Source organism: Janthinobacterium sp. 1_2014MBL_MicDiv (genome assembly GCF_001865675.1).
Classification (GTDB): Bacteria; Pseudomonadota; Gammaproteobacteria; order Burkholderiales; family Burkholderiaceae_D; genus Janthinobacterium.
Genome location: NZ_CP011319.1, coordinates 3,244,729 through 3,360,071 on the forward strand (window position 1 = coordinate 3,244,729; position 115,343 = coordinate 3,360,071).

The 115,343-nt window shown below is 55.6% G+C and carries 85 protein-coding genes, 1 tRNA gene and 3 pseudogenes (2 of these 89 only partly in view); 37 read left to right on the forward strand and 52 right to left on the reverse strand.

All coding sequences use genetic code 11. The features are described 5' to 3' along the window. Together tssC and tssB are read right to left on the reverse strand one after the other, a co-directional pair. Positions 1-391, reverse strand: the beginning of a protein-coding gene (gene tssC / locus YQ44_RS14065) for a type VI secretion system contractile sheath large subunit (protein ID WP_071323913.1). Its footprint begins 1,097 nt before the window's first position; only the first 391 of its 1,488 coding nucleotides appear in the window; it begins with the start codon at positions 389-391; its stop codon lies beyond the left edge, outside the window. Positions 392-438: 47 nt separating this feature from the next. After that, positions 439-996, reverse strand: coding sequence for a type VI secretion system contractile sheath small subunit (gene tssB, locus YQ44_RS14070; RefSeq protein ID WP_071323914.1), 558 nt, complete (start codon positions 994-996; stop codon positions 439-441). Between the two features lie 381 nt (positions 997-1,377). Between tssB and YQ44_RS14075 the strand changes: the two genes are divergently transcribed. Both YQ44_RS14075 and YQ44_RS14080 read left to right on the forward strand, forming a co-directional pair. Continuing rightward, positions 1,378-4,647, forward strand: a complete 3,270-nt coding sequence (locus tag YQ44_RS14075; protein WP_071323915.1) for an nSTAND1 domain-containing NTPase — start codon at positions 1,378-1,380, stop codon at positions 4,645-4,647. Positions 4,648-4,658: 11 nt separating this feature from the next. After that, positions 4,659-5,060 (forward strand): hypothetical protein, encoded by a 402-nt coding sequence (locus tag YQ44_RS14080; protein ID WP_071323916.1) that lies wholly within the window; start codon positions 4,659-4,661, stop codon positions 5,058-5,060. Here YQ44_RS14080 and YQ44_RS14085 read toward each other — a convergent pair. Next, on the reverse strand, positions 5,021-5,761 hold the full coding sequence (locus YQ44_RS14085; RefSeq protein WP_071326501.1) for a hypothetical protein: 741 nt from the start codon (positions 5,759-5,761) through the stop codon (positions 5,021-5,023). The genes YQ44_RS14080 and YQ44_RS14085 overlap by 40 nt on opposite strands. Before the next feature lie 357 nt (positions 5,762-6,118). Here YQ44_RS14085 and YQ44_RS14090 point away from each other — a divergent pair, with 357 nt between their 5' ends. Together YQ44_RS14090 and YQ44_RS14095 are read left to right on the forward strand one after the other, a co-directional pair. Beyond that, positions 6,119-7,996, forward strand: a complete 1,878-nt coding sequence (locus YQ44_RS14090; RefSeq protein ID WP_071323917.1) for a LodA/GoxA family CTQ-dependent oxidase — start codon at positions 6,119-6,121, stop codon at positions 7,994-7,996. Then, on the forward strand, positions 7,993-9,093 hold the full coding sequence (locus YQ44_RS14095) for a tryptophan 7-halogenase (protein ID WP_071323918.1): 1,101 nt from the start codon (positions 7,993-7,995) through the stop codon (positions 9,091-9,093). The genes YQ44_RS14090 and YQ44_RS14095 overlap by 4 nt, the downstream gene beginning before the upstream one ends. 18 nt (positions 9,094-9,111) lie before the next feature. Here the strand turns inward: YQ44_RS14095 and YQ44_RS14100 are convergent, their stop codons facing one another. Continuing rightward, the gene (locus tag YQ44_RS14100; RefSeq protein ID WP_156894835.1) at positions 9,112-9,708 is read right to left on the reverse strand and encodes a TetR/AcrR family transcriptional regulator; all 597 of its coding nucleotides are present in this window, start codon (positions 9,706-9,708) and stop codon (positions 9,112-9,114) included. A gap of 93 nt (positions 9,709-9,801) precedes the next feature. Between YQ44_RS14100 and YQ44_RS14105 the strand changes: the two genes are divergently transcribed. Then, positions 9,802-10,650: a siderophore-interacting protein gene (locus tag YQ44_RS14105; protein ID WP_083411840.1), complete on the forward strand. Its 849-nt coding sequence runs from the start codon at positions 9,802-9,804 to the stop codon at positions 10,648-10,650. A 22-nt stretch (positions 10,651-10,672) separates the two neighbouring features. Here the strand turns inward: YQ44_RS14105 and YQ44_RS14110 are convergent, their stop codons facing one another. Then, positions 10,673-11,302 (reverse strand): hypothetical protein, encoded by a 630-nt coding sequence (locus YQ44_RS14110; RefSeq protein WP_071323920.1) that lies wholly within the window; start codon positions 11,300-11,302, stop codon positions 10,673-10,675. 457 nt (positions 11,303-11,759) lie between these two features. On the opposite strand from YQ44_RS14110, the gene YQ44_RS14115 reads away from it, so the two are divergent. Beyond that, positions 11,760-12,959, forward strand: a complete 1,200-nt coding sequence (locus YQ44_RS14115; RefSeq protein WP_071323921.1) for a YbfB/YjiJ family MFS transporter — start codon at positions 11,760-11,762, stop codon at positions 12,957-12,959. 890 nt (positions 12,960-13,849) lie between these two features. On the opposite strand, the gene YQ44_RS28905 is transcribed toward YQ44_RS14115, so the two are convergent. Together YQ44_RS28905 and YQ44_RS14125 are read right to left on the reverse strand one after the other, a co-directional pair. Further along, entirely contained in the window at positions 13,850-14,248 is a 399-nt protein-coding gene (locus YQ44_RS28905; protein WP_156894836.1) for a hypothetical protein, read from the reverse strand. Between the two features lie 819 nt (positions 14,249-15,067). Continuing rightward, a complete protein-coding gene (locus YQ44_RS14125; RefSeq protein WP_071323923.1) occupies positions 15,068-15,388 on the reverse strand; it encodes an H-NS histone family protein in 321 nt (106 codons plus the stop codon). Positions 15,389-15,609: 221 nt separating this feature from the next. Between YQ44_RS14125 and YQ44_RS14130 the strand changes: the two genes are divergently transcribed. The 4 genes from YQ44_RS14130 (at position 15,610) to YQ44_RS14145 (ending at position 21,834) form a co-directional block, all read left to right on the forward strand. Continuing rightward, complete coding sequence (locus YQ44_RS14130; protein ID WP_156894837.1) at positions 15,610-16,524, forward strand: hypothetical protein; 915 nt, start codon at positions 15,610-15,612, stop codon at positions 16,522-16,524. Positions 16,525-16,666: 142 nt separating this feature from the next. Beyond that, positions 16,667-18,070 (forward strand): recombination directionality factor, encoded by a 1,404-nt coding sequence (locus YQ44_RS14135; RefSeq protein WP_071323925.1) that lies wholly within the window; start codon positions 16,667-16,669, stop codon positions 18,068-18,070. A 2-nt stretch (positions 18,071-18,072) separates the two neighbouring features. Next, positions 18,073-19,311 carry a metallophosphoesterase family protein gene (locus tag YQ44_RS14140; protein ID WP_071323926.1) on the forward strand — a complete coding sequence of 413 codons (1,239 nt, stop codon included), beginning with the start codon at positions 18,073-18,075 and terminating at the stop codon, positions 19,309-19,311. A 105-nt stretch (positions 19,312-19,416) separates the two neighbouring features. Continuing rightward, on the forward strand, positions 19,417-21,834 hold the full coding sequence (locus YQ44_RS14145; protein ID WP_071323927.1) for an AAA family ATPase: 2,418 nt from the start codon (positions 19,417-19,419) through the stop codon (positions 21,832-21,834). A 150-nt stretch (positions 21,835-21,984) separates the two neighbouring features. On the opposite strand, the gene YQ44_RS14150 is transcribed toward YQ44_RS14145, so the two are convergent. The 3 genes from YQ44_RS14150 to YQ44_RS28910 all read right to left on the reverse strand — a co-directional run bounded on the left by YQ44_RS14150 (position 21,985) and on the right by YQ44_RS28910 (position 24,095). Further along, on the reverse strand, positions 21,985-22,389 hold the full coding sequence (locus YQ44_RS14150) for a hypothetical protein (RefSeq protein WP_071323928.1): 405 nt from the start codon (positions 22,387-22,389) through the stop codon (positions 21,985-21,987). Next, positions 22,364-22,696, reverse strand: coding sequence for a hypothetical protein (locus YQ44_RS14155; RefSeq protein ID WP_156894838.1), 333 nt, complete (start codon positions 22,694-22,696; stop codon positions 22,364-22,366). The genes YQ44_RS14150 and YQ44_RS14155 overlap by 26 nt, the downstream gene beginning before the upstream one ends. Positions 22,697-23,516: 820 nt before the next feature. Continuing rightward, positions 23,517-24,095, reverse strand: a complete 579-nt coding sequence (locus YQ44_RS28910) for a hypothetical protein (RefSeq protein ID WP_156894839.1) — start codon at positions 24,093-24,095, stop codon at positions 23,517-23,519. Between the two features lie 2,821 nt (positions 24,096-26,916). Between YQ44_RS28910 and YQ44_RS14175 the strand changes: the two genes are divergently transcribed. From YQ44_RS14175 to YQ44_RS28915, 3 genes are all read left to right on the forward strand, one after another. Continuing rightward, positions 26,917-33,753 carry an RHS repeat-associated core domain-containing protein gene (locus YQ44_RS14175; RefSeq protein ID WP_198043672.1) on the forward strand — a complete coding sequence of 2,279 codons (6,837 nt, stop codon included), beginning with the start codon at positions 26,917-26,919 and terminating at the stop codon, positions 33,751-33,753. Continuing rightward, positions 33,750-34,172 carry a hypothetical protein gene (locus YQ44_RS14180; protein ID WP_156894840.1) on the forward strand — a complete coding sequence of 141 codons (423 nt, stop codon included), beginning with the start codon at positions 33,750-33,752 and terminating at the stop codon, positions 34,170-34,172. The genes YQ44_RS14175 and YQ44_RS14180 overlap by 4 nt, the downstream gene beginning before the upstream one ends. A gap of 301 nt (positions 34,173-34,473) precedes the next feature. After that, a complete protein-coding gene (locus YQ44_RS28915) occupies positions 34,474-34,749 on the forward strand; it encodes a DUF6959 family protein (RefSeq protein ID WP_071323935.1) in 276 nt (91 codons plus the stop codon). 523 nt (positions 34,750-35,272) lie between these two features. Here the strand turns inward: YQ44_RS28915 and YQ44_RS14190 are convergent. The 14 genes from YQ44_RS14190 to YQ44_RS14250 all read right to left on the reverse strand — a co-directional run bounded on the left by YQ44_RS14190 (position 35,273) and on the right by YQ44_RS14250 (position 47,731). Further along, positions 35,273-35,800, reverse strand: a complete 528-nt coding sequence (locus YQ44_RS14190) for a hypothetical protein (RefSeq protein ID WP_071323936.1) — start codon at positions 35,798-35,800, stop codon at positions 35,273-35,275. Then, positions 35,797-36,615 (reverse strand): hypothetical protein, encoded by an 819-nt coding sequence (locus tag YQ44_RS14195; RefSeq protein WP_071323937.1) that lies wholly within the window; start codon positions 36,613-36,615, stop codon positions 35,797-35,799. The genes YQ44_RS14190 and YQ44_RS14195 overlap by 4 nt, the downstream gene beginning before the upstream one ends. After that, the gene (locus YQ44_RS14200) at positions 36,608-38,302 is read right to left on the reverse strand and encodes a GspE/PulE family protein (RefSeq protein ID WP_071323938.1); all 1,695 of its coding nucleotides are present in this window, start codon (positions 38,300-38,302) and stop codon (positions 36,608-36,610) included. The genes YQ44_RS14195 and YQ44_RS14200 overlap by 8 nt, the downstream gene beginning before the upstream one ends. Before the next feature lie 3 nt (positions 38,303-38,305). Beyond that, positions 38,306-39,502 (reverse strand): type II secretion system F family protein, encoded by a 1,197-nt coding sequence (locus YQ44_RS14205; protein WP_071323939.1) that lies wholly within the window; start codon positions 39,500-39,502, stop codon positions 38,306-38,308. A gap of 51 nt (positions 39,503-39,553) precedes the next feature. Then, positions 39,554-40,030, reverse strand: coding sequence for a type II secretion system protein (locus YQ44_RS14210; protein ID WP_071323940.1), 477 nt, complete (start codon positions 40,028-40,030; stop codon positions 39,554-39,556). Then, the gene (locus YQ44_RS14215; RefSeq protein ID WP_071323941.1) at positions 40,017-40,400 is read right to left on the reverse strand and encodes a type II secretion system protein; all 384 of its coding nucleotides are present in this window, start codon (positions 40,398-40,400) and stop codon (positions 40,017-40,019) included. Before YQ44_RS14215 ends, YQ44_RS14210 begins: the two co-directional genes overlap by 14 nt. Then, positions 40,394-40,885: a type II secretion system protein gene (locus tag YQ44_RS14220; RefSeq protein WP_071323942.1), complete on the reverse strand. Its 492-nt coding sequence runs from the start codon at positions 40,883-40,885 to the stop codon at positions 40,394-40,396. Before YQ44_RS14220 ends, YQ44_RS14215 begins: the two co-directional genes overlap by 7 nt. Positions 40,886-40,894: 9 nt before the next feature. Next, complete coding sequence (locus YQ44_RS14225) at positions 40,895-43,213, reverse strand: cohesin domain-containing protein (RefSeq protein WP_198043674.1); 2,319 nt, start codon at positions 43,211-43,213, stop codon at positions 40,895-40,897. A 47-nt stretch (positions 43,214-43,260) separates the two neighbouring features. After that, a complete protein-coding gene (locus tag YQ44_RS28920; RefSeq protein ID WP_156894841.1) occupies positions 43,261-43,806 on the reverse strand; it encodes a hypothetical protein in 546 nt (181 codons plus the stop codon). Beyond that, positions 43,803-44,321: a hypothetical protein gene (locus tag YQ44_RS14235; RefSeq protein ID WP_071323945.1), complete on the reverse strand. Its 519-nt coding sequence runs from the start codon at positions 44,319-44,321 to the stop codon at positions 43,803-43,805. Before YQ44_RS14235 ends, YQ44_RS28920 begins: the two co-directional genes overlap by 4 nt. Positions 44,322-45,122: 801 nt before the next feature. Then, entirely contained in the window at positions 45,123-45,425 is a 303-nt protein-coding gene (locus YQ44_RS28925) for a hypothetical protein (RefSeq protein ID WP_156894842.1), read from the reverse strand. A 172-nt stretch (positions 45,426-45,597) separates the two neighbouring features. After that, positions 45,598-45,957 carry a hypothetical protein gene (locus tag YQ44_RS28930; RefSeq protein ID WP_156894843.1) on the reverse strand — a complete coding sequence of 120 codons (360 nt, stop codon included), beginning with the start codon at positions 45,955-45,957 and terminating at the stop codon, positions 45,598-45,600. After that, a complete protein-coding gene (locus YQ44_RS14245; protein WP_232251310.1) occupies positions 45,948-46,469 on the reverse strand; it encodes a restriction endonuclease in 522 nt (173 codons plus the stop codon). The genes YQ44_RS28930 and YQ44_RS14245 overlap by 10 nt, the downstream gene beginning before the upstream one ends. Before the next feature lie 182 nt (positions 46,470-46,651). After that, positions 46,652-47,731: an integrase domain-containing protein gene (locus YQ44_RS14250; RefSeq protein WP_071323948.1), complete on the reverse strand. Its 1,080-nt coding sequence runs from the start codon at positions 47,729-47,731 to the stop codon at positions 46,652-46,654. A gap of 1,204 nt (positions 47,732-48,935) precedes the next feature. Here YQ44_RS14250 and YQ44_RS14255 point away from each other — a divergent pair. The 6 genes from YQ44_RS14255 to YQ44_RS14285 all read left to right on the forward strand — a co-directional run bounded on the left by YQ44_RS14255 (position 48,936) and on the right by YQ44_RS14285 (position 59,786). Further along, positions 48,936-49,988, forward strand: coding sequence for a PRTRC system protein D (locus YQ44_RS14255; RefSeq protein ID WP_071323949.1), 1,053 nt, complete (start codon positions 48,936-48,938; stop codon positions 49,986-49,988). Between the two features lie 743 nt (positions 49,989-50,731). Further along, a complete protein-coding gene (locus tag YQ44_RS14260) occupies positions 50,732-51,289 on the forward strand; it encodes a hypothetical protein (RefSeq protein ID WP_156894844.1) in 558 nt (185 codons plus the stop codon). A gap of 649 nt (positions 51,290-51,938) precedes the next feature. Beyond that, positions 51,939-54,089 (forward strand): TonB-dependent receptor, encoded by a 2,151-nt coding sequence (locus YQ44_RS14270; RefSeq protein ID WP_083411846.1) that lies wholly within the window; start codon positions 51,939-51,941, stop codon positions 54,087-54,089. Positions 54,090-54,488: 399 nt separating this feature from the next. Then, a complete protein-coding gene (gene imuA / locus YQ44_RS14275) occupies positions 54,489-55,232 on the forward strand; it encodes a translesion DNA synthesis-associated protein ImuA (protein ID WP_071323953.1) in 744 nt (247 codons plus the stop codon). A gap of 16 nt (positions 55,233-55,248) precedes the next feature. After that, a complete protein-coding gene (locus YQ44_RS14280) occupies positions 55,249-56,634 on the forward strand; it encodes a Y-family DNA polymerase (protein ID WP_335589220.1) in 1,386 nt (461 codons plus the stop codon). A gap of 2 nt (positions 56,635-56,636) precedes the next feature. After that, on the forward strand, positions 56,637-59,786 hold the full coding sequence (locus YQ44_RS14285) for an error-prone DNA polymerase (RefSeq protein ID WP_071323955.1): 3,150 nt from the start codon (positions 56,637-56,639) through the stop codon (positions 59,784-59,786). Positions 59,787-59,825: 39 nt separating this feature from the next. Here the strand turns inward: YQ44_RS14285 and YQ44_RS14290 are convergent, their stop codons facing one another. Further along, on the reverse strand, positions 59,826-60,155 hold the full coding sequence (locus YQ44_RS14290; RefSeq protein WP_071323956.1) for a YegP family protein: 330 nt from the start codon (positions 60,153-60,155) through the stop codon (positions 59,826-59,828). A 142-nt stretch (positions 60,156-60,297) separates the two neighbouring features. Next, positions 60,298-60,507, reverse strand: coding sequence for a DUF3892 domain-containing protein (locus YQ44_RS28265; RefSeq protein WP_083411847.1), 210 nt, complete (start codon positions 60,505-60,507; stop codon positions 60,298-60,300). Between the two features lie 714 nt (positions 60,508-61,221). Between YQ44_RS28265 and YQ44_RS28935 the strand changes: the two genes are divergently transcribed. The 11 genes from YQ44_RS28935 (at position 61,222) to YQ44_RS28960 (ending at position 70,156) form a co-directional block, all read left to right on the forward strand. Next, positions 61,222-61,623 carry a hypothetical protein gene (locus tag YQ44_RS28935; RefSeq protein ID WP_156894845.1) on the forward strand — a complete coding sequence of 134 codons (402 nt, stop codon included), beginning with the start codon at positions 61,222-61,224 and terminating at the stop codon, positions 61,621-61,623. 154 nt (positions 61,624-61,777) lie between these two features. Then, positions 61,778-62,014, forward strand: coding sequence for a hypothetical protein (locus YQ44_RS28940; protein WP_156894846.1), 237 nt, complete (start codon positions 61,778-61,780; stop codon positions 62,012-62,014). A 155-nt stretch (positions 62,015-62,169) separates the two neighbouring features. Continuing rightward, positions 62,170-62,580: a WapI family immunity protein gene (locus tag YQ44_RS14295; protein ID WP_071323957.1), complete on the forward strand. Its 411-nt coding sequence runs from the start codon at positions 62,170-62,172 to the stop codon at positions 62,578-62,580. Between the two features lie 484 nt (positions 62,581-63,064). Continuing rightward, complete coding sequence (locus YQ44_RS14300) at positions 63,065-63,682, forward strand: hypothetical protein (protein WP_071323958.1); 618 nt, start codon at positions 63,065-63,067, stop codon at positions 63,680-63,682. 209 nt (positions 63,683-63,891) lie between these two features. Further along, complete coding sequence (locus YQ44_RS28945) at positions 63,892-64,323, forward strand: hypothetical protein (protein WP_156894847.1); 432 nt, start codon at positions 63,892-63,894, stop codon at positions 64,321-64,323. Between the two features lie 54 nt (positions 64,324-64,377). Next, a complete protein-coding gene (locus YQ44_RS28950) occupies positions 64,378-64,821 on the forward strand; it encodes a hypothetical protein (protein WP_156894848.1) in 444 nt (147 codons plus the stop codon). Between the two features lie 198 nt (positions 64,822-65,019). Beyond that, on the forward strand, positions 65,020-65,484 hold the full coding sequence (locus YQ44_RS14320) for a hypothetical protein (protein ID WP_071323962.1): 465 nt from the start codon (positions 65,020-65,022) through the stop codon (positions 65,482-65,484). Positions 65,485-66,119: 635 nt separating this feature from the next. After that, entirely contained in the window at positions 66,120-68,138 is a 2,019-nt protein-coding gene (locus YQ44_RS14325; protein WP_071323963.1) for an ankyrin repeat domain-containing protein, read from the forward strand. Between the two features lie 453 nt (positions 68,139-68,591). After that, the gene (locus YQ44_RS14335) at positions 68,592-68,882 is read left to right on the forward strand and encodes a hypothetical protein (protein WP_071323965.1); all 291 of its coding nucleotides are present in this window, start codon (positions 68,592-68,594) and stop codon (positions 68,880-68,882) included. A gap of 553 nt (positions 68,883-69,435) precedes the next feature. Continuing rightward, complete coding sequence (locus tag YQ44_RS28955) at positions 69,436-69,705, forward strand: DUF6959 family protein (RefSeq protein ID WP_156894849.1); 270 nt, start codon at positions 69,436-69,438, stop codon at positions 69,703-69,705. Positions 69,706-69,811: 106 nt separating this feature from the next. Beyond that, positions 69,812-70,156, forward strand: a complete 345-nt coding sequence (locus YQ44_RS28960; RefSeq protein WP_156894850.1) for a hypothetical protein — start codon at positions 69,812-69,814, stop codon at positions 70,154-70,156. 523 nt (positions 70,157-70,679) lie between these two features. On the opposite strand, the gene YQ44_RS14345 is transcribed toward YQ44_RS28960, so the two are convergent. Both YQ44_RS14345 and YQ44_RS28965 read right to left on the reverse strand, forming a co-directional pair. Continuing rightward, positions 70,680-71,842, reverse strand: a protein-coding gene (locus tag YQ44_RS14345) for an IS3 family transposase (RefSeq protein WP_156895045.1) whose coding sequence is annotated in 2 segments (ribosomal slippage) — positions 70,680-71,587 and positions 71,587-71,842 — 1,164 coding nt in all. Because the reading frame shifts where the segments join, the coding sequence is not laid out codon by codon here. Positions 71,843-71,992: 150 nt separating this feature from the next. Beyond that, a tRNA-Leu gene (locus YQ44_RS28965) sits at positions 71,993-72,087 on the reverse strand. A gap of 1,584 nt (positions 72,088-73,671) precedes the next feature. On the opposite strand from YQ44_RS28965, the gene YQ44_RS14360 reads away from it, so the two are divergent. From YQ44_RS14360 to YQ44_RS29765, 6 genes and pseudogenes are all read left to right on the forward strand, one after another. Then, positions 73,672-77,598 carry an NACHT domain-containing protein gene (locus YQ44_RS14360; RefSeq protein ID WP_232251311.1) on the forward strand — a complete coding sequence of 1,309 codons (3,927 nt, stop codon included), beginning with the start codon at positions 73,672-73,674 and terminating at the stop codon, positions 77,596-77,598. Between the two features lie 493 nt (positions 77,599-78,091). Next, positions 78,092-78,513: pseudogene (locus YQ44_RS29760) on the forward strand (IS481 family transposase); the annotation flags it as partial. Between the two features lie 150 nt (positions 78,514-78,663). After that, on the forward strand, positions 78,664-80,391 hold the full coding sequence (locus YQ44_RS28275) for an ATP-dependent nuclease (protein WP_083411848.1): 1,728 nt from the start codon (positions 78,664-78,666) through the stop codon (positions 80,389-80,391). Then, on the forward strand, positions 80,391-82,286 hold the full coding sequence (locus YQ44_RS28280) for an ATP-dependent helicase (RefSeq protein WP_083411849.1): 1,896 nt from the start codon (positions 80,391-80,393) through the stop codon (positions 82,284-82,286). Before YQ44_RS28275 ends, YQ44_RS28280 begins: the two co-directional genes overlap by 1 nt. Before the next feature lie 306 nt (positions 82,287-82,592). Further along, complete coding sequence (locus tag YQ44_RS14375; protein WP_071323973.1) at positions 82,593-87,131, forward strand: NACHT domain-containing protein; 4,539 nt, start codon at positions 82,593-82,595, stop codon at positions 87,129-87,131. Between the two features lie 98 nt (positions 87,132-87,229). Then, a pseudogene (locus YQ44_RS29765) lies at positions 87,230-87,445 on the forward strand (IS6 family transposase); the annotation flags it as partial. A 655-nt stretch (positions 87,446-88,100) separates the two neighbouring features. Here YQ44_RS29765 and YQ44_RS28970 read toward each other — a convergent pair. From YQ44_RS28970 to YQ44_RS14405, 10 genes are all read right to left on the reverse strand, one after another. Beyond that, the gene (locus YQ44_RS28970; protein ID WP_156894852.1) at positions 88,101-90,776 is read right to left on the reverse strand and encodes a GAP1-N1 domain-containing protein; all 2,676 of its coding nucleotides are present in this window, start codon (positions 90,774-90,776) and stop codon (positions 88,101-88,103) included. Next, on the reverse strand, positions 90,773-91,651 hold the full coding sequence (locus YQ44_RS28975; protein ID WP_156894853.1) for a hypothetical protein: 879 nt from the start codon (positions 91,649-91,651) through the stop codon (positions 90,773-90,775). The genes YQ44_RS28970 and YQ44_RS28975 overlap by 4 nt, the downstream gene beginning before the upstream one ends. Next, positions 91,648-92,670 (reverse strand): TRAFAC clade GTPase domain-containing protein, encoded by a 1,023-nt coding sequence (locus YQ44_RS28980; RefSeq protein WP_156894854.1) that lies wholly within the window; start codon positions 92,668-92,670, stop codon positions 91,648-91,650. The genes YQ44_RS28975 and YQ44_RS28980 overlap by 4 nt, the downstream gene beginning before the upstream one ends. Continuing rightward, entirely contained in the window at positions 92,667-93,731 is a 1,065-nt protein-coding gene (locus YQ44_RS28985; protein ID WP_156894855.1) for a GTPase-associated system all-helical protein GASH, read from the reverse strand. The genes YQ44_RS28980 and YQ44_RS28985 overlap by 4 nt, the downstream gene beginning before the upstream one ends. Before the next feature lie 7 nt (positions 93,732-93,738). Then, on the reverse strand, positions 93,739-95,103 hold the full coding sequence (locus tag YQ44_RS28290; protein ID WP_083411850.1) for a metallophosphoesterase: 1,365 nt from the start codon (positions 95,101-95,103) through the stop codon (positions 93,739-93,741). A 357-nt stretch (positions 95,104-95,460) separates the two neighbouring features. Then, positions 95,461-96,063, reverse strand: a complete 603-nt coding sequence (locus tag YQ44_RS29340; RefSeq protein WP_198043978.1) for an RES family NAD+ phosphorylase — start codon at positions 96,061-96,063, stop codon at positions 95,461-95,463. 42 nt (positions 96,064-96,105) lie between these two features. Then, entirely contained in the window at positions 96,106-96,543 is a 438-nt protein-coding gene (locus YQ44_RS29345; RefSeq protein WP_198043680.1) for a hypothetical protein, read from the reverse strand. Between the two features lie 431 nt (positions 96,544-96,974). Then, complete coding sequence (locus YQ44_RS28990) at positions 96,975-97,139, reverse strand: hypothetical protein (RefSeq protein WP_156894856.1); 165 nt, start codon at positions 97,137-97,139, stop codon at positions 96,975-96,977. Positions 97,140-97,711: 572 nt separating this feature from the next. Further along, a complete protein-coding gene (locus YQ44_RS14400) occupies positions 97,712-97,951 on the reverse strand; it encodes a hypothetical protein (RefSeq protein ID WP_071323977.1) in 240 nt (79 codons plus the stop codon). Between the two features lie 321 nt (positions 97,952-98,272). Next, a complete protein-coding gene (locus YQ44_RS14405; protein WP_156894857.1) occupies positions 98,273-99,067 on the reverse strand; it encodes a hypothetical protein in 795 nt (264 codons plus the stop codon). Between the two features lie 390 nt (positions 99,068-99,457). On the opposite strand from YQ44_RS14405, the gene YQ44_RS14410 reads away from it, so the two are divergent. Then, positions 99,458-101,641 (forward strand): KAP family P-loop NTPase fold protein, encoded by a 2,184-nt coding sequence (locus YQ44_RS14410; RefSeq protein WP_083411851.1) that lies wholly within the window; start codon positions 99,458-99,460, stop codon positions 101,639-101,641. Positions 101,642-101,926: 285 nt separating this feature from the next. On the opposite strand, the gene YQ44_RS29770 is transcribed toward YQ44_RS14410, so the two are convergent. The 14 genes and pseudogenes from YQ44_RS29770 to traF (YQ44_RS14465) all read right to left on the reverse strand — a co-directional run. Further along, a complete protein-coding gene (locus tag YQ44_RS29770) occupies positions 101,927-101,995 on the reverse strand; it encodes a hypothetical protein (RefSeq protein WP_442905937.1) in 69 nt (22 codons plus the stop codon). A gap of 171 nt (positions 101,996-102,166) precedes the next feature. Further along, positions 102,167-102,226 (reverse strand): annotated as a pseudogene (locus YQ44_RS29775) (hypothetical protein); the annotation flags it as partial. 168 nt (positions 102,227-102,394) lie between these two features. Then, on the reverse strand, positions 102,395-103,636 hold the full coding sequence (locus tag YQ44_RS14415; protein ID WP_071323980.1) for an RNA-guided endonuclease InsQ/TnpB family protein: 1,242 nt from the start codon (positions 103,634-103,636) through the stop codon (positions 102,395-102,397). 122 nt (positions 103,637-103,758) lie between these two features. Beyond that, a complete protein-coding gene (locus YQ44_RS14420; protein ID WP_071323981.1) occupies positions 103,759-104,757 on the reverse strand; it encodes a S49 family peptidase in 999 nt (332 codons plus the stop codon). A gap of 30 nt (positions 104,758-104,787) precedes the next feature. After that, positions 104,788-105,357 (reverse strand): hypothetical protein, encoded by a 570-nt coding sequence (locus tag YQ44_RS28995; protein ID WP_156894858.1) that lies wholly within the window; start codon positions 105,355-105,357, stop codon positions 104,788-104,790. Positions 105,358-105,800: 443 nt separating this feature from the next. Further along, positions 105,801-108,689, reverse strand: coding sequence for a conjugal transfer protein TraG N-terminal domain-containing protein (locus YQ44_RS14425; RefSeq protein ID WP_071323982.1), 2,889 nt, complete (start codon positions 108,687-108,689; stop codon positions 105,801-105,803). A 25-nt stretch (positions 108,690-108,714) separates the two neighbouring features. Continuing rightward, a complete protein-coding gene (locus YQ44_RS14430; RefSeq protein WP_071323983.1) occupies positions 108,715-110,136 on the reverse strand; it encodes a conjugal transfer protein TraH in 1,422 nt (473 codons plus the stop codon). Between the two features lie 10 nt (positions 110,137-110,146). Next, positions 110,147-111,001 carry a conjugal transfer protein TraF gene (gene traF, locus YQ44_RS14435; protein ID WP_083411852.1) on the reverse strand — a complete coding sequence of 285 codons (855 nt, stop codon included), beginning with the start codon at positions 110,999-111,001 and terminating at the stop codon, positions 110,147-110,149. Further along, entirely contained in the window at positions 110,998-111,411 is a 414-nt protein-coding gene (locus YQ44_RS14440; protein ID WP_071323985.1) for a hypothetical protein, read from the reverse strand. The genes traF (YQ44_RS14435) and YQ44_RS14440 overlap by 4 nt, the downstream gene beginning before the upstream one ends. Further along, positions 111,405-112,718 (reverse strand): conjugal transfer protein TraN, encoded by a 1,314-nt coding sequence (gene traN / locus YQ44_RS14445; RefSeq protein WP_071323986.1) that lies wholly within the window; start codon positions 112,716-112,718, stop codon positions 111,405-111,407. The genes YQ44_RS14440 and traN overlap by 7 nt, the downstream gene beginning before the upstream one ends. Before the next feature lie 2 nt (positions 112,719-112,720). After that, positions 112,721-113,434 carry a type-F conjugative transfer system pilin assembly protein TrbC gene (gene trbC / locus YQ44_RS14450; RefSeq protein ID WP_071323987.1) on the reverse strand — a complete coding sequence of 238 codons (714 nt, stop codon included), beginning with the start codon at positions 113,432-113,434 and terminating at the stop codon, positions 112,721-112,723. A gap of 49 nt (positions 113,435-113,483) precedes the next feature. Then, positions 113,484-114,491: a TraU family protein gene (locus YQ44_RS14455; RefSeq protein ID WP_071323988.1), complete on the reverse strand. Its 1,008-nt coding sequence runs from the start codon at positions 114,489-114,491 to the stop codon at positions 113,484-113,486. After that, positions 114,488-115,180, reverse strand: coding sequence for a type-F conjugative transfer system protein TraW (traW, locus tag YQ44_RS14460; protein WP_232250897.1), 693 nt, complete (start codon positions 115,178-115,180; stop codon positions 114,488-114,490). The genes YQ44_RS14455 and traW overlap by 4 nt, the downstream gene beginning before the upstream one ends. 12 nt (positions 115,181-115,192) lie before the next feature. Then, positions 115,193-115,343: the 3' portion of a conjugative transfer signal peptidase TraF gene (gene traF, locus YQ44_RS14465; RefSeq protein WP_071323989.1), read on the reverse strand. 374 nt of this gene lie beyond the right edge of the window; 151 of the gene's 525 nt are visible here — the last part of the coding sequence; the start codon falls outside the window, past its right edge — the gene reads right to left on this strand; its stop codon occupies positions 115,193-115,195.

The following is a 115,343-nucleotide window of genomic DNA, read 5'->3' on the forward strand; positions in this document are numbered from 1 at the left end:
GGTCTTTCAGCAGTTCCTTTTTCGACACGTTGAGCAGGCGCAGTTTCAGCTTGCTGCCCGTTTCCGTGCCCATCACCATGTCGCGCAGGCCGCGCCAGGAGCCTTCCAGCGCCTGGAAGCGCTCGTCGTGCAGGATGGCGTTGAGCTGCTCGCTGAGGATGGTGTCGATCTGCGCCACGCGCTCGTTGATCATGGTGACGATGCCCTTGTCGGGCGCTTTTTTCATGCCTTCGTCGAGCACCTGGGTGGCGAATTGCCCCAGGAGCGTGCGCGCGTAGGCGTTTTGCGATGGCTCGACTGCCATTTTTCCTTCCTGGACGATGCGATCCAACAGGCTGAGTTCCTCGTTGGTAGTGCTTGCACCGGCCTGTACCGCTTGCTTGCTGGCCATGATGGTTTCTTTCTCTGAATGTGGGAGAAAACAGCGCGTGGGCGCTATCAGGATGCGGCGGGCTCGGTGCTCTCGGCAGCCGCTTCAGGTGCTGCGGCCGTGGCCGCCGGGGTGGCCGTGCCGCCTTCCGCCTGCAAGGTTTTGAGCTCTTCCGTGTTCTGCACGATATTTTCCAGCAAGGAATCGAGCTCGTCGTTGCCATCGAGCTTGCCCAGCAGGTCGCGCAGTTGCTGGCGCACTTCCAGCAGCTTGGCCAGCCGCGGGATTTGCCTGGTGATGGCTTCGGGATGGAAATCGTCGAATTGCTTGAAGTTCAGTTCGATCTTCAGGTTGCCGTCCTTCTTGTAGGTATCGGGCACGGACAGGTCGAGGCGCGGCGCGATCTTCGCCATCACCTCGTTGAAATTGTCGCGGTCGATTTCCACCAGGCGGCGCGCCTTGAGTTTCGGTGGCGCCACCAGAGGCTGCCCGGACAGGTCGGCCAGCAGGCCCACCACCAGCGGCAATTCCTTTTTCTCGATGGCGCCCCCCACTTCCACGTCGTAGGTAATCTGGACGCGCGGCGGACGGTTCCGTCCCACCCATTTTTGCAAGCTGTCTGACATCACACCCTCACTAGAAATTTTATGCAGCGGAGAGACGGCCAGGTGGGTGGGTGAAGCGCCGCACAGCTTGCGCAAGCCCGGGCCAACCGTTGAAAACACCGTCCACACATGTTGTAAATCGGGTAGTTCGGAAATGATGGTAGGACTGCGCCGCGGCGTAACACAAGTATCAACGTGGTATCAGGCTCGGACCCATGTGTCGCCTGGGCGCCGTGTTACGCGCCGCTGTTACGCGAAACAGACAGCCGTCAAAAGACGTCCATTTCGCTGTTGCGGCCAAGAAAAATCGTGCTAAGATAGTAAAATTGCATTACAGAAACACATCATCATGTCTGCTTTGCGTGCCTCCGCCCTGCTTCCTTCACCGCACCCGGCCGCCGCATGAAAAACCGGTTTCGCTTTGGTGCCTGGTTCGTCCATCCCTCCACCAACAGCATCGAGAACGCGGACGAGCGGCGCCAGATGGAACCGCGCACGATGGATGTGCTGCTGGCGCTGTGCATGGCGAAGGGCGATATCGTCAGCGCGGACGAACTGCTGGAGCGGTGCTGGGGCAGCACCCTGTACGGCGACAGTCCCGTCCACAAGAATATCGCGCAACTGCGCCGCCTTCTCGGCGATCACGCCACGTCTCCCGTCTACATCGAGACGATACGCAAGCGCGGCTACCGTGCCCTGGCGCCGCTGGACTTCGACTTGCCGGGCAATACCGCGCGCAAGAGCTGGGGCGCCGGCTCGCCGTTTCGCGGCTTGCTGGCCTTCGATGAAAGCCACGCCGACGTGTTTTTCGGGCGCGACGAAAGCATCCGCCAGCTCAGCGACGCCGTGCAGGCACAGGTCAGCAGCGGCTTTGCCCTGATGCTGGTGCTGGGCCCCAGCGGCTCGGGCAAGACCTCGCTGATCCAGGCCGGCCTGCTGCCCGCCCTGTCGGGCGAACGCGCGGGCGCCGAGCTGCGCCTGCTGGCCAGCACTACCTTCGACTTGATCGACCAGGGCGAACAGACCCTGTTTACAGCGCTGGCGGGCGCGCTGCTGGATCTGCAATGGGAAGACCGCTGGGCGTTTCCTGGCGACAATGCCGTTTCCCTCGGCACGCGCCTGGAGCACGGCTGTGCCAGCGTCATCGCCGAGCTGGACGCCGCGCTGGCCGAACGGAAGCTGCCCGGCACGCGCTTTGCCATCTTCATCGACCGTTTCGAGGCCCTGTTCAATGTCACGCGCATCGGCGAGCCGGAGCGGCGCGCCTTCCTGCACACGCTGGAACAGCTGGCCCGCAGCAGCGCCGCCGTGCTGGTGCTGGCCTGCCGCAATGATTTCTATCCCAGCCTCGCCAGATACACCCTGCTGACGGAAGGCAAGCGCCACGGCGGCCATTTCGACCTGGGCCCGCCCGGCGTCAGCGATTTTGCGGAAATCATCCGCAAGCCGGCCGCGGCGGCCAAGCTGACGTTCGGCATCGACCCCGTCTCGCTGGCGCGGCTCGACGATGTGCTGTGCAAATGCGCGGCCGACAGTCCCGACGCCCTGCCCCTGCTGCAATACTGTCTGCAGGAACTGTATCGCATGCGCACGCAGGATGGCGAACTGAGCTTCGAAGCCTTCCATCAACTGGGCGACCTCGAAGGCGCCATCGGACTGCGCGCGGAACAGGTCGTGCTGGCCATGAGCGAGGCCCAGCAAGCGTTCCTGCCGCATATCATGTCCCTCGTCAGCGTGCTGTCGATCGATGAAGAGAACGTCACCAGCCAGCGCGCGCCGTGGTCGGCCCTGCGCGGCGAGGCGGCGCGCCAGGCGATGGACGCGCTGGTCGAGTCGCGCCTGTTCGTCAGCGACCTGGTCGGTGGCGTGCCCGTGTTCGGCATCGCCCACGATGCCATCCTGCGGCGCTGGCCGCGCATGACGGACTGGATCACGGCCCACCGCGGCGCGCTGCGGGCGCGCGGACGCCTGGCGCAGCAGGCGGGCCGCTGGCGCGACGAAGGCCGGCCCGTGGATTTTTTGTTGCCACAAGGGAAATTGCTCGACGAAGCGAAGGAATTGCGGCAAGCCGGCGTGCTGACGCTGACGGAACCGGAAAGCGAATTCATCCGCAGTTCCGAGCGGCGCGCGCGCCAGCGCGACCGCGTGCGCGTGCTGGCCCTGGCGCTGATCGTCGTGCTGGCCTTGCTGGCGTCCATCCTCGGCCTGAGCGCGCTGGCGGCCAAGCGCACGGCGGAATTGCGCCGCAGCGAGGCCGAAAGCCTGATGGATTTCATGCTGGGCGACTTCGCCGACAAGCTCCGGCCACTGGGCCGGCTGGAATTCCTCGAGTCGGTCAGCCTGAAGGCATTGCGCTACCTGAGCGGTTCGCAGGACGACGACCTGAGCCCGAACGCGCTGACCTTGCGCGCCAGAGGCTTGCAAGTGATTGGTGAAGTGAGCCGTTCACGCGGCGACTCGAAACACGCCATCGATGCTTTGCAACAAGCCAACACCATCCTGATGCGCCAGCACCGCATGGCGCCGCAAGATACGCAGGTGCTGAAGAACCTGGGCGCGAACGCCTACTGGGTGGGACAGATGCACAAGGACCAGAACAATTGGCAGGCGGCCGAAGACGCCTGGCGCGAATACCAGAAGTTCGCCGACCTGCTGCACCGGCTGGAGCCCGACAATGTCGAATGGTGGGTGGAACAGTCATATGCCCACAACAACCTGGGCGCGCTGGCGCAGACGCGCGGCATGCCGCAGCAGGCCGTGCCGCAGTTCCTGCAATCGATCGCCCTGAAGCGGCGCGCGCTGGAACACGCGCCCGATTCGCATAGCGTCGCCGCCGAGCTGGCCGACAGCTATTCCTGGCTGGCGTCGGCCAAGGAATCGCTGGGCGAGCTGGACGAGGCGCAACAGCTGTACGCGCACGAAATGCAGCTGGCGCTGGACTTGCGCGAGCGTTTCCCTGGCGAATCGATGTGGATCTACCGCCTGGTGCGCGCCTTGCAGCATCGGGCCATGCTGGGCGTGGCGCGCGGCATGGATGCCGATGCCCTGCGCGACTACGATGAAGCGAAACAGTTGTTTACGCAGATCGTGGGACAGGACCGCAACAACCGGGCCTGGCAGGGAGAGCTGACGAACCTGGAGCAGGAGCAACTGCGCGTGATCGCCCGCGGCACGCCGGCGGCCAAGGTATTGCCCAGGCTGACGGCCGTGCATGGACGGCTGCAAACGATGCTGGCCCTGGACCCGAAGAACGCCTCCTGGGCGCGCCGCGAGGCGCTGGCGCGCGCGCGCATGGGTGCGGCGCTGCGGGCGACGGGCAAGGCGGAAGCGGCGCGGCAGGAAATCGACAGGGCCAGCGCGGCGCTGCAGCAGCTATACGCCGGCAACCCATCCAGCCTGAGCGGCAGGCTGGCCCTGATCGAAACCTTGCTGCTGCTGGCGACGCTTCAGCAGGAACAAAAAGATTTCATATCATTAATGATGACATGTAAACAAGCGTATGGCATGATCGAAGAGGAAGGCGCCTTAACGATGAACCATCAAATCCTCGATCCCTGGGTACGCGTCAATGCCTGCCTGCAGAACGAGGAGGCAGTCCAGCTGGCGGCCGACCGTTTGAAGCAGATCGGTTATCGCGAACACTCGTATGTCCAATTCATCTCCACTCGTTAAGAAGGAATCGTATGGCATTTACTACACCGCAGCGTACCATCACCATCTCCATCATAGGCAACGATCAGAATGCGCAAGTGCGGTACAGCTACTGGTCGCCCATCACCGGCCTGACCTATCAGCAATCCCCGATTTGCGACCTGACCAGCAAGCAGGCGACCTATTGCCTGTTCCTCCTGGACTACGAGTCCACGCGCAATGGCTGGACCATTGTCAACACTTCGCCAAACGGCACGTCGCCCGTGCTGGCGCAGGTGGCGGGCGCGTACAACCTGTCGGTGATGACCATCAACCCCTACACCACGCTCGACACATACAACTTCTATATTAACTACCGCAACGCCTTGACCGGCATCGAAGTATCGTTCGATCCTCAGGAAGGCAACATCCCGCCTGGCCGTCCGGAAATGTAATGCTGCAGCTGGCCGCAAATTGCCGTGGCCAGCTCTTCCTGCATGGCCATGCCCAGCTCGCCCCGGCTGTCGAACTGCGATAGCCAGGCAATATGGCCGGCCGCCGCGTCGACCAAGCGCATGCACGCGCGCACGCGGCCCTGCTCGACGCGGATGCTGCCTTCGAGCCGCTGCGCGGGACGCAAGGCACCGGCCCCGGGCCAGGCCGGCGCCATGTCCGGCAACAGCACGCCACTGCCGAAAGCCTGGAACAAGCGGCAACCCAACTCTTCCTCCAGACCGCTGACAAAGACACTGCTGCTGCCATCGCAGGTAAGATTACGTAACGACAACATTTGCAGCGGAGGTGGCTGGTCCAGGGACTGGAACGACGCCCTCCTTTGCGTGACTTGCGGGACATACTTTCCCAGCGGGATACTAATCTGCACCTCGGGCACGGCCGCCAGACTCTTGTAATAGGCCGCCAGCCGGCCGCGCAAGCGCCCTACCTGCACCCTGACGACGGGATCCAGGCTGGTGTCGTACAGATGCGCGTCGCGGCGAAACACTTCCAGGCCAATCGCATACTCGCTGATCTGATGCTCGAGCCCGCCGAGTTTTTTCTCCACCAGGAACGACAGCAAGCGGCACATGCGCGGCGCCTTGGCGAACGTGGGACTGGCCAGCAATTGCCGTACCGACTGCCATACAGCATCTTGCATAAAAGAAACATCGCTGGCGTCTGCCGCCAGTTGGAGTCGAGCATTCATGAGAGATTCCGATGAGAAGTATTTTCCGCGATGCACTTGTTGCGTGCTGGAAATTACTCTAATGGAAGCCTGGAATTCTTACCTTACGATCACCTTACGGTGGGATTTCCCCGGGCCAGGCGCTTCGCAGATGCGGCAAAAAAACATTTTCCGCCGATCCAGTCCCTGCCCGGACAAGTTCAGGGGCTTGCGCCACGGGCGTGAAAATGTCCCGCGCGAAATGCCCGATGCGGTGACTATGTGCGTATTTGGGCGAGATTTTATGCGGTATATTTTCCTTCCCTGTAATGCCACCTGGAAAGGAATATCATGTCCGGCCCCTCGCTTACTCCCCCTCAAGATACCCGCATCGTCAAGGCAGCCATCTATCCGCCGATCGGCATCGCGCGCGTCGGCAATAGCCCGACGGAATACTTTCTGGGACCGGAAGTACCGGAGCCGGCCCCCAGGCCGGCCGGCTATTACCGCGATGCGGCCGGAGCGATCAAGCGCCAGGCGGCGGGCTTCCGTATCTACGGCCTGAACGCGGCGGGCGTCGCGGTGGCCGAATTAAACGCCAGCAATGCCGACATCGAATGGTCGGTGACGCTGGCCAACACCAAGGCCGCCTGGTACCAGTTCCAGATCGCGCTCGACATTCCGGAAGCCAATGCCACCCAGCCCTCCTTCCTGCGCAACATGGCCGTCACCGACCGCGCGCTGCTGGCCATCACGCCGGGCGAGCGCAAGATCAGCGGCAGCGAACAGCCGGCCGTGGCCTTCGACAGCGGCAGCTTCATGGGCCAGCGCGTCTACCTGGGCGAATTGCGCACGGATGCCATGGGACGGCTGATCGTGCTGGGCGGCCACGGCAAGTCGGCTTCCTGGAATGGCGCGCGCGCCATCACCTTTGCCAACAATGAAGGCTGGCATGACGACACGGCAGACGGCCCCGTCTGCGCCAGCGTGCGCTACCAGGGCAGCGCCTTGCCCGTCGACATGGCCTGGGTGGTCGTCGCGCCGCCCGATTATGCGCCGCAGCAAAAATCGGTCCGCACGATGTGGGATTTGATGCGCGACCTGTTCGTTTCCGAAGGAAAGCTGGCGGCGCCCGCCGTTCCCTCATTCCAGGATGATATCCGCCCCATTTTCGAGCGCCTGTCCAACCTGCAATGGGTCAACGCCGGCTTCGCCGCCGCCTTCGGCTGGGATGGCAGCACGCCGTTCAGCCGCGACGAGTGGATGGCGCGTCTGGCCAGTCCGTCCGAGAACCGCAAGGAATGGCGCACGGTCATCTATAACCAGTTCCGCCAGTTTGAGCGCGACGCCTGGGCGCCATCGCCATGGCCGTGGCTGTATGGCGACGCGATGGCCATCCCGCCGGCAGACACGCCGCGCCAGAACTGCGCGCTGAGCAACTTGCAATTGCGTTTCCTTAAACAGTGGGCGGCCGGCGAGTTCACGGCCGACTATGCGCCCGGCAAGCTTCCGCCGCAAAGCCTGGCCGAGGTGGAACTGTCCCTGCAACCGGACACGCTGCTGCGCGCGGCCATGGAATTCTGCCTGGCCGACGCCTTCCACCCCGGTTGCGAAATGACCTGGCCCATGCGCCAGGCCAGCATGTACAGCGCCCCCTTCCGCCTGGCGCACCGTCCGCCTGGCTGGGTGGAGCCGGATTACGGCGCCGTCTTGACTCCAGACAATATCAGCAGCCCCTGCTCGGCACAGATCGCCGGCGGCGTCACGCGCTGGATGGCCGTGCCATGGCAGACCGACACGGCCAGTTGCCGCTCCGGCTACCAGTCCGACTACGATCCATACGTGCCCACGTTCTGGCCCGCGCGCGTGCCCAACCAGGTGATGAGCAAGCTGGCCTACGATACGCTGATGAACCGCGAAGTGCCCGCCGAGGAACGCCTGGCCGCGTTCGCCCGGCGCGCCGCGTGGATACGCCCGCTGGGCAACATCAGCTATGAAGAGCAGATCAACAACATGATCGCCGACCTGGCCCAGGTGGGCGTGGTGGAAGTGCGTCCCGGCCCCACGGACGTGAGCGGCTTCCCGGCCAGCGTGCAGGTCGAGAACTTGCCGCAGCCCATAGCCGGCAGGCACCAGCTGCGCGCCGCCGCGGCCATACCGGACGAGTTCGTCGACGTCGACCTGGAAGGGACGGAAAAAGCGCGCCACCTGCAGCGGCACCGTTTGTGACGGTGCTGCAGGCCGACGTGCTCGTCGTTGGCGCCGGCCCTGCCGGCGCCACGGCCGCGCTCAACCTGGCGGGCCGGCACCGGGTGTTGCTGGTCGACCGGCTGGCCGCGCCGCTGCCGCGCATCGGCGAATCGCTGCCGCCGGCCGCCGCGCGCCTGCTGCGGGACATGGGGTTGCTCGAACCCTTCCTGCACCAGGGCCATGCGCCCTACCACGGCAACCGTGCCTGGTGGAACGGTGCGCAGACGGAGCACCACTTCCTCAGCGACCCTGACGGCCATGGCTGGCACCTGGCGCGCGGCACCTTCGATCTGTGGCTGCGCGAGGAGGCGCGCCAGCGCGGCGCCGCACTGCTGGCCTCGGCCAGTGTCGCGGCGATGACCGCCGGGGACGACGGCTGGCGCGTGCGGCTGAACACGCAAGGCGGCACGTGCGAGGCCATCGCGCGCATCGTCATCGACGCCACGGGGCGCAATGCACAGCTGGCGCGCAAGGCCGGCGCGCGGCGCCAGCGCAGCGACCGTTTAATATCCGTCTGGCAATATGGGCGCGACCTGGCGCCGTCGCAGCGCGGTTTTTCGCACATCGAGGCATGCGAGCACGGCTGGTGGTACAGCGCCCCCCTGCCCGGCCAGCGGCGCGTGCTGGCCCTGCATACGGACGCCGACTTGCTGCCGCGCGCAGCATTGCGCGACACCGGCTGGCTGGAAACGGCGGCGCGGCGCCTGCCGGGCTTGCAGGCGCTGCTGGCACAGCAAGACTATGCCTCCGATACGCGAGCCATGGCGACACCGGCCCACTCGGCAAGCCTCGACGCTGGCGCCGGACCAGGCTGGTTCGCCGTCGGCGACGCCGCCCTGAGCTTCGACCCCTTGTCGTCGCAGGGCATCTTCAACGCCCTGTACACGGGCCTGGCCGCCGCCGAGGCCGCTGACCGCACGCTGCATGGCGATGCCGGTGCTTTCCACCACTACAATGGGGAACTTGCGGCCATCGGCGCGGCTTACCGGCGCCACCTGGCATTCTGCTATGGCCAGGAAACACGCTGGCCCTCAGCGCCGTTCTGGAACCGGCGCCGGCAAGCGCGGACCGCCTGACATCCCGGCGCCAGTCGTTCAAGGCCATGCAATCGGCAGGGCAAGCGCGCCCACGATCAGCGCGCGCATGCCCAGGTCAAATTCGGCCTCGATCCCGGCCTCCTCCCCGTCCCATTCATCGCCCGCCTGCGCATACACGGTGTCGGCCAGGGCCACGCAGTGCAAGGCCACCGTCGACAGCAGCCAGCGGGCGCGGGCCTTGGGCAGTGCGTAGGCATGCGCGACGTGTTCGTGGTGGGCATCGATCCTGGCCAGCATGACGGGCGGCGTTGCCTTGCGGCGCAGCAGATACGGCGCCAGACCCGGGTGCGCCTTGACAAGTGTCCGCAGCGAAGCACTGAAGCGCACCAGGTAGGCGTCCAGCCCATCGTCGCCGGCAGCCGGCATTTCCCAACGAACAAAAATTTCCTCGGCAACCAGCAGCTTGAGCGCCGCCAGATTCGCCACATGCTTGTAGAGCGCCATATGACTGACGCCGAGCAAGGCGGCGATGCCGACAAAAGTCAGGCTGGGCAAGCCCATCGCGATACCGGCGTCGGCGATGCGCTCGCGCGTGATGGTGCGGGGACGCCCGGGGCGCGGTCCGGGGCGTGTCACAGGCGTTGCAGTATTCATATGTATTTTTGCGTGGCGGCAGCTGCGTTGTCGGTTTTGGATAATTAGTTTAGCATGATGAAACTAATTACCCAAGACTAAGGAGTCAATACCATGGCAGAAATGTCGGAACAGCAACCCAGCGGCCAGCTGCGCAGCGCCGAGCATGACCGCAGCCTGCATGAAGTCACCGCCGCCGTCAGCGCCATCGCGCGCCCCGTTCCCAGCGTGCTGCGCGTCACGGCCAGCCTGGCCCGCTCGGGCGACGACGCCAACTGGTCGCTGCCCAACGTGGCCTTCCGCATCCATCTGGACGGAGCCGACCATGGTGGCACATCGCGCATCTATACCGTGCGCAGCTATGACGCAGCCACGGCCGCGCTTACCTTCGATATCGTGCTGCATGCCCACACCAGCCCGATGATGCGCTGGGGCGCCGGCCTGCGCGTGGGCGACACCTTCCGGCTCACCGGGCCGCGCCCGCAGTTCACCGTGGCCGATGGCAACGGGCGCAAGGTCGCCCTCTTCCTCGACGAGACGGGCATACCCGCCCTGTACGCGATGCTGGAACAATGGCCCGCCAACGTTGCCGGCATCGGCTGGGTGGTGACGGATGATGCGGCGGCGTTTGACGAACTACCCGCCGTGCCCGGTCTGCAGCTGCAGCGCCTCGGCAGCGCGCATGTGGCGCCGGACGGCCCGCTGGCGGCCCAGGCAAGCAAGCTCGCCAATCCGCACGATTATGTGATCTGGGGCGCCGGCGAACGCGACGAAATGCGCGCGCTGCGCCAGCATTTCCGCATCAAGGCCGGCCTGGCCAAGGAACAGGTACTGGTGGCCGGCTACTGGAAGCGCGGCGTCAGCAATACCGAAATCGACGCGCGGCGGCGAGCGAGTTTCGACCGCCTGATCGCCAATGGCGGCACCCTGGCCGACTTCGACGACCTGGCGGTCGAGGTCTAAGCCGCCCCGGGGTGCCGGCGCCTTAGCTGGCGGCGAAGTCGAAGGTCCACAGGCCCTGGTTGCGGCTCAGCGCGACGTCCACTTCGGTGGCCGTGTCCGGCATCACGTACTGCGTCATGTCCGAGAAATTCTGCACGATGTAAGTCTGGCCCACCATGGGCGGCGTGGCCACCATGAAATAAAAATTGGGCAGGTACTCGAAGCTCACCGTCATGTTCGTATCGACATACGGCATGCTCACGACGGGCCTGCCGCTGACATACCAGTTGCTGTCGAACTGGATGTAGGGATTGGTCTGGTTGATCACGCCGCACTGCTGCGGCGTCAGCTTGGTTTGTGCCAGCGACGTGGCGGCGGGCTGCAGCTGCGGCGACAAGCCGTTCGGGCTCACGACCGACAGCAGCTGCCCCGGCAAAACGTTCTTGCGGCCCGAGAAGATCTTGCTGTCGTTGACGTCGGGGCTGCTCACGTCGGTCGAGATCTGCGCCTCGTAATCGAACGATTCGGTAGCGCCGGCCGATCCCGTCAATACTTGCCAGGCGTGGATCTGGTAATTGCGCTGCGGCTGCTGCGGTTTCAAAAAGACCAGCACGGTCTTGCCTTGCAGCTCGTCCGCTGACACGTTGAAGTTGACGTTGAATCGGGTAGCCATCAATTGCTCCTTGCTCAGGCCCTGCGCGGACTCGGGAAAAACAGCGCCGGGGGGACGAGTCCGCGATTTCCTCCAGCGCCGGTGCCTGCTGCATGCACATGCCATGCCCATGGAGCTGGCGTTCATGCGATGTCAGCCAGGGCGGGAATGTCACTGCTTTTAATTTCTCATTTGCAAGTATATGTTATTGCATGGCTTCAAAAGCAACAATATACAAGCGCATGAGCACCCGCCTGTCTCCGGCATAAAGTGCTCCATGGCGGCGCGACAACAGTCGAGAAGGCCAGCGGAGAGGCAGCCGGCAAATACTTGACTTCTAAATCAATATTCATTAACTTGATAGTAAAAAGGCATGCGCTCAACGTCGCACCGCGCTGCCCCATAGCCCCCGCCTGCCGACATGCCGCACCTCGGCGTCGATTCCACCGCACGCGTACACACTGACAGGTCTCCAGGCATGCCGACACACGATCATTCCCCGGCCCATCCGCTGGCCACGGCGCTGGCACTCTCGCTGGGCGCGGCCGTCGCCCTCGGCCTGTCGCGCTTTTCCTATGGCTTGCTGCTGCCGCCCATGCGCGCCGACCTCGGCTGGTCCTACCTGCTGGCGGGCGCCATGAACACCTTCAATGCGCTCGGCTACTTTCTCGGCGCCCTGGCGACGCCCGCCCTGATGCGCCGCCTCGGAGTCTGGCGCTTGCTGGTCGCCGGTTCCGTGCTGGCCAGCATCTTCATGCTGATGTCGGGCCTGGTCAGCGATACCACGGTCCTGTTCCTGCAGCGCGTGTGCGCGGGCGTGGCCAGCGCCTTCATGTTCATCGCCGGCGGCGTGCTGGCGGCGCGCCTCGGTTCCATGCATGGCCGGCATGCCGGCTTCTATATCGGTCTGTATTACGGCGGCACGGGCTTCGGCATCGCGCTATCGGCCCTGCTGGTGCCGGCTGCGCTGGCCTCCGCCCAGGAGCACGGCGCCGCGCATGCGTGGCAATGGCCCTGGCTGGCACTGGGCATCGCCTGCCTGCTCGCCACCGCCATCATGGCCTTGCCGGCCAAGGCGATCGGCGAAGCGCCGCGCACCCTCGACACGCCGCGGCGCTTCGCCTGGCGCGACTTTACCCCCAGCCTGGCCGGCTACTTCATGTTCGGCGTCGGCTACATCGGCTACATGACCTTCGTCATCGCCCTGCTCAAGCAGCAAGGCATGCCGCCCACCCTGGTCACCGTGTTCTACACTTTACTGGGCCTGGCGGTGGTGGCGTCGTCGCGCATCTGGGCGCGCATGCTGGACCGCTACCAGGGCGGCGAATCGCTGGCGATCTTGAATGGCGTGCTGGGCACGGTCACCATCCTGCCCGCATTGACGAGCTTTGTGCCCGTCGTGTTCATCTCCGGCCTGGTCTTCGGCGCCGTGTTCCTGTCGGTGGTGGCGTCGACCACGGCCCTGGTGCGGCATAATTTGCCGCAAGCATCCTGGACGGCAGGCATCAGCGCCTACACGACGGTGTTCGCGCTGGGCCAGATCGTCGGCCCCATCGTCGTCGGCTGGATCGCCGACGGCCCTGCCGGCCTGGAGCGCGGCCTGATCGCCTCGGCCATCGCCCTCTTCATCGGCGCGGCGCTGGCAGCGCGCCAGAAGGCGCTGGCAACGGCTGCATAAGCGACTTTTGCCTTATCTCGTGCTGGCGTAAAAAAACCCCTGATGAATCAGGGGCTTGGCAGGCACTTTGATCTGGCGTCACCTTATGATGCCGGATAAGAAATTATCCCCATTCGATGGTCAACGAGGTGGCTAAGCGGTTGATTTTTCGGTGATTTCCAAACTATTCAGCTACCGATACCCTCAAAAATACCCTCAGCGGATCTATCTGTCATTGCCGGTTCGTCGCGGCCGGGATGGGAGACACCAGCCCGCTTGCTCACACCTGTCACCAGATTTTCTTGGCCGATGACGCCTTCATTTCGGCACATCAGCAATCGCAGCGCTCCGATGAATTTAAGGATACGCCGATCTTCAGCGCCACGCTGTCACCCTGTCATTAACCCCATATCAGGCCCGCTATAGCAACAGAGACGAGGCAATGGCACGCACCTATCTCTCAACCGCTTTTACCATGTCCCACATCGCCACCGCTTTTCACGTGTCAAGCAGGACAGTCAGTCGGGTCGTATCGGCATTTAGTGAAGCTCAACTTGCTGTAGATCGAGACAGAAAATGTTGAGACCGTGTACGAAAGGCGGACTTGACCCTAGCCTTGCTAGCACATCTGATGTATGGCGTGATCCATACTGACAAGCCCTTTGATGCGCATTACTTAGCAAAAGGACTTGGCATTCAAGACGGTATCTGGCCCCGGCTCGTTTGGGGGTGATTGCGTTTGCTCAGTGACTGAAGTTTATGCGATCTGCTGGAACCGTTGGGACGATCGCGCTGGCAAGCCGGCGATTAGCTCATCAAGCATGGCTTTGGCGCGGAACAAAGGCATGCTGCGACGAGGAATATGATCGCACGAAACTAAACAACGACATACTCCAGATCACTGCTCGATCTCAATTTTTCGAGGCGACAAATCGCTTCCCATTAATAACGTTACTTATATAAAAACCATTACAAACCGGACATAGTTGAGCGACATATCGCAGCGAATGTATCTCGCAGTAACGTGGACAATCCGATGGACGATAAGAAGACTGGGTAATAATAAGAGTGTCTTTCTGCACAAAATCCGGAAGCTTCAACAGCAAACCAGGAATATCATCCCAGCCACACCTCACAAAAATCTGTATATAACCATCTATTTTTATAGATTCAGGAACAATTTCGAATGCATCTATTATATATTGAGAGTTCATATTTGCAGTCCAGGCCGCTGCAAGCTTTTGACTATCATCTTTTATTCTGCACCAAACATCGAAATCAATAGGATTATCCACAATTAAACTAATCATAATAAATTACCTCCTTGGCACAATTGCACCATTACTAATTCCATAATCAAGATTGCTATCCTCAACGGAAAATTTAAATGGTGGAGCCTTAACTCCATCACGTCTTTCCAACGGAATTATCGTTGATGTTCGTTGAGGGGATCCTGCCTTCTGCAGCAACTGCAGAACTCCTTGATCCCCTTTAAAAACTTCGCGGCCATTAACAATTTCATAATGCCCACTTGCAAAAGCGGCACCATCAGGGTGAGTATGGCTAATATGGCGCTAACACGCGCGTGTTCAGCCAGAGTTGTGAGAACAGCACCTAGCCGCATTTGCTTGCGCCGATACATATAGCTATCAACGGAGTCGGGAACTCCCCCCTCCAAAATTGACAAAAGATTTTTCAACCTGTCTGCTGGGCTACGTTCCGCCGTCATTTATCACCTTTGTTTAATTTTATGGTCACTGCCCTATTGCGCAGGCCGGAGTCAGGCGTGCTATTAAGACATGATCTTAACCAGGAATACCGACGACATCTGAGCTGGAGTAAGGAGCACGTACGCGGAAAGAGGATCAAGAAAGGAATGGGGGGCCAAGTCTCTCACTCAGCCGCGGACGGAACATTATTCCGAACACCAAATAGCAAATTAATACAGACTCATCAAAGAAAAATAACTAATCAACGCTGAGATCGTGTCTGAATGGCAGACCTGATCCCGCCCCCCTATACACTATCCAGCGCATCGCAGCGACTTTGTAGTGCTATAAAATATGACTACGACCGTTGATGCTCGTTGTTCGCGCTCTTTTTCCTGCTCAATTCGATTCGAATATCAATTAGATTCGGATTCCGTCGAGCGATTGGTGCTTCTCCATCCATGACTTGACCCACAAAGGTTGGCGGCCGCGACCGCTCCACTGCTGCTCTTGATTGTCAGGATTGCGATACTGAGCAGCCACTGCTTTCTTCTCCGCCTTCACCCCATTTTTTGGTACGCCGGCGATCAACTGTGTCAGCGGAATTCCGACACGCTGAGCAATCGCCAGCATTTCAGCACGCGCTTTTTCTAGCTCGTCTTTTTGGCGGGTTTTGATTTCTTGATTTGCTTGCGCTTCCAGCTTCTTTAACTCGGGCAGTGACAATGATGAGATGTCCATATGAACTCCTTGAAAGTATTGCAATTTTTGAGTGACACTTGTATGTGACTTGAGCATGCATGCCAAGTCAACGCCATTCTAGAACAATTCGTGCGTGTTTTAGCAGCCTTCTTCCTCCTTGTGCCATCGAAATACCTTGCTAACCGGGGCGATTTCGACTGGAGCCATTTCATAATCCAGACAACAATAGCGGAGATCCCCTTTGCCGAAAACACAGCCTTATGGCACCACGATCCCCTTCTTGTGCGTTGACCTGGCTTCTGGCCATGCTTCAGGGGCAAACTTATGACCAGATCGCAGAGCGGTTTTGTGTCACAAAGTCGACGGTGTCCAAATCGGTTGCCGATTTAGCGCGAGAACTACAATCCGTCGTAGGTGTGATCGGCATCGACGAAGACAGTGCTCCCACCGCCCACGTGATCCGAGCGCATGCACAAGATTACCTGGAGGCGCTGGAACACTTCGTGCCGCTGGCGAAACCGGTGGCCGCGACCTCGCCGCCGATCATTACGCATGCTCACATTGACCAGCTGGTGCTGCACACGGCACGGCATAGCCGCTGCAAACAGCGCGATCTCGCGCTGCTCCTCATGCTCGTCCACACCGGCGCGCGTCCAAATGAGATCGCCAGGATGACCGTTGCCGACTACATTGACGCGTCAGGACAGCGCCGCTCGCCACCTTGGCTGCCAGCAAAAGCCGCTTCGAGCGGCATAGCACGTCCGCTTCTGCTTCGCGATGCAACAGCGTTGTACTGGCTCGACGCGTATTTGGCGTGGCGCCTGGCCGCTGGATACGGTGTCAGCGATCGGAGCGAATATCGAGGGCTTCAGGGCGACAGTAGCCTATTTCTCAGCCGGACCGGGAAGTCACTTTCCTCGTCGTCATCGAACGTCACGCCCGAAAAAGGCTTGCACGATATCCTGCAACGCATCTTCCGCTATGCCAATCTGCCTGGTTTTGGTGTGCTGTGCGCGCGCCGCTCAATCGCGCATCGGTTGCGGGCCGACGGCCGCACAACCGAGGAGATCGCATTTTATCTTGGGACGCGCACCGGTAGCGTGCGTCGCCTGTTGTCGAAGCGTACCCAGAAACCGCCACATCCGCGTATGCCGTCCCTAGGTTCCCGCGCCTGAACACATTCAGTCTTGCCGTTGCCTGGGCCAATTACCTGCGTTCGCGCCACGGGAAAAAGTCTGGACCCGGATCACGGGGTTGACCCGCTCACGGTCGATGAGAGGATGGTTCATCGCTCATTGTCATGTAAAGGAGACCATCATGGATAAGGAGATCGTCAATCGCTCGTTCCCGCAAGGCGCTCCACCAACTGTCCTTGGCGAACGACCCGCCCGCATTCCCACAGGCGGCACGATCCGCGCCGGCATCAAAGTGCTGACCAAGGCGGCCGCAAGCAACCCGCAAGCCAAGGCAATATACGATCAGGGGCTGGCCTCAAACTCCTCATTTGAAGAGATCGGACAAAAGATTGCCGAGGCTTTTCCAGATATCAAAACACCGCTTGTTCCCAAAAATGTGGCCTGGTTCACCGTACGGCCGAATGACTTTCCCAACCCAGCCCTGGCAGCGCAGATTTTGGCGGCCTTTGGCGAGGATCGGGGTGACGGCGTCATCCGGCTGTATCGTTTTCCAGTCATCTTTCCTGCCGATACCTGGCAACTGGTCATGCCACACGAACTGGCCGCCTGGGCACGCAATGACAAGCGCTACTGGAGCGAGTATGCGTCGGATGGCCATACCCGCTACTGCAAAATGTACGCCCCCGTCCGCTTTGATGAGCGCAGCCAGCGCGTTGTACGTACCTTCGGTGGGCGGCCACTCCAACTGCGGCCAGAAAACAATGGCGTCTGCGATCCTGAAAACTGCCCAGAATTTCAGAACCGGCAATGCAACCTGACCGGAAAATTCATTTTTTATATTCCCGGCATTCCCTCGATCGATGCTTTCGTGCTGCACACGAACAGTTTTTATGCCATGAGCCGCGCCATCGAACGCTTTGAAACCATCTCGTTCATGCGCGGTGGCCGGCTGGCCGGCTTCCTGGATCAGCACCGCACGCCCTTCTATTTCAGTAAAAAGCTACGCGACGTCTCGCATATCGATCCAAAAACCGGGCAATCCATGCGCAGCGCACACTGGATCATCGAGCTAGAAGCACCAATTGACGTCTCCTCGCTCTTGATCCAGCACGACGATGAAAGCGCTTTGCATCTGGCGGATCAGGCAGCCAATATCTTGCAGGGACGACATGAACAACTGGACATTGCGCCAGCGTATCGCAGTCCCGATGATGCAAACGGCGCGACGCTGGGGGAACCTGGGGAACCAAGAGCACGCATGCGGCAGGAGCCAGCCTCCGGATCCCTGCAATCTGCATCAGCTCCGCAGGATGCCACTTCCGCCGAGGATGAAGCCATCAGTACCCTGTTCGACCTGGCCGCGGCCTATGGCGTCGACCGGGAGCGCTTTGGCCTCTTTGCTGACCGCCAGTGGGGCGCCGGCTGGCGGCGCAATGTCAATGGCCGCCAACGCGTGCTGGCGGAACTGGAGCGCTATCAGAATGATCCGGAAGGCTTTTGTGAAAAGGTTAATGCTCGTCTGCGCGCGTCGGATACACCTTCATCCGGCCCACGCGCTCCAACAGCGCCAGCAAAGGAAAAATAATCATGCGCATCGCTCATTTTTCCGATCTGCACTATGCAGTATCGACCTTGCCCGAGGTCGATACGTGCTTCACCTATGCCGTAGACCAGGCGATCGCAAGACAGGCAGAGGTTGCCATCATTACTGGCGACACCACCGATCATGCCCTGGACGCCCATTCGCCGGCATTGATAGCACTTGCTCGCCAGGTCCGGCGCCTCGCCGATCATTGCCCAGTCCTGATGCTGCAAGGGACGTTTTCACACGAGCCACCCGGTACGCTGGAGCTTTTTTCCCTACTGGGGGGACATTATCCCATCCACGTGGCCAACCGCCTGCAGCAGGTCATCCTCAATAGCCGGCGTGAATGGACGGCTTCGACACACGCCCGTTTCGATACCAAAGAATGGTGCGATGTGGAGTGCGCGCTCCTCTGCTCGTGCGTTCCGACCATGAATAAGGCGAATTTGGCCGCCAGTGCCAGCGCGGAACAAGCGGGACAGGCGATGGGCCACTATCTTGCGGACCTACTGGCCGGTTACGCGCCGGGCAATCTGCTGGCGCGCCAGCGGGGCATACCCACCATCGCGCTCTCCCACGGTACCGTGATCGGCTGCATGACAGAACATGGGGTGCCGATGGCGGGAATGGACCATGAATTTACCGCAGGCGCGCTGTTTCAGGCACAAGCCAATGCCGTCATGTTGGGGCATATACACCTGCATCAGGCGTGGGAGCAGCATGGACAGATAATCGCCTACGCTGGTTCCATTGGACGGTTGCATTACGGTGAACAAGGTAGTAAGGGTTTTTTGATGTGGGAGATCACAGCAGAGGGCGCTTGCTGCGAACTCGTTGCGACGCCGGCCCGCCGCACGTTGGAACTGGCATTTGCCGGGCCGCCGGATATGGATGCACTGCACCAATACGTCGCTAGCCACTCCATCGAAGGTGCCTGGGTGCGTATCCGCTGGCAGTGCCTTGAAGAGGACCGCGCCACCATCGACCGCGAAGCGATCACGGCCCTGTTTCGTGGCGCGGCAGGCATCAAGCTCGAAGGCCGTGTGATTCCCATTGTCCGTGCAAGAACGGAGGGAATGGCACGCTGCCTTCAACTCGAAGAGCAAATCGATACCTGGGCACGCCATGTTGACACGCCAGCAGCGCCCCTATTGACCTGTCTGGCCCAGTTAGCCACTCACTCACCCGCCGACATTGCCATGGCCGCCCTGTCAGGAGAAACGGTCGCTGGCGAAGCTTAGACAGGCGGAGGCAATGCTTCGCGAAACGGGCCTGTGCAGCCTTGAGGGGCGCATGCTCCGCTTCATACGAAAAATCAGAAAACACTTTGACCAGGAGAGATCACCATGCGCCCTCTTTCCCTCACCTTGACGGGTTTCATCGGTATTCGCGACGGGATGAACAAAGAATCATTGACACTCGACTTCGAGCGTATGACAGCCGGTGCCCAGCTGGTGGCCATTGTCGGCCCTAATGGACGAGGCAAAACGACCGTTTTAGACAATATGACTCCCTATGCAACCATGCCGTCCAAGGCAGGGGCTGACGGCCTTGGCGGCTTTTCCTACTATGACGAGGTGTATTTGCCAGTCAACCGCAAGGAACTCGTGTGGGAAATGGGGAAACAAAGATACTGTACACAGATCATCATTCGCCTCAACGGCAAGCGCAGGAGCGAGGCCTACCTTCATGAGCTCTGCGCTGGTACTTGGCAGCCCGTACAACTGCCAGACGGCACCCTCTCCGATGGCCGGATGGAGTCGTACCAACGCTGCGTCGAGGATATCGTCGGACCAGCCGCCACTTTTTTTACTACGGCATTTTCGGCGCAGAACAGGCGCCAACTGGCTCACTATCGTAACGCGGAAATCAAAGTACTATTGAGTGACCTGCTAGGACTGGAGCGTGTGCGCAACAAAGGGCTACAGGCTGCGGAGACGGCGAAACTGCTGCGCTGCGGGCTTTCCAGGTTGCAGCAGGAGCGACGCCTATTACAGCAACAGATCGAAGAGAATCAAGAGCTTTCACGGCAATTAATCACGCCGGACGACGCGCTGAATGCCTTGCAACGCTGCAGGCAAACAGCACAGGCAACTCTGGAGGCGAAAAAAAACACCCTGGCGGCACTGAAGGCCGAACAGACCTTTGCTGCGGCCTACGTGAATCAGCGCCAGCAGCTCGAGCAAACACTTCAGCAACTGCGCGATCGCGTTCGGACGGTCAATCAGCGGATGGACGAGCGCGAACACGACCTCATCGAGGTAGGCCTGGCATTGGCACAACAGATCCTGCAACGGCGGCAGGCGCATGCACAGGAGTATCAGGTGGTCACCAGCAGGCACGCGAGACTGCTGTTGCTAACCGCTGATCACTGGCGCGTCACCCAGGCCGCTCGACGGCTGCCGATCCTGACCCGCCTCCTGGAGTACCGCAGCAACCATGCCGCAACCTGCCGTCAGTTGCATGATCAGCATACGGAAGCGGCCTCCCAGCGTGCGCTCGCCGTGCAAAAGATCGATGCGATCAACAGGGAAATAGGTGAAACGGTATGTCAAACCAGAACATTGCACCAGCGCCTCTCGCTCACCTCACTCGTTCCCTGCGCGGGAACCGCGCTACAAGGACAATGCCAGCTTCTCGAACACGCCCGCGCAGCCCGCCCCATCATTCCGCAGTACGAACTGTCCCTGCGCCGACTGGAACAAGCACGGCTCCAGCAAACCGAGCTGCTGTCGCAACTGGAGGCGCAAATCGCAACAATGCCGAACACGGCAGAGCGCTTGGCGCGCGCGCTACACCGCCTGGAACGCGCTCGGGAAAGATGCTCATTCAGCCAGCAGCTTGCCGCACGCACCGGCGAGATCGCGCAAGCACGCGCCAGCATCGACGATGTGGCCCGCCGCATTTACCTGCTCGCACAGGCCGTCGACCATGAGACGGATACCGAAAAGCAGGAAAAAGCACGCATCGACAGGGAACTGGCGACCATTACCGATGAACGTGCCCAAGCCACACAGGATGCCCGCATAGAACGTGAACATATTGAACAGCAACTCTCCGCTCTTCCATTGCCGTTCGATCCGGCTCGCCTCGCACAGGCCGATCGGGAAATCGGTCATTTCGCGATTAAGCTCGCAGAGTGTGAAGCACAACTGCACGGAGAGATCGGGCGCCAGCATCGCCTGACTGAGCTTCAACGCCAGCAACTGGGTCAACATCAAGCGCTAACCACCCTGGATGCCCGCATCGCTCATGTTGAAGAACAAACTGCAACCTGGTCTTTGTTAGCCACATGCATGGGGAACAATGGAGTTATCGCCTTGGCCATTGACGACGCCGGTCCCACCCTGTCGATGCTCACGAACGATTTATTGCTGGCCTGCTATGGGGCACGCTTTACGGTATCCATTCGCACGCTGATCGACTCGAGTAAAGGGGAATCCAAGGAAGGGTTTGACATCATCGTGCACGACGCCAATACCGGCTTCGCAAAGAGCGTATCCAAAATGAGCGGAGGCGAACGCGTCTGGATCAACGAATGCCTCACACGTGCCATGGCCTTGTATCTGGCCCAATCAAATAGCCGGCGCAGCCAAACGCTCTTCTCGGACGAGGCCGACGGGGCTTTCGACGCCGAACATAAACGCATGTTCCTGGCGATGAAGCGTCAGGTCATGCAACTGGGTGGCTATCAACAAGAGTTTTTTATTTCCCATACGCCGGAATTATGTGATTTGGCTGACGCTACGCTCAACCTCATGTGAGGTGAACCATAGGATGGGAGTCAGTCCCTGTGCCAGGTTGGCCTGCGCTGGGCCAACGCTCAGTCACTGAGATGCGAAATTGCGACGCGATCACCCCACTCGCAAAAAAAAGCGCCTCTGATAGAGGCGCTAACTGTTTCCAGACAGGTATTAAGCACTGCCTTCACCAAGCGCTGCAAGGCTCGCCGCCTTATTTTGCCTCTCGCTCACGATAAACTGACGTTGCCCACCTCTCCAACAAACCCCGTCAATCCTTTGAGCACAGGTACATTTCCAGCCACCGTGAGCACGACATAAGCGCATTTCTACTGCACTCCTGGCCAGTTGGTGCCCTTCCAGCCACAGCTGTTGCAAAAACTGGTTGAACAGAAAAGTCATTGGCATGACTTGACGTCCTGCGAAGTAATCTTCGTAACCTAAGTGCAGAGCGGCCTGAAATGCTTCCCAATGCAGTAATTCGTTGCTGTCCAGACGCCACCTCTCGCTCTCCTCCAGGTATTGCTGAACCACGGCCAGGCCGTGCACCTCATCAACGCCGTCCATCATCGCCTCCATGGCGTTCTGCCGCTTCGGCTGGCTCCAGCTGACGCTTCCTCCGCAATTCCATCAACTGCTCAACACTGTCACTGATCGCTGCCTGCGCAAAACCCATCAGCCAAGCATCCCGCAAGCCGACCTCCTTATTAAACAAACGCGGCACTTGCTCATTGCCGCGCTTGTAATCGTCATACCCCATCTCCTCAGCGCGATATAACATCACGCTCATCAGGTCGTGCCGCCGCCGGTCATCGTAGCGGATGCCGAGCGCGCGGCAATACTCCTGATAAATCAAGCCAATCGTTATGTTGATTACTTCGTTCATGACCATACTCCTCAGTGCAAGTGCCCTGCCCCGTCCACGATGGAGCCTCCGTGTACATAGCAAAGGTCCTTTGCTGAACACAGATGTCCTGTCGCCAGGTCGCAAAAGCAAATGCACGTCCTGTTTGTGCGGATAAACTGTGCGCCATCCCGGGTCACGACGCGTGTTCCTGAGGGCAGCGATTCCAGTTGCTCGATGAGCGGATCGACTTCGCCAGCCGGACTGACGTTTGTCGCGCCTCTCCCCTTCAAGATGAATAAATAGTGTTTCATGGTGTCCTCCGTACTTGATGGGATAAATTCGTCATTGGAAATCTGGGCCGGTGTGTGGCGAAAATGCTGGCCAGCGGCTGACTGATGACTTGAAATCTGCCCGATGGATGCCTATCCTGAGCAACAGACGCATATACGGAAAACGATCTGTGCTGGATGACGGATCTGATATGGGCTGCGATCGGAAAAATATGTTACAACTTGGTGTACATATCCGACTGACGTCAAGGGACGTCGAACGCTTGCGCTACATCACCGGCTTCGAACCGGTGGGTATCAAAAGGATCTCCGACCTCGACGCTTATGTCGACCAATGTAAACAGTATTTACAGGGGCGAGCCGATGAGACGCGGCTGCTGCACAGACTGATCGATGAAACGGTAGCATCGTGCTGCTCGTCGACCCGTGCCGTCCGTCACCGATAGATACTGGCGCGGATCGACAAGACGTACCAAGAGGCGCCGTCGGTAAAACATGATCGAAAGCACAAACCACTGACCATGACAAACGAAGCGCGTCATCTACCGCTCATACCACCTCGATGTGCATCAACGCCCCGTCCCGCCAGCGCGCCTTGTCGAGCGCTTTGACACATCGGCACTGGCCAATTGAGCATCTGCTGCTACCACCTGCTCAGGCGTTGAATTGGCAGACCCTGACGGCGATACCCACTGTCCAACATCCGGTTGACTTTCCTGATCAGAAGTCAACTTCCGTAGCTGAATAACTGCGTTGTCGTCACGTTCAGGCAGGCACGCCAGCAAGATCGTGCCCATTGACCTGAGCAACCGCAGCGTAAAGGCAAAGGGAACACCAAACACCAGGTGAACCGCCCAACGAAGACTTGCACTGACCTTGCGAAGACGCACCTGACGTGCCTTTTCCCGTCTCAGTACGTGTTTGCATCGCAGATACAAACCACTATGGTGGGTTCGCATCTCCCCACTGTGTTCCATGTACGCCACCAGCTCCGCGGCAACTACGGGATCCGCCGCGCGTCGATAAAGACCTACCCAAACACGCTCTTCCTCCAGTTCGATTAACGAGCGACGCCGCTTCCCTGTCCTCATCTCTGAATCGTTGTGCATCATTTCCTCCACAACAAAAACAAAAGGGAACGCCGACATCCCGTCGGATGCTGGTGCTCCCTCATCTCTACACGCCTCGCCCCTTGAACCTGAAAACGAGACAACCTAGTTAGTATTCCCACTCATCTGGTAGCGAATAGCCACAGGCGGGGCAATACATGCTGCAGTGCTGATTAATCGCGCCAGACTCGGCGCTTTCCCAGCTGTGATATCTGGCCCGTTCATATAAACACGCCGGGCACTCTGCCTCAAAGCGCTCATTGTCGAGTTCCATCCCTCCAGGCTCGACACCCCTTCCGAATACCATTGTGCCCATGTTGGCCTCCTCAGCAAGCACCATGTCCAGAGCGTGAATGACTCCGGACAATCGACTGCATCAGTTGGGCACACCGCAACCAGAGGCCAGTCGCGCAATGTACACTCGGTGCAAACAACGAACCAGTACCGGACTTCACGTACCGAAACACACGACCAAGATAAGACCGGCAGAACACCAACGTACACGGAGAAGCTGGCATTACCAGCGCATCACCGAGGCTCGAATGCAGCAGTGCGCACACGACCGGCACCTCACCACCCACCTCATGTAATCCGGTACCGCCGAGCAAAACGCAAAGCCGGTGTTGCTGCCCCTGAAGAAATTGTCGTTGAGACATGATAGCTCTCCAAAAAAGAAAGGCACCATGGCCCCGTACGGGGACCGCGATGCCCCGCACACGAGAAGATATGCCTGCCTATCGTCGAAAACCGATAGCCAAGTGCAAGAAGGCCCACCATTCCTAAGAACAGGGGGCCCAATCTGAGAAGTATTAAATAAACGGTACTTCCACGACGCAAACGATCCTCTGCTTGCGCAAATCAGCCTGATAAATGACCAGGCAAAGATCGGTTGCCGAAGCAACGTGTCGAAGTCTTACTCGACAGATGAATGACGGGTGACGACCGCAACGCTCACCACGCGAGTGGCAAGACCCTGTCAGAAACCCGCGATGGGTGAGGCAGGGGCAACGTGAGAGCGATTCTCACAGAAAGCATTCCCATTTTGTACAAAATAGTGAAATCTTCAAGCAAGCGGAAGCGACAAGTTCACCGAATTCTAGCTAGGTAATACACACCGACTCATATGTAGGACAAAACGAGTGCAGCGGGCCTTGCATCAAAACGACGTTGTTGATGGGTCCGCCAATCGAGATCAATGCTCGCAGTGTGAACGTATGATGGGCTGGCTCTGATATTTGGAACGGCCTCAACTTTATCTGTAAAATCGGTTTTTTGGTTGGAAATCGTGGTAAAGACCGTTCCACAAGCGCCACACCATACGCACATTACAAATGTGCCCGAAACCAATATGGATCCTCGGTTCACATATATAACAAGCTTACCACCGCTGTATGCCGCCCTCGCGTAAGCACCTGATCTTGCGAGGGAATATCCGTCAAACTGTCCGATGCCCCACCGTGTTTGCCTTCCAGTATCTATAATTGGGAAACGCATTCCTGTAAAGCTGAGCATGCTGTGCCACCAAGGCTTCGATAGCGCAGCCTACCCGAGACAGCGGCCTCGTCGCCAATGCGAAAGAAACAAAGCCCGTCTCGTTGAGATTGAACAAATCCGTTTGCCCAGCATTTGAGCGCCATCGTCTATGCTCACCTATGACCGAATATCGACCGTTTGCAAATGGGACGGAACCACTGCGCAGCGCAGCGCCTCCCCTGCTCCTGTCAGTTGACCACATCTTTCGGAGATGGGCGTGATAAGGAATCTGCCTCGATTCGCAGCTGCTGACTTGGCTTAGGCGGTATCGTGGAAACCGGAGCTGGACCGCTCCGCATCGTAGCCATGGCTGCTTGGCCACCAAGCATAATTTCCGCGACCTTGCATGTGCTGTCACTGAAGTACAACGCAACCGTGCCACCGTATAGATAAGCGACCAACAAGTCTGTCTTGATGCGATTAATGCCCGGATGTTCAGGATAAATAGAGGCGAAACTGCTTCCGTAACCGCTATTCGAAATACAGTTTGTCAGGGCAGGCGACAACTCGACGTTGACGCCACCATCCTGGGTTACTATAAGTGTTGTCACAACTGATCTACTGGACCAACCTGGACCTTCGGCCGCTACTGACATGGAAAATGCCAGCCCTGCCACCAAAGCAGTTACGCGGCCATGCACCGGCCGAAAAGATGACTTCATGTATTCCTTTTACTTTGACTTTATTAATGCAAGCCTTAACCACACACAATAGCTTACAAAGGCGCACGATAAATGTAAAATTTGCAGTGGTCAAGTCATTCCGGTACCGACGATATATTTCCGTGTCACCACGCCCCTTTAAAGGATAGCCGGCGGCAGATCACCTCGTACACCTTGATTCGCTGGGCATTGTAAAAACCGGTCATATAGGCCCGGATGCAGCGCTTTTATCACGGATATATTGACATCTTGGTGATGCAGACACGCCCCATCTTGACGTTCAGAATGCAGGGTTCAGGCGTGGCATTGCTCATACAATTGTCTTCGCGATGCATGTCGTCGACAACATCGAGCTTTCCCCCCTCAGCCAAAAGCTGCTCTACCGACCACCTTGAGCGGTTTTTCTTGACAAATACTGAGAAAATCACTTTAATTTTCCACTTTTAACGGCGGATTGCACGTATCAACTCAGAGAAACAGGTCTGTTTGACGCTTGCTCGATAATTATTCTATAAATAAATATCCGATCTTTATCAATATCCTTAAAATTGATATAAAATAATTGGTTAATTCAAACCGCGTGCGCTTGCATGGTACGCCGCAATCTCATTTATCCCCCCCCCATTAATATTTACTGCATTCATGTGCATCAGGAGCATCGTTTCGTGTTTTTTGTTAAAAAGATCATTACTTCCCTGATGCACTTGTGTCTGGCGTTATTCCTCCTGTTGGCCATGCCCACCTTGCATGCTGCTCCTCCCGAACGGGAACCCATCGACGGGGCGCAGTTCATTTCGCAAAGCGTGCCATTGTCGATGGTCAGCGGACAAAGCTATCCCGTGTCGATCACGATGAGCAATACGGGCCAGACCACGTGGAACAATACCTATCGGCTCGTTTCCATCAATCCCGCAGACAATACAACGTGGCGAACGTATACGGTGGACGTCAATGCCGACGTTGCCCGGCGGGCTCAGTACACATTTACCTTTCATGTCACCGCCCCTCAAATTCCGGGCGACTATCATTTTCAATGGCAAATGCAGGGCGATCGGTCTTTTGGCGGGCCATCACCCGATCTGGTGATCCATGTGACACCGTCGCAAAATACGCATCCGGACTTCACGAACCCACCCAGTCGAAGCGAGGCGGGAGTACTCCTGACCGTGGTCAGTATGATGCTGGATGACGATACGCCGGAAGTGACGCCACCAACAACCCCTCCCTTGCCACCGAATCCCGACGGCTCGCCGGTCTGGATTGGCAATCTGGCACAACTCAGTAACGCCGATACCGGCGCTCTGCCGGGCACCATGGGCGTCGGCAATGGCGCGGCCACTTACAACCTGCCGATCGCATTGCCGCCTGGCGTAGCAGGCGTACAGCCGAGCTTGAGCCTCAGTTACAGCAGCACCGACACTGGCGGCGTCGCGGGCCTGGGCTGGAGCGTGGCGGGCGTATCGAGCATCGACCGCTGCGGCCGTAGTTTTGCCATCAACAACACCACCGACGTGGCGCGCTTCCTGCCAGCCGACCGATTATGTCTGGATGGCCAGCAATTGATCCTGATTAATGGCAACCACGATAACGACAGTGATTACTGGCGCGATAGCGCCGAGTATCGTACCGAGATCGACACGTTCAGCCGCATCCGCGCCACCCTCGCAAATGGCCACCGCAGCTTCACGGTGGAGACCAAGACTGGCCAGACATTGACCTACGGCGATCGCGCCGATACCTATTTGCTGGGCCAGGGCCGCAGTGATGGGCTGGCGCACCGCTGGTGGCTGTCGGGCAGCACGGATCGCTCGGGCAACACCATTGGCTATTGGTATAACCTCGATGCGGCAAGCGGCGAAAGCCGCCTGGCCCAGATCCGCTGGGGCGGCAACACGCGCTCCGGCCAGGCGATGTTCGTCAAGGCTGAACTGCAGTACGAAGCCCGCCCCGATGCGCAGGTGGCGTATGTGTCGGGCAGCCATTTCGACGCACGCCTGCGCCTGAAAAGCATCGTCACCAGCACCGAGACGCAAGCTGACGGTAGCGGCGGTACGTCGGCGCTGCGCTACAACCTGGCGTATGAACTCAGTGCCAGCAGCGGGCGCAGCCTGCTCAAGTCGGTGCAAGCCTGCGATGCCGGCGGCGTATGCTTGCCGGCCACGAAGTTTGACTGGGGAAAAAAAGATCCGCGTGCGCCGCGCGCCTTTGTCAGTCTGGGCGGCGTGCGTCAGGGACCGAATTTGATGGCAATGGGCAGCGACGCGGCGTGGTTCAGTAACAGCCCGCAGGGCATGCTGGCGTTCGGCGACTTCAATGGCGACGGCAAGACCGACATCATGGAGCGCTACCGCGTCGCCGCCAACGGCTACCAGCAGCGCCTGTTCCTCTCGAACGCCGATGGCAATGGCTGGACGGTCTCGACGCCGATGGACAGTATCTCCGGTCACGTCATGGAAACCGGCGATTTCGATGGTGACGGCCAGCTCGACTTGCTCGTTGCCGACCAGCCACTCGGCCAGTACCGTATCAGCAACTGGCGCTTATGCCATTCGCGTCTAAGTACCGGTGGCGGCTTTGTCTGCAGTACCACGCTCAGTTTCCCTGCCGATGCCTTCAATACCTCCTTGCCTCCGAAGCCATCGCGCATGGTGAGCGACTTCAATGGCGACAACCGTGATGATCTGATGCTGTCGGCCGGTGATGTGTTTGGTGACAGAAAATACAAATGCCTGTCGACGGGCAGCGCCTTCGACTGCAGAGCGGTAGACGGCACCAATGAGGACATGCTCCTGGGCGACAGCCTGAACGAAGGACGCGTGGGCGCACATCCGAATGCCGACATGGATGGCGACGGACGAACCGAACAGATCATGGTGAACCGCTGTGTGTTTGAACTAATCGATCCTCTTATGAACCCGCCGAAGAAGACGTGGGTGTGCCCGCAGGCGGGCGTCTCTGCGTACACGCGCAGTGCAGTGGGTACGCATAAGTATTCGTCTGACTGGTTCCCCATCACGGCTCTCAGCCCAACTCGCGTGCTGGAGCCGGCAACATCGGGCGTCCTGACCAGCGACTTGAATGCCGATGGGCTGACGGATATGGTGTTTGGTGCGGCACTGCTGAAAAACAATAGTGAATTTATATCGACCAATGGCTACGTCTGCTACTCGAAAGGCAGCGGTGCAGGAGGAGATTGCCGCGTCTTGCCCGCTTCCGGCACCGCTTATTCGCACGAGGTCATGACGCTGGGAGATTTCGATGGCGATGGCGTGGTCGATGTCCTGCGTCCGGCCCATGACACCCGGAACACCACCAATATCTCCGCTTACCAGCTGTGTCATGTGGGAGCCGATGCCAGTACACATACCTGCGAAGCCTGGACAGGGCCGACATTTTATACACCATCCGGCTTCACGAACGATACCCCACCGCCAGCGAACACGTATCTTATCAAGGTGGAGTCGCAATTCCTGGGGGATTTCAACGGCGATGGCAAGCAGGATATTGTCAGCTATCTGGGCGGCAGCAGCTGGGAAATTTCCGGCGCCGCCGACCAGGCCATGCCTGGCCAGGCCATCGATAAGCTGGTCAGCGCCACGAATGGCCACGGATTCGTTGAAAAAGTGGACTATGCCACCGTCAACGATGGCACCGTCTACCAGGACGTAGCCTACGATGTCGGCGGCCAGCCGATCCTGCCGGCGTATCCAATCAAGCGTGCGCCGGTGACGCGCCAATTGGTGAAAGCGCTCAGCCGCAGCAACGGGCAAGGCGGCTGGCTGACCTCGCGCTATCGCTATGCGGGCAATGCCAACGACGGCGCCGGCCGTGGCAACCTCGGTTTTGCACGGCAGGATGTGACGAACGCGCAGAGCGGCCATGTCACGACCACCTGGTACCGCCAGGATTTCCCGTACAACGGCATGATCAGTGCCAGCCAGACCACCCAGTATGCGCAGGTCGCGCCGGTAGCGCCGGCAAATATCCTCAGCGACATGCGCCAGACACTGAGCCAGTACACCGTCACGCAGCCGAACAACAAAATTACCCGCCATCCGTACGTGCAAACGTCAAACGTGTTGCGCCGCGATCTTGATCAGAGCGACATGGGCAGCGTTACCACGACCAATGAGGTCGGGGCCTATGGCAACGTGCTTGCCACGACCGTGATCGCCACGGTGCCAGGCGGCGAGACGTTCACATCGAAAATCGAGAACACGTACGACAGCAATGAGACCACCTGGCGCCTGGCCGACCTGAAGAAAACGACCGACACCCGGACCTCGCCGACCGCAACGGTCACGCGCACCAAGGCGTATACCTATGATGCGCAAGGTTTGCTGCTGACCGAAACGCAGCAACAGGATGATGCCGCACTCAAGCTGATGACGTCCTATGATCGCCTGAGTAACTTGTCCGGTCTGGTCAACAAGATCACGCAAAGCTGGTTCGATCCAGCCAGCAACACCGCGCAAACGCGCATGGTCTCCGACGTCGACTATGACACGCGACGCCGCTTCCCTGTCTCGAAGAAGAATGCGCTGGGACAGGTCGAAACGTACCCGGCATACGATGCCACCAGCGGCGCGCTGAAACAGCGCATCGATATGAACGGCCTGGTATACAACCAGACGGTGGATGGTTTCGGGCGCAAGCGTGTGGAAACCGCACCGGACGGCAACGAGACGCGCAGCTACGAGAAGGCATGCGACGCCAGTTGTCCAGCCGGCGCGGTCGCCATCGCGATCACCGACTACATGAAGAGTGGCCTGCGCATCGCCTTGCCCAAGCTGGTCTACAGCGATAGCGCCGGCCATGTACTGCGCACACAAAGCTGGGATTTCGACGGTACGGCGGTGGTGGCCGACAGTCGTTACGACGCGCGCGGCCGCCTGGCCGAAACGTATTGGCCGCGCGCCATTAGCGCGGCGCAGGTGTCGGCAAGTCAGTTGGCTTACGACGAGCTGGATCGTGTGACGCGTACCGTGACCCGCAGCGATGCTGGCCAGGAATTGACGGCCACGACCGAGTACCAGGGGCTGCGCAGCATAGTGACCAACGCCAAGGGCCAGCGCAAGAGCGACACGCGCAATATGCAGGACAAGCTGGCCAGTAGTGTCGATGCGCTCGGTGGCACCACCACGTACGCCTATGATGGTTACGGCAATCTGCTGCAGACCCGGGATCCGGCGGGTAATCTGGTCACGGTCAGCTACGATGCGCTGGGACGCCGGATCGCACTGAATGACCCTGACTTGGGCAAGATCGCCTATGGCGTTGACCCGCTGGGCCAGGTCTGGAAACAGGTCAGTCCACTGCAGTCGGCCGCCGGAACGGCGACGACGCTGCGCTACGATGCACTGGGCCGCATGGTGCAACGCAGCGAGCCCGATTTGATCAGTTACTGGGTTTATGATGTGCCCCCCGGCCAGAGCAATTGCGCGGCGCTGAAAAGCTGCGGCCAGCTGGCGCAAGCGTATACGACGGACCTCACCGGTAAGGTCGATTATCTTCGCCAGCACAGTTTTGATGCACTGGGCCGGCCAGCCAGCACGACCATCCGCCTGGATCAGCTGTATACCGCCACCACCGGCTATGATGCCTGGGGCCGTCTGCTGACCCAGTCCTACCAGCGCGGCAGTGATACAGCCAAAGTGTTTACGCAGCGCTATAACGAGCGCGGCTATGTGAGCGGTATTGCGCGCGGGCCGTTGCTGCTGTGGCAGGCGACTGCGCAGGATGCCGCGAACCGCGTGACCAGTGCCACGCTGGGCAACGGCTTGAAGATCACCCGCGAATACAACCCGTACACGGGCTACCTGTCGTTCGGCACCGTGAACAATGCGCAGAGCCAGGCACAGCTGAGCGAGTCGTATAACTATGATGCGCTGGGCAATGTAAAGCAGCGCGCGCAATACTGGCCAGGTACTGGTCTCGTGGGCTTCACGGAAGATTTTAGTTACGATGGCCTGAACCGTCTGATCACCGCCACGGTGGCGGGCCAGCCGATGCAAAGTTTCCGCTACGATGGTATCGGTAACCTGCTGTCGAAGACCGGTGTCGGCACGGGCGACTACGTATATGCCCCAGCGGGTGGCCGTCTGCCACATGCGGTCAAGTCCATTCCCGGCATCGGCACGCTCGACTACGACCTCAACGGCAACCTGCTCGCGGGTGCCGGTCGTGCACTCAGCTGGACCAGTTTCGACATGCCGCGCTCGATCAGCAAGGGCAGTGAAAACAGCATCTTCATGTATGGCCCGGAACACCAGCGTGCGCGCCAGGAGCGCAACGATGGCACGACGACGTACTACGCCGGCGCCATGGAAGTGGAGGTCAAGGGCGGCGCGGCGACTGTTAAAACCTACTGGCCGATGGGCCTGGGGGTGGAGATCGACAAGCCAGCAGGGGCCACGACACTGAACTGGACGCATCTGGATCGCCTGGGCAGCGTGGTGGCGATCAGCGATGCGGCCGGTACCGTCAAGGAGCAGCTGGCCTATGACAGCTGGGGCAAGCGCCGCACGGTGACTGGCGACGCCATTCCGGACAGCCTCGATGGCGTGACGGATAACCGCGGCTTTACGGGCCATGAAATGCTCGACAAGCTCGACCTGGTGCACATGAACGGGCGCATCTACGATCCCTTGCTGGCGCGCTTCATGAGCGCCGATCCGCTGATCCAGGATCCGATGCATAGCCAGAGTTACAACCGCTATACTTATGTGTGGAACAACCCGACCAATCTGACGGATCCCACCGGATTTGCGGCAAAAAGTGCATCGGGAAATGAAACTGAGAACATTGCAGACAGACTAATGCGTGAGAACGCGGAGCGATGTGAGAAGGCCGGCGGAAATTGTAGTTTAGTTGGGGATCGTGGCAACGCCAAGGCATCGAGTAGTAAGGAGAATACGAGTAACGAGGGTGCGGATAAGGTAACGGCAAACACGACTCCTAGCAAGCAACCTCATACTGTGTGGGAGGATGCCAAAGAGGCTCTCCTGATCAACGATATTCAGCGTGTATATGTAACGACAAAAAAACTCGTTACTGACACGGTGAATTACGTCGGTGGTGATGACAAAGAGAAGCAAGCGGCGGGTTCAAGCTTTAGGGCAAATTGGCAGGAGTATGTAGGGCTTGGGATGATGCTGATTACCCGAGGTCGATCTAGCGAAACGGCGGGGTCATTAGCGAAACCTGGTACCTATCGTCCGGCACGAGCGCTGCCGCGAGATGCGCATGGTAATCCAATGTCAGACTCGGTGTTGCCGCACACGCAGCTAGGCACAGCGACTAGTCGGCGAGCCGGAGAATATACGCAGGCTAGGGAATGGGGATACGATGAGAAGGGTAACTTGGTTCCCATTCGCGATATAGACTTTACGGATCATGGTCGGCCGCAGAATCATACAAATCCACATCAGCACGATTACGTACCGAACCCAACAGGCGGGACTCCACAACACGGTCTTGCGAAACCAATGGAGTGGCCATGATCGAGAAAGCTATTTTTCCAGCCTTTCGTACGGACGGCACGAAGATTTCCTTACAACTTCTTCTGGCAAGAATTCCAGATAACGACCTTAGATGGTCAGTTCTGGTGTTTCATGGGATTGGAAATGCACCCTCCGGCCAGTCAATGCTTGAATTTGAACGATTGGCGGAGTCCACACCCGAGGGATTTGTGATGACATGGCGCGAGCTTTTGGATTTTGCATTTCATCTTGACGACACGATTGAATGTCTAGTCGTTGCTGCAAAGTCTGTTGGTGACTTAATGACAATTGACCGTGATTCGGAAAGTCTCGGCTTGGGCGAACTGTGGCTTGAGTTGAACGACAGTACTGAATGGCTCGTACAAGGTCGGGATTCTAGGCTGGTCTCGAATATAAGCAAGGTGTTCGAGGAAGTCTGAGGTAGCAATAGCCCTGTCTCGGCAAACAGCGCGCAAGGAACTCCAAAAAGCTTGTCGGGAGCAGTTTACCTGCGGCCAAGCGAATACCTATGATGAGAAAGCTTCGAATTTCCACAAGACGCGACTTGTCCGTATAACGCGGACATTCTTCGAAAAAATCGAGACAGGAGCAGCGAATAACGGCGATCAACTCGTTATACATACTGGATCGTGGAAAGAAACGAATGCTGGATATTCTTAATATTCCTCTCAATCCATCCTTGCCGCATGTAATTTTCACTCCGAAAAGTAGAGGCTTTATATGTCAAAGGAAGTGATTTTGTTAAGCAATCCTTCGAATTTTGCTGTCGTGCAATTGCCAGAAAGAAATTTTCCTGGTGTAGTCGTACAAGGCGATACGTTGAATTCTTTAGTTTCCAGTTTGAAAGAAATGAGTCTATTGCTAGAGGCACACGATTTCGAGAATCTGGCTGCGGGATTGGCAGATATGGAGGAACAGCTCGGTGATGCACTCATTAAATATGAGAAAATTTGTCGAGAGAGAGAAATTGAACTACCGTACAGCCCTGCTCAATGAAGTTTTTACTATCATGCCGCCTAGGATGTACTGAAGAGTCTTGGCATCGAGTAGTAAGGATAATACGAGTAATGAGGGTGCTGATAAGGTATCGGCAAACACGGGGCCGACGATTGGGCAAAGGCTTTCTAATCTGTGGGAAAAAGCGAGTCGGTCGTTCGGGCTCTTTGATGGCTTTATACCGAGTCGAGCTTCCTTCGAGAGCGGAGCTTCGCAACCCCGGCCCGCGCCCTACGGCCGCTGCGCTGTGTAAACCTCGATTTCCACTTTCACGCTAGCCACCAGCTTTTGCGCAGATTCGACGCTAACGAACCTATTTGCGGGTCGTCGCGCACCCCGTTTGAAGCACACACATGACGCACGCGAAACGTGCCCTGTTTCTCATGCGCAAGCGATTGAATTGACAGGGGAAAGTGGTACTTACATGTTCCCCTTGGCTGTGCACAAAATTGATGCGGATGGACAAGACGGATCGGGCCGTATTTTGCTCCCCTTCCTCTCATGAAGTCTGACTGCGACGGAGTTACTTATTCAATACAGTTCCCCTCATCGTTTGAGGGGAACTTTGCAGCTGAATTTGATATGTCGTCAAATACCATTGGCCGCGTGCGCTCCCCTCCCCTCCCTCATTGAGCGCATCGACAAAATGTACCAGTCCATGGGTGTCAAGTGCATCAAGCATGATCTGGGTCTGTCCTGTCGCTTGTTCATGTGAGAGCGCTATTATAGCGACTTCGTTCGAATCGGCCTGTTCTATGGTGGAGAAGACGCGAGTCCATGGATAACGCAATGCTGCAATGATCTTTTCCTGCTCTTTCTGGCGCCGCTGCGTTTCCGGGTCACTTTTGGCCAGCTGCTTCTGCGCGGCCTGGCGCCGCTCATGGAGCCTCTGTTCCAGTTGGGCGACTCGTTGCCTATCGCGTAACGCCACTTTCCGCAAGGCGATCGATTCGGCCAGCAGCATAGTCCCCCAGCCAAGCGCGCAGCCCATGCAAAACAAAGCCAGCCAAGGAATGGGGCGACGCCGGATGAATTCGAGCCGCAGCCTCATGCTGCCACCTGGGTAGGTGCCTGGAACAACAAGTCGCGGAAATCGGCATACAGGATCGGTTGCAGGTAATCGTCGCGCTGTAGCACTTTTTCAGCATGTAGCTGCGCCAGCGGCAGGATCTCGCCTGCCACCGCCAGGCGAATAGAATGCTGCGCTTTCTCATCCAACGAATATGCCATACGCCTGATTTCACGCTTGATGACATCGGCCTCTCGACGATGTACCATGGTACTCATCGCTTTCATCGTGTCATTCCTTTCAATCACAATCGTGAAAGCATCAGTTTCCACCATCATCAGTGCCCTGTCGCCGTCCGAGATAGGGGCCAGTGAGCCGGGCCGTTGTTGCATGGCATTCCATACGCCAACGACATACGGCCGCAATGACATTAGCCGCAAGCCGCGCTCTCTCGCCAACTGGCGTAGCCGCACTCCGATATCGGCGCGCAGTGCGCAGACCACCACCTTGCCACGCGCCGCCGGCAGATGGTCCAAGGTATATTCCCACTGCCCGGGACTCAAACCCAGTTGATGCTGCATCTGGGCCTGTGCGGCCAACTGCTCCTCTTGCTCATTCTGTAGGCCAGACGGTAGTTCGAGCATCATGAATTTGCTCAGCGCCGAACCGACATGCACGACCAGCGTCGCATACCGGCGCTTGCGCAACACTAAGTCCTCGAAAGTCAGACTATCAGGCAATCCAGCATTCCACTGCCAGCGCGCGAGCTCCTCGACGCGTCGCCAATGCCCCCACCCTGTTTGCCGGCGTACACGTACCTCACTGGCGGTCAGATACATATGGTAGGCATCAATCATGTTCCACCACCCGGTCGATTTCCTCGATGGTCGTAGCGCCGCATGCCACTAGATCAAGCGCTCGCACATTCAGCGGTCGTACGCCAAGTGATTGCGCATAGCGCTTGATTTCGGTGACGTCGGCACGGTTGAGTATCAGGGTGCGTAATTTATCGTCGAACGGTAGCACCTCTGCCAGCGCATGCCGCCCCTTGTATCCAGTGTTGCGGCAGTGATCGCAGCCGCGGCCTCGTGCCGGGGTTATCTGGCTCGGATTCAGATCGGTCACTTTCAACCGCTCGCTCAATTCCTGGCTGACCAACTCCGGTTCGCTGCAGGCAGGACAGTTCGAGCGAATTAGGCGCTGAGCTACCACGCCATTGAGCGCCGACATGAGGCTGTACAAATCGATATCCATGTGCGCAAAACGACTGATCACGTCAAACACGCTATTCGCATGCACCGTAGTAAACACCAGGTGACCGGTCAACGCAGCTTGCACGGCAATTTCTGCAGTTTCCGCGTCGCGGATCTCTCCGACCAGTATCTTGTCGGGGTCGTGACGCAAAATTGAACGCAAGCCTTGAGAAAAGGTCAGGCCCTTTTTTTCGTTGACAGGGATTTGCAACACCCCAGGCAATTCATACTCCACCGGATCTTCGATAGTGATAATTTTTTCCTGCCCGGTCTGAATCTCCGTCAGTGCCGCATATAACGTCGTTGTCTTGCCACTGCCAGTGGGGCCCGTCACCAGCAGCATGCCATGTGGTTTCTTGGCCAGGCGACGGATACGCTCGATGGCATCGGCGTCCAGTCCCAGACTGACCAGTGAAATGGCATGGGCATCTCCACGTAGTTGAGTTTTGTCGAGCAGCCGTACGACGGCGTCTTCGCCAAAAATGCTGGGCATAATGGAGACCCGAAAATCGAGCTCACGTGAACCTAGCTCGATACGGAAACGTCCATCCTGCGGCACACGGCGTTCGGCGATATCGAGCTGCGCCAGCACCTTGATGCGCGAGATGACTTCCTCCGCACGGACCCGGTCCGTCAATTCAGACGCCGGTACCAACACACCATCGAGACGTAGCTTGACCTTCACGCCGTTACGGTCGCACTCGAAATGGATGTCGCTGGCACCAGCTTTCCAGGCATCATAAATAGCGGCATCGACGAAGCGCACGATAGGGCTGGTGCTGCGTTCGATGGTTTCAATCGAAATCACGTTGCCTGCATGATCCTCGAAAGCGCTACGCTGTTCGGGTGCACCGCCGGACAGGCTGCTTGACGCCTTGATGCAATGCTGAGCCTGGTCCAGTGCGGCCAAGATATCTGTCTTATCGCCCCACGCCAGCACAGGGTAGCCTCCAGCTTTGTTGGCCAGCCATTGCAGCGTGTGGTCATCCCATGGATCTGCCACCACGAAACTATCGCCGTCCGCTAGGCGCAGTGGATAAATCACGCGCTTGACACAGTCTGTAAAGCTCAGCAGCGAGAAATTAGGAACGCAGGCCAGCATGGTGGCCTGGGGGTAGTATGCAATATCCAGTTGGGCAAGAGCTGCCGCGCCAATATCAGCCACCCCGCACCCCGCCAGGGCAGCAAGTTCCGTTGTCAGTGCCAGGCCGCTTTCACGCGCAAGCACGCGCGCTTGCGCCAGCAAGGTGTTTAACGGCGGCACGCAGGATAAAACAGAATCGCTGTGCATGTATCAAATTCCTCCAGCCAGATCGAATACCGGCATGTACATCAAAATAATAATCGCACCAATCATGATACCGACGGCCATCAGCAGGATCGGCTCCGCGACACGGGTAGCCCGATCAATGAATAAGGTGAATTCCTGCCGGTAAGTCTGCGCAATGATGTCCATAATGCGGGCCAGGTTGCCAGATCTCTCGCCGACCCGTAGCAGGCGTTCAGTCACACTGTCCGTCAAACCGTTCTCGGCAAAGGCTGTCGACAAGCGTTTACCATCCTGGATGACGCTCCGCGCACGCACAATTTGGTCCTGTAATTTTTTTTCAAAGGCCAAGTTTTGCGCCAGCGGTATTGCGTCGCTCAGCGTATAGCCGCCCTTGAGTAGCATGGACATGGTTTGATAGATGCGCGCCAGCTGGTACAGACGCAGGTAATACTGAACGAATTTGAAACGCCCTAGTGCGCGTAACAGGCAAATCTTCAGCTTGCCGTTGCGGTAACCAATCACCGCCAGCACGACCAGCCCCGCCAGTGCGGCCAGGATCAGGCCCAGATAATCACTGGAAATCTGCCCGATTTTCATCAGTATCACCGTCGAGAAACTCAGTTTCTGCGAAAAATCGTCATATACTTTGCCAAAACGGGGCACCACATATGAGATCATGAATAAACACACCAGCATGCCAAAACCGACCACCAGGCTGGGATAGATCGCGGCGCTAATTACCTTGCGGCCCAGATCCTGTCCCACCTTTTCATAAGCCACATACTCTTCCAACGCTTCATCGAGGCGGCTGGTGCGCTCGCTGGCACGGATGGATGCGATCAACAGCGGAGGGAATCCAAATCGGTTCAGTTCCAAGGCCGACGACAGTGGTTTGCCCTCCAAGAGCATCTGCCTGATCTCCAAAAGCACTGTATGCTTGGCATTGTCATTATCTTTGCTGCATAAGGTGTCGATGGCTTCTACTAACGACATACCGGAATACAACAGTGTCCGGAGCTCGTCGCAGAACAACACCGGATTGAAACTGCGGAGACCGGAAACGCCGCTCGTACGAACGCGGCGGCCCTGCGCGGCGACGGACAATACTGTGTATCCCTGCTGCTCCACCATCTGCGTCACGGCAGCCGCGTCCTCACCATCCACTGTGCATTCGGCGATGTCGCCGCTGACGGCGTGAAATGTGCGTATCTTAAATTGCATCAATGTTGAATCCATTCTGCGGAACAGCCGTTGGCGTACCGATGGTACCCATCATGGCGCCGCCACATAAACAAATTTCCAGTCGGTATAGTGGCCACCGGTCACCGGCGCGCTGCCCGACAGGAGCAACGGTTGCCGCCGCAAGGTTGCTTTTTCGCTCAAGCTGTATACGCCAGCGATGCCGCCATCAGCTGCCTTGACCACCCCCCACTCCGCTCCCTTGCCCACTGGATCCAGATAGATTTTGCGTAGATGACGCCGCACGCCGACAAAGCGCTTGTCCTCGACCAGGTCCTGCAGAGTGGGTGGATACGATTTCGCAGTTCCGGGCGCTTGCGCATAATAAGTCCCGATGGCGCGCACGTAGGCTTGGCCGATCTGGATTAACTCCTCTTCCCGTTCGCGCTGACTGGCGGCGCTCCACGCTTCACCGACAGCGGCTAGGCCGATGCCGAAGATTGCCAGCGCGAACAGCATGGCGACGTAGGTAAAACCGCCTTGGACTGCAGACACATCACCACGTGGCATATTCGCTCCCGTCGCGTGCGCGGCCTGTCGCACCGCTCCTGACATCAAACACGGCGCCCATATCCTTCTTTTCCGGCGCCACAATGATCCAGCTGTCGAGACGATCGGTGATCGGGTCAACCGGCATCTTGCGCAGGTAGTGGCGCGCCACGATTTCTTCGAGCGAATCGGGATAGTGGCCGTTGTCACCAAAGTACTTGTCGATCGCGTCACGCGTCTGCGCCAGGTTTTGCCGCAGCACCGATTCCTTCGCCTTGTCGACATTGCCGAAATAACGGGGCACCGACAGCGACAGCAACATGCCGATCAGCGCCATGACCACCAGCAGTTCAATGAGGGTAAAGCCGCGCCGCAGGATATGCTTTACCATAAACGATACGCGATGCCGTTCATACCCACCTTATCCGAAGTCGAATAGACGTCGAACACGTCCGCGCCCTCCTTCGGTTCTTCCGGCGGCGACTGATAGCTGCGCAAGCCCCATGACATTTCAGCCTTTACATCAGCCGGGGCAAACGGGTCTTTCGGAATCCGCCGCAGCAAATACATCGTTTGACCACCGGCCGCTCGATCCGGCACTCCCTGCACCAATACCGACAGCGAGGGTGGGTAGCCGCTATCTTGACCACCTTTAACGATACGCCCGGTATCGTAGGCCTGTTTGTAGCCGTCGATAGCGCGACGAATCTCCCAGAGTGATTGCTTCAGTTCACGTTCCTTGTTACGTGTTGCCGTCAACTCGACCAGCGGCATGGCGGCTGTGGCGAGGATACCCAGTACGGCCATCACCACCAGTAGTTCGACTGTGGTATAGCCTGCGCGCAGCGCATGATCAGACCTGTGCAGCTTAAGCATGGCCCGCATTCATTTCACCATCACGCGCAGCGACGCGGGTAATGTTTCGGCGTCGATTGGTGTCGAGGAAATCGCCTTGGCCGACAACACATGAATCTCGGTGGGGCCAGCGGCCAGGGCCTTGAACTTGAAGCTCATCATCGTCCCCTCCCCCTTGATTCCAGCGGCCCCGGTACGCAACACCGCCATCGTCACCATTCCTTTGGCCTGCTCTATCGACTTGCTCGCGCTAGCCGTGGCGCCATCCTGGGTAAAAAAGGCACCTTCATCCGCATCGATCACTTGCAGTGCCTGCGGCGAGAACTGCAGCTTCAACGGCATGCCGCGCAAGGCGGTTGCAGCCTTGACATTGACATGTACTGTAAACGTATCCCCGGCCTTCACTCCTTGCGGCCCCACCAGTGCCACGGCCACTCGCGGTGTGACTGCCGCAGGTGATCCGGCGTCGTGCTGCAACAGCGGCATCCCACCCGCCGGCGCACCCGAGGGGACGGGCAACAGCGCCGCCCCTGGTAAACCAGGGCCCGGAGGCATGCCTTTGGCGGAAACGGGCTTCTCCACTGCTGGCAGGGCCAAAGGCCGGCTGCGCAAATCGTTTTCAGTACCCGACCAAAACTCGGCCTGGTTCAGGTCCGGACGACGGATATTGCGCACGATGCGCGGCGTAATTGACAGTACGATCTCCGTACGCTGGCCATCGTCGCGCTGTGATGAGAACAAGCGCCCCACCACTGGTACGTCACCAATGCCAGGTACGCGGTTAGCACTCATGCGCTCTTCGTTACTGATCAAGCCCGCCAGCAACTGCGTTTCACCATCGCGCAGGCGCAGCACGGTACTGGCGGTACGCGTGCCGATCTGGTAGACCAGCGAGCCAGCGGCTGTCTTGATCTCACGCACCAGCGAGCTCACTTCCAGCCCCACCTTGATCGCCACTTCATCGTCCAGATAAATATTCGGTTCAACGTCGAGCTTCAGGCCAACATCGACGTATTGCACCGATTCGGCAATGTAGCCGTTATTGTTGGAACTGCCAGTTGTGGTCACCACCGGTAGCTTGTCGCCAATCAATATCTTGGCTTTTTCCCGGTTGCGCGCACGAATCTTGGGATTCGCCAGGATATTCACGTCGCCCACGTCGCGGTGCAGGTTGATGCGTACATCGGGCAAATTGATGCCGATGGAATCTCGGTTCAGGCTTTTCAAGTTACCCAGCGTGAAACCGTCCGAACCGGCAGGCGCAATTGGCGTCAGATTGAAACCGTCAGGATACTTGATGCCCAATTCTGTCAAGCTGGAGCGCTTGATCTCCAGCACCTCCACTTCCATCATGACTTCCGGTTCGGACAAGTCGTGTAGTGCGATCAGACGTTCGGCCAGGCGTATTGTCTCCGGTGTCTCGCGCACCATGATCAAGTTCAGCTTTTCGTCGATGAAAGGTTCGCGTATCTTCAGCATGGTTTTCAGCAGTAAGGCAGTCTGCTTGACGTCCGCACTGGACAGATAGAAAGCACGGATCACCAGATCTTGATATTCTTTAGCCTTTTCTGGTGTCTTCGGGTAAATGAGCACAGTGGCCGAATCGAGCACCTTATAGGTCAGCTGGCTGGTCGATGTCAATAATTCCAGTGCATCGTCGATACGTGTCTGGCGCAGGAACACCGTAGCACGCAAATCCTGGCGCACGTCCTTGTCGAGCACAAAATTGATGCCACTATTGCGCGTCAGGGCTTCAAGCACCATGCGCAGATTGCCATCACGAAAGTCAAGGGAAATGGGACGCGACTCCGCCAAGCGTGCCACGCTCAGTTCTGACTGTTTGCTGGCCAGTTCCAGTTGCCGCTGCAGGCCGAGCAATTCAGTATTTTTGGGTGTGTCTTTCAGAGCCGCCTCGATCACCAGCGTGGCGCGCTCGCGCAGGCCTTTTTCAATCAGCTCGCGGGCGCTTGCCACGGCGGCTTTTTGTCGGGCATCTCGTTCAATTTCTAGCAGCATCGCCCTGGTACGGTCATCATTGGGCTGTATCGCCAACGCACGCTGCAGGATTTCCTGCGCCTGCGCCTCATTGCCGCGTGCACGCGCCGCAGTCGCAGCCGTCAACAGGCGCGCCAGGATGGTATCGCGCGCGGCGAGCTGCCCCGTGCGCAGGATGACGCTTTCCGGATCGTTTTGTAAGGCTGTATCGTAGGCCTGCAATGCTTCCTCATACTTACCGGCGCCTATCTGGCGCTGCGCACCATCGCGTATGTATTGCGTGCCGCATCCCGCCAGCAGGACGACGCTGCATACCGCGCCGGCCCAACCCAAATAATTTCCCTTGTCACGCAATGCCCTACTCCCTGTTATGCATAATCGTCCTGCCAGCGCCATACCATTTAATGGGCGGTCTGCACGGCGATCACTATTTTTTCTTTCATTGGCACATACGTCACCACAATCTGCGTCTCTGTCACGGTATCGATGCGGTATGTATTATCCAGCAACTGACCAGCCTGGATGGGAATAAGTGTGTCGCTGCGCGTTAAATAAGTGACCGTCTTGCCATTGACGTCGACCATGCGCCCAAAATACTGATAGGGGAACGCAGGAGCGCTCGGTTTTGGCGCGGGGGCAGCTGGCGGTGGGGGCAAGGCTTTCGGTGCTGGTGGCTGAAAACTGACGAAACGGAACAGATCCGTCGTTGATTCCACCAATGGGTCGCGCTCTAGCAGCCCTTCAGGTTCGCTGCTAGCAAGCAGCTTCCCGACCTCTGGCACTGTAGGGGGCACTGCCTGGCGACGCGGCTCACCGCGCTCGGCCGAACCAACCACCTCATCCTGGTCGCGCCATGCAGTCGAAGCGCACAAGATTAGTGTCAGTAACGCAGCTGCCCACAGCACCTGCCGTCGTTTTGGCGCTGCCACCATTGACATCGCCATCAAGCCGGCTTCCTGTAAAAATACGTGAACCGCAGATCGATGTCGGCCACGATATCGGTGGGCCGCGCGCGTCGCAGTGACAGTGATTCCAGTGCCAGGCCGGGATGCGCGGCCAGTAAGGTGGCGACGGTTTTCTTTAGCGGCAAGTACCCACCTTTGGCGCGGGCGCTGACCTCAATGCGTCCAATGTCCGTGCGGGCTTCACCGTCGGCAGCAGGTTTAAAGGTGGCATCAGACATCAGCAAACCATTTCGCATGGCCAGCGACTGCAGATCGGCGGTCACCTGTGACAGGCTATCGAAGCTCGCCAATTGCGTCGACAGATTTTGCGGCGAGGCGGCTGCAATAGCAGCATGTGCTTGCAACTGCGTTTCCAAAAGCTGCACCTTGTCAGCAACGATCGTGTTGTTCTCGCGTTGCGCTGGCAACGCCAAGAAAAACAGCCAGACCGAACCGCACAGTACGGCACCGGCTACCAGCCATGGCCAGTGGCGGCGTATGACAAAGCGCAAGCTCAAACGACTCTCAGAAAATGGCATAAGAACTTGAAAAGTATACAATACTAATTTTTAATTCGTGAAAAAAGCATTCAGAATCATCGCGATAAGAATGCATGCAAAAAAGATGAAGAAATCGCTAAAAATGAGATTTCTAAGTGTTGTGTTGTGTCCTAAGCTTTCAAAGTATCCTTAATTTCATTATCTTGACCATCTCATCTGCTCATTATTTCACCTCTGGGTTTTTTAATCCATAACTTGCTGAGTCATATCCAACGCTCAGTGGGGTAAAACCGAATCCACCGCAGTGGCGCCGCGATAAGAATCGGATGAGGGCGACGGCCGCTGTCGTTGGGACATGATAGCTCTCCAAAAAAGAAAGGCACCATGGCCCCGTACGGGGACCGCGATGCCCCGCACACGAGAAGATATGCCTGCCTATCGTCGAAAACCGATAGTCAAGCGCAAGAAGGCCCACCATTCCTAAGAACAGGGTCCCAATCTGAGAAGTAGTGAATGAACGGTACTTCCATGACGCCAACGATCCTCTGCTTGCGCAAATCAGCCTGATAAGTGACCAGGCAAAGATCGGTTGCCGAAGCAACGTGTCGAGGTCCTACTCGACAGGTAAATGACGGGCGACGACCGCAACGCTCACCACGCGAGTGGCAAAACCCTGCCAGAAACCCGCGATGGGTGAGGCAGGGGCAACGTGAGAGCGATTCTCACAGAAAGCATTCCTACTTTGTACAAAACAGTGAAATCTTCAAGCAAGCGGAAGCGGCAAGTTCACCGAATTCTGGCTAGCTAATACACTCCGATTCATTTGTAGGACAACACGAGTGCAGCAGGCCTTGCATCAAAGCGACGTTGTTGATGGGCCCGCCAATCAGGATCAATGCTCGTAACCAGCTGGTCCACGTCGCTCACCAGGTCCGGTTTTGGGCACTCCAGAAGACTGGCCACGATGATTGCACTATCAGCCAAACCATAACCGTATTTTTGCAGCAGCAATGCTGGCAGTTCCGGTGTCTCGGCGCCTCGAGCCACCTCATATTTTCGACTCTCTGTATAGAGATACAACTCACTACGAAGAAGCAGAAGGAAATTATCTAAATCAAACATGATATTTCTCCTATGTCTCGAATGAAAACACGGCGAAAAAAAATAGGCCAACTGAGCTGCAACAGGCACCTTGTTATGTCAAGGTTACCTTTCACATAATATGACATAAAAGATTGACCGATTCACATTCGTGTGTGCCTTACTGTCGGCACCGTCAACAGGTGCGATGAAATCAATTCCCTTGCGGATACAAATCGTCCTCCATGGGCCCCAGGCCCCTGAAACGCTCATGAACCAATCGATTAAAACAGCGCATGAATTCCCCGCCATCGTCACAACTTGCAATCACATGCTTTTCCAGGCGCCCACATCGCGAAACGCGGCGCGTGTCAGCAATCACGCATGATGCGTGACTAAAATTGCATAAAACAAACGGCCGTCCCTCCACCGGCGCATCATAATAGGCTTGTGCTGCGAGATGGGCATCGGCCACCTCAATACCCTTGCACCCGCTTTTCTCGATCACCGTATAGGTTGATCCGGCTGTCCGACATGCTCGTAACAATTGACGGCTCTCCGCATTCAACTCCATCCCTCCTCCCCCGCGCGCCTTCCGAGCACCAGTCGTACAAGACTAGCGCCGCTGACCAACACTACTTTGCTTTTAGTCAAATGGGTATACACGGCCGCGCCGCTGCGTCCAGTATGCAAAAATAGTCCCGCGCCGAAACCAAGATGACGAATGGCCTCGCCAAAGGCTGCCACATGGTGATGATTCACATGGCCGCCGTAGCGCTTCGACTGCACCGCATACCAACCCTGTCCAGGCAGCCACACCTTGCCGTCAATCCCACCATCACCAGAATACCTCTGGTTACGCAGCACCATTAGCCCGGCGTCCTCCAGAGCGGAAAGCACCACCTCTTCGAACACCAGAGGATCGACACTGCGCAGATAGGCCAGGCACCGCGCGGCATATCCCTCTCCCTCGAACTGCCGCACAGCCCGCAACACTGCGCGCGATTGACCAACACGCCTGCGATGCTCAGGCAGCCGGCGCATGCGTATAGCATTGAACAGCTGCGACGCACAGCGCACCAGCATGCCGCTCACACCCCGCGACCGGGCCAGCACAACTTCGTAGCGCTCGCGCGGCGGACGCGATCCGCGTGGACCGCCAGGTCTTCTTTCTGCGCTTCTCTCACCTCCACCATCGCTGACCATTGCGCGCTGGCCCAAGCGCGCATGCGAATCTCCCGACGACCAACGCTGCCAATGTCCCCGTTTCATGATGCCGCTCCCATTGATTCCGCTTCGCTACTGTGCCGGCCCACCGGCGAACCCAGATATGCATTGCTGATCTGCCTTCGATGGTGGCCCAGCTGTTCGGCTACCTGCCGATAAGCGTCCGCCATGACCTCACGATCGATCAACAGCTCGCCGCCACGTACAGGCGGCTGCACCTGCGTAATGTCAAAGTACAGATCACCGGCGAACTGGTGCCGCAAGCCGTGTGGCGTCACACCCAGGTCATTCTTGGTCAACCCGACTGCACGCACCACATTCGAAAACAGGTCCAGCGATTGTTTCAAGGACAGCCCAGGATGCCCGATATGCCCCCAGTCCTGCCGGGCGAGACAACGCGCCCGCGCCAGTGCTTGCCGCTGCTGAGGCGTGCGCACGGCCGCATAGCGCAGCCGGCCGCCCTTCGTCCCGCGCTTGATGCGCAAAAAACTGATGTAATGATCGGATCGCGGATGCTGCGCCGGCAAGGCATACGCCGGTATTTCGGCGGCGCGCGGGCAAAACATCACGGCCTCCTTGCGGCGCAGGCCAAAAGCGATCATCATCGCCAGTTGCCCTCCCACGTGACTGTCCACCGCATCGACGGCCGCGATGACCTCATCGACAGCAAGTCCGTGACTCTCCCACCCCTTGTCGATAAGCGCACCATATGAACGGTGTACCAAACGTGGATCGCTCACATAGTTCACGGCACTGCGCACCAGGCCCGGCTTACCAATCCAGCTGGCAAACACCCGGATAAAACTCATTTGCTGCTGAATGTAAGCCGCGCTGCAGGGATATGCGCGGCGCGGTATCGTCGTCGGCATATCGAGCAACACATCCGCCGGTAACGGCTGCGCCGTCCAATACGCCATCAACGCACGCACGTGCCGTTCCGCCAGGTTTTCTGGTACTGGCTTGAATCCCAGTTTGCGCAGCAAAGCAAAGATCCGGTACAAACCCTGGCTGCGCGCCTCTCTGGTGCTATGCGAAACCCCTTTTCCTACGCTGGCATGCCGTTCATTAAATGCGTCCAGCAACGTATCAAGCTGCTCCCTCCATTGCGTGTTATGAGGCATGACTTCTCCCTCCCGATACTCAGGATTGTCGAATTGGCATGCTGCACTGTCTGGCGCGCATGCCCCCGGTGTGGCCTTCAACTGGCATCGGCGCCTGGCCTGCTGCGCCGACGAGGGAGATGTGTTCTATGTATTCCAACGCGCTGCCCCTATCTCAGCGTCGATGGCGGACTCTCTATTTGCCCGAAGGCGCGGTGTCTTAAAAATGCTCATGCGAATAACCAGCGAATTTCTCCTTCTGTGTTAGTCCCCGCGTCTTGCGCGAGCAGTGCGGCGCTTGCGCCACAAAGACATTTAGGTGCCCCGGCCACTCTCAATTGAACCAGGACCTTGCCCCCTCTTCCCTCACGGTCATCCCATCAGCCCTACCACCAGGCCGCTTCGTGATTGCGCACTAACCAGGTTGATCGAAGCTTCTTCGGCAACGTCACAACAAGGCACCGCGATAGGCTCTTCGTACAGCAGGAAGATTGAATAGGTGATAAATCACTCTCCTGCGGTTCGCGGCCGCAGGCGATACATCGACACTACCAGGATCGTAAATTAGCGACGGAGCGCCGCAAGGCCCTCTCCGATTTGACAAGCGTCTCTTGACGAGAAATCACGCGCGAGCAGTTACCCCCGCAGGGGCAGCCCGACATACTTCTTCACTTTTATACCACTCAGTTCGACCGCAGGGCGCGGCCGAGCAACTTCGCTTCGATAGACAGGTTACGACTGCAACGGCATACCACGCTTGCCAGCGCCACATTCGGAACGCGATGTTCCTGGAAGTGGGTCCAGACAGTCGTCACAGAATATGATCAGTTTTTTCGAATGTCAAGCCGATTTTCAGCGTTGAAAATTTGTGATTGAGGTCGAATTTATTTGGTAACTGCGTCTGGCGAAGATTTCTCCCTATGAAGAACGCCGCGTGGCGATTCCTCTGATTGTAAATGGTTTTGAACATGGAAACGGACTGAGCCAAGTACACAGATGAGCGACCAAAATACGTCCGCGGTGCGGCGCAACTCCAGCGCAGAAGCGAGGCGATTGTCCGCCAGCATGCGCCAATATAGCTGCGCCGCAGCGCAACTCCAGTTGAGCCCCAGCACGTCCGGATTGGTACTCGCGACGAACTCGGGCAAAAAAGCGGGCCATTTCCCATGGTGTAGGTGCTGGTCCACTATTACTGTGGATCACTTGCAGCAGACAGGAGGACGAAGTGGAACCGATCGTACGGGCCGTGGACGTTGGCCGGGGAAATACCAAATTCATTGCAACGGCCAGTGCTGGTGATGTGCGCTGCGCGATGTTCCCGTCGCAGGCCCACCCATGTGAAACGGTCTATGAACAGGAAAGCTGGGGAATGAAACGCCGTACCGTCTGCGTCCCGGTCGATAATCTGCATTACGAGGTCGGCCCAGACGCGCACCTGGCTTCCGACATCTTCAATGCCAATGTGCTGCAGCACGACAGCTACAGTGCCACGCCTGAATATCTGGCTTTGCTACTGGGTGCACTGCATTACATGCGTCTGGACCGGATCGATCTCCTGGTACTTGGCCTGCCCGTGGCCACGTATAAGCTCAAGAAGCAGGTGGCGGCGCTGGAACGCCGCGTGACCGGTGAGCACATCCTGGCGGAAGGCAGAAAAATCACGGTCGCGCATGTAAAAGCGATTGCGCAACCATCGGGGGCCTTGATGTACTGCGGGCTGACTCATGGGCGCCTTGCCCAGATGCGCAAGGAGCGAAATCTAATCATCGATCCAGGTCGTCGGACGTTTGACTGGCTTGTGACGCAAGGTATGCAACAAATTGAAAAACGCAGCCACTCGGTACCGCGCGGCATGTTTGACGTGCTCCACTCAATCATCGAAGGCATCAGCCGAGCCACCGGATCGCACTACCGGGAATACGACGCGATCGATCTGGCGCTGAGAACAGGAAAAAAGCCGATCATCTTTCAAAAAGAATATGACATTGCCCAACACCTGCCGCTCGCGCAGAAAATTCCGGAGCAGGCAGTCGCCGAGATGCTGCACTACGTGGGCGACGCTGCCGACATCAAGAATATTATTCTGGTCGGCGGTGGCGCCTTCTTCTATCGCAAAGCACTGAAAACCGCATTCCCGCATCACGAGCTGCAGGAACTGAAGGATCCGATCTTTGCGAACGTCAAAGGTTTTCAGTTTGCCGGCAGCGAGCTAGCCAAGCAGGCCAATGCTTCACCTTCTCGGACAGATGGCACAGATCAGCTAAACATGACGACCTAAACCATGGGCACACCTCTTACCATCCGCTTGAGTGTAGAACTGGAACGCGCGGACAACCCTCCCCTGTATGACGATCTCATCAAATTCCCAAAGGGCCCACGCCGCGTGAATCGCCTACGCACACTGGCCTATGCCGGACTGGTAGTACAGCAATGCGGACAAACCCCATCAGTCATGGAGGCACAGTGGTCCGCTAAGCCAGGTACTGCACCAAACACGCCGGGGCAGGATGCCCTCATCACCCTGGCATCAATGGAGCTTTTTGGCCCGTCAAGAATCGAATAGGAGCCGAACATGGAAAACGAAGAGCTACCTCGTATCAGTGCTAGCCAACTTGCCGAAATGGGGTACTGCGAACGCAAGATCGTTCTGGTCGACAGGTTTGGCCCACGCTGTTCTCCCGAGCGCGAACAGGCACGAGCCTACGGGGAGCTGCAACATATGAAATTCTTCATCGAAACGTTGGAAGTGAATACCGTGCCGTTAGCGGCCACAAGTTTGCGAGAACAGTCGTCCATCCAAGCCAATGCATCGTCTATACCCACTATCAGACGCCAAATATGGCTGTACAAGATGCTACTAAGATGGCGATCGGCGATGCATAAGACGAGCCGCCAGGTAGCGAGATCTGTCAGAGCGAGGTTTATAAAATTATGCGATCGACTGTACCGATCGCAACAGAAACAAGTGGAGATGAGGCGTCGTCGCCGTCTTCACCTTGTCTCACGTTCCCCCGAAAAAAAATGAGCATGTCGATTTTTCTATCGGCACTTCTGCATATTGGTGAGGTATTTCTGCTGCTCTGTCTGGTACGGGGAGTAAGAAGACATGCGATGTGTCGAACGCGCCCCTGCTGGTTCCCGGAGGAACTGCGGTACGCCAGCCTTGCTTATGCAGAACAAACCTTTACGCTTGACGCCCCCATCAAACTCATCGCACGTATCGATCGAGCCTATCGCTACAAAGGAAAACTCACGTTGATGGAGTACAAGATCCGTCGTGTTGAGCGTGTGTTCATGTCAGATGTGATCGAACTCTCTGTCCAAAAGATGATTCTGGAATTGGCAGGCCGAGCCATGGTGAACGATCATGGCTTTGTCGTTGTTGAACACCCTGAGATACCCAGGCGCAGAGCCATCAGGGTTTTTTTACTCAACCACAAACAGATCATCGAGCTTTATCACCACAGAATGGCTTTATTGAGGCAAACGATTTCAGCCGACCACGCGGAGTCGACATCGCGGTGTCGCCGATGCGAGTTCTTGAAGGAATGCAAAAAATATCCTGAAAGTACGCCGTAAACCATATGTTGCTCAGCGAGTACCCTCTGTGAGTATCTAATCCAGTTGACACGCGCATGCGCATTTGCACTTTGGGTTTTGTTGGCACCGAGAAGTAAATAGAGGCAATGTCATTGCATTATCCGTCCCCTTATACAGCCAAAATTCATGTTCTCACGCAAAGTCACTTGTCATATCGAGAGTTAAGATAAAGCCAATCATCTTCTGAAAGTGAAAAATGAGAATGCTGTATTCGCGGGTGTTTATCATCCTGACATCGGGATGCGCAGCCAGCGGGGATCACACATTGGATAATTTGGTTGGTCAGAACAGCTTTACTATCGCCGAACGCTACGGGACGCCTAGCAACTATCGACTTGAGGATGAGCTGTTGCAGCTCAACTATGGGAGCGAGGCTGTTGGCTGCCGGGTCATGATGTTGGTGGACCCAGCGCAACGGGTCGTGGGTTCGATCAGCACTGGTGCAAGGTGTGCGGAACTGTCTGGCAGACAGACCATCCCCTGATGCTTCCTGTCATTGGTATTGCTGACGCACGGTTTCAGTCGTATTGGATGGGATATCCTGTCTATCCTTCAAAGTTCGTAATGATTCTCATTTCGGTTATAGTGCGTGCAGTTTCTATTTACCAACCTTGCGCGCCACTCATCGATGACTACTATTCCCTCTACCGCCCATCCCCTCGTTACCAGCCGCTTGATTCTCGCCGGCCTGCTCATTACCAGCGTGACACCGCAAGCCATCGCCCAGGCCAGGTCCGAAGCGCCTGCCACGCTGGCCACCGTGATCGTCACCGGCCAGGCCGAAGCGGATGCAGGTGGACAAATTGCCAAGAGCGCGCGCGCCGGCATGTTGGGCGAAAAAGACTTGCTCGACACGCCGTTCAGCGTCAACAGCTATACCAGCCAGCGCATGCTGGACCAGCAGGCGCTGACCCTGGCCGAGGTGCTGGGCGGCGACCCGTCCACTCGCTTCACGGGTCAGATCGGCGGCGTCACGGATTCCTTCTTCATCCGCGGCTTTCCCCTCAACGAGGGCAATCTAAGCGAAGTGGCCTTCGACGGCGTGTATGGCGTCTCGCCCAACTACCATTTATTTACGGAATATCTGCAGAGCGTGGAAGTGCTCAAGGGGCCGGCTGCCCTGCTCTACGGCATGTCGCCGAATGGCGGCGTCGGCGGCGTCGTCAACGCCATACCGAAACGCTCGCTGCCGCGCGACCTGACACGCCTGACCGTCGATGTCGGTTCCAGCGCCCAGCTGGGAGCCGCCATCGACATCAGCCGCCGCTTCGGCGAGGAACGGCGCTTCGGCATCCGCTTCAATGGCTTGCACCGCCAGGGCAAGACGCCGCTCGACCACCAGACCTCACGCGCAGAAGTGGCGGCCGTCGCCCTCGACTACCAGGGCCAGCGCCTGCGCGCCTCGTTCGACCTGATCGAGCAATACCAGTGGATCGACGCGCCCACGCGCCCCTTCCTCGTCGCCGCGCGCCTGCCCGTGCCAGAGGCGCCCGATGGCCGGCGCAACATCGCCCAGTCCTGGGGCTGGTGGAAGTCCAACGACCTGGCCACCCTGGGCAAGATCGAATACGACCTAAACGACAGCGTCACGGTGTTTGCTGACGCGGGCGGCACGCGCTCCGACGTGTCGCGCTATTCGGACCAGACGCCGACCATCACCAGCGCGGCGGGCGACATGACGGTCACGCCCATGAACTGGAAATTCCGCGTACGCCGCGCCAGCGCCGACACGGGCCTGCGTGCGCGCTTTCGCACGGGCGGCATCGAGCATGCACTGGTCGTGATGGGCAATGTCTACCAGGACGAATTTGGCAGCGTGAGCAATTCCGGCAAACTTATTTCTTCGAACATCTACCATCCCGTGGCTGTGCCCGATCCCGGCATTGCCGCGCCGGCCCGCGCGCCGAAACTGTCCGCCTCCACGCTTTCCAGCCTGGCCGTGGCCGACACCCTGGACATGCTGGACCAGCGCGTACAGCTGACCCTGGGCGTTCGCCGCCAGCTGGTCGAATCGAAAAACTACCACGCCACCACAGGCGCGCTCACCGCCCACTACAAGCAGGGGGCATTGACGCCGCTGGCAGGCATCGTCGTCAAACCGCTGCGCAATGTATCGCTGTACGCGAACTATATCGAGGGCTTGAGCAAGGGCGATATCGCGCCGAACATCGCCGACAACGCGGGCCAGGTTTTCGCGCCCTACAAGAGCAAGCAATATGAAGTAGGCACCAAGGCCGACCTTGGCGTGGTGTTGGCGACCCTCGCCGTGTTCCAGGTCAGCAAACCCAGCGGCCAGCTGTATGGCAAGGTGTACAGCATGGACAGCGAACAGCGTAACCGCGGCCTGGAACTGAACCTGTCCGGTGCCGCCAGCAAGACCGTGCGCCTGCTGGCCGGCATCACCTTGCTCGACGGGCGCCTGGTGAAGACCAACAACGCCGCCACCATGGGCAAACGCCCCGTCGGCGTGCCCACGTCCATGGCCAACCTGGGCGGCGAGTGGGATTTGCCATACTGGCCTGGCCTGACGGCCACGGGCGCCATCAGCTACACCAGCAAACAATTTGTCGACCAGGCGAACTTGCAATCGGTGCCATCCTGGACCAAGGTGGACCTGGGCCTACGCTACCGCACAGCCATCGCTGGCAAGGCGACGATCTTGCGCGGCGGCGTGATGAACGTGCTCGACCGTCATTACTGGGCCGGCGTGGCCTCGTACGGCACCATTTCGCAGTCGGCGCCACGCACGCTGCAACTGTCGGCCGCCGTGGATTTTTAAGGCACGGCGCGGCCAAGCATCGCTCGGCATGGAACGCGTCGCGCCGGAACTCCAGCGGGCACCCTCCTCTTGGCTATATTGTGCAGCGACATTTTCGGCGACATGATCACACACCGTGGCGGCAATCTCATGGGGCTGGACACATTCGACCTCGCCAGCCGCTACGGCACGCCCGCCCATCCAGCTCACCAAGCGCTTCGTACGAGCCGCGGAGGATCGGCGCTGTGTAACCTGGCCATGCCGAGTTGCTCAACAATACTAGTTTCGTCCCACCATCCGAACTCTACAATTTTGACAACGCAAGAAATTCATGGACCTTGCAGTTTTTGACGTCCTCAGCATATACTGTGTTTATATACAGTAGTTTTGAGAATAATCAACAACCTCTCGCCAGACGCCATGCTTTCACCTTCCCTTCAACGTACCAGCTCTGCCACACTGGCCAATAGCGCCCTATTGCGTGACGTCTGGCGGGCAAGTGAACTGAGCCGAGGCACAACCAGTACGGTTACTACCGGTCACAGCATCTTGGATGGTGAGCTTCCTGGCAACGGTTGGCCGCTATCGACCTTCACGGAGTTACTAGTTCAGCAAGCGGGTATCGGGGAAATGCACTTGTTGCGGCCAGTGCTGGCACAACTGTCGCAACATCGCCGGATCGCCCTGGTGCAGCCGCCGTACTTGCCCAACTCCGCCGCCTGCAAATTCATGGACCTGAGCTGCCCGAACCTGCTCTGGATACGCGCCCCCAGCACCGCCGATGCTCTCTGGTCCACCGAGCAGATCCTGCGCAACGGCAGTTGCGGTGCGGTGCTGTTATGGCAAAGCAATATGCGCGACGAAGCACTGCGGCGCCTCAATCTGGCGGCGCAGACAACCGAAACGTTCTTCTGGCTGGTCCGGCCGATGAGCGCAGCGGCCGATGCCTCACCGGCGCCATTGCGCCTGGCGTTACGCCCCGCCGCCGGTGGCATTTCCACTCACATCATTAAACGGCGTGGCCCACATCATGAGGCGCCACTCTTTATCCCGTTGGCTGACATGCCGGCACGTCAACGATTTTTGGACGATCAAAATGCGGTTCTGGTTCAGCGTACACCTCCCACTGTTGCCTCTCGAATGCCTCAGGCCGCGCTGGTGTGAACCGGGGCCGTATGCGGTGATCGAGAAGGGCCGCATACTCACGGTCTCGCAACAAGCCTATGCCGAAGGGGTACGTGTCGGCATGCGCCCTGGCGGCGTGGCGGCCGTCTCACCGGATACCGTCATCCTGGAACGCAATCTTGAGCGTGAATTGATCACCAGCAATGCCATCGCACTCGCCCTCCTCCAGTTCACCCCGGAAGTGGCGCATGCGGGCGACTTCTGCCTGCTGCTGGACGTGACCGCCAGCTTGCGCCTATTTAACGGGCGAACCGCCATCAGCCGGCGTATTCGCGCTGCCCTGCAAGCGCTTGGGGTGACGGCGCAGCTCGGCACGGCACCAACGGCCATGGGGGCCTGGCTGCTGTCGCGCTGGCAACCGGCCAAACGCCAGATCATTCTGCGGCGCACGGTGCACATGCGTTCACTGGAGCGCCAGCTCGACCGCATGCCCTGCGCCTATCTGCCCAGCACGGCGAACCACCTGGAATGGCTAACAGACATTGGTGCAGATCATCTGGCGGCGCTACGGCGCCTGCCCCGCCCCGGCATCCAGCGCAGGATGAACAAGCAGGTGCTCGATGAGCTCGACCGCGCCTATGGGCTCGCTCCTGAACTGTTTGGATGGATCGCCATCCCCGAGACCTTCTCGGCCCACATCGAAACCTTTGACCGGATCGACCACGCCGATGCCCTGCTGGACGGCGCGACTGGCCTGCTACAACAATTTGTCGGCTGGCTGGTCGCACGCCAGCAGGCTGTGAGCGTTTTTGTTCTGCTGCTAGAGCACGAACGCGGCAAGACTGCGATCCCGCCTACGCCAATCGAGATCGGATTGGCGGAGCCGACCTGGCGCGAGGCGCACCTGATACGGTTGCTGAAAGAACGCCTGGCGCGCACGGAACTGGTTGCCCCGGTCATCGCCCTGCGCCTGGAAGCGCGCCTGCTCACCGCGATGGCGCCGCCGACACAAGACCTGTTTCCCGAGCCTGGCGGCAATCCCGCCGACTACAAGCGCCTGCTGGAATTACTCAGTGCCCGTCTTGGCAGTGACAACGTCCTCTCCCCTGTCGAGCATCACGACCATCGGCCGGAGGAAAGCAATGCCTGGGCTGCCGCCACAGGGAAACACAAGGCGGCCAACACCAAGGATGAGGCTTTTGAGCGCCCGTTCTGGCTGCTACCTAAACCTATCCCGCTGCTGCTGCGCGGCGAGCGTCCCTTCTATGGTTCCCCCCTCAAAATGATCAAGGGGCCGGAACGCATTGAGGCCGGCTGGTGGAACGATCAAATCGCAGCCCGCGACTATTACATCGCTCAAGGAAGCGATGCAACCTGCTACTGGATTTACCTGGAGCGTGTCGTGGACGGCCGCTGGTACCTGCACGGGATGTTCGGCTGATCATGGATCAGCCGCCAGTTTCCACGCTGCCAGACTATGCCGAGCTGCAGTGCATGAGCCATTACTCCTTTCTGCACGGCGCCTCTCCGCCCGACCAGCTGGTGGCACGCGCGGCTCAGCTGGGATACCAGGCCATCACCATGGCTGACGAATGTTCCCTGGCCGGCGTGGTCAAGGCGCATGTGGCGGCGAGGGAGTGGAACATCCACCTCATCATTGGCAGCCAGATGAGGGTGACACCGGAGGACGGCACCCCATCCTTCACTGTGCTGATCCTGGCCATGGACCGCGACGGCTATGGCAACTTGAGCGAACTCATTACCGCTGCGCGCACGCGCGCCGACAAGGGAAGTTACCTGGTGTGGCCACGCGACATTGCCAACCCCACCGCCCCTCTCGCCCACTTAAAAGGGCTGCCGGGCTGCCAGCTCATCCTGTGCCCCAAATATAACGCCCCCTATGAAGAGATCGAGCGGCAAGCCGAATGGCTGGTGCGTAGCGCACCGGGGCGCGCGCGCGTCGCATTGACGTTGCACCACCGGGCCCAGGATGACCGGCACCGCGCCATGGTCGAAGCCATCGGCGCCGAATTCAGCCTGCCGGTAGTGGCCACGGGCGACGTCGTCATGCACCTGCGCTCAATGAAAATCATCCAGGACACCATGACCGCGATTCGTCTGAATACGCCGGTGGCGCAGTGCGGCTATCAGCTTGCGTCGAATGCCGAAGCGCATCTGCGCTCGCGCCTACGGCTGGGCAACCTATATCCGCGCGACGCCCTGGATGAAACCCTGCGCGTGGCGCAGCGCTGCACTTTTTCGCTCGATGAGCTGCGCTATGAATATCCAGGCGAAATTGTGCCAGAGGGACAGACCCCGGCCAGCTACCTGCGCGAGCAGGCGTATATCGGGGCGCACTGGCGCTACCCGCACGCCATTCCGGACAACGTGCAGGCCCAGCTGGAATATGAGCTGGAACTCATTGGCGACATGCACTATGAACCCTATTTTCTGACGGTATTCGACATCGTGCGCTTCGCCCGCTCGCAAAAAATCCTCTGCCAGGGGCGCGGATCGGCGGCCAATTCGGCCGTGTGCTACTGCCTCGGCATCACCGAAGTCGATCCCTCGCGCGGCACCCTCCTTTTCGAGCGCTTTATCTCGCGCGAGCGCGATGAGCCGCCCGACATCGATGTCGACTTCGAGCACCAGCGCCGCGAGGAGGTGATTCAATACATCTATCGCAAGTATGGCCGCATGCGGGCCGCTTTAACGGCCGTCGTCATTTCCTACCGCCCGCGCAGTGTCTTGCGCGATGTGGGGCGCGCGCTTGGCGTGGATTTATCGGTGGTCGACAAGGTGGCCAAAGCCTCGCATAGCTGGGGTGGGCGGGCCGATCTTCAGCAGCGCCTTATTACCTGCGGACTCGATCCGCACTCCCCCATCGCCGAGAAGTGGGCGGCAATTGCCGAGCGCCTGATGCGTTTTCCACGTCATCTTTCCCAGCACCCGGGCGGCTTCGTCATTTCGCGCGGTCCCCTCTCCCGCCTGGTACCCATTGAAAACGCCGCCATGCCCGAGCGCACCGTGATTCAATGGGATAAGGATGACATCGATGAACTGGGTCTTTTAAAAATCGACATCCTGGCGCTGGGCATGCTGTCGTGTATCGCCCGCGCACTGGCTTTGATCTCGGAGCAGCGTGGCGAACGTTTTGAATTGGGCGATATCCCCCACGAGGATGCCGCCACTTACCAGATGATCTCTCAAGCGGACACCATCGGCGTGTTTCAGATCGAATCGCGGGCGCAGATGTCCATGCTGCCGCGCATGCAGCCGCGCGAGTTCTATGACCTGGTCATCGAGGTAGCCATCATCCGGCCAGGCCCCATCCAGGGCGGCATGATCAATCCGTATTTGCGCCGGCGCCAGGGCCTGGAGGCAGTGACGTATCCCAGCCCCGAGATCGAGGCGGTGCTGCGGCGCACGCTCGGGGTGCCGATCTTCCAGGAGCAAGTCATGTCGATCGCCATGACGGCGGCGGGTTTTACGGCCGGTGAAGCAGACCGCCTGCGCCGCGCCATGGCCGCCTGGAAAAGAAAAGGTGGCCTGGAGCAGTTCGAAGACCAGCTCATGAGCGGCATGGCCGAGCGGGGCTACAGCATCGAGTTTGCCACCTCCATTGTTGGGCAGATACGCGGTTTTGCCGAATATGGTTTTCCAGAATCCCACGCGCACAGCTTTGCCCTGCTGGCCTACGCCAGCAGCTGGCTGAAATGCCATCATCCCGCCGAGTTCCTGGCCGCCCTGCTCAATAGCCAGCCCATGGGTTTTTATAGCCGCTCGTCCCTGGTGCAGGATGCGCGCCGGCATGACGTCGAGGTAAGACCCGTCGATGTCTGTACGAGCGGATGGGAAGCATCCCTGGAGCCGATGGCGGACGGCAGACTGGCGGTACGCCTTGGTCTCAATAATATCAACGGGATGGTGAAAGAGGCGGCCTGGCGCATCGAGGAAGCCCGCGCTGCAGCCCCCTTCAAAAACACGCGCGATGTTGCCATGCGCGCGCAACTAGACGCGGGGGATATGAAGGCGCTGGCGTCGGCCAATGCCCTGGTAACGCTGACAGGAAACCGGCGCATGGCCATGTGGGATGCCGCGGCAAGCGTGCCGGAGCGGGATTTGATGCGCGCGACGACCATTGCCGAACCCGTGCTGGAGCTGGTGCCGCCGACGGAAGCCGATGACATCGTGGCGGACTACCGGCATGTCGGCCTGACACTGGGCCGCCATCCGCTCTCTCTCCTGCGCGAGCGCCTCAATAAAATGCGCTTTGTGCCGTCGGATATCCTGAACACCTTCAGCGATGGCCAGCTGGCCAGGGGCTGCGGCATCGTCACGGTAAGACAGCGGCCTGAGACAGCCAAGGGGGTGATCTTCCTCACCTTGGAAGATGAGTTTGGCACCATCAACATCATCGTCTGGCCCACGCTGGTGGAAAAGCAGCGCGCTGAACTGATGAATGCATCGCTCTTGGGGGTGTACGGCATCTGGCAATCGAAGAGCGGCGTGCGCAACCTGATTGCCAAGCGGCTGGTGGATTGCTCGCATCTGCTCGGTCAGCTTGACACGAAGAGCCGGAATTTTCATTAGAGAAGCATCCGGCCCACTTCCAACATTAACTCGCTACGATCAGGCTTCGTCAACTATTTTAGATGTCGGGCCATTGGTTTTGCAGGAGGCAATGCCATTGTCTCGCCCCGCAGACGATGCATACATTTGGCTGTTGCCAATGATCTCGCCGTTGCCAGCTTTAAGAACGAAGTATGGTTGATCGGCTTTCGACGTCAATCGAACATACCGGTCATCGCTAGGGCTGTTGCGTTGGCAGGACGCTATGCCAGTCTGCGCCGCTTGCTTGGTCGTATAGGACTCGCTGGTGAGTATTATCTCGTGATTGTCCGCTTTCAGACTGAAGTGATAGTTCCCTGCGTTCTTCTTCAAATGATAATAACCTGGCATGCGATACTCCTTTGAATTGGCTGGAAATTTCAATTTATCGTATAAAACTCGGATATTTTCTGGCGATTCTAAATCTCAATAGCAGAATCGGATTATTAGCCAGAACGGTGCAGTATTACTCATTTGATGCATCGCTCCCGATTCACTTTCGATTGACGTTATCCTTGACCGAACTATCCGGATTGTCCCTGACGTATTCCTGGCCGTTCACCTTTACGACATGCGCATCGGGATGCTTGCCGGCCTTGACTTCCTTAACGGCGACAGGACGTGGTACTTCTTTCCGGGAGCCAATCTGATAGGACTCATTGCGCCCGCCAGGTCCATCGTTGTTCCCTTTTATTTTCGTCATTCTGCTTCCTTCCAAGAGTTGGAAAAATCCGCTCTCTTTATTCTGTCCGTTTGAGAAAGATAGTTAAGCGGCAGGATAAGGATACACCCAATTTTCAAAAACATATCGATTATGAAGTATTTTCCTAGAGGTTTCCGGTTCTACGGCCATTTGAGCGATTGCCAGCACCGGCAACGGTATTCTAGCGTGGCGCTTGTTTTTACAGCCAATCGATTGTGTGTGGAAGCAGTCGTGCGGGGAAAATATTGACCTTGAAAGGCGGATTTGCTGCGATCAACATCTGAATCGCCACCAGTAGTTTAGACTTTCCCGATCCATAGTTCTTGAAAGATGAAAAACCGGTGGATCGTGTTAGGGCGCTGGGTGTCCTGCCAGACTCCTGGTGCGTGATCCCGTAGCTGCCTGACCCAACGACGAGATCGGGTCTGACGTGCCTATCCCCCTGCCCTGCAGACACTCCTGCCGCGCGAGAGCAAGAGCTGGTTGAGCTTCGGCGGGTTCCTGCATAAACGTTCCCGCGGCAAAACGCCTTACGACGGCAATCTCGGGCTCCGCGGGGCACAGCGCAATTGATTCGGTTCCTCCTTCGCATCAATTCCACTCTGCAACGATGCATTTAAGTTAAAGTGTTGTGTTGATCGATTGCGTCGGCAGCCAGAAGCGGACCTACAACACACATGACGTGGGATACGTAAAATAATTTGGACCAATACCATGGAAGAGCCACGTTTCAAGCCTGAGCAGTTCATACGTCGTTCCGGTGCCGCCCAAGTTGATGCCGAGGTTCGCCGGTGGTTGCGTTCACTAACTGTAGCGCAGCGAATTGATTTTATTGTAGATCTGTATAGCCACAACTACAGATATGCGGTCGCGCTAGTCCGGTCGTCAAAGCTTCCAAGCGACGACGTCACACGACTGCTGCAGCGATGGCTGCTTTCATCGAGCCACAACGCCAGTCGCGGATTGATTGAGGGGTTTGTGCCTATGATCGGCGAAGCCAGGTTTTGGACGATTGCTGCAAAATCTAAGGTGACGCCTACCATGGCGGAGTTCCTGAACTTTCACGGCCAAGAAAAGTTGAACCTTTATCGCGCTGCACTGACCGAGAAGGTTTAATGTTTGAGCAAAAACCTAGCTTATACCGAACGTCCGCAACGAGGCGGAACTTGCCAACGACGGCAATCGGCCAGAAACAGACGCTGCGCCAAAGCACACAGCCCCCTCATATAAATAATCGCTGTATGGCACCTTCATGGACAATGATTGGTAAATGACTACTCTAAAAATTGGTGAAAAAATCAAGCTGATCAAGATAAATCTTGAGGGAGTCACGTATCGCGATTGGATAAGTGAACGCGACCCAATCCCAGGAGATATTGCAAGAGTTGAACAAGTTTTTAATAGCGATGTCACTACATATCACCTTTGCTGCGAACCAGAGCCGGGGTTTATCACCTGGGGCGTAATGATCCTCGAACCATTCATCGAGTATGAAATTATGTGTTAAATGCACACTGGACATTCTTTGCTGCTTTCCGCGAACCCAAGAGACGTCTGCTTTGGGGCGGAACCTACCAACGACGGCAACCGGCCAGGAGCGGTCGTTCAGCAGTGTTCTCGAAAGTAATGATATTGGGGTTAGCCCAGACTGATTGAAAAACTATGCATCAAATACACATTGGTAACGACTCGGAGTTTGTCGAGATAATCATTCGGAAGCATAACGGAACCGATGACTGGGTTGGTGGCGATGCTGAGATTAGGGTCCGTGGATTTAGCGCCTCGATATCTGCTGATTTTGAACCGACTGATTTTCAGATTTTTGAGGCTGAGCTTCGCGCGCTCTACGAAAATTTATGCGGCAAAGCCCAACTATTGCCTAGGGAAGAACAACTAACGCTTAAACTTCGAGGAAATGGGCGCGGAGGAATCGAAGTCTCTGGCACTGCGTGGTTTGTAGCCTGTTATGGAAGTAAGCTGGATTTTGAATTCGAAATTGACCAGACCTACCTTCCCGCTGTCCTTGAACAACTTTCTGCCATCAATGGGATGCTGCGAGTCGTCAAGGGCTAATACTTTGGCAAGTTGACCGCGCACATGCTCGACTGTCCGCTTTGGGGCGAATCCAGCCGGCCGACGCTGCAGCTAGTTTTTCATACTGACAACCTGCTATGCTGGGCTGAAACGGCCGGGTTCGGCCAGAAGCGGACGTTTAACGAAGAGCAGCCCCCCCCCATAGCGGACCTTCGCACCAGCATGTGACAATGTGTGAGTTTTTCCGATTGGCAACTTGTTATGCTCTTGGGCGAAAAACGGCCAGAAACATCCCTTCGCAACATCGTTTTTGATATTTCTACGATACAGAAAAGGAATGATGGAGACTTTGGACAATACTTTAAGCATTCTCGATGAAGAGGACGGCATGGAGCGTTGGCGCCCCGCCTGTTTATAGGGGCGCGCGATCAAGCTTGCGTCAACGCGAGCCATGCCGCGGCTCCCGCTTCCAGGAGCCACCAGTAACCATAACGAACGCGGTATCGTTCGCACCAGGAAAAGAATGAGTATTAACACCAAACTGAAAAAACTCGAAGACAAGGCCATGGCCAAAGGCGAGTATGCGGTCGCCGCAGCCGCAGCCCATCTGTTGCACGATATTGGCTGCGTGGACAAGCAGATTAACCTGGTCGGTGCGCTGCACGAAGTCGGCTACCTGCAAAATTCGTTTTCTCCATACTGGAAAGAATTCAGAACTGATGAATCGGCATGGATAGAACGCTGCTTGGCCAGGCTTGTCACTGCTGATCATGACTATTGGGCGCTTGCCGCGCTTCTGGGTTGCAATGGTCCAACGACCATCAGCATCGCCATTGGCCAGGGTTTCAAATCGGCTGCAACAAGGCTATATGAACGTTTCGACAAACCCAAGGTCCATGTCGATACTTTATATTTGACAGCCAATGGAGAAGTGCTGCTTCCCATATTGGAAGTCGGCTATGACATCAAAGACATGAAAACTGTCGACATGGGAAGAGCACGGGCACTTAGTCTGAAGAATAAACAATGGAAGCCAGGCGATCGTATGGGCGACGGCGGACTTTCTCTTTCCATGCAGGCCAAACTTCCGCATGGCGCATGGCGCTCGGTATGGACGGCTTTTAAAACATGGGATGCATGACGACATGATGAATTGCAGGACAGTCAATGCTTGGCTGGAAATGGCGCAAGACGATGAGGTGTTCATTGATGCCGACGACATCAATCGCGAAGCAATGGAAAACCTGTGGAGCTTTTCACCCACGGCCGAGGAAACGCCGGAGATTCATGCGGCCGATACCGGCCAAGAGCAGACAGTCAGTACCTTACTTCAACCTCACCAGATTTGTAATGACCTCAACGTTCGTATTCTCACCGGATTCATTTTGGCTACGCATTCCGGCACAAGTAGAAACTATTTCGATAAAACCGTTTGTCACGCCCTTCGGAGAGACTGACGAATTGCTTTGCTATGTGGGCGAGACTTTGCTTGGCAAGCTTGTGAAGTGTGGCGACGGTGAGGGAAAAGTGATTGCTCTACTGCCTACACTTGACCGTAAACGTGCATATCTTTGGCCAAACCCAGATATGTTTTTGCAAGCGTTGTTGCATGTTCTGCGCTACGAATCCAACGCTGTCTTGTCTTGTGAGCGTGATACCGACCAAGACCAGGTGTTACCGCTGACCGAGTATCATGACGTCGCCGCTGTGCTGACGCAGGTGGTTAAATTTAGCAAAGATGGGGCGGGAACGTGTCCAACATTCCTGTATCAGAAACTGTGATGCCGGTTCCGGCCACAAGCGGCCAGTCAGCATACATACTTTGGACCGATGATTATGAGCAACCCTGAACGGATCGATGAGTACAAATATCTATGGGATGGATCTCAGCCAGGGTGGGTTTTGAAGCGGTTCTGCGGTAACTATGTCGATCTTTCGCTGGCTTTTCCTACCACCGGTCCATCGACACATGAGCTAATGGCTGTAAGGCGGACTGTTGCGCCCTATACGGCCCTGCCAGTGCATGAAGTGGTGACCCAGTTGCGTGGGCAGGAATCGCTGCTTCTAGGGCGATTTGAGCCGAAAGAAGCCCGCCTAGTTGCTGCAGCGTGTCGCCGCGAGGATTTGAACCTCGTCGAGAGTATCGTCGACGCGCCAGAATTTCTACCGATGAATGAGTTAACCGGCGTCACCTTGATCATCGAAGATGATCTACTTGCCGAGCATGTATATACCGAGGCGCTACTTCACGGGATACCTGTGCGTCAGGTTGAATTTTGAGAGCAGGGACTCACGCAAACAACGCGAACGGCTGCTTCGGGACGACAGCGGCCAGGTCGGCAGGCACTGGTTTTTCGTCGAGTACAATCGACAGCAATCGGCCAAGAGCAGCCCGTGGCGCGAATTGTTGGCTGTAATGTTCTAAGGAGACGAATGTGGAACTTCGGACGCGAACTTTAAAACATGTGACTTAAAGAAATGAACACGATCTCAACAATAATCTCAAAGCCAAAGTTTGCGTCGACAGAACAACCTGTGTTAGCGATTGACGGTGTCCCGGTATATCAATGGGTAAAGTCGCAGATTTTTGACGAAGACGGCAACGATGACACTCACACTCTAGTTCCAGCGCAAACGTGGCTCTACGACCAAGATGAAAGTAGGATCGCTTGGGAATTGCTTGAGCCTACTCATGAGGGGGCCACGGTCGCACCCTTGCTCGTTTGTCCCGACGACATGGATTTAAACTGCACAGTCGTTGTTGTCGAACAAATTGTTGATAAAAAAACTGTCGAGTGGCGGCGATTTGGGCTCTCCATTAATCACATCAATGGAGTGGTCACTTCAGTCCGCTGGTCCGAGTTAGAGCAGCGTGCAATTTTTGACCGCACTCAATTCGAAGAAGCCTTCCTGGATTTCAAACGTCTCAGCCCTAGTTACTGAAGATTGTAATCAGACGAGAAGCCGCCTCACGCACTAACATGCTCGGTCATGCTTCTCACCGGGTAAAGGCGCTGTTTTACCGGACCGAATGGCTGCTTTGGGGCGGAAGCGGACGGTGCCTTTGAATCGCCCCCAGTTACTCAGACTTCCCTAGTCCATAGTTCTTGAAAGATGAAAAACCGATGCGTCGTGTCGGGAGCCTGGGTGTCTTGCAAGGCTTTTAGCGTGCGATCTCGTGGCAGTCTGATCCAACGACGATATCGAGTCTGACCTGGCTATCCCCTGCCCTGCTAAGACTCCTACCGCGCGCTAGCAAAAGCCGGCCGTCCCTAGCCATAACCGCCGGCGAAGGATGGCATAGCTGACCGAAGCAGCAGCAGAGCTTCTGCTTTTGCGCGCGATAGCGGCACAGTTGGCTACGATAAACTAGCCCGTCATCTGCTTCGTGCGCTCGGCCAGATCGGTGACTTTGCGCGATGGCGGTGGAGTTGCGATCACGGCTGACGCGACACGGCACCTGACGGTGTCGCGACAAAACAGAAGCTTGCCATGGCCGCTTAACCTCTACTTTTCGCGCGCTCTAAAAATGGTGGGATTATCGAAGGATAAGTATAATCAAGGTACCAAATCGAACTATGTATGAAAAAAAGCGAACAACGACGAAATTTCTGCTGAGTCAATTGAAAAGCCTTGTTATAGGGATTGTTGCCTTGTGCATATACGCTGAAGCGCACGCATGTGATGGTTTGATCGGAAGTTATGCGGTGCAAGAAGGCGAGCTCGCCCGGATCTGGATAGAACATCAGGAGCAGGATTATGTCTTGTCGACATACGATCCGGAGAAAAAAGCGTGGACCTCTTATCAGGTGCCGCTCACGCCAATGACGCGTGAGCAGTTCAGCCAGATTCCCGTGCAAATGGATGCCGCTTCCTGCGCACTGGCCGGTGCCGGTGTGTTTTTTGTAAAAACCTTTTCTGGGGCTCAATTCTCCGGCGTGGCTGCAAGTCAGAATGTCGCCGCCCCCATGCGTACGAGCAAGACGGGCACCGTCCTGGTTTCATTGGAAGGATTTGCACCGGGCGGCATGGATTTGTTCCCCGTGCGGCAGGCGATCAAGCCACCTGCAGCGGCAAAGAGCGAATATTGTGCCCATGGCATGGCTACGGATATGAGCCTGTCCGCATTCCATGCGCTGCCGCCTGACCTTAAGCGACTCCGTCAGTCCGAGAACTTCCAGCGCGAGGTGATGTGTGGCCAGTATCTGCATGGATTGATGGCAGGGAGCGAAAATCCAACGTCCAGTCCGGCCAATGATGCCCTTGCGCGCGATGCCGTGCTGCGGCACATCCGTGTTTTGCTGGCCGCTGGATCAGTTCCGCGCACCGCCAACGGCGAATCGGCATGGTGGGAGGCATCCCGGCGTTTCTTGGCGGGCAGCGAGCCGCCAATATTCCCGAACCAAACCATCCCGGCCATGCGGCAAGATTATTATGCGTTTTTTGCCGAGGAGATTTTGCCCCGCCTGGCCGCTAGCCGACCCGATCCGGCCGACCATGGCAATACCTGGCTGCTGGCACGGCACACGGTCAATTTGCCTGACGATGTGGCATTGCGCACGCTCGATGTCATCAAGGCCATGCAAGTGCCTGGCGAACTGGTGAAATTCCACAAGTATCTGGTCGATGAGGTGCTGGGAAAAGTCCGCGTCGGCGCGCTAGCCAAGCCAGTATTCGACTGGCTGACGCGGGAGGCGGGGATGGCGGCGCTCGACGCCTCCAGTGTGCTTGACCACGTGATCGTCCATGATGATGTCGCTGGCGTGCGGCGCCTGCTGGCTGCGGGCGCCAGCCCTCTCAATCGCTGGGCTGCGCCGAATGTGCTGAGTCAGTCTGCCGCAGCCACGGCGTACAAGTCCGCCCTGATCGAATACATCCATGGCGGCAAAGGCAAGTTGCAGCCTGACGTGGCCAACGATCTGTTGCGGCGAGCGCTGGACGACTGCAATGGCAATGATGCCATCTCTCTAGCGTTCCTGCTGGGGGCTGACCCGACGCGTTTTTTCCTGCATCCGACTATTCCGAAAAATGTGCTTGCGGTCAGATTGCTATACTGCCCCAGCGTGCTTGGCCCACTCTTGAAGGCAGGCATGCGGCTGGATCAGCGCTATCCGCTGTCGATCGCGCGCGATGGGGAAACCGACACGCCGCTGGGCGGCTACTTGAGAATGCGCGATCCGGCCGGCCGTTTGTCGGCGCAGTCGGCAGACGTAGTGCGTATGCTGCTGAGCAGCCATAACAATGCCAATGAAGTGGCAAACAATGGCTCCGGCAACCCGCTACTAAAATATGCAATTGACACGGGCAGCATGGATATCGTCAAAACGATGCTCGATTTCGGCGCCGCCCCACAAGCAAAAGACACTGAAGGCTTCCCCGCCTGGCTACGCGTCCTTGATGGCGACAAGGACGATATTCTCCTCCAGATCATGCAAGCTAGACCCGATCTCGACCTGAACGCATCGCCGGATGAGCGGATAACCCCGCTGGCGTATGCCGAGTGCTTGGGTGCGCCGCGCGTAGCATCGATATTGCGCCAGCGAGGCGCACTGGAAAAGGGAACGGCGCTTTGCCGGCAAGCAGGTAAGAGGACCTGACCATCGCCAAAGTTCGCATCCATCGGCGATATGCTCGGATAAAAAATAGGACCTTTGGTCGATTTACAAAAGTGTGACTGTTCAGCAGCTATGTGGTGAATCGCCACCCGTAGCTTAGCTCTCCTGATCCATGGTTCTTGAAAGATGAAAAACCGGTGGATCGGGTTGGACATGGATACCCTGCCGGGCACCAGGTGTGCGATCTCGCGGCTGCCTGATTCAAAGTCCAGCTCCGGTCTGACGTACCTCCCCCCTGCCCTGCAAAGACTCCTACCGCGCTCAAGCAAGAGTTGCTTGGGCTTCGGCGCGTTCCTCCATGAACTCTTCCGTGGCTAAACCCTTTGCAAGGTTAATCCCGGGTTTCGCGGGGTGCGTAACAATCGATTCGAGTTCTTTATCGCATCATTTCCAATCTGCAACGATGCATTTAAGTTAAAGTGTTGCGTTGATCGATTGAATCCGCAGGCGAAAGCTGCCAACGACAGCAACCGGCCCAAGACAGACGCCGATGAGCATATTTTTCGATTCACGGAGGGCAATATCAAAACACTTGCATGCGCCATAATATTCGCCACACAATATATAGGTAGTCGAGCCAGCGAGGCCTCGGACGAAGATGTCGCGGCACTCGAAGAGATTTCAGCGGAGTTGAAAAAAGGTTCCGTCGAGGAAAAAAACTGCCTTATCCAAGCCGCAAAAGAGCTCGGAGTTGAATCTTGGCTGGATGAAATGGGCATTGATTAAGTGAGCAGAAAAGGATATTGGAAGGCTGCTGTCGGCCAAAAGCGGACCTCATCTGCTCTAACATCGATGACGGATTGGCCTGTGGGCTGGACTGCAAACCTGTGATTAATATAATGAACCAAGATGATCGATTAGCCTATTTTGTCGTCGTGCATGGAATGGATGTTCAGACCTTCGAACAAATGGCTATTCACTTCGCATGTCGTCGTGGGGGCATGCGAGCGCTGGACGAAAGCAGGTATATCTCTATCCCAGTAACGCTTGACACCATAGGGAGAACCCTTACTTGGGTCAAGACCAAGTTGGACGGATGCTACCGTGAGCTATATTTGATAGTGTCCGTCGAAGCGAAATTGTCTTGGAGCGAGGTTGTCATTCCCGCTGAGATAGCTTTGCTCGCTGGTCAATCTAAGGCGGCAATCAAGGTTCTGCTTTCCAATTAAAGCGAGCGTGATCTCATGGCTGGCACCGTCAGCTTCGGGGCGCAACCTACCAACGACAGCAGCCCGCCAGAAGCGGTCGGTGAGTCTACCCATGATAAATTGGAGACACAATGTATATTCAAGAAGTCGAAATTTTTTCTGATGCATCGAACGCCGTTGTAATGCGCCATCCACAGCGTAATTTCCCCGGGTGCCTGATTCAAGGCGATACACTGAGTGTCTTGCTTCGGTCTCTTAAAGTAGTGCAGTCTGAAGCGGCGTGCCTAAGTGAAGAGGCCGCAGGAGAACTCGCGGACACTGTTGAGCAGCTATCTGACCTGGTGTCTCACTACAAAGTCACGTTAATGAGCAACAATATCTCTCTTCCGTTTAGCGACTGAGCATCTTCGCTCTTTCGTGAAAACGGCGAGCATCTGCTTCGGGGCGGACCCCGCCAACAGCGGCAACCGGCCAATAGCAGACCTATACCTAGGCGAAGGAAAGTAGATGAACCTTTTCGAAGAGGCACTGAAAGGAAGTATCAACGCTGTCCGAATATTAAAATCTAATCAAAAGAAAAGCGATTCGGATATATTTGTATTCCCGAATGATGTTGCAGCCGTGATTAAGATGTACTTGCAGCAGAAAATTTCGGCTTCGGATTTGAAGGAATGGGCATCACTAATTCTTTCCGTTGAGAGCTACATTTGTCCAAATTGGGAAAATTATGAACTAGCTGATCGCTACCAGCCAATGTGGGACATACTACAACGATTGGAGATGCCAGCAATTCATGGGCAAATTTCTGCATCGATAGCAGAAACATATTTGCAGAAACTTGACTCGATTTGATGTCGTATCCAAGAAGCGCCTTTCGGCCAAGAGCAGACGGTCATTTTTGTAGCCGGAAAACAGGATTGTATTGATGGTTAGCACCGAGATAGAAAAGAGGAAAGCTGTTCGACTACAGTATCGTGAGCTCTTCGATGCGCTCTCAACGCTACTGTTCAGGGCTGACCCAATTGGTATTAATTTTGAAACGAACACTGACGAATACGAACCAGAGGTCGGGACAATTATTCCCCGACTGAGGCATGCCAAATCTGAAGCCGATGTGCAACTTATAGTTCACGAGGAATTTTGTAGATGATTCGACAGCGAGACTGCCGGGCCGATAACCGATTATCGTGGCCTCGCTTCTCAAATTTGGGACGAATGGCTACGATGCAAATAATTGCAGTGGGGGATCACGGCGGACTTCGACCAGAAGTGGCCATTCGAACCAGCGTGATAATGTTTGAGTTTTTCCGCTTGGCAATCCGCTATGCTCTGGTGCCGCTACCGGACAGAAGCTACTGGCGACACAATGTAGTGGTCAACCCATCCCGGACACTACGTTAAGTTTTTCTTCGGCGACGGCCGGTGCCAGTCCCTGGTTGAACTGATGTGGTCGTATCCAGTTATACCGGTGCATCAGGTAGTGGCTGATATCCCGCTGTGCTTCCTGTGCCGTCATGTAACCAGTTGACGGCAGCCATTCAGTTTTGAAGCTGCGGAACAGCCGTTCCATCGGGGAGTTATCCCAACAATTTCCCCGACGGCTCATACTCTGTCGTATCCGATAGCGCCACAAGCGCTGACGGAATTTTCGACTGGAGTACTGGCTACCTTGATCCGAATGAAACAGCAACCTCTGCGGTCGACCTCGCTGCTCGTAAGCCATTTCCAGCGCTTGCACAACAAGGTCGGCATCGGGTCGTAGCGAGAATGCCCAGCCCACCGCTCGGCGAGCAAATAAGTCCAACACCACAGCCAGGTAATACCATCGGCCTTGTGCCCAGACATAGGTGATGTCCCCGCACCAGACCTGATTTGGCGCCTCTACTGTGAATTCACGGTTGAGGTGGTTCGGAATATCGACCCGTTCCACCGTAGCCTGCTTATAGGCATGGCTGCCAGGCTGTTTGCAGACCAGCCCTAGCTCTTCCATCAAACGACTGATTTTGAAGCGGCCAATTGCCGTGCCTTCCTCGCGCATCATGCCCATGATGCTGCGGCTTCCCACCGAACTGCGACTCTCGACGAACAGCTCGTGCACACGGCGACGCAATGCCATGCGCTCAACATCAATGTGCCGGGCGCGCTCCCGATGCGCATACAGGCATGACCGCGCTACGTCGAACACCGCGCAGATCAACTCGATTGATTCGTCACCACAAATCTGATCGATTACCTCGTACGTTCTATCCCTTCCGACATCAAGAGCGCGGTAGCCTTTTTTAAAATGGACTTCTCCCGCTCGAGACGCTCAATACGTGCTTCGAGTTCCTGTATTCGCTGCTGATCTGGCGTCATTGCCTTGCTCTGCGGCGTGATGCCTTGCCGCTCCAACTGCAGCTGCTGCACCCAGCGGCGCAGCACCGATTCGCCGATGCCGACCGACCGGCTTGCCTCCACGTGGCTGTATCCTTGATCCAGCACCAAGCATGCTGCCTGCTGTTTGAACTCAGGGGAAAACGTACGTCTTTGCTTGCTCATCAAACACCTCTCCATGGCGAGCATTCTCGCCTAAATCAGTGTCCGGGTACATTAAACCACTACAGTATCTGTGGCCGTTGGTAGGATCGGGTCTATTTGAATCCGAGATTAAAAAGAAAAAAGCCCCTAGCATAAGGGGCTTTTGTTATTTGGTGCGGGTCGGAGGATTCGAACCTCCACGGTCACTATTGGCTGGTGTCCTTGCAGCACTAGGTTCCTATATTTGCTAGCAAAACTCGACCCGCAGCGCCGCTATTCCGCACCAAACAAACACGTTAGTAATTGGAATCATAAAAGCCCCCATGATAGAAAAGAAGTAAGGTGAAAGTGCCGGGAACAAAACCGTTCCCACCGTTACGAAATCAGAGATGATCGCCAACAAACTAGTGAACCTAAAACCGCTAGGCATCATTGAGCCCAACTCGGTTAGAGATATTTGAATATCAATCTAGAATGAGGATTATAGTACTATTTTCATGTAACGGGTTGCTACTTTGCTCCAGTATCTCTGGCCTTCCCTATTTATCACGGGCATCACCGTTTAGGAGGTTGTACGTTGGAGTTGCAAAAAATCCGCCCTTGCTGCCGGGTTCCCAGCGATTGCAGTATCGGCTGGCACCTCCTTGCGCTCATATGTTGGGAGCGGGTCTACGTGAGCCAGGCGAGGCCGCCGCAAGAGGACAGCTGCTTCTGAACGCTATGGCGGCACCGTTGGCAACGACAGGCTGGCCCACAATCCGCTTGAAGCGCTCGATGAGGCGGAGGATTTCGCACGCTGGCGGTGGACTAGTCATTACGAGACCCCAGCCCGTTCAATTGCGAAAAGCAGTATTTTGAGCGTATGAAGAGCGTCTAGCGAACTCGTAGCAGTTCATTTTGAATCGTCACGAGTTTTGTAGACACTCACGAGCCATAATTCTGCCTAAAGAAGAGAAGTCGGCTTCAATGCATCGCCTCCCCAGCATGTGCAAGTGTGAGCAACAATGAAGCTGGTAGAACAACCTAGAATATGCTTCCGGAGCGGATCAATCGTGGCACCAATCAAGAAGTCAAGGAAACCTAATTCCACGTCGAAGTGGATATCCTTAAAGAAGCCGCCTGTAAGCGTACTTGCGACTATCCTTCATTCATTACCGGCGAGTGGCGAAGCCGGTTTTGAGGGAGTGGTTGCTAAGCTGCTCTCGAAGCTCACGGGGATCCCATTTCTAGTACGGAGATCCGGATCCCAGCAAGGCCGCGATGCGGACTCCAGTGGCAACGCAGCTGAATGCATTTTCGTCGAGTGCAAGCGATACGAAGAGTCAAGTTCTCTTGATGAAAGGGGACTGCGCACCCAGATCGAGATCTCGGCAAATGCAGCTCCCGATTTGGATATGTGGGTCTTAGCGACTACACGTTCAATGGATGCCTCAGTAGCGGAGTGGCTAGAGCAGAAGACGCGAGAAATGGGAGCTGACTTTTATGTCCTATCCTGTGGAACTGTCACTCAGCCAGCCGACCTCGATTACCTCTGCGCCGCTTTTGAGAACGAGGTTCTTTTTCATTGTCAAGACAACGGTGCCACCAGGCTTGAACTCAGTGAATATTTTTGTAAAGTGAAAGAGAGCGTCGGATTCGAGTGCGCTCTGACACGCATGAGAAATGCATTTGCGAGCGCCACTGTGGGCCTGCCAAGTTTTCGCACACGTATAAATACGTCGTTGAGCGCTATCTTGGAAGGCGAGGAGATCAGTCGGCTCAGGCTGAATGCTCCATTGGCACCTGGCCAATTCACGTCTGTAAATGTGCCTCGCCCGGCCTTGCAGGATTGCCTAGAAGCTTTCGTTTCGATGCCCCGACGCCCTGGTGCTCCACGCATATGCGTTGTCCAAGGCGAAGAGGGAAATGGGAAGTCGTGGGCAGTCGCCACATGGGTGCGAGGTGTAATTTCCAGGCAAGCTGCACCGCCCGTCTTCTGGTTCAAGTCCTCGGCGAGTAAGGAGTTCGGTCTACGAGATTTAGCTAGACTCGCTGTTAGCCAACTACAGACATCTGAGGAAAGGATCTTCAATTTGAAGCTCCAGAGATGGCTAGGTGGTATATCGGAAGCGTGTGCCATTATCGTTCTTGATGGTATCAATGAGCGGCATGATTATCAGTTTTGGACCGACTACATAGCGAACCTAGTTGCGGCGGCGGGCCAAAATGTCTTGTTCGTGATCACTTGTAGGCCAGACACCTGGCGCCAGCAGCTGAGGCCCCGGCTCCAGCTGCAAGCGATGGAGTTCGACTTAACTGAATTCGACGAGCAAGAGTTTGCGATTGCGATGCACAATCAGTCTCGCGAAAACGTTGAGAGACTATGGGCCCTGGGCCCAGTGGCACGTAAGCCCCGTTACTTGGCGGATGCGCTCATGTACTTGAAGCAGGGCGGTGACGCGAGCGAACTTACGGTTGAGTTGCTGCAGTATCACGCCTGGAAGAACCGCTATCGCACGCGCATGAACTATCCCGTAGGCCTTAATGAGTTTGAAGACGTTCTGAAGCATCTTGCTGGCCAAATGAGTCGGCGCGTCACTGCAGGTGAGTTGAAGGACTTGCTCGTACTCAACCCAAGCACTGTAGATGCATTGGCTGAGCTCGCGTCTGGGGGAGTGTTACGTCGTGAAGGTGCTGCGATGACCCTCGAGCGCCCTTACCTTGTCGAAGGATTAAGCCTCCTGCTGATTGATGCTCTCACGTCAGTTACTGGAACGATTACCGTACTGCGTGAGCAAATTGGTTTTTTTGTGCACGACACACAGCGAAATCCGCTCACTGCCGAAATTTGTGCAGCCGCAGCGTACAAAGCTCTAGCCGATAGGGAAATTAGGGACGAAGTCGCCGTTGCCCTCACCTTGGAATTGCTGGACTGCCAGAACGCTGACCAGACTTCGGTAGAAGGTATCATCTCGCTTGGATCGAAGCGACCCCATGTCGTTGCTCAAGTTGCCGAAGGATTATGGGCAGTGCAGGGTGTGGATTCGACTATCGAACAGATGGTGTTGCACGGGCTCATACAACTGACCAAATGCGCAAAATCTGATAGTGCTATTGTGCATGTTCTGGCTCGCTGGGCTAGCTTCATTCACGAGCACGGTGAGTTATATCGCCAGGATGCTGGAGTCTTAACACACAAAATTAGCGCAAGTGTTCGTGCTGTGGCACCCGTAATTGGTCAAGTCCAGCTCACAAAAGATGGCGTACTTACTCTCACGCGCATAGCGAACCAACGGCTTCTTCGACTTGCGAGGTTGGCACTGGCGGTGATTTCTCTGGCGGATAGGCAAATATTCTTTCAGGTAGCCTTCAACAGCCTATTGGCGGATTCAGTCATGATGACGTCGAGAGGGAATATCAGCGGTTGGATTCTGGGCTCCAGCAGGTCTTCCCTCGATCAGCAGGTGACTGCGGCTGTCCAGCGGATAGAAGCGCTGTCTTTGATTTCGGTCGAAGGCAAGCGCCGGATCCGTAGAATTCTTCTCGAGTCTACAGCGACGCCCTCTCTAGCGGTACAGCTTAGTACAGTGCGACAAGAGTCGGAAGTGGCAATGCACAATGTGGGACTGCCTGGTTTGTTCGGAAACCCAACACGGGAAGCACTTCAGACCTTTCTGGGTAATGGCGCTGTGAAGTTCGAGGCGAAGATAGCGGTGGCGAGTAAGTATGCATCGGACCTGACATTCAAATATCCCGACGACTTTGTTTCCGAGCTGCGGTCGTATGGGCAGAACTTTCCGATTGCGAACCGCCGTGTCGTCCTCGCGCGGACGGTCGAAGATCACGACTGGGATTTACTCGAGCCACTTCTTTGTCGGCTATGTCCAGACGTATATAAGGCTGCGGTTCTCGACTTTATCCGCGGGATCGAGCAGCGGGAGGACGAAGCGATTTATCCCTGGCTTTTCGCCGCAGATGGTTACTTGAGCTTGTTCGAGCTCGCAGACGTTTCAGTTATTCGTCAGGCTTGGGAGAGATTTTCAGTCGTGGTCGGTAGCGACACGGGAAAAACAAGGGTAATCGAGTTCACTATGTTCAGCATGCTCCTCGCTTATATGACGCCTCATGAACAGGTTCACGAGCTTCTGAGGCGAGGTACTATTCGCGTTCAACTGGCAAGTTTTGAAGATGAGTTTCAGCAACTTGATTCGCCCAAGGCACAGGAGCAAATAGCTAATCTTGCGGCCGAAGACGATCAACTGTTGCCTGTGTTGTGGTATGCCATCGCACAAGAAAAGTGCGCAAACAACGTCTGGCTTCCTCTTGTCGACCGCGCCCTCGCGTATTCCAATAGCCTCACTCGCGGATTTGCCATGGAGCTTCTGTCTCAAATGCCCCTAGTGGCGGTCCGTAAGAGAATCGGTCGGTTGGAGCTAACAGGCGAGCCGACGCATTTGGAGAAGCATTGGTTCACTGTGCTTTTGCTACAGCACTCCAACGAGGCAGTATCCGCACTTCTTAATCGATGCGATTTGGCTGTCTGTGCGGCAGTGCTTGGGGAGGTCACTGGCGAGCAGCGTCGGCGAAAGCTGGCCACGGCATTTGCTGGGCATCTGCTCGCGTGGCTTAGATTGCAGGTACACCCTCAGCAGCAGCCATATCCTGAATTGAGGGTGGCGGTTCGAACACCTGCACCAAATCGTGGAGGGGTGACGTCTGTGTCAGTGGATTTGAATCAAATTGATAATGCCGTGTCCTTCCGCTCCGAGCTATCGTCATGGGGTGGGCTTGAACAAAGCGATGGATTCGGCGCGATGTCATACGGCTTCGCTGACCGTCAGTTGGGGGATCTCCAAAACGCTCTGAGGGACGCCATGATATCGGCTGCGGAGCGCGGAGACTGGGCTTACACAGCCTTCTGGTCGGATTCAACAATCACTCTTATGCTCGAAAAAGTGCCTGGTTTTCGGAGGGAGGTTCATCTGCTCGTTGAAGACGCCAAGAACCGCAGGCGTCTGAGGTCGATCGGGAGTTTTGTATCCGCGCTAACCAGAGTGTTGCTTCATTCTGGCGATGCTCTGGGACTTGAACTTATGGCCCTGATTCGAGCGCAAGACATTCCCGTTCGCTCAATTGATGGTTGGACTGAGGGAGACCTGCTTGATGCCGCCCTTTCGTCCTATCCTCGGCCAGACGAAGCGAGTAATCTCTGGCTGGAGCGCATCGAGGCCGCGACGAGCGACGCCTATGTCTTAGCCAATTGTGAATTGTTAGTCCAAGGTGGCAACCGCCAATGGCTTTTCGGGCAAGCAGAACGCGACTTGCAAACGGATGCTCCGTATTTTCGCCGTAGGGGACTTCTGCTATTAGCTGGCTCTGGGTGCGACAAAAGTCACTTTGATGCTACGGTGCGTAAACTCGGCGACGGATCCATCGGGCTAGAAGAGGTAGTGCAAACAGCTACAAGCTATATCGAGACACTTTCCCGGATGCGTCAATGGATTTTGACCATGATGGCAACAGACAGTCCCTCTGAGGCAAAATGCGCGGCCATACTACTACTGCATTGTGTCGATTCCCGTGTCTGGATTCTGCTCGTCGAAGCTGTAGAGGCGCATGGGCAGCCACGCTGTGGGGCGCCCATAATGCAGTTATTACCCCGTGACGACATTAAGAACGCTGTCAAAGCAACTCTGAAACAGCGCGATAAATCGTTGTTCGGATATCAGAAAGTTGAGAATGATGCTGCACCTTGGCTACAGTCGGAGGCACAAGCGTCTGTTCGGCTTCCAATTTGATTCTGGCATCACCTGATCCTGTTCCGCGCAAGACGTCTGCCACGTACTTGCTCCAGCAAGTTAGACTGGCCTTCCCCCACCATAGCGGACGGTGAGAGATGTCATATCGGACCGAGGTGGTAGCAGAGCGCCTGCTTATGCGCGCGATAGCGGCACATTTGGCTACGATAAACTAGCCCGTCATCTGCTTCGTGTGCTGGGCCAGATCGGGGACTTCGCACGCTGGCGGTGGAGTTGCGATCACGGCTGCCGCGATATAGCACTTGCCGGCATCACGCCAAAACAGATGCTTGCCATGGCCGCCTATCCTCCATTTTTAGCGCGCTCTAAAAATGGGGGCATTAACCCGATCCATAGTTCTTGAAAGATAAAAAATGATGGATCGTGTTGGGCATGGGTGTCCAGTCAGACTCCTGGTGTGCGGTCTCGTGGCGGCCTGATCGAATGATGAGATCGGCACGAGCCGTCTGCCCCCCGGCCTATTACTTCGTCACACGCCGAGCCAACCGACAAAAGCAGCGTCGACCTCTGCGCCGGCTCAAGCTGCCCTCGCCTACCAGGATCATCAAACTGCCGACCGACAACGGTTCGCAATTCGCTGACCGCTTAACACCAAAAGACGGGAAACCCAGTGGCCTGCACGCCTACAATAAAGTCTGCGCCGGCATCCGCAAACGAATGGCATGGTCAAACGATTCAACGGCCGTAACAGCGAGCTATTGCAGCAGAACCGATTCGACAGCCGGACCAGTCTGAGGGGCGACCTTGCTCAAATATTTCAAGCTTTACATCCACCACATTCCACAATGGGCCATCGGTGTAAAAACACCCATGCAGGCGCTCAAAGAATGGCAGCACACGAAGCCGGATCTACTCGTACAGCGCGTTTATGATCAAACGGGACTGGACATCTAGCGAGCTCGTAGCAATTCAGATGGTGATTCAACATTACAACAAGACCCTACCGCGATTACAATGTCGGCTATACGACCATCGAACAGACGCCGATGTGCAGTTCAGCTGCGTTAGCAGGAGGCCATGAGTTTAGAAATTTAGGAGAGTAGAGTGCTGTTATCGAACATAAGGATTGAGCACTTCAGAGGGATTAAAGCTCTTAATCTTCACTTAGATGAAATGACTGTTCTTATCGGTGAAAACAATTGTGGCAAGACCTCTATATTACATGCACTTCGCGCTTGCCTTTACTCGCTGCGTGCAACAGGACGCGCATCTCCATTTGAGGAATTTGATCTACATTTTGACGGCATGGCAGCTGACCCAACCACCGCTCCACCTATCGTTATTACCCTAACTTTTCAAGAAAAAATAGTGGGCGAGTGGGCGGATGACATCGAACAGCGGCTCGGTGGAGATGGCGGGGTCATTGCATTGGTTGCGCCGGATGACCGGAATAGAGTGCAGCTTCGTGTTACTTCTTTGTACTCAAAAATCACACAAGAAGTTGAGACGTCATACGAATTTCTCGATGCAGTAGGAAACGCGTTACCAGCAAAAAACAGCGCACGATTAACAGATCTTCAGCAGTTGCGACCATTATTTTATCTTTCAGCATTACGCGACGCAGGCAAAGAATTCTCTCGCACCTCCCAATTTTGGTCTCCTTTTGTCAAAAATTCGCAGATGGATGAGGCAACGAAAGCTAAGATAGAAGTACAACTCGAAAGTATTAACGGGCAAATCATAGAGGCCCATGGGACATTTAAGGGGGTTCGAGACCATCTGGCTAAAGTCCAGCAACTGGTTGAACTTGGTTCTAAAGACGTCGTGAGCGTTGACGCTGTTCCTGCGCGGGTGTTTGATATGCTGAGCCGAACGCAAGTGAGTATTGCGTCGGCAACCGGTGCAAGACTTCCTATTGGAAGACATGGCGAAGGCACTCAAAGTCTTACTGTCTTAATGCTGTTCGATGCATTCTTGAAGTCGGAAATGGCCAAGCGCCAAGGCTATAAAGATTCAAAGCCGATTGTGGCGTTGGAGGAGCCAGAAGCCCACCTCCATCCAAGCGCTGTGAGAGCGTTATGGAAGACGATTAGTGACATCGAAGGTCAAAAACTAATCGCAACCCACTCGGGGGACCTACTATCCGAAGTGCCACTATCGTCCATAAGACGAATTTACAAAGAAAATGGCCAGGTTAGGGTTGGGGCCATTCCAATGGGTACGTTTGAGGAGCGTGACCAACGTAAGTTTCAGTTCCTCGTAAGTCGTACAAGAGGCGAGCTTTTCTTCGCTAGATGTTGGTTGCTTGGCGAAGGAGAAACCGAAGCAATTTTATTTTCTGGCGCGGCCGAGGTACTTGGGTATGACCTCGAAGAAGCCGGTGTGCGGTGCGTCGAGTATCGCTTGGGTGATATCGATTACTTCTTAGATGCTGCAAACTCTTTGGGGATTTCCTGGCATTGTTTAACGGATGCCGATGACCAAGGTGCTAGTGACTTGCAGAAAGCACTGGATAGGCTACCGGGAGGACTCGCGTGTCTGTCGGACCACATATCATCTCTGGATGGAGCATCATCCATAGAGCCCTACCTTGCAGAAAAAGGATTTATTGACGTGTATCAGAAGTTAGCCGTGCCACAAAAGCGAGCGGCAAAGGTAGACGTCTATGCAGGTGATGCCAAGTATGTCGAGCAAATCGTAAAGTGTGTTCCTGACAAACCAACGGCAGCATATGCCATAGTTGAAGCTATGAGAGAACGTGGTGCCTCATCGGTTCCCGCTGCGCTGAAGAGCGCCATTGTTAAGGCAATTGCACTTGCCAGGAGAACGTAATGAGTGATTTTTCCCATTTGAATCAAAGCCAGCTCGCTGCTATAAACTGGGGCCAAGGCCCCCTGCTGTTGCTTGCAGGCCCTGGCTCAGGAAAGACCGCAACGCTGATCATGCGTATCGCTTGCCTCATCAAGCAGAGCGAAGAAGAGTCATACCGGATCCTTTGCCTGACGTTCACGCGAAGGGCTGCCGTAAATGTGCGAGAGCGACTCCTAGATAAGTTACCTCAGGGGACAGAGCGGGCGCTGGTGACCACTTTTCACTCTTTTGCCACTGACATCTTGCGTCAGCATGGTAGTCACTTTGGCCTCACACCGGAATTCGAAATCCTCAGCGAAGCTGAGCGTATCGATTTGCTTAGACTGGTGATATCTGAAAAGCCCGAAGAGTTTACTAAATTTGTCTCGGCAGAGAAAGCGCTGAAAGCTATTGATTTCGTGCTTCGAAACGCCACACCCGTAGAAGAGATACCATCCCTACTTAGGGATGTAGATGCGGCAAGACAGCTATATGTGCTCTTTACCAAATACAAGGAATTGCTGACGAGGCAAAATTGCTTAGATTTCGGATCAATTCTATATTTTTGTGAAGAATTACTCCGCGAGCGCCCGCGTGTTAGTCGGCAGCTACTTACAGTCTATCGTTATATCTGTGTTGACGAGTTTCAGGATACGACGCTCGTGCAATATAGAATACTACGCGCGCTCGCGCCAAAGCGAAATTCAAATTTATTTTTGGTCGGCGATGATGATCAAGTTATTTTCCAATGGACTGGAGCGAGTCCTTCTCGGATTAGAGAAATTGAACGGGACTACGATTTAACTACGTTGCAACTTCCCGAAAACTATCGATGCCCCCCTCATGTAGTTTCATTAGCCAATGCTCTCATTGTTCATAATAGTGAACGGTCGCCGGGAAAGGCACCATCGCTATCAATGAAAGAGCACGAAGTGGGAAACACTGTTGAAGTATTAACGTTCGATGATGACCTGGCAGAGGCTAACGGAATCGCGGATCATATAGCCATTCGCATAATGAATGGTGCAGCTCCATCAGATATTGCGGTTTTAGCTCGGACAACACGACTATTGGAACGTATCCGAATTTCGCTCAATCGAAAGTTAATAGGAAATTATTCGCAGCGACGCACCTCTCAATTTGAGAGCGCACCTCTTCGGTTCATTATGGCAGCTTTGAAACTAGCATTGGTTAGGTCGGATGAGGAACTCGCTTCGGCAGTAACTAAAGCGCTATCAGACTGCGTAGCAGAAGACTTGAGATTGGAAGACCTTATTACATATTCAGCCGACTTGAACGGCGACCAGTTGCAAGCACTTGGCGCGCTCGTAGTTGACAACTTAGACATTCCTAAGGAAATTCAGAAAGCTGTGTCCATACTCGTTCATGGTAACTATTCTCAGTTCATTGAGCAGACGTTAGCTTACTTTGACTCTTTGCAAAGCGGAAGTCGGGATCCAGGCGAAGAGCAATTTGCTGAGTACTCGACAGAGCGTTTAGTATGGCGTTCCATCGTCCTTGAAATTGGTGGCTCTAAAAATCCTTATTCGCTTTCTTTGGGCCAGTTTCTACAAGAGCTTGCATTGGCTAATAAAACCTCCGATACACCTTCCAATGCGGTGCAATGCCTAACCATTCACAGTTCTAAAGGTCTCGAGTTCAGGCACGTGTACTTAGTCGGAATGGCAGAAGACCAGATGCCACCATACCTAAGTAAATTAGCTGGAGATGGAAGCCGAGAAATGCAGGAAGAGCGGAGGAATTGCTTTGTCGCGATAACTCGAACAATACAAACTCTGACGATGAGTTACGCCCATAAGTACGGTGCTCAGCGTAAGAAACCTTCTCGATTTTTATATGAGATGGGACTCCTTTGAACGTATAACTGCGGTAGAGTGTAAGGGTTTGCCTAAGCGCTATGGTTCGGGTCGACAAATTTGTCGCAAAAGGGGCAGGTATGAAAATAGAAAAACCCGTACATATTAGTCCAGGTTGAATCCTCGTTGAATTACTTTAGTCTGCATCTCGCTGCGTCCATGCTCGTAATACTTTATCCTGCTCGCCATGGAGGCGGATTTCCTTAAGAGCGCTGAAGGCGATCATACCGGTCTTTCTGAACACGGATTTTACGAATCATGCTTCGCCTAACTTGATCAGTATCGGTATCGCGGCCGTTGGTGCGAATGACTTCTTTGCTGAGCGAATTGACTATGCACCTTTACGGAATGACTATCCTTAGAACCGACATTGAAAGAGCTCTTGACGAGCTCATTTCCCAAGAAGAAGGCATGCGTTTTCAGGGGCTCGCAGTAGTGCTCGGAAAAATGCGCTGGCCTGAACTCATTGCTCGTGAGCGGAAAAAGGACTTCGGGCTCGATGCCTATGCGCCCGGAACCATGACTCCAGAGCGTGTTGGCAAGGGACTCGCAGCCTCGATCACCCCGAAACTGAAAAAAATTTCTGAGGACGCACGTACTGCCAAGTCAAATTTTCCGGACCTCGGGAAGCTCATATTTGTGACGCCCGGAAAAGTCGGTAATGCTGACCGAAAACGGTGGGAAGCGGCAATTCAGAAAGATTACGATCTCGAACTCCATATCATTGAACGCGAGGAAATCATCGTGCAGATGATGATGCCGGAGAATGCCGCACTACGTGCAAGTTCCCTCCACCTCGGTATAAATGCCGAGCCGCAAATCACAGACCTCATTGAACGTATAAGACGTGCGGCCGACGCTGTTACTCGAGCTTGGGTAACGAAAACAAAAGGGACTCCACTCATTGAACTTACGGCTGTGCAACTTGACTCCGATGGCAAGGAGTCTGCCCATGTGATGTCTCTCCACCAGATCGAGCAGGCATTGGCACAGAGCCGACGCATCGTTCTTGAAGGACCCGCAGGGCGTGGAAAGACCACCACGCTGATACAGCTTGCGCAACGCCCGCGCGCTTCTGGTACAGCGTTCATCGTGGAACTACCTACGTGGATATACTCTCGACGAGGAATTCTCGAATACATTTCCGGCATGCCCGCATTTCAGGCCGAGAATCTGACCTCGGCCAATCTGGCGCGCGTGCAACAATCAGAACCTTTCTTGTTTCTATTGAACGGCTGGAATGAAATTGCGGAATCGAATTCGGCGCAGGCGAAGACTGCGCTTCAGGAACTCGAACGAGATTTTCCGAGTGCAGGCATTATCGTCGCCACCCGCAAGCACCACTTGACACCGCCACTTCCCGGTGCAATTCGGTTGACTTTGTCGCGACTGAACCGTTCGCAACGAAGCGCATATTTGGCGATCCGGCTTGGTGCGAAGAGCTCTGAGCTGCGCACGCGTATCGATATCGATCCATCACTCGATAGCCTGACCCGCACGCCATTCATCCTCTCAGAGGTAGCTTCACTATTTGAAGCCGGAGCGGAAATTCCTTCGACGAAAATCGGAATTCTTGAACAAGTTATCCGTTTACATGAGCGACGGGACGAGCATCAAAACGAGTTGCAGTCCGCGCCGATTTTCGGTCGACAATCCGATTACTTGAAGGCCCTCGCAGGCGAGATGACTAAGCACGGTGCGGTAGCTCTATCCGAGAATAATGCTCGCACCATTGTCTCCTCTGTTGTGCGAGAGCTCGCGGGCTCTGGGCAAATCGAGGCAACAGGAGCACCGGGTGTACTTGGAACTCTCACAGCCCATCACGTTCTTGAACGTATAGATTATCCACAAACGGCGTATCAATTCGAGCATCAGCAGATTCAAGAATACTACGCTGCACTCGACTTACGTGCGGAACTTCTTGCTGCACCTGAGGATGACCTCAATGCGAATGTCCGTATTACAGCCCAGTACGTAAATGATCCGGCCTGGGCAGAGCCGCTGCGAATGATTGCCGAGACATTCTCCAATCAAACTGGCAAGGACGAAGACGACAGAAGAAACGCACGCGCCGGTCGGATGTTAGTGAAAATGGCGCTCGCCGTCGATCCCGTATTTGCCAGCGAACTTGTACAACTATGCGGCACGAGTATCTGGAACGAGTTGCGCGTGGTGATGGGTGCTCGCCTCCGCACTCTCATGACGCTCCACGACGGAAGCTTTCGACAATATGCTATTGCTGCGATGCTTGCGACTGGCGCGGATGACTTCCACGATGTCATCGTTCCACTACTGTCAGGAGAAGACCAGCAAACGCGCCTTCATGCGTATCGACTTTGGCCGGATATCCACGTTTCGTCATTTGGAGCGAACTGGCCCGGACTGGTTCGAACCTGGAGCGATGAAGCACGCTCTGATTTTGTGTCAGAATTACTTCACCATAGAGCCGACGATGAAATTGCGTCTTTCGCTGCCGAGGATAAATGCGTCGAGGTCAAAAAGGCAGCTTTCTCCGGCCTAATTTGGTCGGGTGCCGAAGACGCGCTAACCCGGGTCCTTAATTCTATGGACGTGCAGACTTTCCAGAATGTGGTGTGTGAAAATTTCGATTACTTGCCCGTGTTATTTAGGACTAGGGCCATCGCTGCGGCGTGGAACTTCATCAACACGAGTACTGCCGACAAGCCTGCCCGCTTGCAAGCGGCGATTGAGTTAATCAGGCTCGGTGAATCAGGACTCGACCATGTTATTAAGGATGCATTGTCTACCCTGCCGAATGACTTCATTCGCTTTCCGAACTCATATTATACGAAGCCATCAGTTGAGTATCTGCATCAGGTCGATCCGGCTTGGTTGAGCGAATGGATAATCATCAAGGGCGCCGAAGGCATCCTCGACCCATACAAATCCTGGTCGCCATTCGTGACAAAATTTCCTGATGACCTAGTCGAAAAGTACCTGAGAAGCCTCGAAACGGAAAAGCTCAACGAAGGACGCCATTGTGGCGCAATCGATGTCGTTTCTGCTCATGCAGACGCTAAAATCGCGGTGCGGGTGTTCGCAAAGCTGCGCGAGCAACGGCGAAAAATGCATGCAGAGGAACCGGAAACCGAGCGTGAAATACGACGCCAACTTGAAGATTTATTCCGCAGCTTGCCTGGCGACTTAGCCGTCGCAGGTATTCTATCGTCAATTACCAACGGAGATCCGATAGATATCAGTGTCGTAACGAGGCTTATGAGCAGAGTTGCCAGGTCGGATATGGAGCCCTTGCAGATCTTGAACGAAGGTTTACGGGAACGCATTCAGAATTATCTGAGAAGCAGCATAGATGTTGTCCTGTACCTAGATGATTTTAGCGGTGAGGAGAAGGCGAACCTTGTCTCGGCCATCGCGCAAGTCGGAACGCCAGAGGACATGCCCGACTTATTACGAATTGCCTACGCTGACGTAGAACGAATACGTCGCGGCAGGGTCGCACGTGCAAACGGCGATCGTGGGCCTATTGGAAATGGGGGTGCCATGAGCTATTCTACTTGGCACGTCTCCGCAATTATTCACCTTGACCCAGTCGGTGCGGAGCAAGTGCTCATTGCTCTGCTTCTCGAACCTGAATATCGCTCCGCCGCCGCCGTTGGAATGGCGCGGGACTACCTGCCAGAGCGTTCCTTGGGTCGGTCTACACGCTATGACCTAGTGTGGGCTGCGCGCCTTGGTAATACTTCCGCCTCTGGTGATAATCAAAAGCGCTTAAGAATTGCAGCTGCACTTACTGCTGAAATAGAGCGTCTCAGAGATACCACGCAAGACGGGAAGCCCGCTGCCGGCCTTATAGACCTCGCGAAAGCGCTTGCAGCTGTTGACGGTCGCGGTTCCACTGCGGTTGTGCTCGACATAATTGCCGCGCCTGACCAGTGGAACCAATACACCTGCCTAGATACAATCGATCACCTATTTGTGGCAGGCGTCATATTGCCCGCGACCACTGTTTTCTCGTTGGTTGATTCCGTCATCGCACGAACAGAAAAATGGATGCAGGAATCAGAGAGATTCCTTCTGCTCCGTACACTTATGCTCTGCCCCTTCGTCGACGATCCTACAGCAGGGATCGAAAAAGTGCGCGAGGTCCTCGCCAAACGGCAATTCTCAAGCCACGAACTTCGTGATCTCGTCACAGCCCTTGGAGAAAGCCGATCGGATGGCGCTGTCGATCTCCTGTATGAGCTTGCGCTTAATGCAAAAACCTTCGAACAATGCGAAGATTGCTTCATTAACGCATTTGCAAAGCTCAATTCTCCACACGCGCGCGAACTACTCATGGGCTTTGTTGATACGGACATTCGCGGCCTTCCAATGACGCGCCGTACTTATCGTGAGGACATACCGGTCGCACGCCTCACTGAGCTCGCCCAACGTCATCCTGAGGCGGCCACCCGACTGCGAGAATTGTGCAACCTTGATCTGCCAGAACTGAACCGCCATGTTCTTTCAAAGGTAATGGCGTCTATCGGAACCGCCGATGCCCTCGACGCAAATCTTAACCTAATCGATGACGCAAAACCTCAGCAGGTCCCACAAGGCATTTGGGAACAACTCGAGGGCCTATTTTTCGAAAAACGGCCCTATGGGTCCAGCCTTAATTTCTTCACAGAGCATGCACGCGCGTCGAATGAGGTACGCGCGCGCCTCTTCAAAATGTCGCTTGAGGATACAAAACGGCGGAAGTCCGCCCTAATCCTTCTCGGTCAAATTGAAGAGTGGCGCCTGGAGTATGGCAGGCCGCCAGATGAATCGCGCCATCCCGATTTGGAATCTGGCCTAGATTGGCCTCCCACTGACCTCTAGCCACATCGTGGCTTCCGTCGTATTGGCAACGCGGCCTCCATCTCAGGTAGGCTGCACCATCGAAATTTTGCTGGCACGGCATGCTCAATTTTTAAGGTATGCGTTTTCCGATCGAAGTCATCGTGGTCTGGATCCGCTGATATGCGGCCTACCTGCTGAGCTACCAGCACATCGAGGAAAAGATGGAGGAGCGCGGCGTATCGGTCGACCAATCCTCGATCAATCGATGGGCGATCCATTTCAGTCCACTCATCTAGAAGATGGCTCGCAAGCATAAGCTTTCGGTCAGCCGCAGCTGGTGGATAGACGAGACGTAAATCAAGGTCAAGGGTGCCTGGACATATCCATATTGAATCTCCACCAGTAACTTAGGCTCTCCTGATCCATCGTTCCTGGAAGATGAAAAACCGATAGGTCGTGTTGGGCCTGGGTGTCCTGCCAGGGTCCTGGCGTGCGATCTCGTAGCTGCCTTATCCACCAATGAGATCGGGTCTGGCCTGTCTATGTCCCCTACCCTGCAGAGTCTCCTACCGCGCGCTGGCAAAAGCAGGCCTTCCCTAGCCATAACTGCCGGCGAAGGATGGCCTAGATGATCGAGGCAGCAGCAGAGCGCCTGCTTTTACGCTCGATAGCGGCGATAAACTAGCCCGTCATCTACTTCGTGCGCTAGGCCAGATCGCGGACTTTGCGCGCTGGCGGTGGACTGGTCATCGTGAGCCTCCCAGCCCGTCCAATTGCGAAAAATAGTATTTTGAGCGTCTGAAGAGCGTCTAGTGAACTCGTGGCGATTCAGGAGTGAGTGAAGATATAACCGAAATAGATTTCGCAACGCATCTGGGTTTGACTCTGCAACTCTGTTTGGCGAAGTACATCAAGCTAGTGAACTCGATTTGGACGTTCCTACGATTGGATTTAAATGATCCGCTCACATTTTTAACTGGATTTAAAAAAAACGGCAGCTATCTCAACTTATCGATTTATCTGATCCAAAATTCTCAAAAGCTTATGCAAATTTGGTCGATCTGCCCAATTATGCTTCATTTCATTGGTCAAAACGGTAAAATATTGTTGATCAGTAATTTGCACCTCGCGAAACACTAGGTCAGCGATTTCTGCATCCAATGCAATTTCCGCTAGGCTCGCAGGGGGCCAATTGGAGTTCCGAAACGCAAATACTAATTTCTTGCGTAAATTTAATCCTGGATCGAGGACGCTTGCCCACATCATCTCGAAAAACGTTCGGCTCGCCTTGGGCGCTGTTGTGAGATACACCCTTGCAAACGTCTGGGCAACAATCTCGACAAGGGGCAAATTGGGGTTATCCAACGCCGTGTTCAATGCATCAATTTCACACCTACTAACTTGTCGGGACGTACGCTGTAAATAGGCTAGAATCAACTTCCACTCGCTCGTCATTTGTCGATCCCAAGTAGGCTTGAACATACCAAAAAGCCAAGTACATAAGGGCTCAAACTTCCGTTGTGAAGCCCCCGTTTCTTCTCCAACCAAACGGATATATCGCCAAAGCATCACGCCACTTGAATACGAATTGTGGATTATTTTGTTCAACCCAAGATCTTCACTACTCTGCACTCGCTTCGAGATCAAAACGTTGCGTAGCCAACTTATCAAATCGTCTTGAGACATCCTGCTGCTCAAATACGCATGGACTATACTCCGCAAGATCGATTCACCTAACAAGGAGGCAAATGAATCGTCAAATTCAAAATAATAATTTTTCTTGGCGCTGAGGCGTAATGAGATATCCAGATTATCAAAGCGTCTTAGCAAAATCCGAGCAGAAGTCAGAACATGCTTAGATGGGGCGGATTCGCCATCCAACCATAGCTTCAACCAAGCCTCACTTCTTTCTTCAATTTGATGACTCTCTGAGTCCAGATCCGGCAGGTTTCTAACGAATGCTGCGGTCACTTTAGAGTAGCCAAGGTGACCAATTGATCCAAGAGATTCAATAAGATTAAGCCCGTCCAATGTGCATTGAAGACTTTGAACGAACAGATCTGCAGCTAAATCCGTCTGTATGCCCATTCCCAAAATTGATTCCCGAGACTCTTCTGGGAACCTTTTTACAAGGGCCTCGAGACCGTGCTCAAGATGCCACACCCCATGTGGATCCTTAAGAAGAGCAGAAAAGACGAGGTCTAATTGTCTGACGCCCGCGTGCTCAACGGCGATCCCTACAAGCGCCTCATTGCGAGAGAAAAGTTCTGTCTCAACAATACTCTTCCCAATCAGACCACGTACGTATAGACGTGAGCGGTCATACCAACTTAGAACGTTCGCGATTCCACGCTCAAATCCGAGATTACTCCTGTCCATTGCCATCAAGTGCGAAGGGGCTACTTCTGGGGCGTATCTCAAAAGTGATTCAATTTGTGCTGGGAATTGATCACCAAACTCACCCAATGATTCATGATCATGAATATTCCATGATGGGATACCTCTTCCGATACCACTAAACAGCGGAGCATTTCTGCCTTTGCTACGGGACATGGCCTCCAGCGCAGATTCCGGTGCATCGATGCTTATGCGAGTAATTTCCGTCACCAGATCGCGTCGGAGTTTTCGTAGTGTTCCGAATGAACTCTTCGAACATCGCAAAGCTATCGAAGCGAGATATTCGAGCCTACTTGCCAGAGGTTGCGACATCGCACGCTGAATAGCAATCTTAAGCGCCTGCTCCTTTGCGTCTACAGCGACAGTCGGGGATGGGAAGATGCCACCCAACACATCGAGTGCGGCAATGGACGAGGAAGATGTGTGCTCGGATCTCTTCACGAGATCATCAAAGATCACAAGCCTATGCAACGCCGTTGGATCTGGTGGCAAGTTATCCCAAAGGTCTCGGCCAAAGTACGATGCAAGCTTACCTTCGCCGAACCATTCCGAGTTCACTAGCTCGATAAGCCTTTCTACTCTTGAATCTTCTATACTCAAAAGTTCGCCCGCGTTTCGTATAATCTGACATTCGGGTACGCGACTATATTTGCTCAACGCTGCGGCTGGAGCAAACTGTAGGTCGAATTGGCTACTTCCGATATGTCTTGGCTGCAGCGCATATGTACACCCGGAGAAGCGGGCCCGCAGGGCGGGCCAAATAAGGTCGAGGAATGCAGGAAGGATGTCTCTACCTAGTTCAGCTTCAGCGGTCAGTATGACCAGAGGCTGACCGTTCAAGAAATAGCTACCTGCGATACGTTGAACCTCAGGCCGATATCCCGCTCGAATAGACTCCGAGTTTTCGAACACCTCTATCGCTCGACAAAATTCATCGAAGCCTGCCCTATTGGGGCGACGCAAAAACGTGCTCAGCTGTTGTGCACTGACATCTGCATTTTTCCAAGCGTCCATTGGAACGAGGAGCGTATGCGTGAGCACACATCCATCACGAGGGGCCTCGTCATCGAACCATGTGCACGCAAATGCATAATATTTCTGGCTCGGAAGCGGATAGCACGTCAAGTATGGTTGGAAAGACGGGGCAACTGGATAACCAGATAGATCACTTAATTGAGCAAGGCGGTCTGCATCGCACGTAGCTAGCTCTGTACTGGCAGCAAGCAGTTCATGACCGTGCATGTAGCCATGCACGGTCTGGTGCACCATGATCGACTGTAAATTCATGACGCGTCTTCTAGGCCAAGTGCCCATCCAATAGGTAATGTCAGGTCAAACACTCGCTGAACTTCACCATCGACCTGACGCACAACGAATCCACCTCCGCATGGGTTGTCCGCGTGCAAGCACGCATCTTTGAAGGCCACACTACGTTTTGGATCTCCTCCAAACAAGCTCACTCCGAAGAACTCAATTTCTAAGTTCTTCGAATTGCTCTCCAAGAAGTCAGCCAATAACGGATATTGCTCCGTAAGGTATTCGATGGGTGCAGCTACCTGCTCCTCTTCGGACAACAAATCCCATGCTGAAACAATAATGCCAATACGAGGGCGCGCGGCAGTCAATGAACGAGTTCGAAGTGCTCGAGTAATGATCTGAATCCAATCTACTAGCACAACTTGGGTAGGCGTAGCCACCTCTTGCCGAGCGGGGCCGATGAGATTTCCTTCGTTTCCGTGGAACTGTTGAACAGAAATCCAATCTAATGGAGCCTGATTTAGATCTGAATGCGCACGGACAAGAATTAGACATGCAGTGTCGTCGCCGAGTTTAGCCATCCAATCATTTGGAATTCGCCGTTCCCTATAAATGCGCGACCAATCTTCGCCAGGCCTATCTGGCACAACTACAATCGCCTTTTTTCCATTGGCTAGCACGGGAATCTCGCAAATCTCATTTGTCCCGTGCGGTGTGTGAATTTCGAACTCGCCTATTAGTAGTTTTCCAACACCTTGGTTAAGGTATTCCGCCGATGGCGGGGGACCATCTGGCAATAAATTCGAATTTAATCTTGCCCGAATCGCCAACCAGAATCTGAACAGAAAATTAGACTTCCCCGCATCTGGGCCGCCGATTAACAACACCGTGTTCTGCTTAGTCATTGCATATCACCTTGGGCACATGGTAGCCAGCCAAAATTCCGCTCTGCGGCTCGGCCATTGGAGATCGGCGCATCTGGCATATACGGCCTTTCGGTCGCATCAATAAGCAACTCCAGCACTCCTGTTCCCGACGCGACATCACGAAGCTTCGACAGCGATGCAACAATATATGAGCTCGCTCGGAAGCCTTTACTTTCTGCATACTCCACTAGTCGCGCAAGACCAGGAGGCTGCGCCATCGCGACCTCGTCCGCCTTTGTCAAAACGATGTAAACTGGTGTGCCCGGGATCGCAATTTCGGCAATCCTGTCAAGCAACATTTCTTGCCGATGTATTTCTACATGACGTGTCTGTGGCGTTGTTAATAGCGTCCCTTCAACCATAATGAAGATTGCGTCAGATCGATTCAAAAACCTAAATCGTGACGCGTGCCTCGCGTTGCTTACCAAGTCTGACGCCCACTCGCCAGGAATATCCGACAACAAAACTCGGATCGATCTACCGCTTAGTCGGTTAAATAGGTCGATGTGCATGAAGCCAGCGCTGCGTCCTTCTGCAATTTTTGTCCGAATAGACATCCGATCGGGAATTTTCTCCATCTCCCATTTTCTACTTGCACGGGCCCTCTCTTCAAAGCCTGGAAGGGTAAGACTGCCAGCAAAAGCATACCCATGTTCGGACATCACTCCGCATGAGGCAAGTAAATAAAGCGCATTCAGAAACGATGTTTTACCCGAACCATAAAATCCAACAATACCAATAACATGAGTAGCGCGCTCGCACATCAGCTCGGCAGCATCCGCAATGCCCAGCTCGGTTCCCGGGTGTATTAACGCCTCGGTACTGATTAGCTCTCTAGCTACGATTTGTGCCTCGATTACGATTGCGGAAACCTGCTTCGCGACCTCATCCTCAACACTTACTGTCGCTTTCTCACAAAGGCTTGTTCCTCCAGAGCGAGCGCAAATGCCTTCCGATGCGATTAGGCACCCTTCCTCTGTACAGGTTACCGTCATCATCGATCCTCAATTTGAACTAAAATCGTTCGTTCTGCAAAAAGTTGCATAGAAACGATGAGGGCTGACGCTTCTTCCATTGCCCCCCAGTCAGACATAGCCCTGACGATGTCTGTCGCAGTAGCCCCGTCCTCAGTAAGGCGTAATCCAGTATAAGAGACCGGGAAAATTGACGGATGCTTTCGGATCAAACTTTCGGCACGTGTTGTTATATCTAGCGCCTTCCAACAGTCAGTACCAACGTTCTGAAGAATGGTTCCAAATGCAGCTTTTTCATGTGCGTTCGGTGCTGCACGAGTAGCACGAGCGCACAAGGCCGTTAGTGCAAAAGTAGCTGGTGCTTTAATGATTTGAGCTAGTTCACAACCTGCAACGATGGCAGCATCGCTCGCACTCAAGTCTTGAAATGCGCTTTTCCTGAGATGCGAATATCCGCCGAATACCCACCAAAGCGCCTGGATTTCCTCCCTGTCCTTCAGCATCTCCGAGTAGAGCAAATCAATGGATTCACCCGCCGTCGAAAGAGTTGCGCCCTCTTCCGCGAGTGAGTTCTTGAACTTGTCCTTTGGTAGATCCTTTCGCACGCGTCGACGCTCATCCGCGGCATCCAGAATCGCTTCGGCATTTTGTAGGAGGCTATTCATGCATTGGGAAACATGGACACCGGATTTAGTTGTTCGCCAGCGTAGTGCAGCAGCTGTACAACTTGCGGGCAAAACGCTTGATCGCAAAATACTGCGACGTTCCGCCTGGCGTACAAAAAATTCATTTAATGCGACTGCGCAGCACGTTTTCAAGTCTGCGTCTGCAGTTGTTTGTTGTGCATCGAACGACGGATGGGCGTTGAGCACTGCCGCCAGAATAGTTTCGCGCGTTCCATTTTGCAATTTGCGATCATTCGAGAAGATGTCGAGCGCAAAAGCGACGGCATCAATTGCAGCATCAACTGGCAATTTTACCAAATCATCAACGAACGCCGAAGCTGCCGCCCTTCGCTTTCCGAGCAAATCGTCAGTCAAGTCGAGATCGATAAGTTTGTACCACTCTCCGATTGTTTGTAACATGCTCTTCCTATTTCGCAGTAAAGGGGTTTGGACGACGTTCGTCGGGAGGCACCGCGGGCATTATTGCATCCCATAACACCCCTAATTTATTCTCGGCAGCAGCAAGCTCAAAGGCCTGTTTTTCATATGCCTCCGGAAGTACACGCGTAGAAGGCAAAAGCAATCCAAGATTGACCAGGACCTGCTGGCGGGTTTTGCGTTCAAAATATCGCCAGAAAAGAAACCGAAGCGTGTCAAATGCTTCCTGGTCTAAAACACGGTTTGGCAGAGGCTCATTCGTAGGCATCGCAACCTCCTCCTCATGTTCATACTGAACAGGGATAGGATTCTCTAATCGCGCACCAACGGCGGAAGCTGTAGCTACTGCCTTGGGCGGCGAGACCTTTAGCTGAATCCGGACAGAATTTTCTCCGCCCGTTTTTTCCCTATCGGGACCAAAACGAGTCGATGATGTCCAAATGCGCGGATAGACGGTGACATTGATAACCTCAGATCCTTCTTCAAATCCATGACTGAATTCGATCCAGCTGTAGCTAAACGTGTATCCGGTTGATTGACGCGGCGGGTTAAGTGCACCAGCGGCAATGTGCAATTGCTCCCAGCCATCGTCATATACGATCTTCTTTAGTGCAGGGGCGTGCTCATGACCAGTCAAAAGTACCCTTGCTCTCGAGTTGATATATGGTGTGATCTCAGCACAATCTTTATACCAGCTTAAAGGATGGTGCATCATGTACACGTCCTCAACCTGCTGTTCTCGTGGAATCACATACTGGCTAGGGCCGAGCACCATGTTACCAACGTTATCGTCTTTATCGCAGACTAAAACTGAGCAGAGGCCAACAAATCTTAGGGACCTGTTTTCATCTAGTGCATGTGAGTGGATAGCAACCGGGCGCCCCGTGCTGTGAAAATCGCTGCCATACGCCTCGGCGAACGCCCTGTAATCGGTGAATTTTCGTAGTAACGGATTGTCGCTGTCCTTCGACAGATCTTTCATAAAAGCAGGTATTTCACTAGTCGCGAGTGCTCGGATCTGGTCCTGCACAGTTTTCGCTGTCTTACCCATCAAGGTCAAATCTACATCATGATTTCCCGGGATGACGTGGACACTTGTGCGAGGGCAACCAACAACCTCAGTGACCTGGTCAAGCCACTCCACTGCTTGCTTAAACTCAGCTTCCAAACCCTGTTGCGCAATGTCGCCAGTGACCAAAATAGCATCGACACGCTTTTCAAGCAAACCATCTGCAATGACGCGGCGACAATCAGCCAATACTTCGGCTCGAACGTCATTATGAACTTCCCAGGCGCCGAGCCGGTCCTCCTGCCCAAAATGGATATCTGAAAAATGCAAAAATCGTAAGGTCATTAAGGGGCCCGAAATTATGAAGGACTTCAATTGTTAGTCACTAAATTGACTTTGCTATTATGCAATATGTCTTCTTGGAATTCCATGACTCCGTGCCTAAATTTTCGATATGCCACCTCATGTCAACAACGAGGTTAAGCAAACTGACAAGCGCCACCTTCAGGTCCCCCCCTTGCTCCTCTCAAGCTGGGGCTTGGGCACCCGGTAGCACCGCAGGGTTTTGAAGAATCGAAAGCAATGCATTGATTCGTTCCAATGTCCGACTCTGATGCTTGACCCACGTGTCAACGGCGAGTTTTCGGCAGAGTCAGAAAATAGAAACAGCCGTCCCAACGCCTCGTTAATCCACCATTGATTTCAATACTCAATAGGTCCGAAATGCCCGCGATATCCAACCTGGGTGAGGATCAAACGATTAATGCACTCGACACTGACCAGGTCACTCTCCACCGGTCTACCAAATAAGGCAAAATTGCGAATGGTACTAGCATCCACGTATTGTTTTCGCTCTGGATGGATTCGACGAAGCGACATACCGTATACGGTCTCGAAAGGATGGGCTCCTGTGCGAATCAAGCTAAAGAAGGACGAATAAATCACACCGTCATAACCAGCATCCTTCGCAGCGAGAGCAATGTCCCGCGTAATTTCATATGAGTGAGATCTGGCAAGAAACAACATGTGAATAGCCATATCCAGACTCTCGAATTCGGACACAGACTCAGTTTCCTCCAAGGGGTGAGAGAGGTCCAATAAGCGGATATCCCGTTTACACTTCAAGGTCGCGACATAGACTTCATCCTCCGTCGACGCTCTGCATTCGTGAATGCAAACGTCTAGATCTTGCGATCCATACATGACAGGTAGACCGGGAGAGTCCATACGCCCTTTACCCGAAAAAGCTACTGGCGGGCTATCATACTCTGAAGAATCGGCTGGGCGCTCAGGGCCTACACGCAGTCGATAGAATTTACTGCCGACGCTGAGAGTACCCTCAGGATACTACTTCAGGATGCGTTCGATAATCTGAGGTCGAGTAACTGGGTCCTGCAGCGCCTTTAGCGGCTCGACTTCACCGACCATCCACAGTCGTGGTCCATAATGGAAAATTCCAATTTTAGCGGTCTCCTCAATCAGGTTGACATCGTTCTTAAGCCACGCTGACGGGACGATGTCACTCCGACCGTAATGCTCCTCGTTCAACTGAATTACTGGCGCTGCGCCGTACTCGGCCCTGACTGTTGTTCCACTAACGAAAAAGCGCCATGCTAGACTTTTAACATGACGTAGGGTCAGCTTTTGCCCATAGGGGCTTTGACAGTTCGGGCAATTACCGTCTTGTTCAATACCATGTTTTGCAGCATCAATCCGAAGTCCCTCATCTTTAAAGCAGTCAGAGCAAAGCAAAATTTCACCAAGTGGCTCAATTCGGTCGGTCATATAAACTCCCTATTTTTTTTCGCTCGAATCGACAACTGAATACGCCAGAATATTATAAATGCGCGATGACCGCTTCTGGCCGAACGCGGCCAGCGACATCAACATGCAAATATCAAGTTTCTGCTTTGGATGCAGTAAGCGCAACTTGGAATTTACTGCCGCTAGGTGCAGCAACGGTCAAAATTAAATTCATAACGACTTGGCCGTCCACATAGAGATACAGCATAGCTCGAGCTGGATAGGCCAGTAGTCGCATCATCTGGCGTTACAATCTTCGATTGATAAGTAGCCCCTTGAGTCTTCAGGTAATCTAAGAAGCCGACAACCAGATTCTTGGTGGTAATATCGCGTCCATCGGACTAGCACAGTACCAGCCCCTCATACGTCAAATGCCAGCACAAGGCTGGCATGGGTGCGGCGATGGGTTTTCCTCAGTCGTTACCTGCAAGTACTGTGACGTCAAGATCGCCCGTTTTGTCGCGCACTAGGTCAACGACGTCGTCTTTGGCATCCGTGTATCCGTAGACTTCGCCCGTGGCTTGGTCAGCTACTTTGTACTTCCCTTTTGCATTTTTTTCTACCGTTACTGTAATCATGATTTTTCCGCTTCGAGGCGGCCTTCAATTCGCTGGCATCCGGCCAGCACGGAGCGCCAAGCAGCGCTGGTTTTCTTTGTTACTGAGCGCTCAGGTCAAGCCGAGCCGTTTTGTCAGTGCTGCCACAATTACTGCTCCAATAATGCCGAACGTCTACGCTGCTACCGCTTTTGAGGCACCAAAGATTGATGACGAAGAGCCAGGCCACACGTTAAAAGTACTCCGGTCACGTCCTCCCCAGCTTCAGCTAAATGTTCGAGCTTATGACCGTTGCCGGGACTAATGATCATAACTTCGGAGCCTCGGTTCATCTCGGCAATATCCGCCAAATTGGCCTTATTGATTCGGTCCCGTGCTTCCACTTCAGTGTCCAACGTCTTAATGATGCGAATGTGCTGCAGCTCCGTAGGCATGATAATTCTGGATGTTGCCAGAAAGGGAACGCCACGCCGGCAGGGCCTTAAAAATTGTTTTTTAGATAAATAAGCTCAAATCGGCATAAAGCATTTCCCATTGGGAGGTGCCAGCAGCCTTAAAGATGACGGGGTAGTAGCTCATTTGCCTGTCTACGATTAGCTTTTGAAGTAAACCGTAAGTGCTTCGCGTTGGCGATCATCCAGTTGCTGCCAAAGCTTTACTGTGGTCAACGTCGATTCCGGCAACCACAACGAGCGATCACAGGCAGCGAACGCGACCATGATACGTTCGGTCGTCGATACGCTAGAACGGTCCGGACCAAGTTTCAAGGCTTCGCGGATCGTCACAACAGCGAGCCGGACGGACTGCTCATGCGTGAGGGGTTCAATTGACATGCACCACTACTCCATCGGCTGCCGGCCGGTTGCGGGCGCCATTAGGGCGCGTTTTCCTTAGGTCACTTCTTATTTATAGCATTGCATTGCGGCTCATGCTTAAACCGGCGAAGAAACACTTCTCTCGCTTTGCGGCGGTATCTAACCATGCCGTGGCTTTTGACCTTCCGAATCGTCGGATATACGTGCTGGCGGTTGAAGCCAATGCGAATTTGTGGTTGGTTTAGAATGCGAAACGGTGGCGAGAACCGAAAGCTAAAGTGCGGTCGTTTGGATGCGAATACTCAGCGAAAGTCGAGCCTGGCCCTAGCAAGGCGATTTTCACGTCGTTTTTCCCGTATTGGTGTAAAACCCGGACGTCATTCCTTTGGCTACGCTCCACTCGGGGTACAGAAGGCTGAAAACGTGGTTGATCGCCTTATGCGCCTCCCGCAGGTAATCGGCTGCCTGGGTCTCGGTTATCACCACCCCGTCGGGGCGATGCAATAACTTATTGCGCGTTTCCATTCCTGTCTTAATCACAGCCAGATAGGGTGACTTCTCGCCCAGGTAGTGCTTCATGATTTTGTCGTACAGCTTGGTTAATGGGGGCGAAGGCATTTCGAGAATAAGCAACTCAATTTCGGGATGCTTGCGGATCAAGGCTTCCTTGATTGCAAGCTCGAGAGCAATGGTAATGTCAATCCAACGAAATCGAGGCTCCGATTCCTGCATCGCCCTGAACAGATGTCGCATACCGATCAGCGGTCGGTAACCCTTGTCCAGGCCCACCTGCATCGCCGCCGCTCCGCCCGTCGAAAACGTCACCATCGCGGAGCTGCTGGTCTCGGGCGGTATCGGGACAAATTTCTCTTCGCCTTCACCGTCTGACCATGTGAAATTAGCCGCCATCCCAAGCGCATTATCGAAAATATCGGGACGTATGAGGAAATACTTGATCGCCTCAACAACCCGGCGCGCGGCACCGTCCAGGCTTCCGAGGACGCTCGCCAGCTCGGCCGGATAGCTCTTCACCGACATTGTGGAGGACATAAGCCAAGCGTGAAGCTCGGCGCTGACCTCGGCCTCGGCCTGGGCAACTGCATAGATCTCGCCCGCGGGGATATCAACCGCCACGTGCAATGCCCCCGAGGCGACGTGGTAGCACTCGCTCGCTTGTCCAACCGGGGGAAAAGTGCTTTTCCGTTTTTGAATCGGAAAGTGGGCGGTGAATCGTAAATTTGGCATGGTTGCGCTGACGTGGTGGACTTGCCCCATTATATCTATTAGACAACTGCCGTCCATCGGCAATGCTGACTTTCGACAGTTCACTAGCGGCGCACGCACCGTCTCGCGCAAATAAACCGTCGCGGCGCCGCCCCCTGTGTACATTTAATAGAGACTCATGGCTTGATAGAAAAGCACCAGATACCTTGAACTTGGCACGTATGATTTCATAGTGTAGGTGTGCACAATCATCGTAAAATAAGATAAGAGGCTTATCCAAGCTAATCCACCAAGGCAGATATGACATCACCGACCTATATACCTGATCGTCCTGCAGAATCCGACGCGCTAGGGCGCTCGCACTTTGCGAAGTCGCTTGCGAAAGCGCTTCTATTCGTAAGTGCAGGTGAAGGGTTGGTGGTTGGTATCGAAGGGGGCTGGGGAAGCGGGAAAAGCACAATAATTGGCTTTGTAAAAAAAGAATTACCCCGATGTGACGCGGCTGAGTTGCCGCCTATTGTGGTCGATTTCAATCCTTGGATGGTTAGCAACACGGGAGCACTGGTCGACGCGTTGGTCACCCAAATTGCCGCCGCAATTAATCTCGATCCGAGTTCGCCAGAAAAAGCCATCAATGCTGGAGAGAAGCTACTGGGGTATATCGGGTTGTTAAAACACCTTAAGTACCTCAAGTACATTCCTGGCATTGCTTTCGCGGGAAACATTGCGGAGGATGTTGGGGCGATTACCGGAACCGTTGTGGATGGTACAAAGGACGCCACAGACGCACTAGGTGATTTGAAAAAACTTTTGCCTACCCTGGATCTGGCGAAGAAGAAAGCTGATGTAATAGATGCCCTGAGGGATCTCGATCGTCCAATTGTGGTGATCGTAGACGACGTGGACAGATTACCTGCAGATGAGATTCGTACCGTTGTTCAGGCGATCAAGGCCGTTGCTGATTTCCCCAGAACTACTTATTTGCTCGCCTATGACCGCGACGTTGTTGCGGCGGCGCTGGGAAATGGCAACGTTGATTCTGGCCTGTCATACCTTGAAAAGATAGTTCAAGTAGCATACCCAATACCGCCGCTGTTTGAATATCAGCTCAGGAACTTCGTGGACAAACAGGTGCTTCACCTTCTTTCGTCGTTAGGGATTGAACTCCGCGATTATGAAATGTCCGCCTACCAGAAGGCGATTGGATATTTAGCTCGACTTGCGCGCCACCCAAGGGATGTTGTCCGTCTGATGAATAGGCTGATGTTAAGCCTTCCTGCAACCATAAACGAGGTTAACGCTGTAGACGTTATCGTATTCGAAGCCTTCTCACAGCGTTTCCCAAAAGTCCGCGACAGTGTCCACCGTCATCCGGCGGATTTCACCGGTGGTCACTATTTCCGTGGGGATTCTGGTTTTGAATCACATGATTTCGACTGGGCTGAATGGGCTGCACTGGATTCTGAGCGTAAAAGTGATAAACCACTCTGGGCAAAACACCTACCCCAACAGGAATCCGACTACAAGTTGGCTAAAAAAGTCTGCGCATTCCTTTTTCCCGAGGGCGCAGGAAAGCGAAATCGTGTGGCGGAAGCCAATCTTCATATCGCGGATCCCGACCGGCTGGCAAGATACTTCCTCATGACCTCGCTGGAAAGCGTGCCAGAAGCGAGCGACATTCACGAAAAACTATCGAAACCACAAGAGCTCGCAGAGGCACTAGCAACCGACGAGCCTAGTGAACTAGGACTACTTCTCGAATGGATTTGCAATTATCTGCCTTCTAGCCAAAACCTGAACGTAGACGGGAGCGCCAATGCGTTAATAGAGCGTGCGCTTCGCTCGGAGTCTGGCCTAACAGCAGATCTTGCGAATCTTTTCTCCAAATCGTTGGAGTGTTTAATTCGGAAAGCTCCTGCAGAAAAGCGTGAATCAATCTTTCTCCAGGTCGTTGCAAGATCGCCTCTGTCGATTTCGGAAAATGTCCTGCTAGAAGCTGCGACCGATCAGGGAAAATGGATCATGCGTCCCGGAATGGCCAAGGAAGCTGATGATCAGCTAATATCCAGCAGTGATGTGGTCAATGAGGCAATTGCCACCTGGTCTGATAATGTTCGACGGAGCGTCGTGACGGGCGTGCTTTCGGAAGAGCCTCGAATGCATGCGATCCTTCATCGATTCGCCCAGCTAAACTATACATATGGTGAGACCTACGAAGTGGTCGGGAAAATCTGTGCTAACGATAATGGGCTGCGCAAGTTTCTCTCCACTCATGTGAAAGATAGTCCATTCGATTCGCTGGATTCGTACGCCCTTGTGGAAGATGCCTGCCTCTTGGCTGACCGTATCAAAGCTTCTGATCTAAGGGGAGAGTATTCTTGGTTGGCGGATTTCATCGTCGAACCCGGTCGTGCAAAAGCAATTGGTGAGCAATCTGCGCGTCTAAAAAAAATGAACCTAGGCCTTAGAGGCGAATCGCCTTAGGTCGCAGCTTCACTGACTTTGAATCAAGCCTAACTTAACCTAATTTCCATGGGGAGTCGTCGGCGTGCGAGTACGCTATACCGGATCAGGTGTTGATGTAGATGCCAGATACCTGCGAGCCACTACTCATGGTCTAGTTAACCTTTCCTTTCCTTACCATTCCAGGTTGAATCGCTACGAGTTCACTAGACGCTTGCAAGTCGCTTGAAAATAGACTTTTTGTCGGATTGGGTGCAGTGTATTGTTGAAGCGGTGACGTACGCGCCGTTCCCGTCCTGCCGCCCCCTAAGCCGGACACGTCTGGCTGGTGTGGTACTGTGGCGCGGCCAGTAACCTGCCGCCGTTCCATTCCATCTTGTACGCGAGTTACTGCCTGAACTCGTCTCAACCCTGGTCTGGAATGGCACGGTGCAGCCCCGACTTCTGGCTGACCTTCTTGCCCGGCTGTTCGAGGGTGCCTTTGGAGGATCTGGACATATTCCGTACCTGCAAATCCTCAATGCAGACAAGCCCGTGGTTTTTGCTAATCGCCACTGTAGCCTTGTGCAGGAAGTCGCGTCTAGCCTTGGCGATACGGGGGTGAATCTTCTGGGCGCGAGATTTCGCCTTGTTCCATTGACATCCTCCCCGCCTAAAGGGCGGGAATTTCTACGGCGCTGCGCGATGAGTTGCGACGCGCTTCGGCGGGTTCCTGCTTCTTCGAGCGGCCTGACTGCGCCATCTCTCCACAGGCTAAATTGACATCCTCCCTGCCTAAAGGACAGGGATTTCTACGGCGCGGCGCGATGAGTTGCTACACGCTTCGAGGGGTTCCTGCTTCTTCGAGCGGCCTGACTGCGCCATCTCTCCACAGGCTAGCAAGCGGTGCCCCCGCTCTAAAACATTTGCGGCTCCAACTACATCGGCGTGATTTGCGCAGCCGCAATTGACACATAGGAATTTCGCCTGGGTCTGCCGATTGTCTTTTGATATGTGCCTGCAAGTCGGGCAAGTCTGGCTAGTGTGGTGCGGTGGCACGGCAAGCAGCATGCCGCCACTCCACGCCATCTTGTAGTCTAGCTGCCGCTTAAACTCGCCCCATCCTTGATCGAGAATGGCGCGGTTCAGCCCCGACTTTTGACTGACCTTCTTGCCCGGCTGTTCGGCAGTGCCTTTGGCGGACCTGGACATATTCCCTACCTGCAAATTCTCAATGCAGACGAGCGCGTGTTTTTGACAGACTGTTGTCGTGGTTTTGTGCAGGAAGTCTTTCCGGGCATTCGCGATGCGGGTGTGAATGCGTTGAACTTTGGCGACTGCCTTTCTCCAATTACTGCTGAATTTGACCTTGCGGCCCATGCGGCGCTGGTAGCGCGCCAAGCGCTGCTGGTGTTTCTTGAAGCTGTTGAGCGGCGCGATGAAGCTGCCGTCGCTCAGGGTGGCAAAGCGGGCGATCCCAACGTCAATGCCGATCGCAGTCGCTGCTTTAGGCAAGGTTAGGTCGACCTCGCGACGGGTCTGGATCGACGCGAACCACTTGCCAGCTGATTGGCTGACGGTGACGTTGCGGAGTTCGCCCAATACGTCACGACTGTTGCGGTAACGCAGCCAGCCGAGCTTGGGCAGGAAAATGCGATCGTTGGCTTGGTCGAGCTTGAACTGCTTCGGATCAGGGTAGCGGAAGCTGTCGCCGCTACCTTTGCGCTTGAATCTGGGGAAGTTGGCCCGTTTCTCGAAGAAATTCTTGTACGCCTTTTCCAAGTTCTTCAAGGCATGTTGCAATGGGTGGCAGGGTGCGGCTTTCAGCCACGGCGTTTGCGTACCATTGCGCCACCCGGTCAAGTGCTTAGCCATGGCCACGTAGCCGATGAATTTGTTGCCTGCTGCGTGATTTTCTTTTTGCAGAGCTAAGGCTTTGTTGTACACGAACCGGCACGAGCCGGCGAAGCGCCGCATGGCGCGCTCCTGTTCGCCGGTTGGTCTCAACTCGAACCTGTAGGCTTGATATCTTTCCATGATTCTTCAAGCTTACTCGTGTGAAGGCAGTATCGGCCACAAGAAAGCTAGCCAATTTGCGCCGTATTTTTGCTTGACATGGATTGCATACCGTACTGAATTGCAGCTCCGCTCTCCCTCCTCTACCTGAGCTGAAACCTCTGCCTCGCGATGACGTCGTCGAGCAAAGAAATGAACGAGGTTGAGATCAGGGCACCCATTTGGCCAAATCCGCCAGGGTGTGGTCCAAAGTTGAATGCAGTCACATCCTTTTGAGCATCCACGAAGTCATCCATCGTGCCGATGGCATCGATCAGGCCGATTTCCTTTGCTTCTAACCCACTCCAGATTTCCCCGCTGGCGTAATTGACGTCGTGCCGCAGGACGCGGCCGCGCCGTTCCTCTAGTTCGCGCAAAAAGGTTCGCCCTACCCTGTCCACCAAATCCTGCGCCTTGGCTTGCGCGTCCTGGCTAGGCGGTGTGAACGGATTCAAGAATGCCTTCAGGTGACCGGATGCATATACCTGCTGCGAGATTTCCATCCGATCCAGCGCACGCGACAGTTGCCATGGCGCGATGATGGCGCCGATCGATCCTACCAGACTGTATTTTCCCGCGATGATCTTGTCGGCGTGCAACGCAATCATGTAGGCGGCCGATGCGCCGACGTTGCTGATCGCCGCCACTACTGGTTTCGGGTGCTTTTTCCTGAAAGAGTGAATCGCGTTTCCGATACGCTCGGCCTCGACCGGCGCGCCGCCGGGACTATCTATCGCCAGAACTATCTGCGTAACGTTGCTGGACTCAAACGCGCGCTTCAGGGCCGGCACGATCTTGTCGGCGGACGCGAGTGAGGTTGCAGCGATCTCGCCTTCGATGTGCACAATGCCTATGACCGGGCTGAAGGGACCTATTTTAAACTGCAACGTTTGCATGAAAAAGTACAGACCGAACAAGAGTGGCATGAGAACGAGCAACGACTTCAGCGTCAACGTGAGGTGGCGAGAAAATTTTCGATCCCGTTCAAGCGCCAGGCGTTCTTCCCTGAATCCCGCGCGTTGTTCGCGTATCTCGGCCAACATCAGTAGTGCGAGATTGGTGGCCTGCAGTTCAGCTTGAATCTTATCGTCTTTATTTTCCATGGCGTTTCCTTGGGGGTTAGGCGCGATAAGTTAGCGACAACTGCCCCCCCAACCCAGTACGACAGTTTCCCAGGTCATCTTGTCACCGCACGTTCTTTTTTCTTCTTCTCTCCGGTTTGGCGGTGCACTTCGCATCGGCGCGCCGTCCTTGATCATGGCTTCCGTCGGTTTTGCTTTTTCCATTTCGGCTAATGCGGCGGTGGCTTCTTTGAGCTTTGAGATTGGGCAGCGCATAACAAAAGCCTGAGGATATTCTTGCGTGCTCGCTGCTTCTCGTGTGACCTTGGAAACACTACATAACTGAGCAGTAACAACCCGAAAATATTGATCATCGAAAGCGATGCCATCCTCAGAATGGAGCAGCAAGAGCTGGCCATTCTTACAATGACTTGTTATAAATCGAAGAGCTAGCCGAGCGTAAATAACGTTCTCGTCTCGCGTGCGTGCTTCGACGAAAGTTCGTTGGGACAATCTATACGTCGTCATCGTCGACAAATCGCAGACTGAGTCGTCTGTGGGCTTTTGTGCGAGTGCAACCGCTTGCACCGATGAAACCGCAAATGCCAAAATTAGAGCAAAGCTTATATGCAATAATTTCATAATGTAAATCCCCATGAAAAATTAAACCTGTCTATCCCGCTTAGTCTCCCTTGATATTTTTTTTGTTTTTGCTAGTATATTAATATATAAACATGCATTCTTGAGGTTATCGTGAAGGCAATAAGGCAGATGTTTCTTTGTGGACTTGCCGGTGTAATAATTGGGGTTTTGTTGAGTTTCGGCGAGCCTTTACTCTTAGTTGTTGTGGTTGCAGTTATTGGATTTTTTACACTTTTATTTTTATATGGGATAATTTTTTTGGTTATACTTATTCATGAAAAAATTCTCAGAGAGGATCACTTTTATTCATCGCAATTAGTCATTAACACGAATGAATATGAATGTGACGGAACTAAATACTTTAGTAATCCGGCCTATCGATTAGACGAAAGTGGAGATCCAGCTTTGGACCCTCAATGGCTCATGCGCGAACCACAATAGAATTATCGCTTATGAAAAAATTCTTTCAATTTTTTTATGCCTTTTTTTCTGATTTCTTTCATTTCTTCCGCAACAATGTCTGGATCTTCGGTGACTAGTTTGTTCGCCTTGCCGAACAACGACTTTTTCGACGAAATGTTGCCAGTCGGAGTCTCGACAATTCCACTATCATTTCTAAATTTTTGTTGCCCCTTATTTTTCTCATCTCTGGATTTTTCATTTATTGTTTCTATTTCTGACTGAACTTTCGTAGACGATTTATTAATTCTAGCTTGCTCTGCTGTCATCCAATCTTCCCCTTTTAACGGTAGATGTGCTGGTAGAGATGCTCCCTCGTCGTTTTTAACGCTGTTTGTAGGACCATTTTGAGTTGTCGAATGTGTACGTGATTTGTTAGCCTGATGCTTCCTATCGATGTCGGGATGAAGCGATGGATTGTTCTTCATGTCGCGATATGCCACTCTTACGGAATCAAATGATTCTGGAAAATTGCTGTTCGTGGTTGGCAATATGGGAGTGTTTGCAATGCTTCCGAGATGGGAGTCGATAATAATTTTGGCAGCTGCACTGTTCTGGTTGTGTGATAGAAGTGATTCAAACAGTTGAATATTGCGGGGATCCTTTGCAAGATCAAAATTAAAAGAATCCCCGCGCGAATACGCTGCCGATATACTAGTGGCGTAGTTTACTTGTTCGCGCAACGTTGCATCTGCACGCTCCGAGGTCGCTACCGTCTCGGTGATCCGGGCTGCATTTTCGGCGGCGGTCCTTTTATCCGAAATAATAGAGTTCAATAAACTAGTATTATTGACTAGCATTTCGCCCCAATCTTTAAATTTTGAAACATCGTCACTACTCAAGTGTTGCCTTATCTCCGATTCTTTTTGGTCTATTGAGGCGGAGTACTGTTTTCCACCACGGCCTGGTATCGCAAATTTAGCCCCAGGAATTTTCCCCGCTTGCGGCGTGCCAATGTTGAGCTCGGCCGCTACCCCAAATGCTACGCTTGCGACCTGTTGCTCGCTCGCCCCCACGGCTTTCCCAATGGTGTCGGTAAGTTGCTTCAGCTCTTGCGCACGTGCGCCAAATCCTTCCACACTGTTTCTTGTGACACCTTTAGACCGATTTGTTGTAGCACTAGTTCCGTCGACATGCAGCAGGGCATTCGACAAGGCGGCGGCTTTATCCCTTGCTGCAGCAACAGCATTTGACTCCGCTGCCGATACTTGTTGCGTGGCAGCTGCGACATGATTCTCCGTGACCTTCCCCTCCACTATTCTGGATACTGGTCCTTCATTGGCCAACGCCTTAACCGCAGTCAGCCCAGACAACACATTGGTGGTGAAGCTATTTCCTGAAAGATCGTTTTGCCGATTCCTGAAGAACGGTGACGAGCGGACAGGCGTCAAGGTCTTCTGATCCATGGCGATATTGCCCATGGATACATTCCCCGTTGCGGCCGAATTGGTGGCGGTGGTCACGTTTCCTTGCAGCAGGCGCGTGCCATCGATGAGCGCGGTGCCAAAGTTCTCCATGCGCTTGAGAGCGGCCCAGGCAATGAAAGGAATACTCAGCGTCATGTAACCGACCACTGCTTCGCCGGAAATCGCTGTGGAAAAAATGCCTGATGACGTTGTCAGCGACAGGGCGTTGACGCCGTTGCCAACATTAGCGGCTGCGGCGAGGTCGCGCATTGCATACATGGTCGCGGCGTAGTTAAGGATGGCATACAACGGCGGCCAAAGCTGGATCCAGATAAGCACAGACGCATAGTTCTTGAAACCGGCCACGGTATCTTTGCCGTTAGCCAGCATAAGGAGCAGGATCATCAGCGGGAACATTGCGTACGCCACCACTTCGACCACGTTGCGGATGACGGGCAGTGCTTGTTCTGCTACTTTTCCAGCGTTGATCCATGCCGCATTGGTCTGTGCCACCGCCTGCGCGCGGCCGATAGCCAGCATCATGGTGGCCGGATCGTTGACCTTTTGGCTCGCCAGAAGGCTGGTGTCGTTCACCGCATTGATGAGTGCGTTTTGGCGGATGATGTCGGCTGCTGTCGCCGAGGCGTCCGCGATTCTTGCTTTGATATAAGCCTGCTGAACCTGGTCTGCGATCAGCGCCGCTGCGACCGGTCCGGGTAGCGTCGGGTTCATTCGGAATGCCAGTGTGCCCTGGATACGCTGTACTTCGGCAGGCATCTTTGCCGATAGCTTGGTATATGCTTGCGGACAGGGAAGCAACTCCGCCGCGCCGGCCGCATTCGTGACGCCGGTAAACCTGGCAGGATTAGGATCCCCCATGAGCGCCCAAACGTCACCAGAGGTCGCAAATGCTTCCGGTGACAGGTAGCCCGAGGCCAGATCGTACATCGTGCACTGGTGCAGAAAATTAATCAAATCGTTCCTGAAGTACGGACTTTGGAACACGACCTTGGACGTTTCGCGCACCAGCCGGCTGCCGAACATGAGTCCATTGTTCTGATAGCTCAGCTTATCCGGCATGCCGGCCGGCCCCGGGATCACCTGCATGGCAGCCTCTTCGAGTTCTGTCAGGCTGTTGCCGACCGTACTGGTCAGCGAAGCGAGCACCGCCAGACCGAACGGTACGTTGTTAATGAAGACTTCGGCCGAACCTCCTGTCTTGTCGACGATGCCGACGGTCACCTTCGGCACTACGAGTACTGAAAATACCAGGACTACCGAGGCGAGCCACTTCCAGCCCACCATCTTTTCCGGAGCGAAAGCATAGCCGACAAGGGCAGACACGAAGCCACACACGACGGTGATGCCAAGCGCATTGCGGTAGGTATTGGCGCCGACCATGGCAGCAACCGCGTTCATGAGTCCGTACAAACTGTCCGAGTTTTGATAAGCAAAAATTTCCCACATGATATTTCTCCTCGTTTTCCGGTCATCAGTGCATGTAGGCTGCCCGGCGACCTAACATATCAAGCACATGCTGCGGAATATTGGCGCGAATATGCCGTTCCAGGTGTTCCAGGTCGTTGGACACCTCCGTGAGGGAGTTCACCTTCTGGTACACGAGGGTCTTTTCGCGGGACAATTGGGCCAGCATGTCCTTGGCGCGCAGCCGGATTTCTTGGGCTCTCCCCTGCTGTTTCATGTCTAAAGTAAAATCTTTCTCCAGGGCTTGCATCCCCAACCGCAGGTTCTTCTCCAGAAACATGTAGGCGTAATCCGCGGCAATCACATCCCGATAGGTGGCAATCAGCTGCTCATTGGCTGTGGCAGAAGGAAACGATGCGCCGATCGACAGCATGCGGTAGACAGGCTCACTGGTCTGGTTCACAAAACCGACCTCCGGCGACATGTTGGGAATCGGTGTGCGCGTCTCGATTTTGTAGGCGATCGAGCGCATCAGCTTTTCGACCTTGACTGTAAACGGGGTGTGGACGTACTCGGGGTCGATGGTGACCTGGTCGCAGTTGGTGTAGTTGTTGCAGCGCAGGACCGTTTGGTGGACGTTGCCGCTCCCGGCATCCGACTGGCCATAGAGCAGCTGGGAGATCGATGTGAAGGTCGGTGCGATCGGATTCGGGTCTCGTCCTTCCGAATAGAAAATAACGGTCCCGACCATGCTCATGATCATTTCCCGCTCCTTGTCGTCCAGGTAGTTGCCGGCGAGCTTAAGCGATTCCCAGGTGAGGTTGCCGACGAACGGGGCCTTGTTTTTGACCAGGGGATCGGAAGATTTGCGCGCCGTATCGAGAATAGAACCTTTGTCGGATTTGCAGCGGACGGCTGCGGCGGCATAGTCCGATTCGAGGCCCAGCGAGACGGCGATGTCCTCGCAGGCCTTGCTGGAGCTGAACCCCGTGGCCTCGGCGGCCGACGAGACCAGGGATTTGGCGGTATTGCAGGAATTGATTTGCGCATTCGTCATCATGGACTCGAGGTTTTTGGTCCACTTGGTGATACCGCCGAGCATCGGGGACACCGATTCGAGCGCGAGTTGAAACGCCACGCCAGGCAGCGCAGAGGTAACGTTCTTGAGCATATTCTTGAATTCGGCCGCTGAAATGTAGGAAAACGAGCCACCGAAAAGATCGATGCCGCCGCAGCCAGCTTTGGCCGTCGGGTAGTTGATGGCCATGAGTTGATACGTCTTGTTCGGCGCGCGCAGCATCAGGCTGCCGCCGCTATAGGTGTTGTAGACCTGGCCACGGAAGGCGCCCGGCGCCGAGTAGTTGCCGATGGCGCCGAGGTCGTTGAACATCTTGTTGACTTCGGCATTCAAGTCACCGGCGAAGGCCGGATGGGTGCACAGGGTGCCGGTGGACAGGGATAGTGCGATGATGAGTTTGCGCATAGGCATGATGAGCTCCTTAACGAGATGAGTAATGTGGTGTCAGCGGCGCTTCGACGGCTTCTGCGGCGCGCGGCCGCAGGGCATCGATCCGTTCCACCAACTGGCCTTCCGACAGCACACCAAAACCGACCGGCATGATCTTGCCGGTGATGGGCTGTGCCAAAAACAGCGCCGGAACTTGCTTGACGTTGAGCGTGGCGGCGGTACCGTTGTCGGTGCGGGCATTGGTAAAACCCGGCACAGCGCCGCCATCCAGGCTGACTGGCAGCACCTGGATACGGTATTTCGTGGAGAATGCACGCAATACCGGCCCATAGGCATGGCAGTACGGGCAATCGCCACGGAAGAAGAACATCAGGATGTGGTCGCTCCCGATGTTGGCGAGGGCGGAAGATCTCTCCTGCATTTGCACCTGCTCAAATACCTCCAGCGCCTGGGCATTCACGGGGCGGCCCTGCGTGGTGGGGTCCAGGTCCGGATTGGCCCACGCCACTTTCTGCGACAGGTCGGCGAACAGCGAGGCATTCCTGAGGACCTTCGATTCGAGTTCCATGTAGCGGCGCACATTGGAGATAGTTGGATGCATAACGGCGACGGCCTTGAGCTGTTCCAGCTGCACCTGCAGCTCACGCAGCGCCTTGACTTCAGGCGGTGCCTGCGGCCCGGTGGGTTTGATCGGCGCGACGGGCGCAGGCGGTACTGAGGCCCTCTGCGGTTCATTTACTGCCGGGTCGTCATAGAAATGCCAGCCGCGCCGCACTTCGGCTTGCGCGCCAGCAGCGCGGCCTATTGCAGGGACACTGGCGGGAACCTGGGCGTGTACTGCGCCGCAGGCGAGCAGCACTACCAGGCAGTAGTCGTACCTTCTCATCGCGTTTCCTCCCGACGCAGATTGGCGGGCGGCTGGCCATTGCGGCAATAATTGATGCCGATATCGATCGTTTGTTTGTTTGGTGCCTGCCCTGCCGCGAGCCTGACGCCTTCCTGCCAAAATCGGACGTTGAGCCGGCGGCAGCCATCCTGGGCGTAGCGGGCCAGTGTCGTGACCTCCATGAAGAGCGCAGAGGTGGCAGAGAAGCGCCGGGTGATCGCGTCCGCCAGTTCTCCCGTCAGCTTGCCGGCTGCACGGCCGTCGGGTGCATCGATGGCCGCCAACATCAGTACTTTCGGATCGTTCACCGCCACGCGGGGTGTGGCTTCCGGAGCCGCACTGGTTGCGGCGCCGAGCATGGCGGAGCAAAGGGCAAGCAAAACCTTGCACGTCGTGGTTCGATTCAGCATTTCCCTCTCCCCAGATAACAGCTTGGCGCGCGCTGGCCGGCAGCGTCCTTGATTGCCGCCAAGTTGGGCAGCGTCGGCACGATCGAGGCATAGAATTCGGTCAGATCCAGTTTTGCGAAGTCGATGCTTTGCAATTGATCCACGCTAAAGCCGGAACAGGCAGGATTTTTTGGCGCGCCCCACCCTATGCCCAGCTGCGCCCTCCCCTGTTCGTTGATCATCCTGGCCAGGCGCGAGTTAAAACAGCATTTGGAGGTCGTGTGCTCGATGCACGCCACGCATTTCCCTAATACGCGGATGCAGGAGCTGCACCAGGTGCCGATGGTGTGACATAGCTGGGCGCCCTCCTTCATCGCCAGCTTGCCCTCGCCGGCGTTGCACGACATCATCGAGACCGCGATGTACATCACCGCAGTCATCGCCAGGCTCCAGGGATTGAACGCGATCGCCAGGTGTTCGGTAGTCGCCAGCGTGACCGATCCCGCTGGCAGCGCCGTGCCATTGACGGCCACCGTCACACCAAACGTCGTATAACTGCCGCTGAAACCGCCACTGGTCAGCAGTGCCTTGGCGCCTTGCGTAATGAACTCGCGGTTGCCACTGTTCATCAGGATGTCGAATACCAGGCGCGAGCCGATGCCAAACAGGGACTGGTTAGTAAAGTGGGCCCCGGCGCCATCGGTATAGCAGCAGTTTTTGAGGAGCCGGTTGCGGCAGGTATTACCCTCGCCATTAAACAAAGTCATCGTCTTCGGATCGAGATAGACGCCGGCCTCGCGCACGGCCTCCATATAAGTCATGACCTGCGCAAAATCGACGTCATTCGTATAACTCGTACTGAAACATTGCGTACCGAGACAGAACGTTTTTGGCGCACAAGTAGCGCCAGCGGGGCAGCCGGTGGTGTACGCGGCCAGCGTCGTCTCGGCACTCAAGGGATCGCGGGCGATCGCTTGCGCGGCGGCGATACTCGGATCGGTGGCCAGCACGGGCGGGCGCGGCGTGTTGGCCGAGTTCAGGGCGCCCACTTGCGCCGCGCAGGCCGGGTCGCCGGGTGTCAGGGCGCAGGCCGCCAGGTGGGTACTGGCATCGCTTTTGAGGTTACTCTTGCCGTGGTAGACGGTTTCGGGTGGCGACAGGGTATAGCCGGGCACGTGGGCAGTGGCGCTCTGGGTGGTGACGCTGGCCCGGGCGGCCTGGTTGGCAGCCGTGGCGCCGGCCAGATCCTGGTTGACTTGCGCCAGGACAATGGCAGGCTGCATGCTGCTCAAGCAGCAGGCGGTCGTCAAGGCGATCAGGCGGCGCATGACTATTTCCCCATCTTGTCCAGGAAGCGGCCGGCGCTGTCGGCGAAGCGCGGTGCGCGTTGCTGGATGGTTTTAAGCGCGTATTCAAGCGAGACGTCGCCGGCGACGCGGACATAGGCATCCGGTGCGAAACAACTCCCTGCCCCGCAGGCCTGGGCGGGTGCGCCGGCACTGAGTAAAACGAAGGTCGGTGCCTGGCGTACGGCAAAGCGGTCAAATGCCTGCGGATCGATTTGCCATGCCACCTTGCGCTCGCCCATGATTTTTTGGACATGCACCACGGTTTTGACCAGTGATCCGTCGTCCAGGCCCCGTAGTAACAGGGTCGCCTGCAGCTGTGCGGCTTGCATTGCCAGCTTGTACAGCGCAGCTTCCGGCATAGCGAAGGTCACAAAGACCAGCAGCCGGTCGCCATTCAACGCGGCAAGCGAGATCGGGTTAGATGCCGCTTCGTAGCCTTTGGCCATGGCGCCCAGATCGACGGGTGGCGTTGCGCGAGGCTGCGGCAAGACGTCGATCCGCATCCGTGGCGTAGTGGAAGTAGGCCCTGGCGGCGGGTCTTGCGGCATGGGATGGGTGTGCATGGCGCGCGCGATATCCTGCTCGGTGATGACCGGCTGCAGCTTTTTGGCGCGTTCGATGTCCGCGTCGGTAATCGTTGGTATCGCCTGCGCCGCCACGGCCTGGGCCAGGAACAGAGAAACGAGCCCTGCCATGGCACGCAGCGCAGCAGGCCTGACGCCCACTGGGGGCACTTGGATTGGATTAGTAGCCAACACAGCAGTTCCTTTTTCGAAACAACATAAACGCAAAATCTTCGCCCTTGACGGGGTATTCCTTGCCCGCTCCCCAGGCGATGGTGGTGCGGCCAAAAGGCTGGCAGCATTTGCCCAGTTCCTTGTCGGTGGCCGGAATCGGATACGTCAGCTGGGATTTGTAGGCCGTCTTGTCCATTTCCGGCAGGAAGTACGGACCGCACAGCCCTTTCTGGCCATGCATGCCCCATGTCAGCAGTTCTCGATGCATCTTGGCGGTAAGGCGCTGCATCATCAGTTCGGCGGTGCGCACCCCGCCCACGTGGTAGGCCGCGTGGCCATCGAGCGGGAAAAGACCTCCCTGGCAGCCGGCGCACCAGAATAATTCCGGACGGCCAAATCCCGCCGTGGCGGCCACGCAGTCCGCAGCGCAGGCGGCGACGGCGCCGGGATTGGCAAAGAGAACCGTTTCTGGATTGATAATGAGTGTCAGCTCGTCGTCACCCCATAACGGGTCGACTTCGGTCATGTACGCGATATCGAAAGAACCGGCTTCCAGGCAGGGGAAATCGGCGACCGCCTTGAGCCAGTACATGACCGGATTCACGTAGAAGTGGGCTTGGTAGAAGGCGTCCTGGGCGCCGCCTGCGTCCGTGGCCCGGGCGGCTTCTGGCGCAGGGATGCCCGGATTGAGATCGATGCCACCGAGGGACACCAGGCAGAACGGTTTGCGCACCACTTCCACGTGGCGCACGGGTTCCCAAAAGCCGATGGACAGGCCGATCACCGGATTGACTTTGCACGAACAAATCGGACTGGACGGATTGGCGCTGTCTTCCTGGCCACCCAGGTTGCCCACAGTGACACTGCCCAGCGAGATCGGCAGGATGCATGACCAGCAAATATCCGTGATCGGGTTCGGGAAGGCGCCAGTGCAGGTTCCGACCGGCGCCGCCTCTGCGTGGCTTGCGCCGAGGAGAAGCAAGAGCACTGCAGCGGTTTGTTTGAATGGATTCATTTCGCCACCATTTCATCAATGCGAAGGCGCATGCCTTCCTGGTACACCAAGGCCGGAACATGCTGGATGCCAAAGCGCCCTACTAATCGGCCCTGCTGATCGAAGTAGATCCGCGTTTTCCACTGTTTCATCAGCTCCAGATAGGAGCCGCCGACGAGTACCGGCCTGATCCGCGCGCCATCGCGCTGGAGCAGGCTGCGCGCCATCCTTGCCTGTGCCGGATCGCGCGCGTCAAAAAACAGCAGTTTTCTCGACATGGACGTGATCGCGAGCGGGTTGGTACGGGTGCCTGCGGGGAACAGGACGCGACCCTGTGCATCGAGGATGTTCTTGTCGAGCACATAGGTGGGATCAACATAGACGGTTCGTGGTGCCTTCGCCGGCGTCAAACCTGCCACCGGCGCCGGGTTGGCCACGGCCGCCCTGCCTTTGGCGATCGCCAGCTCCTGCAGTGCGTGAAGCTGGCCGCTCTCTTCCAGCGCACGCAGGCGCTGGGCGATCATCTCGAGCAAGTTTTGCTCGGCAAGCGAATACGTCGGCCCGATCGCGGCCAGTTCCTCGGCCTTTGCCCGTGCTCCCGTGAGGCTACTGGCCAGCAACAGGATCGACAAGGCGCGCACGGCCGGCTCACCGCATGGCAGGCTGTGAAAGCCCCATGTCGCAGGTGTGGGTTCAAGCAATGCCATCATTTTCTCCTCGCGTCAAAAGATCGGAATGACGACGCCCAGGACCGCGTCGGCGCGTACCAGGCCATTGATGCTGTAGCGTGAATCGAAGCTGTCCGGGCTGGTGCCTTGCACATAAAAATACGATGGCGGAATCACCATCTCGGCGATGGGATCGAGCCGAAGA

Coding starts and splice junctions, on each gene's coding strand:
- YQ44_RS14375 (WP_071323973.1), top strand. CDS start 82,593: ATGACTTCTTTGCTGAGCGAATTGACTATGCACCTTTACGGAATGACT.
- YQ44_RS14285 (WP_071323955.1), top strand. CDS start 56,637: ATGGATCAGCCGCCAGTTTCCACGCTGCCAGACTATGCCGAGCTGCAG.
- tssB (WP_071323914.1), bottom strand. CDS start 996: ATGTCAGACAGCTTGCAAAAATGGGTGGGACGGAACCGTCCGCCGCGC.
- YQ44_RS14415 (WP_071323980.1), bottom strand. CDS start 103,636: ATGGAAAGATATCAAGCCTACAGGTTCGAGTTGAGACCAACCGGCGAA.
- YQ44_RS28265 (WP_083411847.1), bottom strand. CDS start 60,507: ATGACGAAAATAAAAGGGAACAACGATGGACCTGGCGGGCGCAATGAG.
- YQ44_RS14110 (WP_071323920.1), bottom strand. CDS start 11,302: ATGGCTACCCGATTCAACGTCAACTTCAACGTGTCAGCGGACGAGCTG.
- YQ44_RS14260 (WP_156894844.1), top strand. CDS start 50,732: ATGAGCATGTCGATTTTTCTATCGGCACTTCTGCATATTGGTGAGGTA.
- YQ44_RS28980 (WP_156894854.1), bottom strand. CDS start 92,670: ATGATGACGGTAACCTGTACAGAGGAAGGGTGCCTAATCGCATCGGAA.
- YQ44_RS14400 (WP_071323977.1), bottom strand. CDS start 97,951: ATGTCAATTGAACCCCTCACGCATGAGCAGTCCGTCCGGCTCGCTGTT.
- YQ44_RS14140 (WP_071323926.1), top strand. CDS start 18,073: ATGCGCATCGCTCATTTTTCCGATCTGCACTATGCAGTATCGACCTTG.
- YQ44_RS14430 (WP_071323983.1), bottom strand. CDS start 110,136: ATGCCTATGCGCAAACTCATCATCGCACTATCCCTGTCCACCGGCACC.
- YQ44_RS14290 (WP_071323956.1), bottom strand. CDS start 60,155: ATGCCAGGTTATTATCATTTGAAGAAGAACGCAGGGAACTATCACTTC.
- YQ44_RS28935 (WP_156894845.1), top strand. CDS start 61,222: ATGGAAGAGCCACGTTTCAAGCCTGAGCAGTTCATACGTCGTTCCGGT.
- trbC (WP_071323987.1), bottom strand. CDS start 113,434: ATGGCAGGGCTCGTTTCTCTGTTCCTGGCCCAGGCCGTGGCGGCGCAG.
- YQ44_RS28950 (WP_156894848.1), top strand. CDS start 64,378: ATGAGCAACCCTGAACGGATCGATGAGTACAAATATCTATGGGATGGA.
- YQ44_RS14360 (WP_232251311.1), top strand. CDS start 73,672: ATGCCCCGACGCCCTGGTGCTCCACGCATATGCGTTGTCCAAGGCGAA.
- YQ44_RS14440 (WP_071323985.1), bottom strand. CDS start 111,411: ATGCTGAATCGAACCACGACGTGCAAGGTTTTGCTTGCCCTTTGCTCC.
- YQ44_RS28940 (WP_156894846.1), top strand. CDS start 61,778: ATGACTACTCTAAAAATTGGTGAAAAAATCAAGCTGATCAAGATAAAT.
- YQ44_RS14130 (WP_156894837.1), top strand. CDS start 15,610: ATGGCACCACGATCCCCTTCTTGTGCGTTGACCTGGCTTCTGGCCATG.
- YQ44_RS28945 (WP_156894847.1), top strand. CDS start 63,892: ATGACCTCAACGTTCGTATTCTCACCGGATTCATTTTGGCTACGCATT.
- YQ44_RS14425 (WP_071323982.1), bottom strand. CDS start 108,689: ATGTGGGAAATTTTTGCTTATCAAAACTCGGACAGTTTGTACGGACTC.
- YQ44_RS14135 (WP_071323925.1), top strand. CDS start 16,667: ATGGATAAGGAGATCGTCAATCGCTCGTTCCCGCAAGGCGCTCCACCA.
- YQ44_RS14200 (WP_071323938.1), bottom strand. CDS start 38,302: ATGCACAGCGATTCTGTTTTATCCTGCGTGCCGCCGTTAAACACCTTG.
- YQ44_RS14250 (WP_071323948.1), bottom strand. CDS start 47,731: ATGCCTCATAACACGCAATGGAGGGAGCAGCTTGATACGTTGCTGGAC.
- YQ44_RS14320 (WP_071323962.1), top strand. CDS start 65,020: ATGAACACGATCTCAACAATAATCTCAAAGCCAAAGTTTGCGTCGACA.
- traW (WP_232250897.1), bottom strand. CDS start 115,180: ATGATGGCATTGCTTGAACCCACACCTGCGACATGGGGCTTTCACAGC.
- YQ44_RS14205 (WP_071323939.1), bottom strand. CDS start 39,502: ATGCAATTTAAGATACGCACATTTCACGCCGTCAGCGGCGACATCGCC.
- YQ44_RS14125 (WP_071323923.1), bottom strand. CDS start 15,388: ATGGACATCTCATCATTGTCACTGCCCGAGTTAAAGAAGCTGGAAGCG.
- YQ44_RS14245 (WP_232251310.1), bottom strand. CDS start 46,469: ATGCTGGTGCGCTGTGCGTCGCAGCTGTTCAATGCTATACGCATGCGC.
- YQ44_RS14410 (WP_083411851.1), top strand. CDS start 99,458: ATGACATCACCGACCTATATACCTGATCGTCCTGCAGAATCCGACGCG.
- YQ44_RS28985 (WP_156894855.1), bottom strand. CDS start 93,731: ATGTTACAAACAATCGGAGAGTGGTACAAACTTATCGATCTCGACTTG.
- YQ44_RS14210 (WP_071323940.1), bottom strand. CDS start 40,030: ATGCCACGTGGTGATGTGTCTGCAGTCCAAGGCGGTTTTACCTACGTC.
- YQ44_RS14180 (WP_156894840.1), top strand. CDS start 33,750: ATGATCGAGAAAGCTATTTTTCCAGCCTTTCGTACGGACGGCACGAAG.
- YQ44_RS28975 (WP_156894853.1), bottom strand. CDS start 91,651: ATGACTAAGCAGAACACGGTGTTGTTAATCGGCGGCCCAGATGCGGGG.
- YQ44_RS28915 (WP_071323935.1), top strand. CDS start 34,474: ATGTCAAAGGAAGTGATTTTGTTAAGCAATCCTTCGAATTTTGCTGTC.
- imuA (WP_071323953.1), top strand. CDS start 54,489: ATGCTTTCACCTTCCCTTCAACGTACCAGCTCTGCCACACTGGCCAAT.
- YQ44_RS14145 (WP_071323927.1), top strand. CDS start 19,417: ATGCGCCCTCTTTCCCTCACCTTGACGGGTTTCATCGGTATTCGCGAC.
- YQ44_RS14295 (WP_071323957.1), top strand. CDS start 62,170: ATGCATCAAATACACATTGGTAACGACTCGGAGTTTGTCGAGATAATC.
- YQ44_RS14150 (WP_071323928.1), bottom strand. CDS start 22,389: ATGGAGGCGATGATGGACGGCGTTGATGAGGTGCACGGCCTGGCCGTG.
- YQ44_RS14155 (WP_156894838.1), bottom strand. CDS start 22,696: ATGAACGAAGTAATCAACATAACGATTGGCTTGATTTATCAGGAGTAT.
- YQ44_RS14300 (WP_071323958.1), top strand. CDS start 63,065: ATGAGTATTAACACCAAACTGAAAAAACTCGAAGACAAGGCCATGGCC.
- YQ44_RS14270 (WP_083411846.1), top strand. CDS start 51,939: ATGACTACTATTCCCTCTACCGCCCATCCCCTCGTTACCAGCCGCTTG.
- YQ44_RS28290 (WP_083411850.1), bottom strand. CDS start 95,103: ATGACCTTACGATTTTTGCATTTTTCAGATATCCATTTTGGGCAGGAG.
- YQ44_RS14100 (WP_156894835.1), bottom strand. CDS start 9,708: ATGAATACTGCAACGCCTGTGACACGCCCCGGACCGCGCCCCGGGCGT.
- YQ44_RS29345 (WP_198043680.1), bottom strand. CDS start 96,543: ATGACCGACCGAATTGAGCCACTTGGTGAAATTTTGCTTTGCTCTGAC.
- YQ44_RS28925 (WP_156894842.1), bottom strand. CDS start 45,425: ATGTTTGATTTAGATAATTTCCTTCTGCTTCTTCGTAGTGAGTTGTAT.
- YQ44_RS14090 (WP_071323917.1), top strand. CDS start 6,119: ATGTCCGGCCCCTCGCTTACTCCCCCTCAAGATACCCGCATCGTCAAG.
- YQ44_RS28910 (WP_156894839.1), bottom strand. CDS start 24,095: ATGTCGGCGTTCCCTTTTGTTTTTGTTGTGGAGGAAATGATGCACAAC.
- YQ44_RS28990 (WP_156894856.1), bottom strand. CDS start 97,139: ATGATTACAGTAACGGTAGAAAAAAATGCAAAAGGGAAGTACAAAGTA.
- YQ44_RS28960 (WP_156894850.1), top strand. CDS start 69,812: ATGAACCTTTTCGAAGAGGCACTGAAAGGAAGTATCAACGCTGTCCGA.
- YQ44_RS14085 (WP_071326501.1), bottom strand. CDS start 5,761: ATGCAAGATGCTGTATGGCAGTCGGTACGGCAATTGCTGGCCAGTCCC.
- traN (WP_071323986.1), bottom strand. CDS start 112,718: ATGCGCCGCCTGATCGCCTTGACGACCGCCTGCTGCTTGAGCAGCATG.
- YQ44_RS28930 (WP_156894843.1), bottom strand. CDS start 45,957: ATGGAGTTGAATGCGGAGAGCCGTCAATTGTTACGAGCATGTCGGACA.
- YQ44_RS28955 (WP_156894849.1), top strand. CDS start 69,436: ATGTATATTCAAGAAGTCGAAATTTTTTCTGATGCATCGAACGCCGTT.
- YQ44_RS14455 (WP_071323988.1), bottom strand. CDS start 114,491: ATGAATCCATTCAAACAAACCGCTGCAGTGCTCTTGCTTCTCCTCGGC.
- YQ44_RS28905 (WP_156894836.1), bottom strand. CDS start 14,248: ATGATTAGTTTAATTGTGGATAATCCTATTGATTTCGATGTTTGGTGC.
- YQ44_RS28280 (WP_083411849.1), top strand. CDS start 80,391: ATGAGTGATTTTTCCCATTTGAATCAAAGCCAGCTCGCTGCTATAAAC.
- YQ44_RS14220 (WP_071323942.1), bottom strand. CDS start 40,885: ATGCTTAAGCTGCACAGGTCTGATCATGCGCTGCGCGCAGGCTATACC.
- YQ44_RS14420 (WP_071323981.1), bottom strand. CDS start 104,757: ATGGAAAATAAAGACGATAAGATTCAAGCTGAACTGCAGGCCACCAAT.
- YQ44_RS14195 (WP_071323937.1), bottom strand. CDS start 36,615: ATGATTGATGCCTACCATATGTATCTGACCGCCAGTGAGGTACGTGTA.
- traF (WP_083411852.1), bottom strand. CDS start 111,001: ATGAGAAGGTACGACTACTGCCTGGTAGTGCTGCTCGCCTGCGGCGCA.
- YQ44_RS28995 (WP_156894858.1), bottom strand. CDS start 105,357: ATGAAATTATTGCATATAAGCTTTGCTCTAATTTTGGCATTTGCGGTT.
- YQ44_RS28970 (WP_156894852.1), bottom strand. CDS start 90,776: ATGAATTTACAGTCGATCATGGTGCACCAGACCGTGCATGGCTACATG.
- YQ44_RS14075 (WP_071323915.1), top strand. CDS start 1,378: ATGAAAAACCGGTTTCGCTTTGGTGCCTGGTTCGTCCATCCCTCCACC.
- YQ44_RS14325 (WP_071323963.1), top strand. CDS start 66,120: ATGTATGAAAAAAAGCGAACAACGACGAAATTTCTGCTGAGTCAATTG.
- YQ44_RS14190 (WP_071323936.1), bottom strand. CDS start 35,800: ATGAGGCTGCGGCTCGAATTCATCCGGCGTCGCCCCATTCCTTGGCTG.
- YQ44_RS14115 (WP_071323921.1), top strand. CDS start 11,760: ATGCCGACACACGATCATTCCCCGGCCCATCCGCTGGCCACGGCGCTG.
- YQ44_RS14215 (WP_071323941.1), bottom strand. CDS start 40,400: ATGGTAAAGCATATCCTGCGGCGCGGCTTTACCCTCATTGAACTGCTG.
- YQ44_RS14105 (WP_083411840.1), top strand. CDS start 9,802: ATGGCAGAAATGTCGGAACAGCAACCCAGCGGCCAGCTGCGCAGCGCC.
- YQ44_RS14080 (WP_071323916.1), top strand. CDS start 4,659: ATGGCATTTACTACACCGCAGCGTACCATCACCATCTCCATCATAGGC.